This window comes from Pontibacter anaerobius, from assembly GCF_026241195.1.
Lineage (GTDB): Bacteria > Bacteroidota > Bacteroidia > Cytophagales > Hymenobacteraceae > Pontibacter > Pontibacter anaerobius.
Genome location: NZ_JAPFQO010000011.1, coordinates 115,344 through 230,686 on the forward strand (window position 1 = coordinate 115,344; position 115,343 = coordinate 230,686).

99 protein-coding genes, 2 tRNA genes and 2 pseudogenes (2 of these 103 cut by a window edge) are annotated in these 115,343 nt (G+C 47.8%); 34 read left to right on the forward strand and 69 right to left on the reverse strand.

Annotation, left to right across the window (positions count from 1 at the left end):
* From OO017_RS16375 to OO017_RS16385, 3 genes are all read right to left on the reverse strand, one after another.
* Window positions 1–156, reverse strand: the start of a protein-coding gene (locus tag OO017_RS16375; protein WP_266053774.1) for a DUF2279 domain-containing protein. Its footprint begins 744 nt before the window's first position; the window shows 156 of its 900 coding nt (coding positions 1–156); the start codon lies at window positions 154–156; its stop codon lies beyond the left edge, outside the window.
* 641 nt (window positions 157–797) lie between these two features.
* Window positions 798–1,781, reverse strand: a complete 984-nt coding sequence (locus OO017_RS16380; RefSeq protein ID WP_266053775.1) for a pyruvate dehydrogenase complex E1 component subunit beta — start codon at window positions 1,779–1,781, stop codon at window positions 798–800.
* An 88-nt stretch (window positions 1,782–1,869) separates the two neighbouring features.
* Window positions 1,870–3,651: a tetratricopeptide repeat protein gene (locus OO017_RS16385; protein WP_266053776.1), complete on the reverse strand. Its 1,782-nt coding sequence runs from the start codon at window positions 3,649–3,651 to the stop codon at window positions 1,870–1,872.
* A 138-nt stretch (window positions 3,652–3,789) separates the two neighbouring features.
* Between OO017_RS16385 and OO017_RS16390 the strand changes: the two genes are divergently transcribed.
* Window positions 3,790–4,008 (forward strand): PspC domain-containing protein, encoded by a 219-nt coding sequence (locus OO017_RS16390; protein WP_266053777.1) that lies wholly within the window; start codon window positions 3,790–3,792, stop codon window positions 4,006–4,008.
* Here the strand turns inward: OO017_RS16390 and OO017_RS16395 are convergent.
* From OO017_RS16395 to OO017_RS16495, 21 genes and pseudogenes are all read right to left on the reverse strand, one after another.
* Window positions 4,003–5,025, reverse strand: coding sequence for a glycosyltransferase family 2 protein (locus OO017_RS16395; RefSeq protein WP_266053778.1), 1,023 nt, complete (start codon window positions 5,023–5,025; stop codon window positions 4,003–4,005). The genes OO017_RS16390 and OO017_RS16395 overlap by 6 nt on opposite strands.
* Window positions 5,015–5,350 (reverse strand): YbaB/EbfC family nucleoid-associated protein, encoded by a 336-nt coding sequence (locus OO017_RS16400; RefSeq protein WP_266053779.1) that lies wholly within the window; start codon window positions 5,348–5,350, stop codon window positions 5,015–5,017. The genes OO017_RS16395 and OO017_RS16400 overlap by 11 nt, the downstream gene beginning before the upstream one ends.
* Before the next feature lie 122 nt (window positions 5,351–5,472).
* Window positions 5,473–7,401 carry a T9SS type B sorting domain-containing protein gene (locus OO017_RS16405; protein ID WP_266053780.1) on the reverse strand — a complete coding sequence of 643 codons (1,929 nt, stop codon included), beginning with the start codon at window positions 7,399–7,401 and terminating at the stop codon, window positions 5,473–5,475.
* A gap of 124 nt (window positions 7,402–7,525) precedes the next feature.
* Window positions 7,526–9,016, reverse strand: coding sequence for a histidine ammonia-lyase (gene hutH / locus OO017_RS16410; RefSeq protein ID WP_266053781.1), 1,491 nt, complete (start codon window positions 9,014–9,016; stop codon window positions 7,526–7,528).
* A 5-nt stretch (window positions 9,017–9,021) separates the two neighbouring features.
* Window positions 9,022–10,416 carry a histidine--tRNA ligase gene (gene hisS, locus OO017_RS16415; protein ID WP_266053782.1) on the reverse strand — a complete coding sequence of 465 codons (1,395 nt, stop codon included), beginning with the start codon at window positions 10,414–10,416 and terminating at the stop codon, window positions 9,022–9,024.
* 92 nt (window positions 10,417–10,508) lie between these two features.
* Window positions 10,509–11,882, reverse strand: coding sequence for an undecaprenyl-phosphate glucose phosphotransferase (locus tag OO017_RS16420; RefSeq protein ID WP_266053783.1), 1,374 nt, complete (start codon window positions 11,880–11,882; stop codon window positions 10,509–10,511).
* Window positions 11,883–12,011: 129 nt separating this feature from the next.
* A complete protein-coding gene (locus OO017_RS16425) occupies window positions 12,012–13,121 on the reverse strand; it encodes a glycosyltransferase family 4 protein (RefSeq protein ID WP_266053784.1) in 1,110 nt (369 codons plus the stop codon).
* 105 nt (window positions 13,122–13,226) lie between these two features.
* A complete protein-coding gene (locus OO017_RS16430; protein WP_266053785.1) occupies window positions 13,227–14,477 on the reverse strand; it encodes an O-antigen ligase family protein in 1,251 nt (416 codons plus the stop codon).
* Window positions 14,455–15,519 (reverse strand): glycosyltransferase family 4 protein, encoded by a 1,065-nt coding sequence (locus OO017_RS16435; protein ID WP_266053786.1) that lies wholly within the window; start codon window positions 15,517–15,519, stop codon window positions 14,455–14,457. The genes OO017_RS16430 and OO017_RS16435 overlap by 23 nt, the downstream gene beginning before the upstream one ends.
* Window positions 15,512–16,714, reverse strand: a complete 1,203-nt coding sequence (locus tag OO017_RS16440; RefSeq protein WP_266053787.1) for an O-antigen polymerase — start codon at window positions 16,712–16,714, stop codon at window positions 15,512–15,514. The genes OO017_RS16435 and OO017_RS16440 overlap by 8 nt, the downstream gene beginning before the upstream one ends.
* A gap of 633 nt (window positions 16,715–17,347) precedes the next feature.
* Window positions 17,348–17,815: pseudogene (locus OO017_RS20100) on the reverse strand (GumK N-terminal domain-containing glycosyltransferase); the annotation flags it as partial.
* A 131-nt stretch (window positions 17,816–17,946) separates the two neighbouring features.
* Window positions 17,947–19,053 (reverse strand): N-acetyl sugar amidotransferase, encoded by a 1,107-nt coding sequence (locus OO017_RS16450; protein ID WP_266053789.1) that lies wholly within the window; start codon window positions 19,051–19,053, stop codon window positions 17,947–17,949.
* 1 nt (window position 19,054) lies between these two features.
* Window positions 19,055–19,819, reverse strand: a complete 765-nt coding sequence (locus OO017_RS16455; protein ID WP_266053790.1) for an AglZ/HisF2 family acetamidino modification protein — start codon at window positions 19,817–19,819, stop codon at window positions 19,055–19,057.
* On the reverse strand, window positions 19,806–20,453 hold the full coding sequence (gene hisH / locus OO017_RS16460) for an imidazole glycerol phosphate synthase subunit HisH (protein ID WP_266053791.1): 648 nt from the start codon (window positions 20,451–20,453) through the stop codon (window positions 19,806–19,808). Before hisH ends, OO017_RS16455 begins: the two co-directional genes overlap by 14 nt.
* A 29-nt stretch (window positions 20,454–20,482) precedes the next feature.
* Window positions 20,483–21,622 (reverse strand): glycosyltransferase, encoded by a 1,140-nt coding sequence (locus OO017_RS16465; RefSeq protein WP_266053792.1) that lies wholly within the window; start codon window positions 21,620–21,622, stop codon window positions 20,483–20,485.
* 2 nt (window positions 21,623–21,624) lie between these two features.
* Complete coding sequence (gene asnB / locus OO017_RS16470) at window positions 21,625–23,535, reverse strand: asparagine synthase (glutamine-hydrolyzing) (RefSeq protein WP_266053793.1); 1,911 nt, start codon at window positions 23,533–23,535, stop codon at window positions 21,625–21,627.
* A 53-nt stretch (window positions 23,536–23,588) separates the two neighbouring features.
* Window positions 23,589–24,794 (reverse strand): glycosyltransferase, encoded by a 1,206-nt coding sequence (locus tag OO017_RS16475; protein WP_266053794.1) that lies wholly within the window; start codon window positions 24,792–24,794, stop codon window positions 23,589–23,591.
* Between the two features lie 62 nt (window positions 24,795–24,856).
* Window positions 24,857–26,173 (reverse strand): oligosaccharide flippase family protein, encoded by a 1,317-nt coding sequence (locus OO017_RS16480; protein WP_266053795.1) that lies wholly within the window; start codon window positions 26,171–26,173, stop codon window positions 24,857–24,859.
* A gap of 216 nt (window positions 26,174–26,389) precedes the next feature.
* Window positions 26,390–27,355 (reverse strand): Gfo/Idh/MocA family protein, encoded by a 966-nt coding sequence (locus tag OO017_RS16485; protein WP_266053796.1) that lies wholly within the window; start codon window positions 27,353–27,355, stop codon window positions 26,390–26,392.
* A 5-nt stretch (window positions 27,356–27,360) separates the two neighbouring features.
* Window positions 27,361–27,930 carry an acyltransferase gene (locus OO017_RS16490; RefSeq protein WP_266053797.1) on the reverse strand — a complete coding sequence of 190 codons (570 nt, stop codon included), beginning with the start codon at window positions 27,928–27,930 and terminating at the stop codon, window positions 27,361–27,363.
* Complete coding sequence (locus tag OO017_RS16495) at window positions 27,930–29,108, reverse strand: DegT/DnrJ/EryC1/StrS family aminotransferase (protein WP_266053798.1); 1,179 nt, start codon at window positions 29,106–29,108, stop codon at window positions 27,930–27,932. Before OO017_RS16495 ends, OO017_RS16490 begins: the two co-directional genes overlap by 1 nt.
* A gap of 114 nt (window positions 29,109–29,222) precedes the next feature.
* Between OO017_RS16495 and OO017_RS16500 the strand changes: the two genes are divergently transcribed.
* Window positions 29,223–30,101, forward strand: a complete 879-nt coding sequence (locus OO017_RS16500; protein WP_266053799.1) for a YveK family protein — start codon at window positions 29,223–29,225, stop codon at window positions 30,099–30,101.
* Between the two features lie 63 nt (window positions 30,102–30,164).
* Here OO017_RS16500 and OO017_RS16505 read toward each other — a convergent pair whose 3' ends face one another.
* The 9 genes from OO017_RS16505 to OO017_RS16545 form a co-directional block, all read right to left on the reverse strand.
* The gene (locus OO017_RS16505) at window positions 30,165–31,715 is read right to left on the reverse strand and encodes a bifunctional GNAT family N-acetyltransferase/carbon-nitrogen hydrolase family protein (RefSeq protein WP_266053800.1); all 1,551 of its coding nucleotides are present in this window, start codon (window positions 31,713–31,715) and stop codon (window positions 30,165–30,167) included.
* A gap of 167 nt (window positions 31,716–31,882) precedes the next feature.
* Window positions 31,883–32,539 carry a 3-oxoacid CoA-transferase subunit B gene (locus OO017_RS16510; protein ID WP_304608523.1) on the reverse strand — a complete coding sequence of 219 codons (657 nt, stop codon included), beginning with the start codon at window positions 32,537–32,539 and terminating at the stop codon, window positions 31,883–31,885.
* A gap of 10 nt (window positions 32,540–32,549) precedes the next feature.
* On the reverse strand, window positions 32,550–33,248 hold the full coding sequence (locus tag OO017_RS16515) for a CoA transferase subunit A (protein ID WP_266053802.1): 699 nt from the start codon (window positions 33,246–33,248) through the stop codon (window positions 32,550–32,552).
* A gap of 237 nt (window positions 33,249–33,485) precedes the next feature.
* Window positions 33,486–34,436, reverse strand: coding sequence for a bifunctional riboflavin kinase/FAD synthetase (locus OO017_RS16520; protein ID WP_266053803.1), 951 nt, complete (start codon window positions 34,434–34,436; stop codon window positions 33,486–33,488).
* Window positions 34,420–35,118, reverse strand: a complete 699-nt coding sequence (gene truB, locus OO017_RS16525; protein WP_266053804.1) for a tRNA pseudouridine(55) synthase TruB — start codon at window positions 35,116–35,118, stop codon at window positions 34,420–34,422. The genes OO017_RS16520 and truB overlap by 17 nt, the downstream gene beginning before the upstream one ends.
* 2 nt (window positions 35,119–35,120) lie before the next feature.
* Window positions 35,121–35,954, reverse strand: a complete 834-nt coding sequence (locus tag OO017_RS16530) for an undecaprenyl-diphosphate phosphatase (protein WP_266053805.1) — start codon at window positions 35,952–35,954, stop codon at window positions 35,121–35,123.
* On the reverse strand, window positions 35,955–36,173 hold the full coding sequence (locus OO017_RS16535; RefSeq protein ID WP_266053806.1) for a DUF3098 domain-containing protein: 219 nt from the start codon (window positions 36,171–36,173) through the stop codon (window positions 35,955–35,957).
* Between the two features lie 4 nt (window positions 36,174–36,177).
* Entirely contained in the window at window positions 36,178–37,074 is an 897-nt protein-coding gene (locus OO017_RS16540) for a cell division protein FtsX (RefSeq protein ID WP_266053807.1), read from the reverse strand.
* Between the two features lie 89 nt (window positions 37,075–37,163).
* Window positions 37,164–41,705, reverse strand: a complete 4,542-nt coding sequence (locus OO017_RS16545) for a translocation/assembly module TamB domain-containing protein (RefSeq protein WP_439651320.1) — start codon at window positions 41,703–41,705, stop codon at window positions 37,164–37,166.
* 2 nt (window positions 41,706–41,707) lie between these two features.
* Between OO017_RS16545 and tsaD the strand changes: the two genes are divergently transcribed.
* The 10 genes from tsaD (at window position 41,708) to cphA (ending at window position 52,072) form a co-directional block, all read left to right on the forward strand.
* Window positions 41,708–42,715 carry a tRNA (adenosine(37)-N6)-threonylcarbamoyltransferase complex transferase subunit TsaD gene (gene tsaD / locus OO017_RS16550; protein ID WP_266053809.1) on the forward strand — a complete coding sequence of 336 codons (1,008 nt, stop codon included), beginning with the start codon at window positions 41,708–41,710 and terminating at the stop codon, window positions 42,713–42,715.
* Between the two features lie 125 nt (window positions 42,716–42,840).
* Window positions 42,841–43,227: a thioesterase family protein gene (locus tag OO017_RS16555; RefSeq protein WP_266053810.1), complete on the forward strand. Its 387-nt coding sequence runs from the start codon at window positions 42,841–42,843 to the stop codon at window positions 43,225–43,227.
* Entirely contained in the window at window positions 43,228–43,695 is a 468-nt protein-coding gene (smpB, locus tag OO017_RS16560) for an SsrA-binding protein SmpB (protein ID WP_266053811.1), read from the forward strand.
* A 96-nt stretch (window positions 43,696–43,791) separates the two neighbouring features.
* A complete protein-coding gene (locus OO017_RS16565; RefSeq protein ID WP_266053812.1) occupies window positions 43,792–44,568 on the forward strand; it encodes a C40 family peptidase in 777 nt (258 codons plus the stop codon).
* An 81-nt stretch (window positions 44,569–44,649) separates the two neighbouring features.
* Window positions 44,650–45,153, forward strand: a complete 504-nt coding sequence (locus OO017_RS16570) for an HNH endonuclease (protein WP_266053813.1) — start codon at window positions 44,650–44,652, stop codon at window positions 45,151–45,153.
* A gap of 510 nt (window positions 45,154–45,663) precedes the next feature.
* On the forward strand, window positions 45,664–47,550 hold the full coding sequence (rpsA, locus tag OO017_RS16575) for a 30S ribosomal protein S1 (protein ID WP_266053814.1): 1,887 nt from the start codon (window positions 45,664–45,666) through the stop codon (window positions 47,548–47,550).
* Between the two features lie 196 nt (window positions 47,551–47,746).
* Window positions 47,747–48,235 (forward strand): hypothetical protein, encoded by a 489-nt coding sequence (locus OO017_RS16580; RefSeq protein WP_266053815.1) that lies wholly within the window; start codon window positions 47,747–47,749, stop codon window positions 48,233–48,235.
* A 61-nt stretch (window positions 48,236–48,296) separates the two neighbouring features.
* Window positions 48,297–48,752 carry a hypothetical protein gene (locus OO017_RS16585; RefSeq protein WP_266053816.1) on the forward strand — a complete coding sequence of 152 codons (456 nt, stop codon included), beginning with the start codon at window positions 48,297–48,299 and terminating at the stop codon, window positions 48,750–48,752.
* A gap of 265 nt (window positions 48,753–49,017) precedes the next feature.
* Window positions 49,018–49,088 (forward strand) — tRNA-Cys (locus OO017_RS16590).
* 356 nt (window positions 49,089–49,444) lie between these two features.
* On the forward strand, window positions 49,445–52,072 hold the full coding sequence (cphA, locus tag OO017_RS16595; protein WP_266053817.1) for a cyanophycin synthetase: 2,628 nt from the start codon (window positions 49,445–49,447) through the stop codon (window positions 52,070–52,072).
* A gap of 210 nt (window positions 52,073–52,282) precedes the next feature.
* Here the strand turns inward: cphA and OO017_RS16600 are convergent, their stop codons facing one another.
* Window positions 52,283–53,224 carry a DUF8428 domain-containing protein gene (locus OO017_RS16600; protein ID WP_266053818.1) on the reverse strand — a complete coding sequence of 314 codons (942 nt, stop codon included), beginning with the start codon at window positions 53,222–53,224 and terminating at the stop codon, window positions 52,283–52,285.
* Between the two features lie 110 nt (window positions 53,225–53,334).
* Between OO017_RS16600 and OO017_RS16605 the strand changes: the two genes are divergently transcribed.
* Window positions 53,335–53,934, forward strand: coding sequence for a class I SAM-dependent methyltransferase (locus OO017_RS16605; protein ID WP_266053819.1), 600 nt, complete (start codon window positions 53,335–53,337; stop codon window positions 53,932–53,934).
* A gap of 203 nt (window positions 53,935–54,137) precedes the next feature.
* Entirely contained in the window at window positions 54,138–54,947 is an 810-nt protein-coding gene (gene kdsA / locus OO017_RS16610; RefSeq protein ID WP_266053820.1) for a 3-deoxy-8-phosphooctulonate synthase, read from the forward strand.
* Window positions 54,948–55,037: 90 nt separating this feature from the next.
* Here the strand turns inward: kdsA and OO017_RS16615 are convergent, their stop codons facing one another.
* Window positions 55,038–55,826, reverse strand: a complete 789-nt coding sequence (locus tag OO017_RS16615) for an O-methyltransferase (RefSeq protein WP_266053821.1) — start codon at window positions 55,824–55,826, stop codon at window positions 55,038–55,040.
* A gap of 65 nt (window positions 55,827–55,891) precedes the next feature.
* Window positions 55,892–56,278 (reverse strand): Co2+/Mg2+ efflux facilitator ApaG/CorD, encoded by a 387-nt coding sequence (gene apaG / locus OO017_RS16620; protein WP_266053822.1) that lies wholly within the window; start codon window positions 56,276–56,278, stop codon window positions 55,892–55,894.
* Window positions 56,279–56,369: 91 nt separating this feature from the next.
* Here apaG and ung point away from each other — a divergent pair, with 91 nt between their 5' ends.
* Window positions 56,370–57,032, forward strand: a complete 663-nt coding sequence (gene ung / locus OO017_RS16625) for a uracil-DNA glycosylase (protein ID WP_266053823.1) — start codon at window positions 56,370–56,372, stop codon at window positions 57,030–57,032.
* A 70-nt stretch (window positions 57,033–57,102) separates the two neighbouring features.
* Here the strand turns inward: ung and OO017_RS16630 are convergent, their stop codons facing one another.
* Both OO017_RS16630 and OO017_RS16635 read right to left on the reverse strand, forming a co-directional pair.
* Complete coding sequence (locus OO017_RS16630; RefSeq protein WP_266053824.1) at window positions 57,103–58,647, reverse strand: hypothetical protein; 1,545 nt, start codon at window positions 58,645–58,647, stop codon at window positions 57,103–57,105.
* Between the two features lie 405 nt (window positions 58,648–59,052).
* Window positions 59,053–59,823: a LolA-like protein gene (locus tag OO017_RS16635; protein WP_266053825.1), complete on the reverse strand. Its 771-nt coding sequence runs from the start codon at window positions 59,821–59,823 to the stop codon at window positions 59,053–59,055.
* A gap of 119 nt (window positions 59,824–59,942) precedes the next feature.
* Between OO017_RS16635 and arsC the strand changes: the two genes are divergently transcribed.
* On the forward strand, window positions 59,943–60,284 hold the full coding sequence (gene arsC / locus OO017_RS16640; protein ID WP_266053826.1) for an arsenate reductase (glutaredoxin): 342 nt from the start codon (window positions 59,943–59,945) through the stop codon (window positions 60,282–60,284).
* A gap of 169 nt (window positions 60,285–60,453) precedes the next feature.
* Here arsC and murA read toward each other — a convergent pair whose 3' ends face one another.
* The 3 genes from murA to OO017_RS16655 form a co-directional block, all read right to left on the reverse strand.
* A complete protein-coding gene (gene murA / locus OO017_RS16645) occupies window positions 60,454–61,758 on the reverse strand; it encodes a UDP-N-acetylglucosamine 1-carboxyvinyltransferase (RefSeq protein WP_266053827.1) in 1,305 nt (434 codons plus the stop codon).
* Between the two features lie 3 nt (window positions 61,759–61,761).
* Window positions 61,762–62,421 (reverse strand): DUF4290 domain-containing protein, encoded by a 660-nt coding sequence (locus tag OO017_RS16650; protein ID WP_266053828.1) that lies wholly within the window; start codon window positions 62,419–62,421, stop codon window positions 61,762–61,764.
* Between the two features lie 81 nt (window positions 62,422–62,502).
* A complete protein-coding gene (locus tag OO017_RS16655) occupies window positions 62,503–64,752 on the reverse strand; it encodes an ATP-dependent helicase (RefSeq protein WP_266053829.1) in 2,250 nt (749 codons plus the stop codon).
* Window positions 64,753–65,038: 286 nt separating this feature from the next.
* Between OO017_RS16655 and OO017_RS16660 the strand changes: the two genes are divergently transcribed.
* The 3 genes from OO017_RS16660 to OO017_RS16670 all read left to right on the forward strand — a co-directional run bounded on the left by OO017_RS16660 (window position 65,039) and on the right by OO017_RS16670 (window position 67,960).
* Window positions 65,039–66,688, forward strand: a complete 1,650-nt coding sequence (locus OO017_RS16660) for an ankyrin repeat domain-containing protein (RefSeq protein ID WP_266053830.1) — start codon at window positions 65,039–65,041, stop codon at window positions 66,686–66,688.
* A 205-nt stretch (window positions 66,689–66,893) separates the two neighbouring features.
* Window positions 66,894–67,475 (forward strand): DUF3109 family protein, encoded by a 582-nt coding sequence (locus tag OO017_RS16665; protein ID WP_266053831.1) that lies wholly within the window; start codon window positions 66,894–66,896, stop codon window positions 67,473–67,475.
* A 77-nt stretch (window positions 67,476–67,552) separates the two neighbouring features.
* Entirely contained in the window at window positions 67,553–67,960 is a 408-nt protein-coding gene (locus OO017_RS16670; RefSeq protein WP_266053832.1) for a hypothetical protein, read from the forward strand.
* A gap of 72 nt (window positions 67,961–68,032) precedes the next feature.
* Here OO017_RS16670 and accC read toward each other — a convergent pair whose 3' ends face one another.
* The 3 genes from accC to efp all read right to left on the reverse strand — a co-directional run bounded on the left by accC (window position 68,033) and on the right by efp (window position 70,554).
* Complete coding sequence (gene accC, locus OO017_RS16675) at window positions 68,033–69,379, reverse strand: acetyl-CoA carboxylase biotin carboxylase subunit (RefSeq protein ID WP_266053833.1); 1,347 nt, start codon at window positions 69,377–69,379, stop codon at window positions 68,033–68,035.
* 113 nt (window positions 69,380–69,492) lie between these two features.
* Window positions 69,493–69,987, reverse strand: coding sequence for an acetyl-CoA carboxylase biotin carboxyl carrier protein (gene accB / locus OO017_RS16680; RefSeq protein WP_266053834.1), 495 nt, complete (start codon window positions 69,985–69,987; stop codon window positions 69,493–69,495).
* A gap of 3 nt (window positions 69,988–69,990) precedes the next feature.
* Entirely contained in the window at window positions 69,991–70,554 is a 564-nt protein-coding gene (gene efp, locus OO017_RS16685) for an elongation factor P (protein WP_266053835.1), read from the reverse strand.
* 202 nt (window positions 70,555–70,756) lie between these two features.
* Here efp and OO017_RS16690 point away from each other — a divergent pair, with 202 nt between their 5' ends.
* From OO017_RS16690 to OO017_RS16705, 4 genes are all read left to right on the forward strand, one after another.
* Window positions 70,757–71,536 (forward strand): TIGR02757 family protein, encoded by a 780-nt coding sequence (locus tag OO017_RS16690; protein ID WP_266053836.1) that lies wholly within the window; start codon window positions 70,757–70,759, stop codon window positions 71,534–71,536.
* Window positions 71,537–71,897: 361 nt separating this feature from the next.
* On the forward strand, window positions 71,898–72,722 hold the full coding sequence (gene proC, locus OO017_RS16695) for a pyrroline-5-carboxylate reductase (protein WP_266053837.1): 825 nt from the start codon (window positions 71,898–71,900) through the stop codon (window positions 72,720–72,722).
* A gap of 241 nt (window positions 72,723–72,963) precedes the next feature.
* Window positions 72,964–74,055: a glutamate 5-kinase gene (gene proB / locus OO017_RS16700; protein ID WP_266053838.1), complete on the forward strand. Its 1,092-nt coding sequence runs from the start codon at window positions 72,964–72,966 to the stop codon at window positions 74,053–74,055.
* A gap of 4 nt (window positions 74,056–74,059) precedes the next feature.
* A complete protein-coding gene (locus OO017_RS16705; RefSeq protein WP_266053839.1) occupies window positions 74,060–75,307 on the forward strand; it encodes a glutamate-5-semialdehyde dehydrogenase in 1,248 nt (415 codons plus the stop codon).
* A gap of 86 nt (window positions 75,308–75,393) precedes the next feature.
* Here the strand turns inward: OO017_RS16705 and OO017_RS16710 are convergent, their stop codons facing one another.
* The 10 genes and pseudogenes from OO017_RS16710 to OO017_RS16755 all read right to left on the reverse strand — a co-directional run bounded on the left by OO017_RS16710 (window position 75,394) and on the right by OO017_RS16755 (window position 86,098).
* On the reverse strand, window positions 75,394–76,812 hold the full coding sequence (locus tag OO017_RS16710; protein WP_266053840.1) for a SusD/RagB family nutrient-binding outer membrane lipoprotein: 1,419 nt from the start codon (window positions 76,810–76,812) through the stop codon (window positions 75,394–75,396).
* Window positions 76,813–76,823: 11 nt separating this feature from the next.
* Complete coding sequence (locus OO017_RS16715; RefSeq protein ID WP_266053841.1) at window positions 76,824–79,946, reverse strand: SusC/RagA family TonB-linked outer membrane protein; 3,123 nt, start codon at window positions 79,944–79,946, stop codon at window positions 76,824–76,826.
* Window positions 79,947–80,863: 917 nt separating this feature from the next.
* Window positions 80,864–81,280 (reverse strand): PaaI family thioesterase, encoded by a 417-nt coding sequence (locus OO017_RS16720; protein WP_266053842.1) that lies wholly within the window; start codon window positions 81,278–81,280, stop codon window positions 80,864–80,866.
* A gap of 93 nt (window positions 81,281–81,373) precedes the next feature.
* The gene (locus OO017_RS16725; RefSeq protein WP_266053843.1) at window positions 81,374–81,898 is read right to left on the reverse strand and encodes a hypothetical protein; all 525 of its coding nucleotides are present in this window, start codon (window positions 81,896–81,898) and stop codon (window positions 81,374–81,376) included.
* Between the two features lie 90 nt (window positions 81,899–81,988).
* On the reverse strand, window positions 81,989–82,372 hold the full coding sequence (locus OO017_RS16730) for a DUF3037 domain-containing protein (protein ID WP_266053844.1): 384 nt from the start codon (window positions 82,370–82,372) through the stop codon (window positions 81,989–81,991).
* Window positions 82,350–83,150, reverse strand: a complete 801-nt coding sequence (locus tag OO017_RS16735; protein ID WP_266053845.1) for a HipA family kinase — start codon at window positions 83,148–83,150, stop codon at window positions 82,350–82,352. Before OO017_RS16735 ends, OO017_RS16730 begins: the two co-directional genes overlap by 23 nt.
* Window positions 83,151–83,197: 47 nt before the next feature.
* Complete coding sequence (locus OO017_RS16740) at window positions 83,198–83,668, reverse strand: GNAT family N-acetyltransferase (protein WP_266053846.1); 471 nt, start codon at window positions 83,666–83,668, stop codon at window positions 83,198–83,200.
* Between the two features lie 64 nt (window positions 83,669–83,732).
* A complete protein-coding gene (locus OO017_RS16745; protein WP_266053847.1) occupies window positions 83,733–85,127 on the reverse strand; it encodes an MATE family efflux transporter in 1,395 nt (464 codons plus the stop codon).
* Between the two features lie 54 nt (window positions 85,128–85,181).
* Window positions 85,182–85,562: pseudogene (locus tag OO017_RS16750) on the reverse strand (VOC family protein); the annotation flags it as partial.
* Window positions 85,563–85,642: 80 nt separating this feature from the next.
* Window positions 85,643–86,098, reverse strand: a complete 456-nt coding sequence (locus OO017_RS16755; protein ID WP_266053849.1) for a NanQ anomerase/TabA/YiaL family protein — start codon at window positions 86,096–86,098, stop codon at window positions 85,643–85,645.
* A gap of 172 nt (window positions 86,099–86,270) precedes the next feature.
* Between OO017_RS16755 and OO017_RS16760 the strand changes: the two genes are divergently transcribed.
* On the forward strand, window positions 86,271–88,667 hold the full coding sequence (locus OO017_RS16760) for an endonuclease MutS2 (RefSeq protein WP_266053850.1): 2,397 nt from the start codon (window positions 86,271–86,273) through the stop codon (window positions 88,665–88,667).
* Window positions 88,668–88,737: 70 nt separating this feature from the next.
* On the opposite strand, the gene OO017_RS16765 is transcribed toward OO017_RS16760, so the two are convergent.
* The 12 genes from OO017_RS16765 to pyrG form a co-directional block, all read right to left on the reverse strand.
* On the reverse strand, window positions 88,738–89,178 hold the full coding sequence (locus OO017_RS16765) for a hypothetical protein (RefSeq protein WP_266053851.1): 441 nt from the start codon (window positions 89,176–89,178) through the stop codon (window positions 88,738–88,740).
* A 13-nt stretch (window positions 89,179–89,191) separates the two neighbouring features.
* Window positions 89,192–89,587 (reverse strand): lipocalin family protein, encoded by a 396-nt coding sequence (locus OO017_RS16770; protein ID WP_500797070.1) that lies wholly within the window; start codon window positions 89,585–89,587, stop codon window positions 89,192–89,194.
* 298 nt (window positions 89,588–89,885) lie between these two features.
* A complete protein-coding gene (lepB, locus tag OO017_RS16775) occupies window positions 89,886–90,992 on the reverse strand; it encodes a signal peptidase I (protein WP_266053852.1) in 1,107 nt (368 codons plus the stop codon).
* 14 nt (window positions 90,993–91,006) lie between these two features.
* Window positions 91,007–91,723 (reverse strand): 4-hydroxy-tetrahydrodipicolinate reductase, encoded by a 717-nt coding sequence (gene dapB / locus OO017_RS16780; RefSeq protein ID WP_266053853.1) that lies wholly within the window; start codon window positions 91,721–91,723, stop codon window positions 91,007–91,009.
* Window positions 91,720–92,370 (reverse strand): DUF5683 domain-containing protein, encoded by a 651-nt coding sequence (locus OO017_RS16785; RefSeq protein ID WP_266053854.1) that lies wholly within the window; start codon window positions 92,368–92,370, stop codon window positions 91,720–91,722. The genes dapB and OO017_RS16785 overlap by 4 nt, the downstream gene beginning before the upstream one ends.
* 5 nt (window positions 92,371–92,375) lie before the next feature.
* Window positions 92,376–93,290, reverse strand: a complete 915-nt coding sequence (locus OO017_RS16790) for a ParB/RepB/Spo0J family partition protein (RefSeq protein ID WP_266053855.1) — start codon at window positions 93,288–93,290, stop codon at window positions 92,376–92,378.
* A 13-nt stretch (window positions 93,291–93,303) separates the two neighbouring features.
* Complete coding sequence (locus OO017_RS16795; protein WP_266053856.1) at window positions 93,304–94,086, reverse strand: ParA family protein; 783 nt, start codon at window positions 94,084–94,086, stop codon at window positions 93,304–93,306.
* A 7-nt stretch (window positions 94,087–94,093) separates the two neighbouring features.
* Window positions 94,094–94,774 carry a metal-dependent hydrolase gene (locus OO017_RS16800; protein WP_266053857.1) on the reverse strand — a complete coding sequence of 227 codons (681 nt, stop codon included), beginning with the start codon at window positions 94,772–94,774 and terminating at the stop codon, window positions 94,094–94,096.
* A 922-nt stretch (window positions 94,775–95,696) separates the two neighbouring features.
* Window positions 95,697–96,179, reverse strand: coding sequence for a DUF6438 domain-containing protein (locus tag OO017_RS16805; protein ID WP_266053858.1), 483 nt, complete (start codon window positions 96,177–96,179; stop codon window positions 95,697–95,699).
* Window positions 96,180–96,189: 10 nt separating this feature from the next.
* A complete protein-coding gene (locus OO017_RS16810; protein WP_266053859.1) occupies window positions 96,190–96,783 on the reverse strand; it encodes a hypothetical protein in 594 nt (197 codons plus the stop codon).
* Between the two features lie 102 nt (window positions 96,784–96,885).
* The gene (gene yidC, locus OO017_RS16815) at window positions 96,886–98,715 is read right to left on the reverse strand and encodes a membrane protein insertase YidC (protein ID WP_266053860.1); all 1,830 of its coding nucleotides are present in this window, start codon (window positions 98,713–98,715) and stop codon (window positions 96,886–96,888) included.
* A 29-nt stretch (window positions 98,716–98,744) separates the two neighbouring features.
* Window positions 98,745–100,358 (reverse strand): CTP synthase, encoded by a 1,614-nt coding sequence (pyrG, locus tag OO017_RS16820; RefSeq protein ID WP_266053861.1) that lies wholly within the window; start codon window positions 100,356–100,358, stop codon window positions 98,745–98,747.
* A 296-nt stretch (window positions 100,359–100,654) separates the two neighbouring features.
* On the opposite strand from pyrG, the gene hslV reads away from it, so the two are divergent.
* From hslV to OO017_RS16840, 4 genes are all read left to right on the forward strand, one after another.
* On the forward strand, window positions 100,655–101,197 hold the full coding sequence (gene hslV / locus OO017_RS16825) for an ATP-dependent protease subunit HslV (RefSeq protein WP_266053862.1): 543 nt from the start codon (window positions 100,655–100,657) through the stop codon (window positions 101,195–101,197).
* A 173-nt stretch (window positions 101,198–101,370) separates the two neighbouring features.
* Complete coding sequence (locus OO017_RS16830) at window positions 101,371–102,342, forward strand: deoxyhypusine synthase family protein (protein WP_266053863.1); 972 nt, start codon at window positions 101,371–101,373, stop codon at window positions 102,340–102,342.
* 107 nt (window positions 102,343–102,449) lie between these two features.
* Window positions 102,450–103,706 carry a hypothetical protein gene (locus tag OO017_RS16835; RefSeq protein ID WP_266053864.1) on the forward strand — a complete coding sequence of 419 codons (1,257 nt, stop codon included), beginning with the start codon at window positions 102,450–102,452 and terminating at the stop codon, window positions 103,704–103,706.
* Window positions 103,707–103,783: 77 nt separating this feature from the next.
* Entirely contained in the window at window positions 103,784–105,037 is a 1,254-nt protein-coding gene (locus OO017_RS16840) for a porin family protein (protein ID WP_266053865.1), read from the forward strand.
* Between the two features lie 162 nt (window positions 105,038–105,199).
* On the opposite strand, the gene OO017_RS16845 is transcribed toward OO017_RS16840, so the two are convergent.
* Entirely contained in the window at window positions 105,200–105,751 is a 552-nt protein-coding gene (locus tag OO017_RS16845) for a 2'-5' RNA ligase family protein (RefSeq protein ID WP_266053866.1), read from the reverse strand.
* Window positions 105,752–106,127: 376 nt separating this feature from the next.
* Between OO017_RS16845 and OO017_RS16850 the strand changes: the two genes are divergently transcribed.
* Window positions 106,128–108,056, forward strand: a complete 1,929-nt coding sequence (locus tag OO017_RS16850) for an ABC-F family ATP-binding cassette domain-containing protein (protein ID WP_266053867.1) — start codon at window positions 106,128–106,130, stop codon at window positions 108,054–108,056.
* A 72-nt stretch (window positions 108,057–108,128) separates the two neighbouring features.
* On the opposite strand, the gene OO017_RS16855 is transcribed toward OO017_RS16850, so the two are convergent.
* Complete coding sequence (locus tag OO017_RS16855) at window positions 108,129–109,730, reverse strand: alpha-amylase family glycosyl hydrolase (RefSeq protein ID WP_266053868.1); 1,602 nt, start codon at window positions 109,728–109,730, stop codon at window positions 108,129–108,131.
* Between the two features lie 429 nt (window positions 109,731–110,159).
* Here OO017_RS16855 and OO017_RS16860 point away from each other — a divergent pair, with 429 nt between their 5' ends.
* On the forward strand, window positions 110,160–110,309 hold the full coding sequence (locus OO017_RS16860; RefSeq protein ID WP_266053869.1) for a hypothetical protein: 150 nt from the start codon (window positions 110,160–110,162) through the stop codon (window positions 110,307–110,309).
* A 586-nt stretch (window positions 110,310–110,895) separates the two neighbouring features.
* Here the strand turns inward: OO017_RS16860 and OO017_RS16865 are convergent.
* A tRNA-Met gene (locus OO017_RS16865) sits at window positions 110,896–110,969 on the reverse strand.
* 134 nt (window positions 110,970–111,103) lie between these two features.
* On the opposite strand from OO017_RS16865, the gene OO017_RS16870 reads away from it, so the two are divergent.
* The 4 genes from OO017_RS16870 to pnp all read left to right on the forward strand — a co-directional run.
* A complete protein-coding gene (locus OO017_RS16870; RefSeq protein ID WP_266053870.1) occupies window positions 111,104–111,508 on the forward strand; it encodes an START-like domain-containing protein in 405 nt (134 codons plus the stop codon).
* Between the two features lie 98 nt (window positions 111,509–111,606).
* Window positions 111,607–113,019 (forward strand): LptF/LptG family permease, encoded by a 1,413-nt coding sequence (locus OO017_RS16875; protein ID WP_266053871.1) that lies wholly within the window; start codon window positions 111,607–111,609, stop codon window positions 113,017–113,019.
* A 109-nt stretch (window positions 113,020–113,128) separates the two neighbouring features.
* Window positions 113,129–113,404 carry a 30S ribosomal protein S15 gene (gene rpsO, locus OO017_RS16880; protein ID WP_073851111.1) on the forward strand — a complete coding sequence of 92 codons (276 nt, stop codon included), beginning with the start codon at window positions 113,129–113,131 and terminating at the stop codon, window positions 113,402–113,404.
* 136 nt (window positions 113,405–113,540) lie between these two features.
* Window positions 113,541–115,343, forward strand: partial view of a polyribonucleotide nucleotidyltransferase gene (gene pnp / locus OO017_RS16885; RefSeq protein WP_266053872.1) — the 5' portion only. 336 nt of this gene lie beyond the right edge of the window; the window shows 1,803 of its 2,139 coding nt (coding positions 1–1,803); the start codon lies at window positions 113,541–113,543; its stop codon lies beyond the right edge, outside the window.

The window sequence follows — 115,343 nt, forward strand, 5'->3', positions numbered from 1 at the left end:
GATCAGCAGGGAAGTATAGCCTACCCCGAAAGCTGAACCCAGCACCAGCAGACGTTTGTTGCTTACCTTAGTTGTATCGGGCTGCACTTGAGCCATACTTAGCCGGGGCAGGCAAAGCAGCAGGAGCAGGAGGTGAAGTATAAGTCGCTGGCGCATCGGGGCAAAGATAGGGATATTCGGTTTATCTGGTTAGTATTTGCTGGTAGGGGAGTCATAGGGTTTGTCTATACTCTCATAGCTGCTGCTTTCATCATCCTGATACAAACTATCTTTTCTAGCTTCTGCTGATCCTGAGTCTTCTAAAACTATTGTTCCACTTCCTGCTGTGGTGTCCTCCAGGTCGGAAGACCTCGTCCTGGGGGTAGGGGCCCTCGATATGGGCATCGCGCGGTGTATTGAAGCTGCCATCGCTACGCTGCAGGCTGCCCTCCGGGCACCGCATCAATACAAGGCGCTCAACCCACGGACTGGAATCTAGTTTGGTAGCCACCGCTGACGGAGCCTGAGCAGTACTCCCTCTCCTGTTTTGGGGGTAGGGGCCCTCGAGAAAAGGAGAGGGCTGGGGTGAGGTAAATTCCCCTCCTTAGACTACCGAGAACGTGAGTTCGAAGGTAGCGAGCTTAGCTCTGAGGGGCAGGGGTGGTTGGATCCGGTACTGCAGAGCTTCCTCCCCTGTTTTGGGGGAGGGGCCCCTCTATATTGTCTTATCCTGCAAATCCTGATTCTGACAGGGGATTAAAACAAAAGCGGCGAAACATTTCTGCTCCGCCGCTTTTTATACCTTAAAGCATTTATATTTATGCTTTCTTGTACATTACTGATTTAACAGCCTCTATCGTACGCTCTACATTTGGCAGTGATGCCTCGATCAGGGTAGGGGCGTAAGGAAGCGGCACGTCGCGGCAGGTAACACGCTTTACCGGAGCATCCATGTAATCGAACGCGTTGCTCTGGATGTGGTACGCCAGCTCGGCAGAGATGGAAGCCAGTGGCCATGCCTCTTCTACAACCACCATGCGGTTTGTCTTCTTCACAGACTCTACCAGTGTTTTGTAGTCGATAGGGCGAACGGTGCGCAGGTCGATTACCTCGGCGTTAATACCGTCTTCGGCCAGTTCTTCGGCAGCTGCCAGGGCTACTTTCATCATCTTGCCAAAAGAAACGATGGTCACGTCAGAACCTTCGCGCTTGATGTCGGCTACACCGATCGGAATAGTGTACTCTTCCTCCGGAACCTCGCCTTTGTCGCCGTACATCTGCTCCGACTCCATGAAGATCACCGGGTCGTTGTCGCGGATGGCAGACTTCAGCAGGCCTTTTGCATCGTAAGGGTTTGATGGAACAATTACTTTTAGACCAGGCGTGTTGGCATACCAGTTCTCGAAGTTCTGCGAGTGCTGCGAAGACAGCATACCGGCGCTACCGGTAGGGCCACGGAACACCATTGGGGCACCGTATTGCCCACCTGACATGGACATCAGCTTAGCGGCAGAGTTGATCACCTGGTCGATGGCAACCAGCGAGAAGTTAAAGGTCATGAACTCGATGATCGGGCGCAGGCCGTTCATGGCAGCACCCACACCGATACCGGCAAAACCCAGCTCGGCGATTGGGGTATCGATCACACGCTCCGGACCAAACTCGTCCAGCATGCCTTGGCTCACTTTGTAAGCTCCGTTGTACTCGGCAACTTCCTCGCCCATCAGAAACACGCTCTTGTCGCGGCGCATCTCCTCCGACATCGCTTCGCGCAGGGCTTCTCTAAACTGTATACTTCGCATATAAGATGTTTAATTCTCGGTTCAGCAGGTAAAATTAAGAGAACTCTGTCAAATTACAATGTACTCCCGTGTTTTCTGCGCTCCAAACTTAACGAATCAGCGCATCTTTATAGGACTGCTTCTTGCGGTAAGCCTCAAATTCCATGTCGTTGATGGCTTTTTGCATAAAGCTATTGTCAGCGTTTACGGCGCGGCGCAAGCCCTGCTGCAGCTTTTCCTCGTCCCCGGTGCGGGCACCAAGTATGGCCAGGCTGTAGTAGGCCAGGGCATCGTCTGGCTTTTGCTCCAGCGCGTTCAGGTAAAACTCCTCAGCGCCTTCGTAGTTCTCCTTCAGCAGGTAGCTCAGGCCCAGGTTCATGTTGGTCTGGTAACTGTCGCCGGCATACTTCAGACTTTCGATAGCCTCATTGTATCTGCCGGTTTCAATCTCCAGTGCTGCCTTATCCGCGAAAATTGACTGCAGCAGCACTTCTTCTCCGCCTAAGCTAACGGCATAGTTATAGTTCTCCAACGCCTCTTCGTACTTACCCAATTGGTGATAGGCACTGGCGAGGCTGTAGTACACTTTAGCAGTTGGGTTGCGGTAGCCGGCAAACTTTAAGTTAGCAATTGCTTTCTCCAGCAAGGCTTTTTTAGCGGCAGGGCGATAGTCTTTGCGGGCCATCTCCTTATACACCACGCCCAGGTTATAATAGGCTGGCCATTTATCGGTAGTTTTAACGGCAGCTTCATAGAGTTTGCGCTTCTCGGCCAAAAGTGGGGTGAGGGTGGCGGCATGCTGCAATTCCTCCTCCGTCAGTTCATCGGCATCCACTTCCTCGTTGGCGATGCGCTGGGCCATAACGTACAGTTCATAGTCTGGGCGGCGGCTGCGGTTGTAGTTAAACTCTACCTGGGCGGCCTGCAGGCTTGGGTATACATACTTCTGCAAGTATGGAAATGCTTCTGCTTGCTGCAGCGCCTGCAGTTTCTCCTGTTCATTCTGCTCCCCCTGAAGTATAGCCAGCACCTCCTGCTTCTGTGCTTTAGGCAGGGCGGTAGCTTCCAGTTTCTGCTGCAGCAATTCCAGCATGTTCTCCTGCACTGCGGTTGCAATCTCAACTTTTTTGCCGCTGTAGTCCAGCGCCTTCATCTTCTGGCGGTAATGGTTTTCCAGTGTCTGCGCGCGCTTATGGGCCAGGTTGTTGTTTTTCTCGCCCGGGGCGCGCATGCCCGTTATTTTTATCTTTTGAGAAGGCACGTTATCCAGGGCATACTGCTCCAGTACCTGCAGCTTGCCGTCCGAAAGGTCATCCAGCTTCGACTGGTTCTGCTCGAAGTAGAATATAAGTTTGCCGGTGCTGTCAGCCTCTTCTATATACTTATCTGCTGTGTAAGAGAACTCGTTGTTTCGCACCAACAGCAGGGGCGTGGTGTTAAGGCCTGTGGTAACTTGTTTGGGGTCGGTATAAGCTATGTTGTTGTCTTCCTTGTCTATGGCTCGCCCCTGCACCATCAGGCGGCCACTGGATTTTTCCGGAGCATAAGGGAAAGACAGCTCTTTTATGATGGTAGGCTTCTGGTCTTCGTAAAGGAACTCCCCGAATTCAAAACTGTATGTGCCGATATTTTCGCGCTTCTCATTGCCGTACTCATAGTATACATCGAGTTTGTACACTTCTTTGTCCCGAATTAGTTTTTCCGGCACCTGCGCCTTCAGTTCAAAGTTTACGCGCTCCCCATTCGTTACCAGCGGGGCAGGCACCACAGTAACCTGCTGGTGCTTTTCGGCGGTTTTAACCATGCGCTGCAGGGTGCAGCCCGAGCCGCCAACGCCAAGAGAAACTGTAAGGAGAAGGAGTAGGGTTCTGTTTTTTTTGTACTGTTGCATGTCCTGTTTTTTTCAGATGCCGTAAAGGTAAGGTACACCACAAACTATGTTTTCACGTTTATTGTTATACTTCCCAGGCGTCATAAGATTTTGATGTTTGAGGAACAAAGTATAATTTAGAATTTAAATCAGATGATCATGAAACGGCTTCAGTACTTTATCGAATCACAGGCTTTTGGTGTGTGCACGATGCTAGGGGAGAAGCTGGGCTTTGCCTCCAGCAGCATCCGCCTCACGTTCATCTATGTCTCTTTCCTTACGATGGGCTCCCCTGTGCTCATTTACCTGATGCTGGCCTTCTGGATGAACGTAAGCAAGCACCTGCGCCGGGAACGCAGCACGGTTTGGGACCTATAGCTCCTGCACCGTCCGTTTCTGCCGGATAAAATATTGCCACACGATACTGCCTTTGTAAACGCCCGTGATGTAAGGGAAATTGCCTTTGGGTTGCTGCTCTCTTCTGCGGCGGCGCCAGTAGGCACTGTTTCGGAGCAGATCTGCGTGGGCATCCAGCACGGCCCTGGCGTCTCTGTTCTGGCCTGCCAACACCATTCTTAAGGCAGCTACCCAATCCAGTAGTAGGCGCAGCGCCATTGAGGCCACTAACTCGCGGGAAGGTGTATTCTTGTAAAGCAGCGCCAGTCCGTTACGAAAGTTCAAGTACGTTTTTCTTGGGTTTGACTTATGCAGTGTGCCGCCGCCCACATGATATACGCGGCTGTGGCCATTGTACATTACCTTATAGCCTGTGTTCTTGGCGCGCCAGCAAAAGTCAATCTCCTCCATGTGGGCGAAGAAAGCAGGCTCCAGGCCACCAAGCTGCTGGTAAACATCGGCCCGCACAAACATACAGGCACCCGTAGCCCAGAAAACCTCCTGCACATCATCGTACTGTCCTTTGTCCTCCTCCAGCGTCTCGAACAGGCGGCCACGGCAAAAAGGATATGCCAGTACATCCAGCATACCTCCGCCTGCGCCGGCATACTCAAAAAAGCCGGGGTGCTGCTGCGCGAGGATCTTCGGTTGGCAAACCGCTATACTTTGGTCCTGCTCCATCAGCCCGATGATCGGCTCGGTCCAACCGGGCGGTACTTCCACATCGGAGTTTAGCAGCACGAAGTACTTGGCCTGCACCTGCTGCAGCGCTTTGTTGTAGCCTTCGCAAAATCCGAAATTCTCGGATAGCAGGATAAGGCGCACCTGCGGGAAGTGCTCCTGCAGAAAGGCAACAGAGCCATCGGTAGAGGCGTTGTCAGCCACAATTATCTCGGCATTGCCGCTATTAGCCACAACCGATGGCAGGAACTGTTGTAAATGCTTCAGACCGTTCCAGTTAAGGATAACAACGGCCGTGTGGGCCGGGTTATAGTCCAAAGCTGCCGAGGTCTAAGCCGGGTATGTTCGGGATAAGGCCTTCGGTGTGCTTGCGCATTTCTTCCTGTGCCCGTTCGCCAGCGGTCAGCATGGCGTTGTTCACAGCTGCTACAACTAAATCATTAACCATTTCACGGTCATCCGCATTCAAGATCGACTCATCGATCTCTATTTTCAGGAGCTGGCGTTGGCCGTTAACCGTGGCCTTTACTAGTCCCGCACCCGACTCAGCGGTTACGGTTACGTCTTTCAGTTTCTCCTGTGCTTCCTTCATTTTGGCCTGAGCTTCCTTAATCTTGCCCATCATGCCCATCATATCAAACATAGTTTTCTCCTTTATAGGTGTGTGTACGAAGTATAACGTTCGGTTATCGGTTTATGCTTACAAATATAAGCACTCTTTTTTAAGCGGTTTATACTTTAGCGGAATGGCTGAAAAGAGGAATGCTAGCGCAGAAGCGTAATGGTGCCGGTTCTCTTTTTAGTAGTGCCGAAACTGGTCTGGAAGGAGATTGTGTAAGCGTAGGCTCCTGCAGGCGCTTCGCGGCCGTTGTCCGTTCCGTCCCAGGCGGCGTCAGCCTCAGTGCCTTCATAAACAACGCTGCCGGAGCGGTTAAACACGCGCAACGTATAGCCGCTGAAGAACTTGCCCTGTATCTCGAAGACGTCATTCAGACCGTCCCCGTTCGGTGTAAAGGCACTCGGGATATACACCAGCGCGTCTTGCTCTATCTCCACCATATTAGAGAACGAAACACCGGTGCCATTCTGAGACATTGCCTTGATGCGGTAGCGCAACACAGGAAGGTCGTTGCTCAGGGTTTGATCTGTGAAGGTGCGGCCGGTGGCGGGGTAGCTGGTAACAAGGGTACCGTTCTCGTCCAGCAGCTCTACACTATACTGTCCCACACCATCCGGAAAACCGGTGAATGCCGACCAGCTGAGGTTTATGCTTCCGTCTGTCTGCCGTTCGGCCTCAAGTATAATAGGGCAGGTGATGTTGCTGGCAGGCGATGTGTTGCCGCAAACGTTTGTGAAGGTGCTGCGGTAGCAAACAGGCTGTCCGTTTATACTTTCATCCAATATATTTGTCTGCTGTGTCTGCGCCAACTGCTGGTAGGGGCCACCCTTTATACTTTTCTCGATGGTTGCTACGCTTACTGTTTCGCCCTCGGGCAGCTGCAGCGTAAGTTCCACCTGGTTGCTCAGGTTAAAGCTGGATAGTAAGTATGGCGCGGCAGGTACGGCAGTGGAAGTTACCTCAGCATCACGCGTGGCGGATACAGAAGTATAGCGGTCGCCCTGCGGATCGTTGCCTGTGCCCACTACGTAATAGCTGTAGGTCTGGCCGCAGGTAACTTCATTGTCGGTGAATGCGGAGGTGGTGCCGGGCAAGGTTTGAAGCAGGGTGCCGTTGCGGTATACCTCAAAGGCGCTGAAGTCTGGTGAATATTCCCAATTAAGCTGCGCCTGCTCTTCGTCCGTCTGCGCATTCAGCGAAATACCACTAATAACATTCGAGTTGATTGAAACCTCTCCGCAGGCATCCACTGGGCGAGCTAGGTACCAGGTACCATCTACAGTGTTCACATCTCTGATGGTTTGAGTAAGTGTAGCACCAGTAACATCCTGTACAACACCAATCTCAATGTATGGCTGCCTGAAATCGCCAGTGTACTGCTCTATGGTATAAGCGTAACCGGGCACCAGCCCCGACAACTCCAGTTGTATGCTTCCATTTTCTGCCTGTTCCAGCACGGTCAGTTTCTCTATCTGTGTTGGGTTTTCTCTGTCCAGCACAGGAAGTGTGGAGACGCTTTGCGAACTTATGCCCTGGCAGGTGGCGCCATTGTAGCTGCCGGTAAGTGTTACGGTGAAACTCCCCTGAGAACTATAAGTATGGGTGATGGTGCTGCTGCCGTCGGTCTGCTGTGTTGTTCCGTCTCCAAAATCGAAAGTATAAACATCATACTCCGGGTTGGTGATGGTGAAGGAAACAGCACCACTGGCACAGCTTTGGGTGGTAAAAACGGGCTCGGGTGCTGCTTTTACCTCGAAAACTCTTGAAACGGTGTCAGTAGAGGTGCTGCCATAATTGGCTATCTGCAAGACTTTATACCTGCCGGGTGCTGTGTAAGTATGTTTCTTGTTTGTGGATGAGGGAGTGGGAATGGGCGACTCTCCTTTGTAATCAAACACATAGTACTCCTTATCGTCATCAACCTTGTCATAGCAATCCTTAAAGGTTACTTCCTGGCCCACGCAAAGCACTTCTGTTTCCTCGCCGGCTGCGTTTAGCGCTGCTATGCACTTTTCATCCTGCGCCCAGCAAGCGGTGGCTAAAAGTATAAACCATATGGTAAGCAGGTATCTCAAACTCTCTTTTGTATTGGCTTTACGATTAAATTAATAAAAGTACGGCACAAAAGTTTAGCGGCCAGCAAAAGAAAAGCCTCTGCCACAACCATGGCAGAGGCTTTTTATACTTTAAAAGTATGATTTACAAAGTATAAAGCCTGAGGAAGCTAATGCTTTGCTTGATGTCGTGGTGCAGCACACGGTCTGTGGAGACGAACGGCACCTGTTCCCGGTATACCTTTACCAGTTGCTCCAGCGGCTCCGAGGTCTGCAGTGGCCTGCGGAAGTCCATGGCCTGAGCGGCATTCATTAGTTCGATGGCCAATACACGCTCCGTGTTGTGCACCACCTGGTAAGCCTTGGTAGCGGCATTGGCACCCATACTCACGTGGTCTTCCTGGTTATGGGAGGATGGTATGGTATCCACAGAGGCCGGTGTACAAAGCTGCTTGCTCTGGCTCACGATGGAGGCTGCCGTGTACTGGCTGATCATAAAGCCGGAATTGAGCCCCGGCTCCGCCACCAGGAAAGCCGGCAGGCCGCGCTGTCCGGATATTAATTGGTAAGTTCTGCGCTCTGATATACTGCCTAGCTCGGCCACGGCTATTGCCATAAAGTCGAGCGCCAGCGCCAGTGGCTGACCGTGGAAGTTGCCCCCGGATATGATCTCGTCCTCCTCCGGGAAAATGTTTGGATTGTCGGTTACGGCATTAATCTCTGTCAGGAAAACCTGCTCCACGTAGTTCAGAGCGTCTTTAGAAGCACCGTGTACCTGCGGAATGCAACGGAAGGAGTAGGGGTCCTGCACATGCTGCTTCTCCTGCTCAATCAGCTGGCTTCCTGCCAGCAGGTTTCTCATTACTTCTGCGGTTTGCAGCTGCCCCTGGTGCGGCCTTACCTGGTGGATAAGCTGGTTAAATGGCTCTATGCGTCCGTCATAAGCATCCAGCGACAAAGCACTAACCAAATCGGCTTGTTTTGACAGTCGTTTGGCCATCAATAGGTTATGTACACCGTAGGCGCTCATAAACTGGGTGCCGTTCAGGAGGGCAAGACCTTCCTTCGCCTTCAGGGCAATTGGTTCCCAGCTGAACATTTCCAGCACATGGCGGCTCTCCAGCTTCATTCCCTGGAAGTATACCTCGCCCAAACCGATGAGCGGCAGACACAGGTGCGCCAGCGGAGCCAGGTCGCCGCTCGCCCCTAATGAGCCTTGCTGGTACACCACCGGGTACACATCGCGGTTATAGAAGTCGATCAGGCGCTTTACTGTCTGCAGTTGCACACCGCTATGCCCATAGGCCAGCGACTGGATCTTGAGCAGCAACATGAGTTTCACCACCTCTTGCGGCACCTCGTCGCCGGTTCCGCAGGCATGCGACATCATCAGGTTGCGTTGTAGTTGCTCCAGGTCCTCAGGGGAGATTTTCTTGTCGTAGAGTGAGCCGAAGCCGGTATTTATCCCGTAAATGCTGCGGTGTGTTCCTGTAATTTTCTGCTGCAGATACTCGTGGCAACGCACAATGCGCTCCTCCGCCTGTTCCGACAGTGCCAAAGTATAATTCTCATTTAGGATCGTGCCGATAAGCTCCAGCGTCAGGTGCTGGCTGGAGATGTGGTGTACCTGGGCCATTTACGTTATTTCAGTTGCGTGATGATTTCCTCTATTGTCAGGTCATGCTGCTCTCCGCGTTTCATGTCACGCAGTTTCAGCTTCCCGGATGCCATTTCCTCAGAGCCGATCAGGATCACATATGGGATGTTCTTTTGATCGGCATAGCCCATCTGCTTCTTCAGCTTGGCTGCCTCCGGGTACAATTCAGCACTAATACCGGCATCGCGCAGTTGCTGCAGCACTGGTAAGGCATACATCTCGGAGTCCTTATCGAACTGCACAATAAGGGCAGTAGTACTCTGCTGGCTGCTCTCCGGGAACAGTTGCAGCTCTTCCAGTACATCGTAAATCCGATCGACCCCGAATGAGAAGCCTACACCCGAAACGCCCGGCAACCCGAACATGCCTGTCAGGTTATCATACCGGCCTCCGCCACTGATGCTGCCCATACTTACATTATTCACCTTCACCTCGAAAATGCAGCCGGTGTAGTAGGAGAGGCCACGGGCCAGGGTCACGTCCAGCATCAGGCGCGGCTCCCCGGATGGGTTCTCGGCCGTTAGCGCCTTGCTTTGCAGCCCTTGCAGGTATGCCCATACTTCACGAAGGTCGTTCAGGCCGCGCTCGCCCTCTGCTGTGTTGCCAAGTATACTTTGGAGTTGCGCCAGTTTCTCTTCGTTGCTGCCGTTCAGGTCATAGAGCGGCTCTAACTTGTTAACAGCATCTACTGTTATCCCACGCTCCAGCAGCTCCTTGCGTACGCCCTCTTGGCCTATTTTGTCCAGCTTGTCGATGGCTACGCAGATGTCGCCTTCGCGCCCTTTTTCGTCAATGGCCTCAGCAATCCCTGCCAGCACGCCACGGTGGTTTATTTTGATGGTGAAGTCAGTTAACCCTAGATCAGTCAGAGCCCCGTTGATCATCTGCACGATCTCAGCCTCGCACAGCAGCGAGTTGGTGCCCACCACGTCGGCATCGCACTGGTAAAACTCGCGGTAGCGGCCTTTCTGCGGACGGTCGGCCCGCCAAACAGGCTGAATCTGGTACCGCTTGAACGGGAAGGTAATCTCGTTGCGGTTCATCACCACAAACCGGGCAAAGGGCACAGTCAGGTCGTAGCGCAGTGCTTTCTCTGAGATCTTTCGGGTCAGATGCTTGTAGCCCTGCTCCACATCCTCTGGCTTAGTCTTAGCCAGGAAATCCCCTGAGTTAAGGATCTTGAAGATCAGCTGGTCGCCCTCATCGCCATACTTGCCAGTCAGCACCGACAGTTGCTCCATGGCAGGAGTTTCGAGGGGCAGGTAGCCAAACTTCTCGAAGGTGCGGCGGATGATGCCAAAAATATAGTTCCGTTTGGCCACGACAGCCGGGCCAAAATCTCTTGTTCCTTTCGGTATAGATGGTTTCTCTTTGCTCATGCTTTTGCAGGTTTGCCGGCGAAGTTACTAAAAGTGGAGCAAAGGTGGGAGGGGAGATACAGTTTGAGGTGAAAGAGATGGCTCAGAAGTAATTAAAAAGCGTGCTTGTCGCCCCTTATCACGTTGTAAACAGTGTAGAAGATTATCTTCAGGTCCAGGAAGAAAGACCAGTTCTCAAGGTAAAAGATATCAAGCTTTACACGCCCACGGATCTGATAGTTCTCAGTTGTGTCTCCTCGGTAGCCCCGCACCTGCGACAAGCCTGTGATACCTGGCTTTACAAAGTGCCTCACTTTATACTTCTCTGCTACCATAGCATACTCCTCATCAGCCTTAAGCATGTGAGGGCGTGGACCCACGATAGACATTTGCCCAAACAAAACATTAAAGAACTGAGGAAGCTCATCGAGGCTGGTTTTACGGAGGAAAGCACCAATGGGGGTGATCCTGGAGTCGCCCCTGCGGGCAAGTTGAGAGTTGGCTTCTGTATTGACATACATTGTTCTTAGCTTTAGGCACCTGAATGTCTTGTTGTCCATCCCAGAACGCACCTGCCTGAAAAATATTGGTCCTTTAGAATTGATCCTAATGAGGAGAGCCAGTATCGGTAGCAGCCATGACAGAAGTAGAACCACTACTGTAAGCGAGAAAAAAATATCGAACGCTCTTTTGAAGAACTTATTTATGACATCATCAAGAGGAATGGATCGAACAATCAGGACCGGAACAACATCGTAGAAATCAATTTTTAGCTGCTGATGGGTGTAACTCCCTGGTTCTGGCAAAAATTTTACGCGCAGTAGGTTATCATCGGCAAAGCTTAGCAGTTGTGTGATTTCATCCTTTTCTAGCTCAAACGGGCAACAGTAAACCTCGTGTACTTCGTTGTTTAATACGAACTGCTCAATATCAGCCACCTTTCCTTTGTAGCTGCCGTGTGTTTTCTCTTTATTATGGAAAAAGCCAAGGAACTTATAACCAAATTCAGGGTGCCGCTTAAAGAAATGCTCCAGTTCCAGAGCCATTTCATTGTGCCCTGCAATAATGACTTTGCGTAAGTTGTAGCCTTTCCTTCTGTAGACCCTAAGCGCTGTAGTAACTACAACCCTCCATAAAACCACAAGGACAGCCAAAACAATATAATGATTTAGAAGTACCTGCCTTGAGATAATATCTGTACCCGTGATATTCAAGCCTGCTTCCATGAGCACCAGGTATAGCAGTATGGCCTTGAGGGCTGTAACCACAACCCGAATTCGGGTAGTAACACGGTAAATCTTATAGGTACCTAGCAGCGTAGTGCATATAAACCAGCCTGTTAAGGAAAACAGTAGCGAGAACAAAAACAACGACTGTGTGATCCTGGTAGAGGAAAGAGTAAAGGCAACACCTATGGATAAGGCAATTGCTCCTACATCACCCAGAATGTGAATCAGCTTTATATATTTCGAATAGCGGCCTATCATCAGGTTTGTCAGTTGAGACAGTGGGTAAATATACTAAGTTCCTGCCGAGGACTCTAAACTTCAGAAGCTAATCTTATAAACTAATAAAGGTTTCAGCGCGCTCCGCATCAAAACTGGGGTATGTAAGTACTAGTTTGTTTTGTGGTATGATTCTTTAACGAATTCTGACATCTTGGTCTTAAAAGCTTCTGAACTGAACCTTTCTGCGTTTTTCCTGATAACCGATGGGGCGAAATCTGTGATGCGGGACTCAAATTCGTATATTGCATTTACAAGAGAACGCACGTGCTGCTCCTTATATAGAATTCCTGTAACACCCTCTATTACAGTCTCACATGCTCCCCCTTTGCCAAAGGCAATCACTGGTGTTCCGCATGCCTGCGCCTCCACAGGTATAATCCCAAAATCTTCCTCTGCAGCGAAAATAAAGGCCCGTGCCTTTTGCATGTGTGTTTTAAGTACCTCAAATGGCTGGTAGCCCATAAACACGATATTGCTCCTAACTTTAGCCTTTATTTTATTAAAGTCGGGTCCATCGCCTATCACAACGAGTTTCTTGTCGGGCAGCTGTGCAAAAGTCTCTACAATCATATCAACCTTTTTGTAAGGCACCAGCCGCGATGCTGTCAAATAGAAATCCTCTTTTGCCATAGAAATGCTGAAACTATCAACATCTACAGGAGGGTAAATAATGGAAGCTTCTCTATTATATACCTTTTTGATGCGGCGCGCTATGTAGGACGAGTTTGCGATAAAATGATCGGGCCTGTTAGCAGTTGTATAGTCCCACATCCGCATGTAGTGTAGGATCGATTTGGCAAGTAAACCTTTTAGCCCCTTATTAAGACCAGATTCGCGGAGGTACTGGTGGTACAGGTCCCAGGCATAACGAATAGGAGAGTGGCAATAGCAAATATGCACCTGACCGGCATGGGTGATTACCCCTTTAGCCACAGCATGGCTACTCGATATAACCACATCGTATGCCGACACATCTAGTTGTTCGATGGCTAAAGGCATCAGCGCCAGGTAATTTCTGTAGTGCTTACGTGCGAATGGCAGTTTCTGAATAAAAGTAGTGTTGGCTCTTTTGTTCAGTATGTGTTTTCTGAGGTGATCAGGCATGAAGTCGATCACTGAGAACAGGTCAGCCTCAGGGTATACCTGCAGCAGTTGCTCTACCACACGCTCCGATCCTGCGTAATCTACAAACCACTCGTGTACTATGGCTACTTTCACTATTAGATATTTTGGTAAAATAAGAAGAAGCCCTGGTTTTTCGGCAGGGCACTTTACTTTAATGATAAATACTAAAAATCAAAAGGATTGGTACCAAACTACTTACTATACCTTAGCTTCGGAGATTACCTCTTTTGTAGTAATTATGGGTTGTTTCTGGTCCATAAGATAAACTGTAAATATAGTATAGAAGAAAGCAAATGATGCTACACCCCAATACCTTGACAGCACCACCTCTGTGAGAAACACTATCAGAAAAAGTAAATAGAAAGCAACGTGCATAGGTTTACTGGCGCGCACTGCTATAAAGACAGGATGCAGCATCAGGTACAGTAACAGTAACAAACCAACTATGCCTACAGCCATTGTCACATGAAGGTACTGGTTGTGCGGGTTAAACAGGAGGAAATGTTCAGGGAGTCCCCAACTCAAGTACACTCTATCCAACTCTGCCTGAATATCCCCAATACCAACTCCTGTGAGCGGATGTTCCTGAATGATCGATAAGCTGGCCCGGTAGATGGTTATCCTTTCGGATACGCCATAGCCCGAAGAAACAATAGCGGTGAACCTATCCTGAAAGTGCGCATAATACTTAAAAGAAAGGCCAATAGCAGCAACCAGGATCACCAGAAAGGTGATATATAATCCGATCTTCTTCTGTTTAGCTAACTTAAAATAGAGATAGGCAACCAACAATATAAAATTACTAAACAAAGCTGTTCTGGAAGATAGGATTAGTAAAAAAACACTAAAGTACAGGCACAGCAGTAAATCCGTCTTGTAAAAGTGTTTTCTGTCATTGTTGATAAGAAGTATAGAAAGGTTTCCAAGTACAAGCAGTAAGGAAAGATATGGTGTATGGATCCTATCAGAAAGCTGATGCGGCAAATGCTCAATAGAGAAATGCTCAGTAGGTAAGTTGTAGAACTGATAGGCCTCAAAGAAGCTGACAATCGTAAACAGCAGGCAAGCAATAGTATAAACTCTTAGTATACCTTTTAGCTCACCGGTACTCAAATGGATACTTCCTATAACTATAGGTAGTACGAGAAGCAGAAGCTCTTTTTCCAAGTAAGGCAGGCCATTGTGTTTAGAGTACAACAGACTTACGGTAAATAGTAAAAAGAGCGCAGGAAGCAACAGAACAGCTTTATGTGCTAACAGAATATTTACTTTCTCCTTTAAGGGAGAGGAAAAGAGCCATAAGATGATGAAAATAGCTAAAATACCTACACTTAAGGAGCGGTTAAATAATACAGATCCTACAAACGCACCTAACAGTATCACCTTTAGGTTGTACTGTTGAAGTATGGCATATTTGCTGCCCACACTATAGTTTAGTAATTGCATCATATAGTTTCGTTGCAGAGTTTGTCCAACTGTATTCCCGGCATTTGCTTAAGCCTTTGTTAGAGTATTCTTCCAACAAAGCAGGTGCTTTCAAAAGGTTGGAAATAGTCGTAGCTATATCATTTATATTATTTGGATTGGTATAAAAAGCGGCTCCGCCACAGACCTCTTTTGCTGCCGCAATATCTGACGTTAAAACTGGTGTCCCCATAGCCATTGCCTCAATATTGGGCAACCCAAATCCTTCATAAAATGATAGGTATGCAAAAAGCTTGGCATTAGAGTACAAGCCCGGCAAGTCTTCATCAGATACTCTTCCTAATAACTTTATCCGATTATCATTCTGAATAATTCTTTCAAGGTCAGTACTGGCATAAGCGGCGCTTTTACCCCCAATTATATAGAGGTCATGGTCCGTGACTTCTGCCTGTGTAAACCCCAGTATTAGGTTTCTCAGGTTCTTTCTGGGATCTAATGAACTCACTGTTAAAACATATTTGGCTTTTGTCGCAGGCCTCTGAAAGTCTGAACGCTTGAAACTGCCCGAAACAGCATTATAGATTACCTGTACCTTTCTCTTCGGAAGATCGAACTTTGATAGAATCTCTCCTTTGACTGCCTTACTAACTGTAAATACGAGCCTGGAGCTTTCTATGATCCTTGGTGTTAAGAAACGATAGTAGGTGCGATAAGGAAGCGAAAACCACTTTGGATTATGGAAGACAGCTAAATCATGAATGGTAACTACGTTATTACCGTACAGTATGGGAGCAGAGTTAGCCAAATTTATAAGAACGGGATTTCCCTGCGAACGTAAAAACTGCATTAGATCCAACTGCTCCCACAAATGGCCTGTATGTTTCCCGACTACAATTGCCTCAAGCTCAGAGGAAAGGCCTTTATGCAGGATATTGGGAGGTGATACAAAGCAAATTTGTCCAGCCGGGGCAATCTGTTTCAGCTGTTTAGAAATTTCAATTGCAAAACGCTGAACACCTGTAACCTCTTGTGTTAGGAACCTCGCGTTTATAAATATCTTATTCAATGGTATCTAGTTGTAGTTCGTGCCCCCCTTTAGGAAAGCGCAAAACTAAGTATTTATAGAGAGTATAGATAATAATAAAAATGACCAGAGGGACAAAAAAGCGGGTGTTGTAAAAATTTACAAATCTAGGTAACTCAAGTATTACAGTTACTAAGTTAGGATATATACATAGCGCGACTAAACTACCTTTCTTTATCGACCTGAAGGATTTGAAAAACGCTATAAACAACGCAACAAATACGAAAATACTCAGGAAGCCGAAATCTGTATAAAACATGTTTAGCCCTCCTGGATTTGTAAAATCTACCCATCTAAACTCCCCATAATCTACTTCTGGCTGCCCAATTTCAATTGGGAAAATTCTGCTAACTATTCTTTCAAAAGGATAGAAGTAGTGGTTTGTTGTAAAAGCTAAATCATGGGTAATAGAGTAATAGAACTTATTCGTAGTGTCAGCATAATAAGCGAAAAAGCGTTCCAAGGTCCATGATATGGCAAACCAAGGATCTACTCCTCCACCCTTTAAAATATATTGGTTATAGAACTGTCTACTTAGCTCCAGTATCATGAAAAACAGCAGCAGTAAACCGAAATACTTGACAATCTTAGTAACATACAATTTCTTCTCAGAGGCTAAAAAGTAGGTGACAAAAACTGGAACCAGAAACTCGAGAAATGCGACTCTTTCTGCCATTAAAACAGATCTTACTAACAGAATCAATCCTAAAATAACCAATACCAGTTTGTACTTTTTACCATGATGGTAGGAGTAGTATATGTAAGGGGGCAGAAAGAACATATAGGTTTGAGACAGGATATTGATTCCTCCGAACGTTTCTATTGACTCTTTTGCACTCAAAATATTCCCACTGTAGGCCAGAAATGCATTGAGCACGATCAGTACATTCATTACCAGCGCTATAAGCAAACCGGCCTTGCTAATCCAGATAAACTGGCTGGGGATTTGAAGCTTAGAGATATACCGGTTAGGTGCAAAGCTGAACTTCGACAGGTAAAAGGAGATAATAACCAAGAGGGCTACAAAAGAACTGATCAGCAAATGGACAGATGGTGAGAATACCTTGGTGTATGTGAAGTGCAGGGAAGGGTATAAGTAGGGGATGGTAAATAGGAATACAAACCCTAGCGCATAAAGAACAGGATGAGAAAAATTTATTTTTATAGGTACTCTCATTGCCGAAAGTTATTCTATGATTAGTTTTTGTGCCAGCTCTTTCCAATCAAGTACATTCCTGTTATCAACCTCACAATGCGGATATCTAAGAGCCTTTTCTAAAGATGCTTGAATGGAAGCTGCGTTACCAGGGGTATAATAAAAAGCATGCTTTCTGCTCGTTTTTAAGAAGCTGGGCGCAACAATGGGTAACTGGCAATAGGTGTACTGGTGTACCTTCAGCGTATCTGTAAATGCCTCTGCTCCATTTGTTTGTTGTAAGGTATGAAGACCTGCATCTGCGTATTTTATATAACCTATTGTTTCCTGAAAAGGCATCTCTCCATAGGCTTTAATGTTAGGTTTAATGGGTAAATTTTGAATAGGTCCTATAATATGAAAATTAAATTCAGGGAACAATGAGGACGCGACTTCGAGAAAGTTCACATCAAAATATGCATTACCTATAAACACTAAATTTTTTGAGCCTAATGGATAAGGATTTAGATGTGCTTGGTCATAAGTTTGCTTATCAATTCCATGGAAATGTAACTTAACATTCTTCTGAGAAAAAAGGGTGAAGAAATGAGAACTTACAATGCTAACAAGGTCAAAGAATGGCAGGATTTTTTCTTCGTACTTGATCAGCGCCGGATGAACCTGTAAGAAACGAAGGTCATCAGATACTCGGTATATAAACTTAGCTTTTGGGTTCAGCTTCTTAATTTTATCAAAAAGCAGGAGTCCAGGTGTACTCTCAAATACTATATAGCTGCTGTTCTTTATAAAGGCAATGGCTTCTTTGTTTATATCGAAGGTAGCATAATATGGTACCAAAGGTGAAGTGAGGGCATTGGTTAAACTGAAGCGGGTGTTAGCTACATGCCAGGGAGTGAAATGAACATAGCTATGTACTGCCTCTTTGGTTATCATTTGATTTGCCTCCTCTTTGATCGCATACTGCATAATGTGATCGCCTTTCAGTTGGTGCAGTTTGCTAACAGGGGCCGTAAAGAAGAGAACCTCATGGCCAAGCTCCTGAAACGCTTTCGCCAAATGGTGAAAACCCGCTCTCCTTTTTGACCCGAAGTAATGCCCTGTTATCAAAGTAATTTTAGCCATATAATCTTGATGAGGCCCTGGATTTATAGATAATTAAGTATAAAGGTCTTCAATGCCAGCTATACCATTATGACATTGAAGACCTTTACTTACTGTTATTAAGGTTAATCTCCTGCTAAAGAAAAGTAGCTTTAGAGACTAAGCCTCTCCTTCAACGTAGAAAGTTTTTTACGCAGATGTATGCTGGTTTGGTACTCATCGTGTCTTTTAGGAGCAGCCTGCATAATCTCATCAAACTCATCTGAAGTAAACTCTAGCTTTTTCAGAATAAACTCTTTCTCTTGCGTGAGTTCTTCATTTGTATAAAGTGGTTTATCCAATTCAGCCTTAGCCTGCTCTAAAGTGATCTCCTGATTACGGATCAGGGCAGAGAAATGTGACTTTCTCTTATCTATGTTAAATTTCTGGGGCAGAATAAATGCTTGGTAAAACTTAGTAAACCAAGACTCATAATGCTTACCTCCGTAATACCTCCACCCATATTCCTTCTCCAGAATTTCCATTGCCTCCAGTTTTTTGTAGTTGATCATGTTCAGAGGTTCCAGGAAGTCTAATTTATGCAATATCTTGTACAAGAATGACTTGTAAATACCAATTGTAGGGAACGTTTTAAGCTGGTGTCTTCCGTACAGCTTATGAATATGTTTGATATTTTTAAGGTCAACTTTCTGCCATACCCAGGCCGAAGGCAAACCATGTTCAGTGGCGTAGTTTGTTCCTGAAAGGATGCACTTAATATTATTTTCTTTTGCTAACCTGTACATAGACGCAACAATAGCGTGATCAGTTAGCATTTCAATATCAACTACAGAAGCTTTTATAAAAGACCTCTGTAAATCCTTAAATTCTTCCCAGTCAATAACATAGGTCTGTAAGTCAAATCCGGTTTTGTCCAGTATCTTATTGATATTAGATACGGCCAACTCTGAATTCCACCCATTATCAAAATGCACAACCAGAGGGTTTAATTTCCACTTGTACGCCAGATGCGTAACGTATGAACTATCTACTCCTCCACTAATACCAATTAAGCAATCATACTTGCCTTTCTTGTTTAGTTTGATGTGTTGAAGTAACCCTTTAATGTTTGACTCTACCTGTTCTTCAGTAAACCTGTAATTAGGGAGGACTTCTTCTGCCTCAAGGCAGTAGTTGCAAACACCTTCAGAATCGAAATGTATTTCTGGATCCGTAGTATCCATTAAACATTTTACACAGGTTGTTACTTCTCTCTCCATTTTAATTCAGAATTTCCTCCAGTTGTTGATAGTTAGGGTAATTAATCAGTACACCTTTGTTGCCGCCTTGGTAAACGAAAATACTTCCGGCTGCAGCTGCAGAAGCACCAGCATATTTCACTACACGCTGTATGTCATCTAATTTTGAGGCACCCCCACATGCAATCACAGGTATACTTACTGCGTCAGTAATCTTTTTTATCAATTCATAGTCGTATCCGGTTAGCATGCCATCACGATCTACAGAATTAACTAAAATTTCTCCTGCACCTTGGCTTTCCAGAAATTTAGCATATTCTACTGGGTCAAGCTTTGTTGCATCCCTTGTTTTAGAGTTGAAAACCCGCAGCTTACGAAACAGGTTCATCTTTACGTCTATAGAGCCAACCACGGTTGAACATCCGAATAGCTTTGCAGCCTCTGAAATTAAGTTAGGATTTGTAAAGTTTACAGAGTTTAGAGAGATTTTCTCTATACCAATGCGCAGTAACTTTCTTATTTCATCTGTGGTTGTAACGCCGCCGCCATAGCACAGGGGGATAAAGCACTCTGTGGCTATATCCTTTAAAAAGGTAAAATTAGGGCCCCTCTGCTCTTTACTCGCTGTAATATCAAGGAACATGAGCTCATCAACCTCTTTCTCATTATAAATCTTAACGGCGTTGATGGGATCTCCTATGTATGTCGGCGAGCCAAACTTTTTTGTTTTAACTAACCCCCCTCCACCTTTAAGGAGCAAGCAGGGGATAACTCTAGCTTTTAACACAAGTTAACTGATTTACGATATTCTTAAAAAGCAACATCCCAAATTTATGACTTTTCTCAGGATGAAACTGAAGACCTAAAATATTTTCTTTCCTTATACCCGAACTAAAATCAAAGCCATAGGAAGTGGAACACAGCTCATGTGATTGATCTTGCAACTCTGCATAGTAGCTGTGTACAAAGTAATAACGAAGTTCAGGAATATCTAAATGAAGTATAGATTCATCAGATTGTGTAGCATGAATAAGGTTCCACCCCATATGTGGGACACGCAAACGCTCCTGTTTATCCTTAAAATCGAACTTCTTACATTGTCCTGGTATCCAACCGAGCCCCGGTTTTGTGCCTTCTTCACTACTGTTAAGAAGCAACTGCATGCCTAGACATATACCAACTATAGGAGTTTTCTCCACAAGCACCTTCCTCTCAAGTACAGGAATAAGGTTTAGGTTTTCAAGGTTGCTCATGCCGTCATCGAATGAGCCTACGCCAGGCAGGAAGAGCAGATCAGCTGCATTTAAATCCGCTGTATTATTAGTAATTGTGCTTTTATAGCCAATGCGTTTAAGCATGTTCTGAATAGAACCAGAGTTGCCTAAGCCATAGTCTATAATGCAAATATTAGGTGACTCCATTTGTTTCCTGTAAATGTTTGGTAACTATATTAAATACTTGAATAGGGAGTAATCAATTTAGACTCTTCGGTTATCCATGACAACTTATTGTTGCTTTGCCTAATGAACAGCTTTACTTTATCAATCTCCTCCTTAGAAATATTGTTGATTAAGTTCTTAAACTCGTTGGCATCAACGTTAACTGTCCAACCGCATTGCGCTGCCTGCACGAACTCTGACATATCAGGAAAATTACTTACAATGGAAGGTATACCTGCCAAATAGTACTCATACAGTTTGTTTGGCATGCAGTAATAATAACTAAGGCAAATGTTTTCTATCAACGCAATTCCTACATCGGCACTGCAGGAGTAGGAGAGGACCTCGCTCGGAGGAACCGCAGGCACGTAGTGTATATTAGAAAACTTTTTAGAGTAATCCTCTACGATGCGTTCTAGTTCACCATATCCCATGATAATCAGGTGTTTGTCTTGATCAACCTTGCTAAATGCCTCCAAAAGTATGGGAAGTCCTCTACCAGTAAAAAGCCCCCCCTGATATAGAAACTTTATATCAGTATTATTTAAGCCCAATAACTTCTCGAATTTGTTGTTAGCTTGTGGTGCTTTAAAGGATTTAGGTATATTTTTTACAACCGAAATTCTTTTCTCATCCAAAGCATACCGTTGAATGTACCATGTTTTGATATTATCAGATACCACAAATATGTGGTGAGCTTTATGAATGAAGATTCGTTCCACCACCCTATAGACCTTCTGGGAAGAACGCTTTAAACCTTTTTTTTCAGTTTCCAGCTCGTGCGGATCATATATCAATTTTGCCCCTGTTACTAAGCTAAGCAAGTAAGACAATGGCAAGTCATTAACACTATGAGAATTAACTATTTTTACCGGATGGCGAAGAGCAAAGAAGGTTGCCTTTAGTATGTATTGAGCTAGGAACAGTAGTTTTAGTAAAATTCCTTTTTGGAGACCAAAACTTATAAAAGCAGGTCTCCAGACTTTCCTTTTTTCGTCAATAGTCTCCCATTCAGGCAAAGATTCTCCAGGTAGAGCGAGAATCACAACTTCATCAACAATATTATTTGTAATGAGTGACTCCGTAATCTTTAAGATTCTACTCTCGAACTTAAACTGTGAGGGGTATATATGTATGTTTAACCGCTTCATGCTTAAAGGGTAGCTTTATTAATTTCTGCCCACTTAAAGAAGTTCAGATATCTCCAATGCTCTTCGGTGTAGCCTGCTTTATTACTGAAGACCTCTTTAAACTCACTTTTCAGCGCATTCATGTTAATGCCGTAGTTCTTCGTATTACCTGAATTTAAAATTTCCAAAGCCCATGTAGAAGAGCTTTTTATCCATTTTTGTTCAGGAGTTTCAAAACCTATTTTATCCTTTCTTTCCAAAACTTCTTTTGGTAAATAAGACTTCAAGCCCTCACGCATGAGTTTCTTAGTATAACCATCATTGGTTAAGATATAACTCTCTGGTAAGGAGAAAACAAATTCCACTAAGTCCTTCGTCAGAAAGGGTACGCGACCCTCTATTGAAAACGCCATTGAGTTTCTGTCTTGGTACCGAAGTAGCCAAGGAAGGCCTACATGTTTCAGGCGATTATAAAGGGAGGCTTTTAGATAGTTGTCTCCAAAATCTGGCCCGGTAATGTTCTTATACTTTGTATTCAATACCTCACCCTTAAAGAAACGTTCAGTATGGGAGAGGTAGCGTTTGTTTAAGTGCTTTTGCATATCCCAAGGTAGGAATTTGGCGACTCCTTTTAGAACAAGCTTTAGTTTAGGAACATTAAGTAGCGGGTCTATTTTCCTGATGAACGCTATGTAAGCATAAAGCCCATCTTTTTGTAATATAGACATCGCTCTGTCAGAAAAGTAATGGATGTATCCTGCAAAAATTTCATCTGCTCCTTGCCCATCAAGCACTACTTTAATGTTATTTTCTTTAACCAATTCAAATACCTTGTATTGGGCATAAATACTTGTTCCTCCAAATGGCTCATCCTGAAGCGCAATTATCTTTTCGATTTCAGAAATGAACGTTGCTTCTGAAGGTTGAGTGAAGTAAGGTGTACTTCCAACCTTAGCATTTACAATGTCAATCCACTTCTTTTCACTTTTTTCCTCATAGTTGGGAATATAGCTAAAGGCATGTTTCTGATGTTTAGGGAGTATCTTATCAGCAATGCAAATGACAGATGAAGAATCTAACCCACCTGAAAGGGTATATCCAACCTCAACATCGCTTCTTAAGTGTATTTTTATGTTGTTATAAAATATTTCTTCTACACGGCTTGCTGCTTCCTTGAAAGAAATAGTGCTGGTCTCGATATTATCGAGCGTCCAATAAGGTTTTGGTTGTAAGCGGTCGCTTTTACTTGCTGAGACAATAGCGTAGTGAGCTGCTGGGAATTCGTGAACATCTTCGTATATAGTTTCAGACGAATGATTAGTCCATCCATAAGCCAGGTATTCCTGTAGCCTAGCTCCATTTATCTTTTTGCTTACTTTAGGTTCTACAACAATTCCTTTTATTTCAGAGCAAAAGAGGAGGAAATTACTGTTTATGGAATAGTAAAGTGGCTTTATACCAAAGGGGTCTCTAGCTAAAAACACTTCATTTTTAACAGCATCATGTATCGCAAACGCAAACATGCCATTAAACCGCTCTAAGCATTTTTCTCCCCATGCTTGGTAGGCATAGAGGATAACCTCCGTATCGGTTTCTGTCTGGAACTGATACCCTTCTGATATTAAAAGCTCTCTCAATTCAATGTAATTGTAAACTTCACCATTATATGTGATAGTGTACCTTTTATCAGAAGTTTGCATTGGTTGCCATCCCCTTTCAGAAAGGTCAAGGATTGACAACCTACGGTGAAGTAAGGCGACATTAAAATCAAAACCATCTTTGATATCTCTGGTCAGCACCTTCTCTCCTCCATCAGCAAAGTAAAAACCATGGTCATCGGGTCCCCTGTGCTCAATGCTGTTTCCTATACTTTTTATGGTCTCTAGTGAGATTTCGGACCTTTTGAAATTTATTGCTCCGCCTATTCCGCACATAGTATTTTAAGTCTGTAATGTATTCTTTAAAGGAGTAAAAGGTTTAGAAGGCTCTACTCTAGTGATTTATAAACCTCTATTATTTGTGGCACTACTGCTCTCTTAGAAAACTTGGCTTCGAATCCTGCTCTAATTCTTTCAGAACTATACTTTGAATAGTTTTCTATTAAAAAGAGCATATTTTGGGCTAAGTCTTCAGGTTTACGAATTTCAGAAAGCAAACCATTTCCCTCATTAATAATACATTCCGGCCCCCCACATTTAGTGGCAACTACTGGTTTGCCACTCGCGATAGCTTCAGCATATACCACACCAAAAGTTTCTCCATGGCTTGGCAAAACAAACGCATGGCATTTTTTATATTGCTCCTTCGCCTCATCTCTGGTTATTTCCCCATGCCACACTATGTGCTGTTCTAACTTCATTGCCTTCGTCATTGATTTATAATGATCTAACAATTGCCCACCTCCTCCAATGTTGAATATAAAATCCTTTCTAAAACAGGTAAGTACTTTAATAGCTTGAAGTAAGTCGTCTATTCCCTTCTCTGGAGAAAGCATTGCAAGTGTAAAGAATTTAAAAGGTAAACTAAACGGAGTATCTGTTTGCGTAAAAAAATCCTCGTTAATAACATTAGGGATAAAGGTAGGCTTCCTAAAGCCAAATTTAGAAATATCTTGAGCAAGTTTCGGGCTGACAGCTATAACCTTATTTGCATTTTCCAAGGGTTGAGATAGTTTCGGGTGAATAGCCCCTTCTTTTAAAAGAAACTTCTTGAACGGGAATGGACCCATATGCTCTGTTATTACATAAGGTACACCAAAACGTTTGGCTAAGACCATAGCTATATATCCAGCTGGATAACCAACATGAGCATGTATAATGTCAATTTGACCATAGTGGGCCTGGAAATACTCAAAGTTAGCAAGATTAGAACTTATCATTCCTGACATATTATCACCAAAAGCATTAAATGGCCACTCATAAGTTAGGGTAGGAGTGAATAGCTCAGTTAGGTTTTGGCGTAAAAGTGTTGCTTGTGTTTTATTACCGTTATTCCAAAAGTTAAAAAGCGCTTTTGAGGTAGAAAGGGGATTTTTGTTAATGGCATAACCAGCATTGTTTTGCCCCCACAGACTTACACCTATATTAAAATTATCGTTTAGCTCAGCAATACTTAAAGCCTGTTCTTTGAAGAAAATTCCAGCAATGGGGCTATTAGCTGAAGGATACCAGGAAGGTACGATAAAAATATTCATGCCAGTTCTTAATAAAAGTTTGTCTAAGGATTTAGAGGGTGTCTCGAGCTTAAAAGCCAGCCTTAGACATGCTTATTATACCCCGAAGCTTTCTTTAACAAGATTATGTTAAAAAGAATGATTAAGATTACGTCTGTAACTCCCCACAAAATGAGGCTTAGAAAGACGTCATTGTACAAATACCCTATATAAAAGGCAAGTGGCCTTAGTAGTATAAACATGATGCCAAACATCAGGGAAAACTTCTGGATACCATATACAATAAATGCAGTGCTAGTTGGGGAACTGCAAAAAACGAAGAGTAAAGGTATAGAAAGTATAGAAGCAATCTTGCCAGCCTCCTCCCATTCTGCTCCAAAAAATAAAGTAAAAAGCTCGTTACCGAAAAATAAAAGGATCGTAAATGGAACAATACCAATCATAAATAACAGCCCCCACATTTTAAGGATAAGTTTTAATGAGCCTTGTCTGCTATGATGCACCTCGGTTAGTTTTTGATAGAATACTTGTCCTATACTTACACCGATTAAGCTGATTGGTAAGTTCAATATTCTAAAAGCGAATGAAAAGTGGCCTGCCAAGGCCTCTGTAAACAGAAAAGAAATTAAGTAAACTGGTAGCTGTGTTGTAAAAGTGTCTAAGAATGAGGTAGGTAAAGAATATTTAGGGAAATCTGCATGTTCAATAGCACACTGTTTTAAGTTCTTTTTAGTAGTAAACCTTTTCAGCTCCTTAAGTATGGATCCGCTTTTATAGGCTACAACTGTCAAAGCCATAAGCGCTCCCACGAGTTGACCCCATACCAATCCGACTCCCAAGCTTAAAAAAAGACCCGCGTATATAGCTACGGATATATTAGAAACGTTTTGTACAATCTTCGATGAAGCTAAATAGCCATAGTTCTTTTCTCTGTTTGACCAATAAGATAGGATTTGGTAAGATCCCATAAACAGGAATGATACAGGTATTAGATATAAAACCTGACTCAATTCAGGGTGTTCTATAAGGCCAGCAATCCAATTATGAAGTGCAACTAATAAAAGGGAAATCAGAAATGTAAGTACCCCAAGAATTATGAACGACAGTGAAACTAAATTTATCGATCCTGTACGCGACTTGGCAGACACTATAGCGACATCATATCTGCCAGTACAAAAGATTAAAAGTATAGATAACGTACTATTGTATAGAGCAAAGGTGCCAAAATCTGCCGGTGTGTAAAGTCTTGATAGAACTGGGGATGCTGCAACAGATATTACCTGGGCAAGGGCTGTTCCTGTAAACAGTTTTGTCGCGTTCTTCAGATACTCTGACTGAATAGCTCCTCTGAAAAGGCTTTTAATTTCTTTGTTCTTGAAGGCTTTCAAGTAGAATTCCATGATTTTAGTTAATATTCTAATACTAAAGCCTTATGGTTCGAAGGGTACAGTTGCCTATACTTAACCAGACGCAGTTACTATCTTTGGTTAGATCAAACTAAGCTGATATTTTTCGTTTACAGACCCTCTTGATCTTATTTGGAGGGTCTGTAAACGAAAAACACCAGCTTACATCCTAGCTGTTTTAATTATATCAGACTTTTCTAGAATAAAAGCTTAATGGAAAGGGTGGCTTGATAATTTTTCTTTAGCTAATGGATGATAATCTCCATTTAAACCTACTGCTTGCTGATTTCTGATATTATGTACAATCTCAATAGATTGTCTGGCATCTTCTACTCCATATCCATTCCCCTTCAGAATCTCCTGATAGCTGATAGTATGAAGGTCTGTGAAGCCTTCGCTGAACTCTAACTCCTCGCCCTCAACTGTTATGGAGCGGTAGGTGCTCTTGCCCTTAGCTTTTGCCTCTGCGGGTAAAAGATCAAAGTTAATGCTCAGGAACCAACGCACACGCGCATTTTCAAACTCAAGGTAACCTGCGGCGCGGTCATGGGTATGCACATGTACTACGTTCTGCTGTACTTTACCAAAGATCCAGCTTAGCATGTCGTAGAAGTGTACACCGATGTTAGTTGCAATGCCTCCTGATTTGGATACATCACCTTTCCATGATGTATAGTACCAATGTCCGCGGGATGTCAGATATGTTAAATCAACCTCATATTTCTTGTCCTTCGGCCCATTCTTAATCTTTTCCTTCAAAGCAATAATACTCGGGTGGACACGCAGTTGTAAAATGTTATTGATTTTTCTTCCGGTTTCTTCTTCAATATGCGCTAAAGCATCAATGTTCCAAGGGTTAAGAACCAGTGGCTTTTCGCATATGGCGTCAGCACCACGACGTAGTGCCATACGAATATGGGCATCGTGTAAATAGTTTGGCGTGCAAATGCTAACGTAATCCAGCGTTAAACCTTTATCATACTTTAGCTTCTCCAGATGCCTGTCAAACCGCTCAAACTCCACAAAAAAGTCAGTATTTGGAAAATAGCTGTCCATGATGCCAACACTATCAAAGTTATCCAGTGCGGCTACTAAATTATTATCAGTTTCTTTGATTGCTTTCAGGTGGCGAGGTGCTATATAGCCTGCAGCACCAATAAGGGCAAAATTCTTCATTCTGGTTATAATCTTGTTACTTCTTTGTTCTTTAACTGATATCGCTCCTCACTTTCCGGGCAGGTGGCGAAACCATCTGCGTCAAACTCAAGTTTATGGCCATACTCGCTCATCCAACCCATTTGTCGGGCTGGGTTACCCACTACTAAGGCATAGGCCGGAACCGTTTTAGTTACCACGGCACCAGCTCCGATAAATGCATAGTTCCCAATATCGTGGCCACATACTATAGTAGCGTTTGCCCCGATAGAAGCCCCCTTACCTACATGCGTTTTGGCATATTGGCCTCGGCGGTTAATAGCGCTACGTGGATTTGTTACATTGGTGAAGACCATCGAAGGACCTAAAAACACGTCATCGTCACAGGTGACTCCTGTATATATAGAGACATTATTCTGTACCTTCACATTCTTTCCGAGTACAACATCAGGAGAAATAACCACATTTTGTCCGATATTGCAATTCTCACCTATTGTACAATTAGGCATGATGTGAGAAAAGTGCCAGATCTTAGTACCTGCTCCGATAGTGCAGCCTTCATCTATGATGGCAGTTTCATGGCTATAGTAATTCACTAGGCAAGGTTATTAGTTGTAAGGAATTCTTTAATTGTATCAGTTATCACCCTGAGTTCCTCCTCGTGCTGCTCCGTGTGAATGGGCAGAGAAAGTACTTCTGTTGAAAGCTCCTCGGAGACAGGGAAATCTCCTTCTTTATAGCCATAGCTTTGATACGCTTTCTGCAAATGCAGCGGTACAGGGTAGTATACCATAGATGGAATGCCTCTTTCAGCTAGGAACTGCTTTAGTTCATCTCTGTTAAATGAGTTACATTTGATGGTATACTGATGAAACACGTGAGAAGAGTTGCCCACACGCTGTGGACAGCTTAAGGCAGCAAAGTTGCCAAGGTGCTTGTCATAGAAGTTTGCAGTACTGTTTCTCTTACTGCAATAGTTGTCCAGTTCTTTTAATTTTACCCTCAGAATGGCTGCCTGCAAGGTATCGAGTCTGGAGTTAACACCAACCAGATCGTGGTAGTACTTCACCTGTTGTCCATGGTTTGCAATCATTTGGATTTTACGCGCTAGCGTCTCATCCTGAATGAAGAGTGCACCGCCATCGCCGTAGCATCCTAAATTTTTAGAGGGGAAGAAAGAGGTTGTACCAATTGTTCCAATTGTTCCAGCCTTCTTTTTAGTGCCGTCGCTAAAGGTATAATCTGCTCCGATAGCCTGAGCCGTATCTTCTATGACGTACAGATGATGTGCCTTGGCAATAGCCATGATGGCTTCCATGTCAGCACACTGACCATACAGGTGTACCGGAACAATAGCCTTTGTTCGGGCTGTTATACCTTCTTTTACAGACTGCGGATCGATAAGAAAAGTATCAGGGTTTACGTCAACGAAAACGGGTGTTAGCCCTAAGAGAGCTATAACTTCTGCTGTTGCCACATAGGTAAAGCTAGGGACTATCACTTCGTCACCTGGCTTTAGCTCCAGACCCATCATAGCGAGTTGTAAGGCATCAGTGCCATTAGCACATGGCACAACATGCTTTATGCCATTGTAGTCTGCTAATTCTGAGGCAAATTTATTAACAGCTGGTCCGTTAATATAGGATGAAGTCTCAATTACTTCTGCAATTGCAGCATCTATATCTTCCTTCAGGTATAAGTACTGACTATACAGATCAACCATCTGTATTTTGCTGGGATTTTTGATGTTCATTAAGTTTGTTATTAATGGCATAAAAGTAATAAAATATTCATCCAATTTCGAAATTCAGCATGCATTCTTTTAAGAAGCTACTATATTTGTCTTCCATTCCAGAGCCTTTCATTTTAACCTCAAGGAAATAAATTCATGCAACAGATTGAGAAAGACGAGATTGATGTAGCCGAGGTATTTCGGTACATAAGTCAATTCTTTAGTAGTATTAAGAAAAGAATCCAATACCTGTTTGAAACTGTCTTTTCGTACAAGCTATTGGTGTTAGGCATAACTGTCATTGGTTTAGGATTGGGGTATCTCGCTTACTCATTAGTCAAGCCATACTATACCTCCTCTATGACGTTGATGCTTGCCAACATTCGTAATGAGTTTATCGAGGACCAGCTTAATAAGCTGTCAGTTATGATTGGTGAGGGTAACTACGTTGCCGTAGCAGAAAGATTAGAAATAACGGAGACTTCAGCACAGCAGATAAAGGAAATGAAGTTCTCCAACCTGGATCAGGATAGGATAGAAGAAGATAGTGTGCTAACAGGTTCACCTTTCAGAATTGAGCTAACCTTATACAATAGGGAACTGTTTGAAAGTATGGAGCCTGCGCTTACTAATTATCTGGAAAATAACAGGTATTTCGCAAAGCAGAAAAGAATTAAGCAGCGACAGGTTGAAAGTATGATCTCTAAGCTTAAGGGCGAGATTTCATCAATTGACAGCATGAAAACAAACGTAGGTGATCCAAGAGGCCCTGTGAATGGATTTGTATATGGGCAACCAATAGACCCAACAAATATGTATAGGGAAAGCATTATACTCTATAAGGAGCAGGTTGAATTAGAGGCAGATCTTGAAAATCTGGATAATGTTGAAATAGTAACAGGTTTTATTCCCAAGCTTTTACCTACTGGACCTAGTTTAAAGCGTTATCTTGCTATAAGCGCATTTAGTGCATTCATTATTGGCGTTATTGTAGCATTAAGCTTAGATAGCAAGAAAAGAAGAAAGCTAGCCTAATAAGTATAGCTATTTTTATTAAAAAGCCGCTGCTAGAAGAATAGCAGCGGCTTTTTTTATAATTTACTCATCTTTCCTGGTAACCCAGCTCAGGTTGTAAAGGTCCTTACGACGGTCTTTTAGGTTTCTAACACTACCGGCGGTATTCAAGTCCTTCAGCAGGTCCAGGTCCAAGTCCGCGATCAGGGTCATCTCGGTGTTGGGTGTGGCCTCGGCAATCACAGCGTCGTGCGGGAAGGCGAAGTCAGAAGGGGAGAAGACAGCGGACTGGGAGTACTGGATGTCCATATTCTCTACCCTTGGCAGGTTGCCCACGCTACCTGTAATAGCCACATAGCACTCATTCTCGATAGCTCGTGCCTGGGAGCAAAGGCGGACACGTAAGTAAGCATTCTTTGTGTCGGTCCAGAAAGGCACGAAAAGTATCTTCATGTCCATGTCGGAGAGCATACGCGCCAGTTCCGGAAACTCCACGTCATAGCAGATCAGAATGCCGATCTTACCTATATCGGTATCAAATATCTTGAGTTTGTGGCCTCCGCGCATACCCCAGTAATGCGACTCATCCGGCGTTACGTGTAGCTTGTACTGCGCATCGTAGGTACCGTCGCGGCGGCAGAGGTAGCTTACGTTGTAGAGCTTGTTGTCATAATACTCCGGCATACTACCTGCAATAATGTTAATGTTGTAGGACAGTGCCAGTTGCACCATACGCTCCCGAATCTCCTCGGTGTATTCAGCCATACTTCTAATCGCCTCGGAAGGAGACTCCTCATTTGTGAGGGCCATCAGCGGTGCGTTGAAGAACTCCGGGAACATCACGATATCCGATTTATAGGAGCTAACGGTGTCCACAAAGAACTCTACCTGCTGCATAAAATCGTCTATGTCTTTGATAGCGCGCATCTGCCACTGCACAATGCCTATACGCACTACCGTTTTCTTGCCGCCGATCAGTTTTTCTTTCTCCTCAAAGTATACATTGATCCACTCAAGCAGGGTAGCGTAAGCCTTGGAGTCCGTATCGTCCGGCAGGTAACCTTTCAGGATGCGGCGCACGTGGAAGCCATTACTCAGCTGAAAGGAAAGCACCGGGTCTGAGAGCTCTTTGTTGCGCACCATTTCAATATACTTGGCAGGCGTGAGCTTGTTAGCATAGTCTTTGTAACCCGGAATACGTCCGCCGGCAATAATGCCGCGCAGGTTTAACTTCTCGCAAATCTCCTTACGGGCATCATACAAGCGCCTGCCAAGGCGCAAATTGCGGTACTCAGGATGCACAAAAACGTCAATTCCATAAAGGGTGTCACCTTCTGGGTCGTGTGTTTTAAAAGAGCCCTTGTCAATAATCTGGTCGTACGTATGCTTGTCGCCATACTCGTCATAGTCTATGACTAGACTCAGTGCAGCAGCTACCACTTTACCATTGTCTTCAATACAGATCTGGCCTTCCGGAAACTTCTTGAGCAGGTTAGAGAACTCCTTGCGGGTCCAGGCGCCATCGATGCTGGAGTACACGATCTCCATGATCTCCTTTACCTCCTTGTAATCCTTCAGTTCCAGCTGGCGCAGCAGCAGTCTATGTTCAAAACTGGTTTCTTCTCGTTCACTCATTATGTGTTGGTAATATTTATACTTGTAGCTCTATATACGTAGGCACGCTATACTTTTGATATAATATACATGCAGCACCGGATAGTGCAACGCTCCTATGCAAAATTAAAGAAAAGAAGCGCAGTTTGCAGCTGCGCTTCCCGGTACAGTTTCTCTTAAAGTATACTTTATACTTGTATCTCCGGCACGTAGCCCTCCACGATCAGCTTACCGGCGGTGGCTTCCTTTATTTCTTCTACCGAAACACCCGGTGCGCGTTCTAAAAGCTTAAAACCGCCTTCTACAACCTCTAGCACAGCCAAGTCGGTTACAATCTTTTTAACGCATTGAAGTCCCGTTATGGGCAGCGTACACTTTTCCAGGAGTTTGGAGGAGCCGTCGCGTGCGGTGTGCTGCATGGCTACAATAATGTTTTTAGCGGAGGCTACCAGGTCCATGGCGCCGCCCATGCCTTTCACCATTTTGCCCGGAATTTTCCAGTTGGCAATGTCGCCTTTCTCGGATACCTCCATAGCCCCAAGTATAGTCAGGTCTACGTGCTCTCCCCGAATCATGCCAAAGCTCTCGGCAGAACTGAAGATGGAGGAGCCCGGAAGCGTGGTGATGGTTTGCTTACCGGCGTTAATTAGGTCAGCGTCTACCCAATCTTCGGTAGGGAAGGGGCCCATGCCCAGGAGGCCGTTCTCTGATTGCAGCACGACCTCAACACCCTTGGGAATATAATTTGCCACCAGTGTAGGTATGCCAATACCCAGGTTCACATACATGCCGTTTTTTACTTCCTTAGAAATGCGTTTTGCTATTTGATTCTTATCTAAAGCCATGATGTCTGAATTAAGCATTGGTTACTGTACGCTGTTCGATGCGCTTTTCATACTTCTCGCCCTGGAAAATGCGCTGCACGTAGATGCCAGGCGTGTGGATCATGTTCGGGTCAAGCTCGCCGGCTGGTACCAGTTCCTCCACCTCGGCAACGGTTATCTTACCGGCGGCAGCCATCATCGGGTTAAAGTTTCTGGCCGTACCTTTGTATATCAGGTTGCCGGCGGTATCACCTTTCCAAGCTTTCACGAAAGAGAAATCAGCTTTCAGCCATTCCTCCATCAGGTACATTTTTCCGTTGAACTCACGGCTCTCCTTGCCTTCGCCTACCTCGGTTCCGTAGCCGGCAGGGGTAAAGAAGGCCGGGATGCCTGCGCCGCCGGCACGAATCCGCTCCGCCAAGGTACCCTGCGGAATCAGCTCTACTTCCAGCTCACCGCTAAGCAGCTGGCGCTCAAACTCCGCGTTTTCACCCACATAGCTTGAGATCATTTTTCTGACCTGGTGCTTTTGCAGCAGCAGGCCAATGCCAAAATCATCAACACCGGCGTTGTTGGAGATGCAGGTCAGGTCTTTTACACCCAGGTGCAGCAACTCCTGTATAGCGTTTTCAGGTATGCCGCAAAGTCCGAAGCCTCCCAGCATCAGGGTCATGCCATCCTGAACACCCTGCAGGGCTTCCTGAGCGTTTTTTACAGTTTTATTTATCATAGTGGTGTATTTGGTAGTGTTTATTTGCTGATACTGTTTTACCTCACCAGCGGGTTTGTGATGGTAGGTAATTTAGATATAATAATAAGCATATAAAAGTATGGCTATCCCTTTTTCGGGTGAAATAGGGGAAAGGTTAGGCGAATTCAAACCAGCTATACTTTGGCGAAGGATCAAACCGCTGTAACTTAAAACGCCAGCCTTTGTAGTAGGCTGGCGTTTTAAGTATGGGAATGCTTAAATTGAAGTGGCTGTATCGTGTGACAGCAGTACTTCCTGCGCTTGCTCTTTATCTTTTCCCAGCTGCGTTTTCAGTGCCTCCAGGTTCTCAAACTTACGCTCTTTACGCAGCTGCTCCACAAAATGCACGGTAAGTTCTTTGCTGTAGAGGTCACCGCTGAAATCGATGAGATGTACCTCCAGCGTTAGCAGTTTCCCGTCTACAGTTGGGCGTACCCCAATATTCATCATAGCGGGATAGCGCTTGTTACCCACCATACCCCAAACAGCATACACCCCATTGCCTGGTATTAGCTTGTGGGCAGGGGGGAGCGCCATATTTGCTGTAGGGAAGCCGATCGTGCGGCCGAGTTTATTACCTTCCTCAACCAGAGAGGTCATACTATAAGGCCGGCCCAGGTAGTTGTTGGCAGTTTCAATGTCACCGCTCTCCAGGGCGCGCCTGATCTTAGTGGAGCTGACGCCTACGTCATCCACATCCTGGCGGGGAATCTCTTCCACCTCAAAACCATACTGCGCTGAGCGGGCTTTAAGGTGCTCAAAACTACCTTCTCGGTTCTTCCCAAACCGGTGGTCGTAGCCAATCACAAGTACTTTTGTGTTGATGGCCCTAACCAGTATGTCGGTAATAAAATTACGGGACGAAGTACGTGAAAACTCTTTTGTGAAAGGGATGATCAGCAGGTAATCGATACCGAAGGTTTGCAGCTGCTCAATACGTTCTTCAATGGTAGAAAGAAGCTTCAGTTCGTTATCCTCGGGGAATAGCACGAGGCGTGGGTGTGGCCAGTAAGTAATAACAACGCTCTGGCCATTGCTCTGGCGGGCACGCTCTATTACGCGGCGCAGAATTTTCTGGTGGCCGATGTGTACGCCATCAAAAGTACCACTGGTAACCACGGCATGACTCAGTTGCGGAAAGTCTTCTATATCACGAATTACTTTCATCCGCTTCCTCCAGCTGCTTTTTTCTGATTGCAATGATATCTTCAATCGTGAGGGCATCCTCCAGTTTGTACGCGCCTATGCGGGTGCGCTCCAGTTTGGATAAGTGTGCCCCCACGCCCAGTTTCTGTCCCAGGTCGTGTGCCAGGCTTCGGATATAGGTACCCTTGCTGCACACCACCCTGAATGCTACCTCTGCGCCATTTATACTTGTAATGTCAAAGGCATCAATGGTAACGGTGCGTGACTTTAGCTCTACTTCCTTCCCTTTGCGGGCAAGATCGTAGGCGCGCTTGCCATCTACCTGCACGGCAGAGTAAATGGGGGGGATCTGCTCTATGGTCCCCACAAAACTTTGTGCGGCGGATTTAATGGCTTCCGCTGTCAGGTGGCTGATGTCGCGGGTCTCAGTTACCTCAGTCTCACGATCGTAGGAGGGAGTGGTTTCGCCCAGGCGAATGATGCCGGTGTATTCCTTTTCCTGACCCTGAATCTCATCGATGCGTTTGGTAAACTTGCCCGTGCAAAGTATAAGCAGCCCGGTTGCAAGTGGGTCTAAGGTGCCGGCATGACCAACTTTCTTTACACGTATCGTATTGCGTACTTTCTTTACCACATCGAAAGAGGTCCAGTCGAGGGGTTTGTTTATCAGGAGTATTTCGCCTGCGGCAAAATCGTATTGCATAGTTATACTTTTAAATCAACGCCCATGGCCAAAAGTGCCAGCAGCACCACGCCCAGCGCAATTCGGTAATAGCCAAACAGCTTAAAGCCATACTTTGTGAGGAAACTGATGAAGAAGCTGATAGCCGCCATGGCCACGAAAAAGGCCACTACATTGCCTATAAGCAGCAACTGCAGGTCATCAGGGTGAATTACCTCGAAGCTGTTCTGAATTTTTACGAGATCAAACCTGATAAGGTCTGACAGCTCCAGCTGCAGCAGGTCTGTGATAAGCTTGTAGGAAGCGGCGGCCAGCATGGTAGGTACTGCCAGGAAGAAGGAGAACTCGGCAGCAGTTTTGCGGCTAACCCCCTGCGACATACCGCCAATAATGGAGGCAGCAGAGCGCGACACACCCGGAATCATGGCGATACACTGGAAAAAGCCGATCACCAGCGCATTCTTATAGTTTACTTCCTCCTTATCCGCATGGCGGAACCAGTTGTCTACGTACAGCAGTACCACACCGCCAACTACCAGCATAATGGCCGTGATGAACACGCTCTCCAGCATGGCATCTATGATATCGTTCAGGGCAAAACCTATAACGGCAGCGGGTAAAAAGGCCAGGATGAGCTTTTTATAAAAGTCGAAGCTCTGCAAGAAGCGGCGCCAGTATAGCACCACCACCGATAGGATAGCTCCAAATTGTATGTTTACCTCAAAAATTTTAGTGATCGGGAGTTCGTTTATGCCCATCAGGCTAGAGGCGATGATCATGTGCCCGGTAGAGGAAACAGGCAAGAACTCGGTTAATCCTTCAACAATGGCTAAAATAATAGCCTGCCAAATACTCATTTATTTTTGTGTTTTATCCTTTGCCATGATGGCGAAAAATTCTATTGCGAAGCCAGCCAGCACCACCAGCGGGCCTAGCGTTATGCCCAGAAACCCGAGGCCGTAAGGTTCTGTGTCCAGCGTCATGATAAAGAAGCCAAGCGCCAGTACCGCAATTCCGGCGAGCATCAGCACGTAATTCTTTTTGCCAAAGGCAAGGTTGTCTTTTTTTTCCTCCATGGTGTTAGTATAGTTCGTCTAGAGACATGCTCAGGTATTTGCGCACGGCGCGGTAAGAGCTCATAAAACCGATTATAAGCCCAAGCACCACCAAAGCGCCCATTAATATGTAGGTCTGCTCGTCGTTGCGCAGCAGCTGCAGCTCCGAAATCTCGTTATAGGCATACTGCATCAGGCCGAAGAGCAGGGCAGAGGCCAACACACCACTCGCAATACCCTGCCAGGCGGCTCGGTTCAGGAACGGGCGCTGTATAAAGAATGACGTGGCGCCTACCAGTTGCATGCTCCTGATCAGGAAGCGCTGTGAGTAAAGTGCCAGTTTAATCGTATTGTTTATCAGGATGATCACAACCAGTACAAGTATGGCGGCAAAGCCAATAAGTATGATACTAATCTTCTGAATATTCTGGTTGATAGATTCGATAAGGTTAGCCACATACTGTACCTCATACACGCCGTCTGTGTCCTCCAGGTCTACTTTTATACTTTTCAGCATGGCTGCACTGGAGTTGTCGGCATCGATTCGCAGTACATAGGCATCGCGCAAGGGGTTGTCCCCCAGAAACGCCATGAAATCCTCCCCCGTTTCATCCAAGAAAGCCTTGGCGCCTTCCTCTTTAGAAACAAATCGTACCTGGGCAGTGTCATTCTGGTAAGCGATGTATTCTTTTGCGGCAAAGGTTTTCTGCAGTCGCACGAGCTGTACCTCGGTCAGGTTTCGGTCCAGGTAAACCTGCATTTCTATACTTTCCTTTACCTTGTCCGAGAGCTTTTCGGCGTGGATAAGCAGCAGCCCGAATACTCCGATAACGAACAGCGCCAGCGTGATGCTGAACACCACCATCAGGTGCGGGTAATTGCCTAGTTTTTTCTTCTTAATGTGTTTTACTTTCGTTGCCATAGCTGTTGCCTTCCTCACAAAATTAGAAATATATTTCACAAAAGCGCAGGCGCCACACCCAAAGCAGTTAAAAAAGGCCTGTCTATACTTTATAACTCCAGTCGGGGGTCAGAGTCAAGTATAATGCGATCTCGCTCCATCTCCAGGCGCTGCTGGCGGCGGGCGCGTTTCTCGCTGCTGAAAAGCTCCCGCAGGTTATCAAAACGCTTGGTGTGCAGCAAACTTATACTTTGGCTCTGGGTAATGCGGCGTGTGTATATGTTTGGGATGGAGTTATACTCGAGTCGCGCGCGCAACTCCCCCGTTTGCGAGATATAGTAGTCCAGCAGCCAGTTGCCCACGTAGCCATCTGTGCCCACATCATCACGAGTGCCGCCAAATCCCGTCTCGCTGGTTACGCGCAGGCGGCCCTGGAAGAAAGTGTAACTCAGGCGAACCTGCAGCGCGGATAGTGCATCCTGACCAATGTTACCCAAGCCGATGTCTACCTCTAGGTTGCTGTCTATGCTGTTGAAGAAGTTGTTGAGTTGGCTGGAGAGCAAACTGCCCAAACTGCCGCCCACCGCACTGGCCCCTATGCCGCTGTCGAAGGCCAGCGTGCCCTGCGGCGAGAGGCGCTGCAGCACCAGAAGGCTGAACACCTGGCGGTTCAACTCGCTTTCATCGCTCTTAATGGAGTTGATGACGGAGTAGAAGCGTGTCTGCACCTCCTGCGGCAGTTGATCAAAGTTTAATCCGAGCTGTATTTGAGGAGTAAGGAGTGGTCCATTTAGTTCGATAACCGCTACAACGGGGTATCGCCCTCCAATATCATCGCCTGGTGCAAGGTCATTGAAAGAAGCCATCTGGGTATAGTTGGCGGTAATGTTCATTACGCCGGCAGTAGGGTCTCCGTTCCAGGTGATGGTGCCGCCGGGCACAACCTTAAACTCACGGGTTACGAGGCCTTCCAGCAGGTTCAGGTTATAGGCGCCCTCTAAAATCTCGAAGGTGCCATACATTTTAAAGTCGCCGCGCGTATCAATTGTCATCTGGATATCACCGTTACCGGAGCCCCGGATCACGTCGCCGGTGGTGCGGTCGATGATGATCTCGAAGTAGGCATCATCTGTTACATCCAGGTTAAAGTCCAGGTTAATGCCGGATAGGTCAACACTGCGGCTCTCAGCCTCTACCTCTATACCTGTGGCTACCTCTGGGTTGTTATTCACAAACCGGATAAAGTCTTTGCGCGATACCTCCGTTTGGTAATCGAGCGGCAATACGATGCGTGTATTTTCTTCGCTGCGGGCATCCACTTTTACCTGTAGGTTCTCGGTTGGGCCCAGTACACTGGCGGTTCCGGTGGCGAATGCCGTTCCATAGAAGAGCTCGTTTTGCGCCTCCGTAGTGTTTAGTACCATGAAATTCCGGTAACGCGCCTCCATATCGATGACCATGTTCTGGAAACCATCGTGGGCGATACCACCCGATACCGTGGCTCTGTTACCGAACAAGTCCTGCAACTGCGCGTTTCGGAAATTGATACTGTTCGGGCCGAAGTAGATACGGTCCGAGAAGCGGTAGGTGGTGTTCAGGTAATCGAAGGTGAACTGGCCACCGGTTACCATCACGGAGCCTTTCAGAACGGGATAATCAAGGTTGCCCAGTACGCGTATGCGGCCCTCCATGTCGCCTTCCAGGTTAGAGAAGAGGCCACGAAGCACGGGCTCCACCAGTTTCATATTAGCCTGATCCAACACGGCCAGCAAATCCAGTTGGTCTTCCTCTGCCATCGGGTTATAGAAGCCGGTGAGCGCAAGAACCTTCTTCTCGTTCCTTTGGATGCCAAGGTCCACCGTGGCCCGTTGGTTTGCCTTGGTCCAGTCGGTGCTGCCCACCACGTTTCCGATAAAAACATCATCCAGGTAAAAAGAGTCTACCTGCATGGCCGCGTTTATCTTCGCCTGATCGTAGAGGTCTTGTGCCGTTAGTTCTGCGGTTACCTCGCCAGCAATTTTCATTGACAGGAGCGGGTTCAGGTTGTTTAGCTTGAAGTTCTCCACGTTCAGCACCAGGCGGCTGTCCGGGTCTCCCGATACGGTGCCTTCGGCTCGAATCACCTGGTTTTGGTTCGTCAGGGCAAAGTTTTCGAACACCAGGCGCTTGCCAGCCTCGCTAATATAGAGCGTATTTCCCGGTACAAAGGCCCAGACGTTCTGTTGCAGCGTTATGTCAGACTCGTCGAAGACGATTTGAATCTGATTCTGCAGGAAGTTAAGATCACCCGTAATAAGGGCGCGGTTATTTTGCTGCGGTTGCTTGAGGCTGGTGGCAAACTGTATGGTACGCTCGCTCCAAATGCCTTCCAGAAAGAAATCCTGAGTTAGGCCGGCACCGGGCAATACCTGCTCACGGGAGGTGAACAGGGCTGCTGCCAACACGTCCGGGTTGTTGAGCATTTTCGACGTGTTCAGCTCTATATTGTTACCATACAAAGTATACCCATCATATAATATAGTGTCAATGGTGGCATATAGCTCCAATATAGCGGTGGCATCGTGGCGGAATGAGCCTTCTACTTGGGAACTGTCGGAAATGACGAGCTCTGGCACGAACAGTTCCAGGATAGGGTTAGGCTGCTTCAGGTTAAGGTTGTAGTTGACGGCATACTCATTGGCCAAACCTTTAGGCTTTCGGTTATAATATGCCGCTGTGGCCACCGGGTTGCTTTCAAAGTTAAGTTTATACTCCTGCACCAGCGCCTTCAGGTCAGCAATCAGGGTAGTATAATTAAAGTTGCCCTCCACGTGCAGGTCCAGCAGGCTTGAGAGCAGGTCCAGGGTGCGTTGCCCGGCAGCAATTTCGGAGGATACCAACACTGAATCGAGAGATAGGCTATTGCCCCGATAGCTCACGAAAGCACTGTCGAAGCGGGCCGTTCCTTCAAAATCATCCAGGCGCAGGCCTTTAAAGTTAAGGTTGGCATTTGCGCTCAGTAGCAGGGGCTCCTTCGTCAGGTTCAGCGCCTGGAAGTCGATGCGCTGCAGGTCGGCCACCATGTTAAAGGCTTTTCGCTGCTCGGCCAGGTTTACCTCCCCGCTGGCCGTAAAGATCAAATTAGGGTCATTAATGGAAACGTCACCGGTGAATACCTGCTTCCGTAGAACACCATCCGCCTTTATATTCTGATAGTTATAGCCAAGTAGCTGCACCTGCCTAATATCCACGTTCGCTTTAACATTAGCGGTTGGCAGCGTAAATCCAGAGCCTTGCAGGCGGCCGCTCAGCGATATGGTGCGAATCTGCTCCTCCGCATCGAGCAGGCGACCAAGATTAAAGCCATTGGTGGTTACAAAGCCGCTGTAGGAGGAGGTGCGGGTGTCATCGTCTATCTTCAGGTTAATATCGGAGCGCAGGTTGCCCAAAGCCGTGCCGAATTCCCCGTTGGCCACAAAGTCGTTGTAGAATCCCAGGAATCGCCCCTCCAGCCGTACCGTTCCCAGCCGGACGGCCATCTGGTAAGCCTCCTGCGGCAGAAACTGCTTCAGATCGTTGGCATTGATCGTGGAGGGCTTCAGGCGCAGGTTAGCAAAGGTTTCTTTAAAGTTTGGCAGGCCGTCGGCATTTATACTTCCTACAATGTGCGTGTTACGGCCATACTCCAGGTCTACCTCCGTAGCGGAGAAATTTTTCACCAGCCCCTTCAGGTTCAGTGAGTTTACCTGCAGGTTCTCGTAATAGTCCCGTAGCTGTGGGGCAAATACGGCAATGTCCTGAGAGTATACTTTGCTGTCCTGCAGGCTGGCCGTCATGGTAACACTATCCATGAACTCTGCAAAGTTGCCAAAGGTACTGTAGTCGAAGCGAACGTGGTTCTGCAGGTTGCTTTTGTTTAGCTGCAGGTCCAGTTCCTCCCAGTCCCAGAAGGTGGCGGCATAGGTCATGCGCGTGTCCAGGTTGTGGAGGCGGGTATCGGAGTTTGTCTCAATCGCCTGCAGGTCGGTCACGGTTACTTTCAGGGTATCTTCCAGCTGCAGCTCATCAAATTTTCCGCTAAGGTTGCTGATGGCCAGGTGGCGGTAGTCCATGCCGTACTCGGTGCGCGGGTAGTTAAAATCGTCGTAGGTGAATTTACCATTCTCGATAATGAGCTCGCCCAACTCAAAATTGAAGGGTTTGGATACTTTCGTGGTGTCTTTCACGAATAGCTCCTGCATGGCGCTGATGAAGGAAGTCAGGTTCAGGCTGTCGCTGCCCTCATACTTGACGAGGTTTGCCCGCGGCTCCTGCAGCTCGAGGGTGCTAATACTTAGGTTGTTCGGGGAAAAGATGGAGAAAGCGTCAATGCCAGCCTTGGCACGGCCCACGTAGAAGAGCTCCTGCTGGCGGTTATCCTTTACCTGCAGCTGCTCCAGAACCACCCCAGTGAAAAACTCAATGTCCACCTGGCCCACGCTTACTTCGTGTTTGGTGGCATCAGAAAGGTACGCAGCCACTTCCTGTGCCACTCTTGTTTGCACCCCCGGAAACCGAATGGCGACAAAAACAGCCGCAAAAAGCAGTAAAAGGAACAGGAACAGCCCCAAAACTATTTTTAGAATAGCTTTTCCTATAACTTTGAAGTAATTTGTTGACTGTTCTTTTTCCAAAGATGACCGAACCTACAATCTTAGCGATAGAATCTTCTTGCGACGAGACCTCCGCCGCGGTAATCCGTGGGGGCAAGGTATTGTCTAACATCGTAAACACACAAGCCGTGCACGAGCAGTATGGCGGTGTGGTACCTGAGCTGGCTTCCAGAGCCCATCAGCAGAATATAATACCGGTGGTAGCTCAGGCCTTGCTTACGGCAAATGTAGCAAAAAGTGAGTTAAATGCAGTTGCCTTCACACGCGGCCCCGGTCTTTTAGGGGCACTGCTTGTGGGCTGCTCTTTTGCCAAGTCTTTTGCGCTTGGTCTAGGTATACCTTTAATTGAGGTAAACCATATGCAGGCGCACATTCTGGCCCACTTTATTGAGGATCCCAAACCGAAATTCCCGTTCCTCTGTTTAACCGTGAGCGGTGGCCATACCCAGATCGTACTCGTAAAAGATTACCTGGATATGGAGATCATCGGGCAAACGACCGACGATGCCGTGGGCGAGGCCTTCGACAAGACAGCTAAAATGCTGGGCCTGCCATACCCGGGCGGACCGATGCTGGACAAGATGGCCGCGCAGGGCAACCCCGATGCGTTTGAGTTTCCGGTGGGCAATATGCCGGAGTACAACTACTCGTTCAGCGGAATCAAAACCTCGGTTTTATACTTCCTCAGAGATAAAACGAAAGAGAACCCTGATTTTGTGCAGGAGAACCTGGCAGATATTTCGGCCAGCGTGCAGAAAACTCTGATCAAGACCTTGCTGAAGAAGCTGAAACAGGCCTCCAAAGATCTGGGTATTTCTGAAATTGCCATAGCGGGCGGAGTGTCGGCAAACTCCGGGCTGCGTAAAACACTGCAGGAGTACGCGCAGAAGCATAACTGGAATGTGTATATCCCTGCCTTTCAGTATTGCACCGATAATGCAGCCATGATTGCCTCTGCGGCTCATTACCAATACCTTAAAGGGGATTTTACCACGCAGTACGTAAGCCCGGAGCCAAGGCTGAAGTTTTAGTTCTTCGTTATTTGATGAACGGCTAAAACGAAAGTAAGTGATGTGAGATGTAGTGGCATTGAAAATGACCATCCTGCTAATCCTTTAATCCTGATTTTAGCTACGAATAAGCAGTAACGAATAAGATGATAAAACCCGGCGACACCCGTACCTATGTAAAGCACGTAACGGCAGCAGACTTTGCCCGTTTCGATGATGGCCTGGTGCATGCCGTGTGCTCTACCTTTTCGCTGGCGCAGGCGGCGGAGTGGGCTGGGCGTTTGTTTGTGCTGGAACTCAAAGCAGAAGATGAGGAGGGGATAGGTACCTTTTTAACAATCAATCATAAATCACCTGTTTTTGAGGGGGAAGATGTTACGATTGAAGCCACACTCAAAAAGTATGAAGGTAATGAGGTAATTTGCAGCTATACGGCAAAGGTGGGCGACAGATTGGTGGCAGATGGAGAAACCGGGCAGAAAATTTTGAAAAAAGAAAAACTGGCGAAAATTTTGGCGCCGAAGAAAGTATAAATGGCGAAAGATAAAGATAGAATTAAGAAGCACGTTAACATCGTTAACCGCAAAGCATCCTTCGAGTACCAGTTTCTGGATAAATATACCTCCGGCGTAATGCTGATGGGTACAGAGATTAAGTCGATACGGGAGGGCAAGGTGAATATGCAGGATGGTTACTGCGTGTTTACTCGCGGCGAACTGTGGCTGCATAACGTGCACATCTCTACCTACACCGAGGGTACCCACTATAACCACGAGCCCATGCGCGCCCGCAAGTTGCTGCTGAACAAGAGCGAACTGCGCAAACTGGAAAAAGGAGCGGAGGAGCAGGGAGTTACCATTATCCCGACACGCATTTTCGTGAATGACCGTGGCTTTGCTAAAGTAGAGATTGCGCTGGCAAGAGGTAAGAAGCTGTACGACAAGCGCCAAGACATAAAAGAAAAAGACGTGAAGCGTGAAATGCAGCGTAGCGGATATTAGTAGATTGAATAATTAGTAATGATGAATGATTAGCAGCTTTTAAATACATCTATCCTTAATTATTCATTACTCTTTAAGCTTTAATAATTAAAAAAATTGGAATACGGAATAGGTATGCTGAGTGTGGTGCCGATGCGCGCCGATACTTCTGACAAGGCTGAAATTGTGACGCAGCTGCTTTTTGGCGAGTGCTACGAGGTGGTTGCGCAGGACGGTAACTGGCGACAGCTTCAGTTGGCGGCAGATGGCTACCGTGGCTGGATCGATTTTAAGCAACACACCCCCGTTTCTGCGGAGTACTACAAAGAATGGTGCAAAGCGCAGCACCCACGCGCCATGGACCTGGTGCAGGTGGTGTATAGTGCGGATGTTCGAATTCCCGTTGGCATTGGCTGCTACCTACCTTTTTTCGATGGCATGAGTATCCGGGTGAACGAGGAGCGCTACCAATACACGGGACGGGGTTCTAACCCTGCAGCTATAGCCACGCCTGTTCAGTTGCTAAAAGTGGCTAATAGCTTTATGAAGGCGCCTTACCTGTGGGGAGGCAAATCCATTTTCGGGATAGACTGCTCCGGTTTTACCCAGCTTGTTTTTGGCATCTGCGGCTACCAGTTGCCACGTGATGCCTACCAGCAGGTGGACCACGGCGAGGAAGTGCATTTTGTAACACAGGCCCAGCCCGGCGATCTTGCATACTTTTCTAACCCGGAGGGCCGGATAACGCATGTGGGGCTTGTGCTGGAAGGGCAGCAGATCATGCACGCTCATGGCGAGGTGCGGATCGATACCTTAGACCATAACGGAATCTACAATACAGAGCGCAAGCGGTATTCCCATAACCTGCGTATTATCAAGCGTATCCATTTCTAAAAGCTGCTGATTTCTGTTGTTTGGCGCTACAGCTTTTCGGTGAATTCCGTAAAAGAGTAGGCGAAAGACCTGAAATTGGCCATGAAAGATAAAGTACTCATCCTAAACCAAGACTTCAGCGCCATTGCCGTCTGCTCCATTCAACGGGCTTTCCGGCTAGTATACCTTGCTAAGGCAGAAATGGTCACTAAGTCTGATGATGCGGTGCTGCACACCGTCAGCACCGCATATCCCGTGCCCTCCATCATACGTTTGCAGCGCTACGTGCGGGTGCCATACTATGGAATTGCCCTGAGCCGCCACAATGTAATGCGCCGCGATAACTATAGCTGCCAGTACTGCGGCTCCGTAAAACACCTCACCCTGGATCACCTCTTGCCCCGCTGCCGAGGAGGGGAGACTAAGTGGCAAAACCTTGTTACCGCTTGCTCCCGCTGCAACTCCCGCAAAGGAGACCGCACACCCGAGGAGGCCGGCCTGAAGCTGCTCAGGAAGCCCACGCGCCCATCGCTTCAGACCTTCCTGCAACTACACTTGAATACCCGTAACAACGACTGGAAAATATACCTGGGAGTAGAGAATTAACTGGACTATATAGGTGCTAATATATTTAGCTTTGGTAATGTATCTGGTTGGTGATCAGTATTTTTAAGTGCGAAAGGTGTATTGTTTGTTTAAAGTGTGAAATTGAAAAGTATACTTTCCAAGTGTTTTACGATTCATTCCCAGAAGTATCGACCGGTTATACTTTGCAGGGGCAGACCCTGATGTAAAGTTTGACTTGTAGCCTGATTGAGCAAGGGAAGAATATTGCGGCCAACTGATTGCCAATTAATATAAACCTGTCTCCTGAAGTATAAACGAAGCCATTCTGCAAGCTCACTAACTTCCTATCTGGCTAAACTCATAATCCTAATACCCTCACCAAAAGCTGTTTATAATATCTGTCCAAAGTAGTATTTGATGAATTATTTCCTTACTTTTGCGGTTCATTCGATTGAGTGAGCCCGGGCGTAAGAGCCGGGGTATGTATAACTAAACCAAACCGGCTACATTGCTCTAAGCCGGTGGCTACTCAAGAGCAGGAAAAACAATATGAGTAATTCTCCAGAAAATTTCGACTGGGACAAGTTTGAGTCTCAGGGTTTCGGTGCTGGCTACAGCAAAGCTGAGAAAGCCGAAATGGAAAAAATGTATGACGACACCCTGACTACCGTACAGGAGCAGGAGGTTGTTACCGGAACTGTTGTAGGTGTTACTGATCGTGACGTAATCCTGAACATCGGTTTCAAATCTGATGGCCTTGTGTCTATCTCTGAATTCAGAGATATGCCCGACCTTAAGCCAGGCGATCAGGTAGAAGTATTTATTGAAGACCAGGAAGACCCGAACGGTCAGCTTATCTTGTCCCGCAAGAAGGCGAAAATCGTTAGTGCCTGGGCTAAGATTTACGACGCACTTGAGAACGACAACGTTCTGGAGGGTGTTGTTAAGAGAAGAACCAAGGGTGGTCTTATCATGGATATCCATGGTGTGGAGGCCTTCTTGCCAGGATCTCAGATCGACGTGAAGCCGATCCGCGACTTCGACGTGTTCGTAGGCAAGAAAATGGAAGTGAAAGTTGTGAAAATCAACGCCGCTTTCGACAACGTGGTTGTATCTCACAAAGTACTTATCGAGAAAGACCTGGAGCAGCAGCGTGCCGCTATCCTGAACAACTTGGAAAAAGGTCAGGTTCTGGAAGGCGTTATCAAGAACATGACAAACTTCGGTGTGTTCATCGACCTTGGTGGCGTAGACGGTCTGCTTCACATCACAGATATTTCTTGGGGCCGCATCAACCACCCAGAGGAAGTATTGCAGCTTGACCAGAAGGTGAACGTGGTAGTTCTTGACTTTGATGAAGACAAGAAGCGTATCTCCTTGGGCATGAAGCAGCTTACACCGCACCCTTGGGATGCGCTTCCTGCTGAGATCGAGGTTGGCTCTAAAGTTAAAGGCAAAATCGTTAACGTGGCTGACTACGGTGCATTCCTGGAACTGATGCCAGGCGTAGAAGGTCTGATCCACGTTTCTGAAATGTCTTGGTCACAGCACCTGCGTAACCCACAGGACTTCATCAAGCAAGGCGACGAGGTAGAGGCAGTAGTGCTGACACTGGACCGCGAAGAGCGTAAAATGTCTTTGGGCATTAAGCAGCTTACTGAAGATCCATGGACGAAGGAGGATGTGTTGACGAAGTACGCTATCGGCACGAAGCACACTGGTATCGTTCGTAACCTGACAAACTTCGGTCTGTTCCTGGAGCTGGAAGAAGGTGTTGACGGTCTGGTACACGTATCTGACCTGTCTTGGACTAAGAAGATCAAGCACCCATCTGAGTTCGTGAAAGTTGGCGAGAACCTGGACGTAGTTGTTCTGGAGCTGGACGTTCCTAACAGAAGACTGGCGCTTGGCCACAAGCAGCTGGAGGAGAACCCTTGGGATACGTTCGAGTCTGTGTTCAACATTGGTTCTGTGCACAAAGCTACAGTTCTTGAGAAATCAGACAGAGGCGCGACACTGGAGCTGCCTTACGGCATCGAAGGTTTCACTTTCCCTAAAGGTCTGGTGAAAGAAGACGGCTCTCAGGTTGAGGCAGGTGAGACACTTGACTTCAAAGTAACTGAGTTCTCTAAAGACGATCGTAAGATCATCCTTTCGCACACTGCTACTCACTCTGAAGTAGAGTCTTCTAGAGCTGCAAGAGCTACTAAGAAAGCTACTCCTGCTACAGGTGAGAAGAAAGAGAAAGCTCCTAAGGTTCAGAAAGAAGTAGAGAACAAGTCTACTCTTGGTGACCTGGATGCACTTTCTGCCCTGAAAGAGCAGATGCTGGAGAATGAGAAAGAGGCTGGTGTTAAGAAGTTAGAGGCTGCTGCCGCAAAAAAGGCAAAAGACACTAACGAAGACGAAGCTTCTGAAGAAGAGAACAACGCTTAATTAATCTTTAAGCTTGTTATACAACAGAAAGCCCCGGAGCAATCCGGGGCTTTTTTGTTTTTATACTTTTGGTTGTTAAATTATGATAGAATAGCCTAAATAAAAGGTCGAAGGAATGTTGGTTTCCTTCGCCATAATGCAGATAAACGTCATAGTGACTTTTACACAGTAGTTGGCAGTAACCAGAAAGTATAAAATGGAAAAGAACAGCAAAAATATTGGTGGAGGCTCTGCTATTTTAGGGCAAGCTATGCTGCTACTTTTCTTTGTTCCTTTTTGCCTGTTCCTGCTTTACATTATCACCAGAAACTTCTCTATCGAAGGTGTAGCATTTGTATCGGTTATTCTTGTTCTTAGTATACTCGTTGTCGTTCACGCTTATACCTACGCAGACATTTACTTAGAAGGAGACAACATCATAGTCAAGAAGTTGTTCTATGTAAAATCTAAACCGATAGCAGCATATAGAACGGTAGAGCAGGCAATTATGCCATTGAAATACTGTATCATATTTCAAGATGGAAGTAAAGCATGTTTTGTACTTTCAATCTCAAGCATATTTCGGCATGTGATAAGTTCAGACCCTAATAGGGTACTAAAAGAACTAAGGTTTGAGTTTCAAAGGCTAAAGCAGGAACGCTCTATCATAGAACAAAAGAATGGCAGCTGCCAACAAGGCATATAAGCCACACTTCGGCTTTGCCTCGTTCGCCTTTTATACAAGCCGTTGGAAATAATTCTAAAATATGAAAACAATAGGTTATTCAGTTGGAATTAAGGTATTTCTGATAGTAGCTCTTACAGCGGGGATATTACTCTCTTTTTGGGCTGGTTTGTACTATATAGAAGAAGGCGAGCTTTATCTACTAATAGCTGTAGTACTGCCCCTATTCCTATTTTGTACCATAGGTCTATGGTATACTTTTAAATTCAGACTACTTATAACAGAGGAGTTTATTGAGCAACAAGGGCTTCTTAATCCTACCAAGCTCTACTTTGAACAGGTTAGACATCTATACTTGTATGAAAATGAAATGATTCTAAAAGGCGGAGGTGCCAAGATTAGAATAACCTCCGATTTACAAAACCAAAGAGAGGTTATAAACCATTTGCTACAAGTTCTAAATGGCAATCCAAATATTGAATTGAATGGGGATAAAAAGGCTATCGAGGCTGCTAATGTTAAAAAGCAGATTTTATAGAATCATACTTGTAGAGCAGGAAAAGAAATGAATCACAATTGCCAACAACGTGTATACTCCATGCTTGGCTACGCCTTGCGCATCGTCTACACCATTACGCTACCTCAAAAACTCGAAACACCCTTTGCAGGCTGTTTGTAAACTTACTCCACCAACAATTTGAGCATCAAAGTAAAATAGGAGCGGCGCCGCTGCTTCGTAAAAAATAAGGCTTTAAAGTTTGACAAGTATACTTCTCTATGTATATTTGCACTCCCAATCACACGGTAACGTGGCCGAGTGGCTAGGCTCAGCTCTGCAAAAGCTGCTACAGCGGTTCGAATCCGCTCGTTACCTCTAAAGCCCGCTAAGTATACTTAGCGGGCTTTTTGTTTGTCCACTCTCTTCGTCCACTAGGGCGTAAGTATACCTCCATACCTTCACAACTTTCTTGCTGTAGTTTAATCTTTTGGCATCTAAATCCGTAATGTCGATAACCAAGTTGATTTATGGCAGCCACTGTGCACGCCTTATTAACGCTTTAAACCAAAACAAAATCGCACAAATTGTTCATGTTCTGATATTTATAAATTGTACTGTATAGCAGGAGTAGCATATCCTGCAGAAGTGGGCATAGGGCATGAAACACGAAGTATGAAAAGGGGCATAGCCCCGATTAGCGTAAACGCATAGCTTAGACAGCGATAAAAAGAATGAAAATTATAGATTTGCGCATCATGCGCGGGCCAAACTACTGGTCAGTTAAGCACCCTAAACTTATCGTTTTAAAACTGGCGCTTGATGAGCTTAGCCAGAAATCCACTAACGAGGTTCCCCATTTTTTGTCACGCTTAAAGAAAATGTTCCCGGGCATGATGCGCCACCGTGCGGGGGAGGGCGTAGAAGGCGGTTTTTTTAAAGTAGTGCAGGAAGGCACTACCTTCGGCCACGTAGTACAACATGTGGCGCTGGAGTTGCAAACCATGGCGGGTATGGAGAGCGGTTACGGCCGTTGCTACCCTGCCCCCGAAGAAGGCCACCAAACGGTAGTCTACTCATACCAGGAGGAAAGGGCCGGGGAGTATGCAGCCTATGCGGCCGTGCGTATTACAAAGGCTTTGGTAGCGGGCGAGAACTATAAAGTAAGTGAAGACATCACACGCCTACACGATATTAGGGAGGACGAGTACTTTGGGCCTAGCACCTATTCTATTGTGTCGGAAGCGGTGAGCCGGGGTATACCTTACATCCGCCTTAATCGCCACTCGCTGATACAATTGGGCTACGGGGTGCACCAAAAGCGCATACAGGCTACCATGACATCAAGCACCGCTTGCTTTGCTGTAGAGATTGCAGGCGATAAGAAAGCCACCAAAGACATTTTAGCAGAAGCAGGTATTCCTGTGCCGAAAGGAAGAACAATCTATGAGCCGGAAGAGCTGAAGAAGGCTCTTAGCTGGTTAGGATTCCCGGTCGTGATAAAGCCGCTGGACGGCAACCACGGCAAAGGTGCTACAATCAACATTACTAATTTAAAGGATGCACAGAAGGGCTTTGCGGAGGCCAAGAAGTACTCACCCGGCGTAATGGTGGAGCAATATATCCAAGGCTATGATTTCAGGCTGCTGGTTATTAATGGCAAGTTTGTGGCCGCTGCCAAACGAACACCCGCTATGGTAACCGGCGATGGTATTTCTACCATTAAACAGCTCATCGATAAAGAGAACACTGACCCGAGAAGGGGCATTGGGCACGAGAAAGCGCTAACCAAGATAAAGCTGGACAAGCATACGGACAACATTCTCAAAAGCCTGAACCTGACCACTAAGTCGGTGCTGGCGGCAGGAGAGGTACTGTACCTTAAAAGTACAGCAAACATTAGCACCGGTGGTACGGCTACGGATGTAAGCGACCTGGTGGACCCTTATAACATTCTGATGGCAGAACGCATCGCCGGCCTGATCGGGTTAGATATCTGCGGCATAGATGTGATGACCACTGACATTGCCATACCTCTAGTTGAGTCGCGCGGTGCAGTGTTGGAAGTAAATGCAGCGCCAGGGTTCAGGATGCACATTTCGCCGACTTACGGTTTGCCTCGCAATGTAGCCGAGCCAGTAGTGGACATGCTTTTCCCGAGAAACAAACCTGCCCGCATCCCGATCATCGCGGTAACAGGTACAAATGGCAAAACCACCACCACCCGCCTCATCTCCCACATGGTGAAGCACAAAGGATATCAGGTTGGCTATACTACCACTGAAGGTATTTACATTCAGGATAAGCTACTGGAGAAAGGCGATACAACAGGCTCTTACAGCGCCCAGTTCGTGCTAAAAGACCCGACCGTTAATTTTGCCGTGCTGGAGTGTGCCAGGGGAGGGTTACTGCGCTCCGGCCTCGGTTTTGAGCAATGCGATATTGGCATTGTAACCAACGTGAGTTCTGACCACCTGGGGCTGGGAGACATTCATACGCTGGAAGAACTGGCGCGCCTTAAGGCTGTGGTTCCTAAGAGCGTGAGCAAAGATGGCTACGCTGTGCTTAATGCCGATGATGACCTGGTTTATGGTATGGCAGAAGGTCTTGACTGTAAAGTGGCGTTCTTTAGTATGGATGAAAATAACCCGCGCATACTAAAGCACATTGCCAAAGGCGGACTGGCTGCAGTATTTGAGAACGGCTACATCTCTATTTTCAAGAATAGCTATAAGATCAGGATAGACCGCGTGGCTGACGTGCCGCTGACGTTTGGTGGAAAGGCCAGGTTTAACATTGAGAACATACTTGCCGCTGCTTTGGCCGGATATATTTCGCATTTCGAGATCGAGGATATTAAGACTTCGCTTCGCACGTTCATACCTTCTCCGAGCAAAACTCCGGGCCGTATGAACCTGTTTAAGTTTCCTACGTTTGAGGTCTTGGTAGACTACGCGCACAATGTTGGCGGACTGAAAGCCATCGGTGATTACATGAGTGCGCTGGAGGTAAGTAAAAAGGTAGGCATTGTGGCGGCAGTGGGCGATCGGCGTCAAGAGGATTTCTATGAAATTGGCCGTGTGTCGGGGGAGATTTTTGATGAGATCATTGTGCGTCTGGATGCTGACCTGCGCGGCAAAACGGCAGAAGAGATTATGGGCCCGGTACTGAAGGGAATTGAGGATACCGCCCCGGAGAAGCAAGTGCACCAGATCCCACAGGAAATGCGCGCCATTGCCTTTGCGTTGGAAAATGCCGAGCCGGGATCCCTAGTTGCTATCTTTACCGAGGATGTGCACGAATCCGTGAAAATGGTAGAGAGTTTCAAGGTAATTCAGGATCGGAAGGTTTTTGTAGAATAAAGCCCCGAATGACCGCGTTAGACAATTAATAAAAGAAAGATATAAATGTGAACGATGGACTAAAGCCCTTGCCCTTAGGTTAGGGCTTTTTTTATGCCCGGAGATAAGCTGGTCAGAAATTCACGTTTATGCTTATGGTCCGTCAAGCGAAAAAAGAAAAGCCCCTGCTGTAAAGCAGGGGCTTCATACTTTGGCTAAAAGTATAAGTTTTTATTTCAGAACGAAAGTCGTCTTTCCAATCAGGAAGCCGTCTGCGTAGAGCTCTACCGTGTGCTCACCTTTTTTGTACTCAGCGTTCTTGTCGTAAGTAAAGCTAAGTGCCTGCTGGGTGTTGTCAAACACGAAATCGCGCTTAGCTGTGTAGTACATGTCTTCGCCATCAATCTGGAACGTGCCAGAACCTGTAGACAGGTTGTAAAGTGCAGCTCCGTCCGGCTCAATCATACGCATGTAAACCGTTTTAGGCTCTTTTTTAGCTACTTCGTTGCTGGCAAGCTTAAAGTCGATACGCAGTTTGTCCACACGTTTGGCTCTAAACTCGTTATCATCGTCTTCTTTCTCCTTGCCACGTTGGTTAATGATGTTCACGTTCAGTCCCTGCGCTTCAAGTCTGGAGGCAACGCGTACCTTCTGGTTAAGCTCTGCGTTGGTGGAGCGCATGGTAGTAAGGCTGTCCGTCATGCGGGTTTGCGTGGTTTTCAGGTCGGTATTCTCTGTAAACAGTACCTCGTTATCCTGCTTCAGCTGGGCAATTTCCTGATCTTTCTCCTGCAGTTGCTTCTCAAAAGCGCTGGCTCTGTCACGGAAACGGCGCTGGTCAGCCAGGCTATAGCTTCTTTTTCTGAAGCCGCGCAACTCATCCAGGTCAGCTGAGATAGAGGCAATCTGCGACTCAAGCGAATCATTTTCCAGGCCCATGGCAGACAGTTCCTGGCTCTGACGCTCAAAATCAGCCTTCAGTGCCTCGTATACCTTAATCTGGTTCTCCAGTTCACTGTTCTTTACCTTAATAATCTCGGCCTGCTCTTCTGTTTTTTCCTTTTTCTGATAATTCATGTAGATCAGAATGCCATTGATGCTGATAAGCACAACCAGGAGGCCTCCAATTAAAAGCTTGCGGTTACTACGATTCTCAGGAGTGTTTGTAGACATATATTAAATGTTTGATTACCCAATGTTATAGGTTAGTTTTATGACATACACTAAAATCAGACTTAGTGCAAAAGTCAAATATATAAATTTGGTTTTATAATTGAAGCAAGATGAACCAAGATTTTAATGCAGCTTATTGGCAGCAGCGCTACCGGCAGAACCAGACTGGCTGGGACGTTGGAGGTATAACGCCGCCGCTGAAAGAATATTTTGACCACCTGAAAAACAAAGATCTGCGGATTTTGATTCCGGGGTGCGGCAATGCCTATGAGGCTGAATACCTGCATAAAAATGGTTTTAAGGCTGTTTATGTGGCAGACGTGGCTGAGGCGCCGCTACAGAATTTCCTGGGCCGCGTTCCGGATTTTCCGCAGGACCATTTGTTGCGGCAGGATTTTTTCTCGTTGCAAGGGCCTTTCGACCTGATGGTGGAGCAGACTTTTTTCTGTGCCCTCAACCCGCAGCTGCGTGCTGCTTATGCCCTTAAATGCCACGAACTGCTGCAGCCAGAAGGCAAACTGATGGGCTTGTTGTTTGATACTACTTTTGAAAAAGCGGGCCCTCCGTTTGGCGGTGACCGCGAAGAGTACAAGATATACTTTGCGCCATACTTTGATTTTATACACTTCGAAACGGCTTATAACTCCATTCCTCCCCGGCAGGGTAAGGAGCTTTTTATGTTGCTGCAGGCGAAGCAAATCCAAGTATAAATAATACTTTAAAGTATGGTTGATTCAGGTCATGCCGCAATTTGCCGAATCATAACCTGTGGCAGGAAATAGTTTAGGAGCTTACTTAACAAACAACTATCCTGTAACCCGAATTAACGCTCTGAGTCTTAAACTCTCCAACTCTTTAACTTTTCTAACTACCTTTGTAGTGCCGGAAAGGCGAGTATAAAAGTATAAAACCTATGTTAGAGATACCTAAATTAAAACATACAGATAGTGGCAACTTCTTTCTGATGGCCGGTCCGTGCGCCATAGAAGGCGAGGAGATGGCAATGGAGATTGCAGAACGCATTAAAACGATCACAGATAAGCTGCAGATTCCGTGGATCTTTAAGGGCTCTTACCGCAAGGCCAACCGCTCACGCCTGGATTCTTTTTGCGGCATCGGCGACGAGAAGGCGCTACGCATATTGGAGAAGGTGGGGAAGGAGTTTGATGTGCCAACCGTTACAGACATACATGAAAGTGGAGAGGCTGCCATGGCCGCCGAGTACGTGGATGTACTGCAAATCCCGGCTTTCCTGTGCCGCCAAACTGACCTGCTGGTGGCAGCCGCTAACACAGGCAAAGTCGTAAATATCAAGAAGGGGCAGTTTCTGTCGGGTGAGGCGATGCGCTTTGCCGTGGATAAGGTGCGGGAGTCTGGCAATGATAAAGTTATACTTACGGACCGTGGCAACAGTTTCGGCTACTCTGACCTGGTGGTGGATTTCCGTAACATACCGGCCATGCAGGCCACAGGTGCCCCGGTGGTGATGGATATTACTCACTCGCTGCAGCAGCCAAACCAAAGCTCTGGGGTAACGGGCGGCAAGCCAGCCCTGATTGAGACGATTGCCAAAGCGGCCATTGCCGTAGGGGTAGATGGGTTGTTTATCGAGACGCACCCGCAGCCAAGTATTGCAAAGTCTGACGGGGCCAATATGCTGCCATTAGATCAGCTGGAGGTGTTGCTGCAAAAGCTTGTCCGTATTCGCCAGGCGGTTCAATAGGGTAAATCACGTAACACGTATCAAGTATCAAGACTTCATATAAACTATATTCTTTGAAATCGTGCTACTTGATACGTGTTACGAGATACGCTAAAAGTATAGCGTAAAATGTTCCTTCGGCTGCTGCGGCCGGAAGAATACCAGCCCTACAAAGTATAAATCAACCGTCTGGCGTACCTGTGGGTGGCGTTTTACTTCCTGCCAGGCCCGCTTCATCTCTGCAGACCAGTAAATATCATCCAGCACGAGCACGGTGTTTTCGTGGCTTTTGGCAAGGCAGCTTTCAAAGTAGCGCAGGGTGGGCTCGTAGCGGTGGTTGCCATCCAGGAAGGCAAAATCCAGCTTCTCCAGTTGCTGCAGGTGACGGTGCAATGTTTCATCCAGATTGCCTTCAATTAATTCGATGTTGCTGTACCTTTGCTTCCTAAAGTTTTCTCGGGCAACCCCGGCAATATTAGGGCATCCCTCAAAAGTATAAATCTTGCCTTTCTTGCGAGCCTCTGCCAGGTAAGAGGTAGTCAAACCGAGGGAGGTGCCCAGCTCTACAATGGTTTCTGGCTGAAAGTGGTTGACCAGCCTGAAGAGCAGTTGCCCATACTTGGCAGGCTTGGCCGATGTGCGGGCAATGTCTTTTACCGTTCTTGTTCTCTGGTTTATACTTCTGGAGCCGGCCCCGAAATCGGTTACCTGCAGCTGTTGCTCGTCGTGGAGTAGTTCCTCGCGCAGCGCCTCCACACTGTCGTAAGCCGGGAAGTGGCCCGTGTGGTGCAGCACGTTGTGGTACAGGTCGAAAATAAAAGGGGAGTGGACACCATGCAGCTTATAGGCGCGCATTCGGTACAGCAGGTAATCAGCAGCTAAACGGAGGTATGACAACACAAGGGCTAAAGTTGGAGGCTGGGCACAAAGTATAAATGAGTAGTTTTAACTCGTGCCGGTGGCTGTTAATTGAGTTTATAGGGTACAACAAGCGTGAACTCCGGAATGGTTACGTCAAACTGGCGGCCGTCTACCATGCGCTCCATCAGGTAAGTGCCGCGCATTTTGCCGATGCCGGTCTTCAGGTTGCAGCCTGAAACATACTCGTGCATCTCGCCCGGCTCCAGGGTAGGCTGCTGGCCCACCACACCCTCACCCTCCACCTCGCGCATCTGGCCGGTGGCATCGTGTATGTACCAATGGCGGCGGAGCAGTTTTACCGTAAACTCGCTGTTGTTTTCTATTTTTATCCTGTAGGCAAAAACAAAGTGCTGCTGTACCGGGCTGGAGTAGTCCGGTAAGTAGTTGGTAGTAACACTAACTTTTACACCTTCCGTTGTTTTTGTATCCATGTTCCAGAGTTTTTTGTATACTTAGAAACCATTGCGGCTGCTGCGCATGCTGTAGCTTCTGTTAATCTAACCCATCAAGCCAAACTAACTCATGCATGTAAAGATAGAAGAAAGCTGGCAAAATATCTTACAAGATGAATTTGAAAAACCATACTTTAATGAGTTGGTTTCATTTGTAAAAGACGAATACACGAGCCAAAAAGTTTATCCACCAGGGAACCAGATTTTTAGCGCCTTCGAGATGTGCCCTTTTGATAAGGTGGAGGTTGTAATTCTTGGCCAGGACCCATACCACGGACCAAACCAGGCTAATGGCCTCGCTTTCTCAGTAAGTGACAAGGTGCGCACGCCGCCCTCACTGCTTAATATTTTTAAAGAGATCAAAAGTGACCTGGGCAAGGATTTACCACCTACCGGTAACCTGGAGCGCTGGGCCAAGCAGGGGGTGCTGCTGCTGAATGCTACCCTGACGGTACGTGCCGGCGATGCAGGGTCTCACCAGAAAAAAGGGTGGGAGGAGTTTACTGATGCCGTGGTACAGAAGGTGAACGACCTCAAGGAGAACGTGGTGTTTATGCTGTGGGGTGCCTATGCCCAGAAAAAAGGAGCTTTTATTGATGAGCGTAAGCATTTGGTGCTAAAAGCTGCTCATCCATCCCCCTTCGCCGCTGACCGTGGCTTCTTCGGCAGCCGCCACTTCAGTAAAGCCAATGCCTACCTGCAGGAACATGGCAAAAAGCCAATTGATTGGTAAAAGCCTTAAAAGTACAAATCATTCACATCTCCCCACCTGGTTTAAGGTGGGGAGATGTTGTTTGGAAGCGTTACTTTAGCTGTTTAAACTTCTGCTGCATCACCTGCTGCACTGATTGGTGGTTGATTTTGCTGTCCAGCCAGGAGATGATGTCCAGGTACTGGAACGGGCGCCTGTAAAGCGGGTTATCTGATATCTGGAGTAGCTTTTCTTTAAGGGCTACAAAGGCCGATTTCAGCTCCAGAGGTTTAATGTCGGGGAGGTTGCGCAGGAACTCGCAGATAGCCACCTGCATTGGCTGCCGGTCATTCATCTTACCCAGAAAATGATATACTGACTTAATCTGGTACTCCAGCAGCTCGTCTTTTCCAGCCTCGTAATGCGCTATCAGGTTCAGGATTCGCGCGAAGCATTGTATATCCTCCCGTAAACTTACATCCTTGTACTGTATGATCTTCTGCAAGTATAAAATGGTGCTGTTGTAATCGCCGCTGCCAAAGTATAAAGAGGCTATCTTATAATAGAAAATAAGCTGGCGATGGGGGTCTAGCTGCTGCTGGAATACGTTTAGGTTGCGCCTGATCTCCGGTACTATCTTCAGCCCCTCGGTAAAGCGGCCTTCCATGTAATAGGCATTGATGCGATTGGTGTAGATGTAGAGAAACAGCAGCATCTCAATGTTAGGGTTGCTGCGTCTGTTGTTGTCTCCGGCAAAGTCCTCCAGCTTTTTCAGGGCCTCCTTAAACTTGCTGTAGTACAACATGCTGTGGAGCGCCAGTAGCAGGTTATGCAGCCCCTTGATGTAGTTGGTTGTTTGCTGCTGCTTCATCTGTGGCTCATCTTCAAACAGGTCTACCCACTTTTGCGCATAGCGGTAGCAGGCTTTAAAATCCTGCAGGATGTAATGGTACCAAACATGCGACTGGTAGAAGGACAGCTTTTCATTAAAATTGGCCTCTTTGGGGCTCAGCGTTGGCACGTTTGCTTTGAAAAAGGCTTTCAGCTGATCGCGGTCGTCCTGTGTACGGGCGTGCCCCATTTTTATGTATAGGCCGTATAGCCGCAGCGCCAGGTCGGAGTTGTGGTGAATTCTGCCCAGGTGGCCCAGTAGATTGTTTGTTTCTTCGGTCAGGGCTTCAGCTCGGCCCTCCAGGCTACGGGTAATGTACTGCTGCTCAATCTGCTTCTCGAAAGTATGAGCAGTTAAGGCAACGTGCAGGTGGGCGTTCTGCTGTGCCGCCACCTTTACCTTCTCCAGCATTTTAAGGCTCTGCTGGTACAAGCCCTTGTTGTAAAGCACCCGGGCGTAATCCAGTTGCTCGTGCAACTGAATGTCGGCGTTCTGGTTGGCGTGGTAGAGGCGCAGGCTGGCCAGCAGCTGCTTGTACAGGTTGGCCTTCTGGTTCGCCAACTGTACCTTCTTTATGCTGGGCACCATTTGCAGTACCCGCTCCTCGTCATAGGCCGACATAGCATCCAGCGCATCGAAAAGCTGCAGGAATTTAATGTCGCCACTAGATCCCTGCCGGGTTGCAAACAGCCGGAAATGCCGCTTCTCCGAACGAGCTAGCGATTTTATCAACTGAAATACAGTATCCTGAGAAGGGTTAGGCATTGTAACGGGTGTTGGTTTATGTTGTTGATAGTCAGTGAAGTATATTGTTGTTGGCGCTGTTTAGAAATAGTAGCATCTCCAACATTTAATTTTCAGTGTCCTGAAAAAAGCTGCTATTTAGCAACAGGTTCAGGAGTAAAGATAGGCTGAAATATTTAAAAGGTATCTTCAGCATTGGTTCTGAAACACCTGGGGAGCGGCGTAAGGAACAGAAAGCCTTAAGCTGCAGATTATTACCTCAGCCTGAACCTTCCGGTTTTGCATCTGAAAAGATAAAGATAATAGTTTTGATTAGTTTTTAATTCCAGATTAATTAAGCTGCATGCTGCTGGGATGTAGTTTTCTGACTTTGTGTAACCTTGTTACACTAAAAAGCCGCTGATATGGGTTTCAGCGGCTTCTTTTTTATTGCCAGCGTGTGTTGCTGAAGTTCTCCGGGTCAAACCATTTGCTGTCGGTGCTCTTCGGAAAGCTGATGTTGAAGTACTCCTCTCGAAGTGTGGTTGCTCCGTCTGTTTTAAAAACGATCTCGGTGGCTACCCAATTCTTCTCTATGAACTGATAGTTGTTCATCTCCACATCGCGTACACTGCCTTTGCTATTGGTGACCACACGCAGTACGTACAAGCGCTCCTTATCCACCCAAAACTGAGGGCTGTTTACATCCTCTGGGTTACTGGCGCCAACCACTACGGCTTTGCGGCCCTGCCAGTCGGTTTCGTATACTTTGTTCAGATCGAAATTCAGGGTATTGAGCTTGGCAATGGTTTCCTCCGGTTTCAGGAAGTAGATATCAAAAGAAAGCAGCACTAGCGGGTGCACCTGCGGCATTTTGCCAGCCAATTTTCCCTCCTGAAAACGATATACCGTGTCCTGGGCAAACACAGCTCCGTTGCCACTCTCAAAGCCGTCGAAACGGATATGCAGCAAACCCGGTTGGCTGTACAGTTCCTGCCATACTTCCTCCTTGCTTACCTGCCCGTTCTCGTAAAAGATTGCGCGTTGCTCAAACTGAAAGTTAGGATACCACTTGCCTTCCCAACGCTTGTACATGGCTTTTACAATTTCAGAGCCGTTTTTATACTTTGCCTTGGGTGCCATCGCATAACCTAAACAGGGGAGAAGTGTGAGGCAAAGCAGCAGCAGACCGCCGCGGTTAATGAATTGATTTTTCATAGTTTTTAGATGTGATTTTGTGGCGCTAAATTACGAAAATACTTACATGCCGCGCCATACTTTTAGTGCCAGTTATACTTGAGTTTTTTGTACCTTCATACTTGTAAACTATAGATGATATGCTGACGATATACCACAACAACCGTTGCAGTAAAAGCCGCCAGACACTGGATTTGATAAATCAGGCAGGGCAGGAGGTAGAGGTAGTGGAGTACCTGAAAACACCGCCTACTGCCGAAGAGCTGCGCGACATCCTGCAGAAGCTGCACATGAAACCTGAGCAATTGCTCCGCAAAGGGGAAACAATCTACAAAGAGAAGTATAAAGGCAAAGCGCTATCCGACGATGAGTGGATAAAAGCCATGGTGGAGAACCCAGTTCTGATCGAGCGCCCGATTGTGGTGAAGGATAACAAAGCCGTGCTGGGCCGCCCGCCGGAGAAGGTGCAGGAGTTGCTGTAGGGGCGCTGTATTAGAGCAAGCTATACTTCAGGGGGTGGGACAAGTACAGTGATGCCGTAGATTTTCTAATTCTACTCAGCTCATATTAAATTAGTCTCAAAAGTATATAAACAGGAAGAGCAGCCCATTTGAGCTGCTCTTCCTGTTTATATACTTTTGAAGGTATACTTTAAATCCTTCTGATCTGCGCGCCAAGGGCGTTCAGGCGACCATCGATGTTCTGGTAGCCGCGGTCGATTTGCTCTACGTTATCGATGATGCTCTTACCTTCGGCTGAGAGGGCCGCGATAAGCAGGGCCACACCGGCACGGATGTCAGGCGAGGTCATGCGAATGCCTCGCAGTGGGATTTGCTTGTTTTGCCCGATAACAGTAGCGCGGTGCGGGTCGCAAAGTATGATCTGGGCACCCATGTCTATCAGCTTGTCCACGAAGAACAGGCGGCTCTCGAACATTTTCTGGTGAATCAGCACCGTTCCTTTGGCCTGTGTGGCTGTTACAAGCGCTACGCTCAGCAGGTCGGGTGTCAGGCCCGGCCAGGTATGGTCTGAGATGTTCAGGATGCTTCCGTCAATGTAAGTATCCACTTCGTAACGGTCCTGGGCCGGAATAAAGATATCATCGCCCCTGAACTCCATTTTAATACCCAAACGCTGAAATGTGTCTGGTATCAGGCCCAACTCCGGAATCTGGCAGTCTTTAATCGTGATCTCAGATCCCGTCATGGCAGCCATACCTATAAACGAGCCGATCTCGATCATATCGGGCAACATGCGGTGCTCTGTGCCACCCAATTTCTCAACACCCTCAATTACCAGCAGGTTAGAGCCAATGCCACTTACTTTCGCACCCATGCGGTTAAGCATACGGCTCAGCTGCTGCACATAAGGCTCGCAGGCGGCGTTGTAAATGGTGGTGGTACCCTCGGCTAGCACAGCCGCCATAAGAATATTGGCGGTACCGGTTACGGAAGCCTCATCCAGCAGCATGTACGCTCCGTGCAGGCGATCTGCGGTGGCGCTGTAGAATACGTCCGGGGTATCATAGTTAAACTTGGCGCCAAGCTTCTCCAGACCTATAAAGTGCGTGTCCAGGCGGCGGCGGCCAATTTTGTCTCCACCTGGCTTCGGCATTTTTGCCTCACCGAATCTGGCTAACAATGGACCTACGATCATCACAGAGCCACGGATGGCACGGCCCTGCTCCACAAACTGGTCAGAGTTAAGGTAGTCCAGGTTAATGTCATCGGCCTGGAAAGTATAAGTATCAGGCGCTTTGCGTGTTACTTTCACCCCCAAGTCCCGCAGGAGTTCTATGAGTTTATTTACATCCCGGATGTCCGGCACGTTTGAGATCGTTACTGGTTCTGCGGTCAGCAACACGGCGCACAGTATCTGTAGTGCCTCGTTTTTGGCACCCTGCGGGTAAATATCGCCTTTCAGTTTGTTGCCGCCAATTACTTCAAAAGAAGCCATGTATTACTTATTTCTTTGATTAGAGGAACGGTTACTTTTCTTGTTGCGTGGGTTCTGGCTTTGTGAACGCTGCTGGTAGCTGCTATCCTGCTGTCTGCCGCCGCTTGGGTTAGACTCAAACAGGTTGTTGCTCTCAATATACTGCAGGTTCATGTCCAGTTTCCCGTTAGAGATGTCACGGATATCGCCCAGGATTACATCATCTGTAATATTCTCCTTGTTGTAAGACTTGTAAAGCGTCTTCATCAGCTTGCCGATGGAAATAATGGCAGCCTCACGCTCTTTTGGTTCCGTAAGCTCGGTAGCGCGCTGTACCAGCAGCTCCACATTCTGTCCGTAGTGCTTATACTTTGGCGTGCTCAGCGGGTACTCCATCGGCTGCGGCTTGTCGTTCAGGTACTCCATGGCGCTAAGCTTGTAAGGGGCATCCACATCCAGCGTAGAGCCAGACATCACGAACAGGTGGTTCCACAGTTTTTGCTGGTAATCCTGGGTGTCGCGCAGCTGTGGGTTTAGCTTGGCCATCAGGTTTATGAGCAGCTGCGACAGGCGCGTACGCTCGTTTCGGTCTTCAACCTTGGTAATGTAATTTACCAGGTCCTGCACATTGCGGCCGTACTCACGCAGCAAAAGGTCTTGTTTAAAGGAGGTACTCGCTTCCATTATATCTTTTTATGAAATTCAAAAATAGGGATTATGAATTATATATTACGCCGGACGATGAATTTTGACTGAGCGAAACCATTATTCATGTATCCGCAGCTTGGCAAAGCTCAGGAGCAGGGTTTTTTCGCCCACCTCATCAAAGTTAATGATTGCTTTGGTGCTGTTCCCCTGTGTGTCCATCTTGCTTACTACGCCAAAACCGAACTTAGGGTGCTCTACTTTCATACCTGCTGCCAAGTTTGAAGTATCGCTTGGTTTAAAGTCGGCAGGGGCGGTGTAATTGCTGGCGGCTTGCTTGCGTGCCGGTGGCTGTACCAGGCTGCTGATGCTGCTTTTGCGCTGCAGCACCCTGTCAAAAACATTTCCTCCGCTGGCGTGGCTTTCGCCATACTTAAAGTTAATGTATTTCGGATCGATCTCGTCGAGGAAGCGGCTCTTCTCGCAGGCCCGCAGGTTGCCCCACTGGTAACGGCTGGTGGCGTAGGTTAAGTATAGTTTTTTCTCGGCGCGGGTGATGGCCACGTAAAACAGGCGACGCTCCTCCTCCAGGTCAGCGCGGGAGTTCAGCATCATCTGGCTCGGGAAGAGGTTTTCCTCCATGCCCACAATAAACACATTCTTAAACTCCAGGCCCTTGGCTGAGTGTATCGTCATCAGGGTTACAAACTCCCCGTCATCGTCTGCCTTGGTGTCCGCATCCGTAATCAGGGCGATGTCCTGCAGGAAGGCTGACAGGCTTTTATCCTCCTTCTCCGGGTCGTCCACGTATTCCTTTATACCGTTGAGCAGTTCCTGTATGTTCTCATAACGTGCCAGCCCCTCTACTGTTTTGTCCTGGTACAGTTCATCCACAATCTTAGACTGCTTGGCAATATGCTTGGCTACCTCAAAGGCATCATGCTGCTCTGCCATGCGGGCAAAATCGCGGATCATGATGGAGAAGTTCTCAATCGTCAGGCCTACACGGTTCCCAAGAAACTCGCTCGCATTCTGCACCACCTCCCACACACTATGGTTGGTATCATTGGCCACTACAAACAATTTCTGTTCGGTTGTCTCGCCAATACCCCTTTTCGGGTAGTTGATGACGCGGCGCAGTGCCTGTTCATCGTTCGGGTTCACCGTCAGGCGCAGGTACGCGATCAGGTCCTTTATCTCCTTGCGCTGGTAAAAAGACAGGCCCCCGATGATCTTATACTTGATGTTCATGCGGCGCAGAGCTTCCTCCATGGCCCTGGACTGCGCGTTGGTGCGGTAAAGTATGGCGAAGTCGTCGTAGGAGAGGTGGTTGTTCATCTTCTCCTCGAATATGGTAGTTGCTACCAGCTTACCTTCTTCGTTATCCGAGTTGGCCTTGATCACCTCGATAAGCGGCCCCTGCTCGTTGTCTGTGAACACATCTTTGCGAAGCTGAGCCGTGTTATTCTTGATAACCGAGTTGGCAGCGTGCACGATGTTCTTGGTGGAGCGGTAGTTCTGCTCCAGCTTAAATACCTGCAGTTCCGGGTAGTCGCGCTCAAAATTCAGGATGTTCTGGATATCAGCCCCACGGAAGGCATAAATAGATTGCGCATCATCGCCTACTACCACAATATTGCGGTTCTGAGCGGCCAGCTTGCGCGTGATCAGGTACTGCGAGTAGTTCGTGTCCTGGTATTCGTCCACCATCACGAACTTGAAGATGTTCTGGTACTTGTTTAGTGCGTCCGGGTGGTCTTTAAAGAGCACGTTGGTGTTGAACAGCAAGTCGTCGAAGTCCATGGCGCCCGCGCGGAAGCAGCGGTTCTGGTACAACTCGTAAATCTTGCCGATTTTAGGACGCATGGCCGCTTCGTCGTCGGCCTGTATGGTAGCATCGTTGAGGTACTGCTTTACTGAGATCAACTTGTTTTTGGCAGAGGAGATGCGGCCCAGTACTACGTTTGGTTTATACAGCTTATCGTCCAGGTTCATCTCCTTCACAATGTTGCGAATAAGTGTCTTGGAGTCGTCTGTATCGTAAATAGTGAAGCTTTTAGGGTAACCTATCTTCTCCGCCTCGGCCCTAAGGATGCGTGAGAATACCGAGTGGAATGTGCCCATCCAGATATTCTTTGCCTCGTTGCCGATAACTTTCTCAATACGGTGGCGCATTTCTTTGGCCGCCTTATTGGTAAATGTTAGGGCAAGTATATTAAAGGGATCCACCCCCTGACTGATGAGGTTGGCGATACGATACGTTAATACTCTTGTTTTGCCTGAGCCTGCGCCTGCAATAATCATGGCTGGTCCGTCGGTGTGCAGCACCGCCGCGCGCTGCGACTCGTTCAGTAAACTTATATAATCCATTTCTTCTCTTCCGCGTGCTTTAAATCCTTGCAATTTACGAAATACAATTCCTTTTTCAGAACTGCATCTGCTCTTTAGGCTCATTAATCGGGTTAACTTATACTTAGGGTAGTATAAAGTATAAACCACCTGTTATATGAACACCTTCTGTGCCTAAAGCGTTTAGCTAAAGGGCAGGTATAACATTTGCTGTAGCCTTGGAATTTTATGCTGATTTGGCCGTGTTTTTGTTTAAAGGCCTATAGCGCTTACTTTTGCAAAAGACCAGAACATAATACAGGATACCTTGAGACATCATCAAATTATAAAGTATCGCTTAGCAACCCTGATAAAACTTTTTCTCTTTTGCCTGCTCGGGGGGCTTAGCCATGTTGGGGTAGCACAGAAAAGCCCTGTGGGCACCGATGCGGTTAAAACCTCTGCTTTAGTAAAAGACTCTTCTACCGCGAAAAAGGTAACAGGAGCTGCGCCGGCCCCGGTTATAAGGCGTGTCTGGCGCACGCCTGCCATGGATGAGGCCATGTACTATTATACCTCGCTCCATTATCAGAAGGCGCAGGAGAAATTCAGGGTCGCGGCGGCAGCAGGGGAGTATGACGCCTATTATTTTCTGGGGCGTATGCACCAGTACCGCGAACTGAAGTATGATTCTGTGGAGATAGACACGGTGAAGCAGATACAGAGTGCCGAGAAGTATTTTTCGGCCAACCGCGACTCCGCGCAATATTATTATCAGGCAGCACTGGACAGCGGTAGCGTGTTGGCGAACCTTGGCATGGCTGAGCTGATGACCTTGCGCAACGAGGATGACATGCAACGCTTTCTGCAGCGCATGCGCAATGCGGCCATCACCATAAGAGAGAAGGCTGTGGATGGCGATGCCTTTTGTAACCGTATTTTGGGCAGTATGTACTACACCGGTTACGGCGAAATGAAGAACCACTCGCTGGCCTTTAACTACCTGCGCCGCGCCGCCGATGCCAATGACGTAGTGGCTTACGCCTCACTGGCAAACCTTTACCTGAACGGCGAAGGGGTGGAAAAAGACAAAGAAAAAGCTGCTTATTGGCTGCAAAAGGGCATAGAGGCCGGTGAGCGCGAGTCGATGTATACAATGGCGCTTTTATATGAAGAAGGTACGCTTGGCGAGGTTAAGGTGGATGATGCCCGCAAACTGTACCGGAAAGCGGTGGCGAAAGGAAGTATGAGTGCCTATGAACAACTGCTGTACATTAACCAGACACCAAACCAGAAAGTAGTGATCGGTGCCCTACACCGCGACCCTGAGATGATCAAGCGTGCCCTTGCTGCAGGCGGAGACGCCAATGCGCAGGACCAGCCAGATGATTACGAGGCTAATTTGCAGAAGCGTACGCCACTGATGCATGCCTTGTACATCCCGATGCTGCTGGAGGATTATGGTGTTGAGTATGAACCGGAGGCACGGCTGAAAGCGGCTAGTCTGCTAATCAAAAAAGGAGCAGACGTAAATGCGCAGGATATAAATGGTAAAACAGCTTTGCATTATGTGGTGAGCAGTTCGCGCATCAGAACAGAGTTTTATGAGAATGAGCAGGTGCAACTGCTGGATACTTTGCTGGTGCATGGGGCAGACCCTAACATCAAAGATAAGGAGGGGAACACGGTGCTCTCTCAGGCCCTGCACGCTACCATTGGGCAGCATATCGGTATTCTGGAGCTTGAGAAACTGCTGCAGGCCGGTGCCAACCCCAACGTGGTAAACAACGAGGGCAAGACGCCGCTTATGCTCGCCTGCGAGATAGATGCGAACTACGAAATCATACTTGCGCTGCTTCAAGCCAATGCTGACGTTAGCGTAACCGATAATTCCGGTAAAGCTGCTATAGACTACACCAAGCACGAGAACGTGCAAAACATGTTGCTAGCTGCCGGCTCCCCAGAGAAGCAAGAGTGATTTCTGAATAATATATAATGGAAGCAGAGGTGCATAACTCGCACCTCTGCTTTTTGTTGCTAAGCTACGGACGCCTGGCAAGTATACCTTCTCCGCAAACAGCATCTTTTAAACTATTTTCTGCCTACCTTTGTCTTTCCATTAGCCTGGGAGAAGTATGGCATATAGCTTATACTTCAGCCCTTTTTTATTTCGTGATTCAACTATGATAGTCCTTCAGAATACCGTAATCAGTGACGATGTGCGCGACCAGTTTTTTGTGTGTAACCTTGAGAAGTGTAAAGGAGCCTGCTGCGTGGAAGGCGACCTGGGTGCGCCGCTGGATGAGTACGAACTGGATATACTGAAGGATAGCTACGAGCACGTGAAGCCTTATATGTCTGCTGCCGGTTTAAAGGCGGTGGAGGAGCAGGGGCTGTACATAAAAGATTGGGAGGGCGACTACTCTACCCCAACCATTGGCAACCGGGAGTGTGCCTACGCTATTTACGACACCGACAACACCCTGAAGTGCGCCATTGAGCAAGCCTACTATGATGGCAAGATAGAATGGAAGAAGCCGATTTCCTGCCACCTTTACCCAATCCGGATAACGAAATATGATGGTTTTGAAGCCCTGAACTACGACCGCTGGGGCATTTGCAGCTCCGCCTGCAGTTTTGGCCAGGATCTCGGGGTACGCGTGTACCAGTTCTTGAAAGAGCCCCTTATCCGCAAGTATGGCGAAGGTTGGTACAGTGAGTTGGAGCAGCTGATGGAGAACGAAGAAACAACTACTGGAAACTAAAACCATCTGCTTTTTTTCAGAAAGCATGGCCGTGAATTTTAAACTACATATTATTGTACAACTTACATCCCTGTGCTATGTCTCTTGAAAAAAAGTATGATTCGGGCTTTTATAAGATAGAAGTTGATACTGATAGGAACCTGTTGAAGTCCGTTTGGCTTAGACCTGTAAGTACTGAAGAGCTTATTGCAGGAGGAACCAAGCTTTATGAGGTGCTGCGCGAGTGTAAGGTGGAGAAAGCAATTGCCGATGCACGTATTCTAACCTCACTCTCAACCGAGTCTAAAGACTGGATGTCAAGCAAATTCTACGAGCTTTTGTCGCAAACCCAGCTTAAAAGACTTGCCAGGGTGCTGCCTAGTGAGGTGTACCATAGAATCGCCCTTGAATCTGTGGTAACAAGGGCGGAGGCGCTTGGGGTAACTAAGTTTGATGTGAAGAATTTTACCAGTCCGGCGGAAGCACTCACTTGGTTAATGAATTAATATCCAAAGTATGATGAAGCAAAAAAAAAGCAGCCATTGTTCGATGGCTGCTTTTTTTGCTTTAAGTACCTGTTACTCAATCGAACCGAAGTCGAAATCTTCCAGATACTTCGTTGTGAAGTTACCTTCCTTAAACCCTTTGTCGTCCATCAGCTTCAGGTGGAAAGGGATCGTGGTTTTGATGCCTTCAATCACGAACTCGCTCAGGGCGCGTTTCATTTTCACCAGGGCCTCCTCACGCGTCTGCGCACTTACGATCAGTTTTGCGATCATAGAGTCGTAGTTAGGCGGGATGGTATAGCCAGAATACACATGCGAGTCTACGCGTACACCGTGTCCACCCGGCATATGCAGGGTAGTAATTTTGCCCGGGCTCGGACGGAATCCGTTTTTCGGATCTTCGGCGTTAATGCGGCACTCGATGGCATGCATCTTCGGGTAGTAGTTTTTGCCTGTTATCTTCAGACCGGCGGCCACTTTAATCTGCTCCTTGATCAGGTCGTAATCAATTACTTCCTCTGTGATCGGGTGCTCCACCTGAATACGCGTGTTCATCTCCATAAAGTAGAAGTCACGGTTCTTGTCTACCAGAAACTCGATGGTACCTACACCTTCATAGTTGATGGCCTTGGCACCGGCTACAGCCGCTTCGCCCATTTTCTCACGAAGCTCATCCGTGATGAACGGGGAAGGTGTTTCCTCTACCAGTTTCTGGTGGCGTCGCTGAATAGAGCAGTCGCGCTCAGATAGGTGCGCAACCTGACCGTGCTGGTCGCCGATCAGCTGTATCTCGATGTGGCGCGGCTCCACCACGAATTTCTCCAGGTAAATGCCGTCGTTTCCGAAAGCTGCCTTAGCTTCCGTACGGGCATCGTTCCATGCTTTTTCAAATTCGGAGTCGTTGTTTACGATGCGCATGCCACGGCCACCGCCACCTGCAGTTGCCTTCAGGATAATTGGGTATTTTATTTTCTGGGCAATTTTAAGGCCTTCCTCCACATTCTTCAGCAACCCGTCAGACCCTGGAATGGTAGGCACGCCGGCTTTTTTCATGGTGTCCTTCGCAGAAGCCTTGTCGCCCATCTGGTTAATCATATCAGGGGAGGCACCGATGAATTTAATTCCGTTTTCGGCACAGATGCGGGAGAACTCAGCGTTCTCAGACAGGAAGCCGTAGCCTGGGTGTATGGCATCAGCGTTGGTGATCTCCGCTGCTGCGATAATATTCGGGATGTTAAGGTAAGACTGTGAGCTCGGAGCGGGGCCTATGCATACAGCCTCGTCAGCAAAGCGCACGTGCAGGCTCTCCTTATCTGCTGTAGAGTACACAGCTACCGTTTTGATACCCATTTCCTTGCAGGTGCGGATAATACGGAGCGCAATCTCGCCTCGGTTGGCGATTAGTATCTTTTTAAACATAAGTTCTGATTTGTAGATTTGGAAATGTAGAGATCTACTGTGAAAAAGACATGAAAATGGAGACAATCAATATCATCTCCATTTCCTAATCTTCACATTTTCAAACCAATGAATTAGCTAGGATCTACCAGGAACAGCGGCTGATCGTACTCTACCGGTGAGGCATTGTCTACCAACACCTTCACGATCTTGCCCGATACTTCTGATTCGATCTCATTAAACAGCTTCATCGCCTCGATGATGCAGATAACCTGGCCCTTCTTCACCTCATCGCCCACGTTCACGAAAGACGGGTTCTCCGGGCTGGCAGCGCGGTAGAACGTTCCGATCATAGGGGCCTTGATAGCAATATACTTGCTCTCGTCTGATGCAGGTGCGGCGGCCGGGGCTGGTGCCGGAGCAGCTGGTGCAGCGGCCGGGGCCGGAGCAGCCTGAGGGGCAGTAGGGGCGTGGGCTGCGTGCGCAGCGCCTGTGTCCTTCACATACGTTACATTCTGGTCCGGATCACGCTTAACTGAGATCTTAAACTCTTCTGTTTCAATGTTAACCTTATTCAAGCCAGATTTGGCGATAAAGTCGATGAGGTCCTGGATTTCTTTCGCTTTCATGTTTTATTTAACTCTTTCTGCGTATGAGTACGTACGAGTATCTACTTTGATTTTTTCGTCCTGTCCGATAAACAGCGGCACCTGGATGGTAGCACCTGTTTCCACGATGGCCGGTTTGGAGGCGTTGGTGGCGGTATCGCCTTTCAGGCCTGGCTCCGTATACGTAATGGTCAGCTCCACGAACGGAGGGATCTCGCAAGTCAGCGGGGTCTCGTTTTCGGCGTGGTAAAGGATCGTTACTTCCTGCCCCTCTTTCATCAGGTCCGCAAACGGCACCATAGCCTCGTCTAATGCAACCTGCTCAAATGTATTCAGGTCCATGAAATGGTAGCCCAGGTCATCCTTAAAGATAAACTGGTGCGGGCGTTGCTCTACACGGGCAGTCGTTATCTTGTGCCCTGCCGAGAAAGTGTTGTCCAGCACCTTGCCGGTTCTAACGTTTCTCAGTTTGGTTCTAACAAATGCCGGACCTTTGCCCGGCTTTACGTGCTGAAAATCAATTACCACGTAAAGGTCGTTGTTATACTCAATTACAACGCCGTTTTTAATATCAGCTGTGGTTGCCATATAAGTTAACTAATTTGTATCCTTAATAAAGAGGTAAAACTATGTTTGTTTTTGCTGTCTTGCAAAACAAAATTAGTTAATCTCCTGAAAAAGTCGTTATAAACAGCGGATAAACCTGCGATATAGTTACAGAAAGATGCCGGATGCCGTAATTTTCAGGTTCCGGTCCGCCGGTTTCCTGATATAAGTATAAACCCCTAGCATGATACAGCCTGAAATCACCTCCGTAAAAGAATTACTTGATGATAGAGTCGAAAAGTATAACCAGCCTGACTTTATCCTAAACGACCCGGTTTCCATCCCGCACCGGTTCAGCAAAAAGCAGGACATCGAGATCAGCGGTTTTTTTGCGGCCATACTTGCTTGGGGGCAGCGCAAGACCATCATCAACAACTGTGTTAAACTGATGAACCTGATGGACAATGCCCCGCTTGAGTTTATACTTCAGCACGAGGAGCAGGACTTGCAGCGCTTCCTTGGCTTTAAGCACCGCACCTTTAATGATACGGACCTCTTATACTTGTTGCACTTCTTCAGGTGGTATTATAGCCAGCACGAGAGCCTGGAAACAGCTTTTACCGGAGAGAACAACGAGTTGGAAACAATGAGGGACCGACTAGTGTACTTTCATAATCTGGTTTTTAGCCTGGAGGATGCCCCGCAGCGCACGCGCAAGCACATTGCCACGCCGGCCCGTAAATCGGCCTGCAAGCGCCTGAACATGTACCTGCGCTGGATGGTGCGCAAAGATGCTGCTGGCGTTGACTTTGGCATCTGGAACGCGATACCTATGAGTGACTTGATTTGCCCCTGTGATGTGCACGTGGAACGGGTAGCTCGAAAGCTTGGCCTCATCACGCGCAAAGGAATGGATTGGGACACGGCCGAAGAGTTGACCACACACCTGTGCACCTTTGACCCGGCAGACCCGGTGAAGTATGATTTTGCTCTCTTTGGGTTGGGGATTGAGGAAAAATTCTGATTTTTTGACCTCTACAGATTCTGCAGAAATCCCAAGTTGTTTTAGAAAGCGGAGCAGACAGGTTTTACTGTAGCTACATCGGTACTAGCCTCCGCTAATATAGCTCCTCAGTGCCCCTGAGGTATCAAATTAACCTGGTTTATACTTATAGTTTGATGTGGCTGCGTGATGGGTTATTTATAATTTTTCCGATGGTTAAAATGTGCGGATAATACTATTGTGCTTGCTTCTGGTGTGTTTGGTGGCCTTTGTGTGGCTTTGGGTTTTGGATTGGTTTTTGTACTTTTGTGGCTGGAATAATTATTTAAAGTACAGCGCAAAACTCATAACGCGCTGTCAGAAACAAAATAAAACACACAGAATGCATACAGATAACGTAGCTATCCTGGGAGCAGGTAACCTTGGTAAATCAATTGCAGAAGGACTATTAAGCAACGGACAGTACCAACCGGAAAACATCTATGTAACCAGGAGAAACACGAAATCATTACAATACTTAAAAGACCAGGGCCTTCAGGTAACCAGCGACAACAAATTTGCTGTAAAGAACAGCCGCTTCGTGATGCTGTGCGTGCAACCGGCACACTTAGAGAATGTCCTGAATGAGATTTTGCCTTACCTAGATCCCGAGAAGCACGTGCTCTTAAGCGTTATTGCGGGTATCACCATAGAGAATATAAGTGAAATAGTGGGAGATTTTGCCATTGTGCGTAGCATGCCCAACACTGCTATTGCCGTGCACCAGTCCATGACGTGCCTGGCCTTTAATGAGAAGGCGGCCACGGTGGAGGACCAGGTAAAAGAGATCTTCAACTGCCTAGGGGAAGCCCTGGTGATAGAGGAAGAACTGATGGCCGGTGCTACGGTGCTTTGCTCCAGTGGCATTGCCTTTAACATGCGCTTTATCCGTGCCGTAACACAGGGCGGTATTCAACTTGGCCTGGATGCCGAGGATGCCCAGAAAATTGCCGTGCAGGTAAGTAAAGGTGCCTCTACCTTGCTCACAGTTAATAAATCGCACCCGGAGCAGGAGATTGACAAAGTGACCACTCCGGAGGGCTGCACTATTACCGGCCTGAACGAGATGGAGCACCAGGGCCTGAGCTCTGCCGTAATCAAAGGATTGGTAGGCTCACACAAGCGTATCCTGGACCTGAAGGAGCAGCGGGAGAAAGAAGCTGTTTAATACATTGAGTTGATAGAAGCTGTTCTGTGGCAGGTGCGGTAGCTGTTTGCTCCGATCATACTGCTGCAGAACAGCTTTTTTTTCTAGCGCAGGCGTTCGCTTGTGCGTCGTTGAGGAGGCTTCTTACTGCCTATACTTCCTCATTCCAAAGTATAAATCACCACGATTTTATGCATCCTAATTGCGGAACAGGCCAGTCTGTTGTCGCAGCTAACCTATTGTCAAACAAATTCAAATAACTATGGATTATCAGCCACAGCTAGTTGTCGTTAAAGTCGGTTCTAATGTGCTAACCCAGGAGGATGGCTCGCCGGACAGGCAACGCATGGCTACTCTTGTCAAACAAATCGGTTTCCTGAAGAAACAGGGCATCCAGGTGGTGCTGGTTTCGTCGGGGGCGGTGGCCTTTGCAAGAAATAACATCAAGATAGAAGACAAAACAGAGTCTGTCGTGCGGAAGCAGATACTCGCCTCCGTTGGCCAGATCGACATTGTGCAGTCTTATAAGGAGCTGTTCCAGCAGGAGGGGCACCAGATTGCGCAGATCGTGGTAACGCCGCAGGACTTCCTGTCGCGCCGCCACTACCTTAATATCAAAGACTGCCTGCTTGGCCTCATTAACCACGATATTATCCCGATCATTAACGAGAACGATGCCGTGGCCGTAACCGAGCTGATGTTTACCGATAACGATGAATTGGCAAGTATGACCGCGGCCATGATCGACGCGGATACCCTCATCCTGCTTACCAATGTGGATGGCATTTACAAAGGCCATCCCAATGACCCGGATGCCAAACTGATAGAGCGCGTTGGGCGCAGAACCTCGGGCGTGAGCCGCTACATTGCCTCCTCCAAGTCAAGCTTTGGCCGGGGGGGCATGGGCAGCAAAATGAAGATGGCCAAGAAGGCCGCATACCTGGGCATACACGTGTTCATCGCCAACGGTAACCGCGAAAACGTGCTGCTGGACTTTTATAACAAGCAGCTGAAGGCGACATATTTTGAGCCGGAATCGTGCAAGCCAAACCCTAAGAAGTGGGTGGCCCACAGCGATAACTATACAAAAGGAGAGGTGATCGTGAACGAGGGAGCCAAAGAGGCCCTGCATGCCGACGAAGCCGCCAGCCTGCTGCCAGTGGGTGTGGTGGGCATCTCCGGAAATTTTTCCAAAGGCGATATTATCCGCATTAAGGATGAGCATGGACAGAAGCTGGGGCTCGGAAAAGCGGAGTACGGATCACGCAAAGCCGCCTCTAGTGTGGGGGTGAGCAACCAGAAACCGATCATCCACTACGATTACTTATACTTATTTAAATACCATACCCTATAAAACTATGGAACTACAACAGATTTTTAAACGCGTAAAGCAGGCCAGCCGAAAGCTGAACATGCTCTCGGAAGATAAGATTAAAAAAGTGCTGGAGGACCTGGCCACGAAAGCCGTGGAGGCGACGGATACTATACTTGCCGCCAATCAGAAAGACCTGGAGCGGATGGAAACCAGCGACCCGAAGTATGACCGGCTGAAGCTGACGCCGGAGCGCATTGCAAGTATAGCCGCTGATATCCGTAATGTCGCCAGCCTGCCTTCGCCGCTGGGCAAAGTGCTCTCGGAGCGCAGCCTGGATAATGGCCTGGATATGAAGAAAGTATCCGTGCCGCTAGGTGTGATCGGTATTATTTACGAGGCGCGCCCCAACGTAACCTTTGATGTGTTCAGCCTGTGCCTGCGCTCTGGCAATGCCTTGCTGCTGAAAGGCGGCAGCGATGCCAAAGACTCCAACGCAGCCATTGTAAAGCTGATACATGAGGTGCTGGGGCAGAACGGCGTCGACAAGGATATTGTACAGCTGCTACCGCCTAACAGGGAGGCGACTCACAAAATGTTGCATGCCGTAGACTATGTAGACATTATCATCCCGCGCGGTAGCCAGGGCCTGATCAACTATGTACGAGAGAACTCTAAAGTGCCAGTGATTGAAACCGGGGCCGGTATTGTGCATACTTACTTTGATGCCTATGCCGACCTGCAGCGCGGGAAAGACATTGTGGTAAATGCCAAGACACGCCGTGTGAGTGTGTGTAATGCCCTGGATTGCCTGGTGATACATGAGGATCGGCTGCCGGATCTGGCGGAGATCGGGAAGGGGCTGGCAGAGAAAGGAGTGGAGTTGTTTGCCGATGCGCCAGCCCATGCTGCCCTGAAAGACAGTTACCCGGATTACATGCTGCAACAGGCAACCGAGGAGCATTTTGGAACAGAGTTCCTGTCGCTGAAGATGTCGGTTAAAACAGTTACCGGGCTGGATGAGGCCATTGAGCATATCAATACGTATACTTCGCAGCACAGCGAGGCCATTATTTCGGATAAGGAGGAGCACGTAGAGCACTTTCTGAAGGCTGTGGATGCAGCCGCTGTGTATGCTAATACCTCAACCGCATTTACCGATGGCGCGCAGTTTGGCCTTGGCGCCGAGATCGGCATAAGCACCCAGAAGCTTCATGCGCGTGGCCCTATGGCGCTAGACGAACTTACAAGTTACAAGTGGGTAGTGAAGGGCAATGGACAGGTGAGGCCTTAAGTTTAAAGGCACAATCAAAGTATAAAACAGCAAGGGCCGCTATTTTGTAGCGGCCCTTGCTGTTTTATACTTTGTAAGAGAGTTTCTTACTGGTCCCACCAGAGCGGGTCTGCCAGGTCTGTTACCTCAGGCGTATTGGGGTTTTTAGATGTTTCGCCGGAAGGGTAGACTACTCTGCGTATAAAAGTAGGCAGTGCAGCGTTTTCAGGTAAGGTAAAACCTGCATACTGGTAATCGAAACGGCGGGCATCGTTCCAGGCTTCCGGGTTGAGGTAGGTGATAACATACTTCTCCCGGAAAATGTCAGCAAGGGTTAAGGCCCCTGCTCCAACAGCTACCTGTGGGGCAGAAAGGTATGCATTGGCCTCTGCCGGAGCTACCTCCAGCAATTCCATACTTGCCTCTATCCCGTCAAGGTATGCGATATAAGCTCTTTCAGTTTCCCCGGCACGGAGAGCGGCTTCAGCTTCTATCATTTTTACCTCCGGATAGGATATGATTGTAAGTGGGGCATCATCAGCAGTTAAAGGGGAGTTGCGGGAAATGTAGCTTTCATCCCTTATAGTGTTATTGGCTGGGCCAATATTGCCCGTGCCGTTAGGCGTGCCTACAAAATTACCGCTTGTGTCCGGTTCAGCTATGTTTGGCAAGCGCGGATCTTCCACCGCAAAAGTAGTACCATTAAGGTGCTCTATCAGTTGCTCCGACAGCCAACCTCCTAGCAGGAGATTCTCATTGTCCAGAGCAACCTCCGCCCAGGGGTTACGCTCTTCAAAAAAAGCCATATCGGCGTTATCCGCATTGGAGGTGTAGGAGCTGTCTACGGCATTTAACACAGCTTGGGGGGCATAGGACGAGGTGCCGTTCAGTTTATTCAGTTGTCTTGCCTTAAGAGCATAGGCCGTCTTAATCCATTTACCCTTATCGCCTCTGTGTATCAGGTCATTTACCGGGTCCAGAATTACACTTGACTCTGGTTTTCTCAACTCCACCACGGCTTCGTCCAGCAGCCGCAACGTTTCTTGGTAAAGGTCTTCTGCAGAGTTGAAGGATGGAGTGAGTGTTGTATTAACGAATGCCTCTGTGTATGGGGCGTCTCCCCACATGTCGTTTACCAGGCTCAGGTTGTAGGCCATCAGTACATCGGCTACACCTACGTAATCCGGGGCGCCTTCTTCCTGCGCTTTCTGCTTCATGTCGTAAATATCGGCCATAGCCAGGTATAGCGCATCCCAGGTGCTGGTGTAATCGGCTATCTCGTAGGTATCTGTTGAGCTGCCCTGCGTAGGGCTAGCCAGGTACTGCACAAAATAGGATGTGATGGAGGCCACGCGATAGCTGTTGAGGGCCGTTTTCTGTGTGGTAGTAGTGAGCAGCGTTCTCAGCGGCGGGTCATTCACCAGGTTGGGGTTATCCTCGAGGTCAAAATAATCCTCACAGCTCTGAAGGCTGGTTACTGCCCCAACTATCAGCAGGGCAAACATATATCTAAAGATCTTTTTCATACCGCTGTAGTTTAGAATCCAACATTTAGGGTGAACAGGTAGCTGCGTACGGCGGGATACGTGAAGCCGGAGAAACCATCTACGTTGCTGCCGCTCGGGGAGAAGCTAGTTTCAGGGTCAAAGCCCTTGTAGTCGGTGGAGAGCCAAAGGTTGTTGCCAGTAAGCGAGACGGAAGCGTTGCGGACAAAGATGCTCTCAAACCAATTCTGCGGCAGGCTGTAGCTCAGCGTGAGCGAACGAAGCCGCACCCAGGACGCATCCTCCACGAAGTTCTCCGACACCCCTCTGTAAAAGTTTCGGTAATAGCCGTTTCCGTAGTTCACTCCGTCAGGGCCAATACCCTGGCCAAGCCATACTTCTTTTGTGTTCGGCGTGCCGTCGGCCAGCACCCCTTCAAACACGCGTGTATCGTTGCGGTTCTCAGTATACTCTGCTATGCCGAAGGCAGCGAAGAAGTTATCCATCTGGTTATACTTCTCCTGGCCTACGCGGGCATCCAGAAGGCCGGTCAGGCTAAGGGTTTTATAGGTAAGGGTGTTTGTGAAACCGCCTATCCAGTCGGGTTGCGAGTTGCCCAGTATCTTTTGGCTTGATAAAGGTGCCCGCACAGGAAAGCCATTCTCGCCGATCACGACAGGCCGTGACTCATCTATAAATAGCGGGTCTTCCTCCTCACCTGGCCCGTAGTAACGCTGCCAGTGGGAGCCGTAAATATTGCCATATGGCTCTCCTTCAATCAGGCGCATCGTAACCGTGGACCCTACATAGCCAAACTGTGCCGCATACACAATCTCGTCCAGTTCCTCAGGTATTTCCAGAATCTTGTTGCGGTTGGCTGAGAACACCAGTTTTGTATCCCAGGTGAAGTCGTTTGTCTTAACCGGGGCAGCGTTCAGGATCAGTTCTACACCAGTATTGCGCATCTCGCCGGCATTTATGGCAGCAAGTCTGAAACCGGTGGTGTTGGCAACATCAATGTTTAGGATCTGGTCTTTGCTCAGGGAGTAGTAGTAGGTAAAGTCAAAGCCGAGCCTATTCTCCAGGAACGACATCTCCAAGCCAGCCTCAAACGTATTGGTAAACTCTGGCTTTAACTCTCTGTTGCCGAGTAATTCGTCTCGCGTCACACCTGTGTATCCCGCAGGAAGGGTAGTATAGGGAGCATAGCCGGAGGAGATGGAGTAGGGGAGCGCATCTTTACCCATCTGGGCATAAGACAAGCGCAACTTGCTCTGGCTGATGACATCTGGCAAGTCCAGGTGCTCTGAGAAAATGTAGCTTATACTTGCCGATGGGTAGAAAAACGACCTGTTAGAACTTGCCAGGGAAGAGGTGATGTCGTTACGGCCGGTAAGCGTGAGGAACAGGAAGTCTTTATAATCCAGGGAGGCTTCAGCAAAGATACCCATCAGGCGATACTCTATCTCTTCTTCTTCTGTAGAAAGGAACCTGGCATTCGAAAGTCTGAAATAGTTGTAAACGGCCAGTTCCTCGCCTATCACTCCAAAACTTTTAGCCTGCCTGTCGTACAGGTCGTGGCCCAGGCGTAGGGTGCCGGAGAAGTTTTCGCCGAAATCTGAGTTTAAGGTTGCGATAAACGTAGAGTTGATGGCCCGGAACCGGGTGGTGTACTCGTGAACAAATCCAAGTTCATTGTCTTCATACACCCGCTCATCAGGAAGTCCGCGCGGGCCAGGAGCCGTACGGGTGCGGTCGTCACTATATGTGTCCAGGCCGAGGCGGTAGGTTAAGTTCAGCCAGTCGGTTGGTTTGTAACCAAAGGTCAGGCCTCCTATAAAACGGTTCACCTCATCTTCCAGTTGGTTTGTGGCCGCACCATAAACAGGGTTGTTATTGCCGTAGGTGTTCATGGTGCCGTCTGGCTTTCGGTAGTCGGTTACGTCCCAGCGAGGCGACCAGTAGCTGAGGCTTTCGTTAAAGCGATCGGCGTTGTAACGGTTGCCCCCAGAGTTTATGTAGTTAAAGTTACCCCCAACGTTTATTTTGTCACTTATTTTAGCATCTGCGTTCAAGCGGGCAGAAATGTTTTGGTAGTCGGTAAAAGGAAGTACACCCTCGTGGGTCAGGTGAGAGATGGATGTAAAGAAGTTCAGGGCTTCGCCGCCGCCCGAAAAGGAGAGGGTGTTGCGGAATTGGTGCCCTGACTCGTAGGCATCCTCAAAGTGGTTGTAAAGCTCGGCCGGGTGAGTCGGGTCCAGTAGCCTAGCCTCCGCTACAGTTGGTCCCCAGGACGGCCAAAAACTGGTAGGGTTATATTCCCCGGCATAGCCTTGAGTATAGGTGTCCTGTATCTCCGGAAACTTGTTAACCTCTTCATAACCAGCCGTGGAAGTAAAGTTAACCCGCATTTCGCCTTGCCGTCCGGCTTTGGTTGTAATTACCACCACCCCGTTTGCACCCTGCAGGCCATAAAGCGCAGTGGCTGCCCCACCGCGAAGTATGTTTATACTTTCGATGTCGTTTGGGTTGAGGTCTGCAAGGCGGTTGCTCATGCCCCGTAGCTCAGCCCCTTGCCCGAAGGTGGAAGTGGAATTATCCATCAGGATACCGTCTATCACAAAGAGCGGTTGGTTCGGCCGGCTAGGGTCAATGGAGTTGGTGCCACGTATCTGAATACTGCTGCCCTGGCCAGGTGCGCCACCTGTACTGGATATGGTTACGCCCGCCACTTTTCCCTGCATGGCGTTCAGCACATTGGGCTGCCGGTTCTGGGTCAGTTCCTCCGACTGCACTTCCTGTGAAGCGTAGCCGATCGCCTTTTTCTCCCGAGTAATTCCAAGCGCCGTCACCACAACTTCTCCCAACTGCTGGGTATCTGTATTTAGGGTTACGTTTATTTGCTGCTGGTTGCCCACCTGTACTTCGTGTGCTTCATAGCCCAGGAAACGGAACACCAGCACGGCATCGTTTCCGGGAACCGTTATCTCATAATTGCCTTCTGCATCTGTGGTGGTGCCGGTGGTGGTGCCTTTTACGGTTACACTTACGCCGGGTAGAGGCATGCCTGCCTCTGCGCCCGTAACCCTGCCACTTACGGTGCTTCCCTGGGCCAAAACATCCGGAGCCCAACAAACCAGCAGCAGTAGAATAAGTAGGGTAAAACTGTTTTTCATAATTATTCAGTTTATTTTGATTTAACACAATCCAGGGTAGCATTTACAGCTACTGGGGTAGCTGTTCTGCTAAGGCAGGGTGGAAGCCAGGGGCCGCAGTATGCGCGGCATCAGGTGTAGTGTGGGGATGTATAAACCAAGTATAACTTTGGTTTTAATTAGAAAACTAAAGGTTTTTAAAGCTAAAGTATACTTTATACTTATTTTGTTTATACGGTATTATAGTTGATCAACTGAATAAAGTTGCAAGAATATCGATATAATTATGCTTAGTGTGTTACTATAAACGTCTACCAAAACACCATGCTATTTAAAAAACGGCTGTTTTCTGCTTCCTTTTGTCCTGTGTTTAAATCCTGAAAACTCTTTCAGTTGTTGTCATAAATTGGCACTGGAGTCTGTCATGAGTCTGCCTTTCCAAGCTGGGTTAACTGCTGTAGCCGGTACATATATGTTGCCGAATGTGCTGCTATTGAATCAGACTGGTTGGCAAATTACAGACAGGATAAATGGCAGTAAATTCCAGGTTTGGCCTTGATTGCGGATGGATGATGGGCAGTGTATGAGCGGGGCGGGGAACATAGGGCTTTCTAGAGCCAAACCATACTTTAAATCCGGCAGTCAACTTAATCTCTCTTGTATAAAGGTCTTGGTAGCACATAGTGAAGGGTTAACCTGCCGGGTGGAGGCATCCTTTTTCAGCCAGGTTGCTGTACAAAATGACAACCAAACATTGAGATGTTTACTTAAAATGGAATGCAACTGCCCTGGGATGGGGCAGCGCCTGCCGGGCCGCATTGGGTTAGAAGGGGTGCTGTAAAGTCGAGTTAATACTAAATACCAAAGCCTCTTTGTGAATGCTTTTTAGTTCCTGTTGATAGAATTTGAGGTTGGCTTAGAATGGCGGCATTCAGATTTTATTCTTCTGCCACCCTTGGCGGTATAGAATAGGTACCAACAGCGTGCGCAACGGGCTCGATCATACCTTCCGAATAAATAGTTACCTCCCCAACCGCCAGTCGTTTGCCTAGCTTTAGCAAACGGCACTCGCCAATTATATCAGCATCGGCGGAGGGCTTACGCAGGAAGTTCATGCTCAGGTTAGTAGTTACGGTCAAGGCTTCCAGACCAATTTCACCAAGTATAGCCACGTACAGGGCAACATCTGCCACGGCCATCATCACAGGGCCCGACACGGCGCCGCCGGGCCGTAGTTCCTCCACGCCAATCTTATGCCGCACGATGGCTGACATCGGCCCCACTTCTTCCAATGTTACTTTAGTCTGCGGAAACTCCTTTGCCAGGAACGCTGCTATGTCGTTTTTCAGGCTCATGGGATTAGAAGTTAAAAATAAATAAGCCCCATCTTACCCTTATATACATTAGATAGCCAAGAGAAGATGGGACTTATTTATTTAATTGTACTTTTATTGATTATTGTAGTAGCGAGGAACCAACATATCGGAGGTGCTAAGGTACTCAAATGGATTTTTCTCGCTCCAACCAATGTAATCTAGCTTTACCTCTTGTTTGTTGTTTATATAAAAGCGAAACTCCCAAACCAGTTTGCTGCCTTCATGGTAGGTAATGTAGGTATGCCGGAAATATCTGTCACTGCCCGGTAAGTAAGCTTCTTCAATCAAGTCAAATCCGCCGATATCTCCATACACGCCATTTGGAGGACTCATGCTGATAATCTCCATCTTCGCTTTATAATCGTTTTTATTCTTAATTCGTGTGGAGGAGTCCCAGCTTTTACCAAGGCTCTCTACCATAAAATCAGCAATTTTATCATGTCGCTTATTTTTCAGGTCGTTGAAGATGGTGGTAGCTATCGTTTTAGCCTCCTGGATTTTGGCAGTAGATGGCCGTTTGGTCAAGTCCGTGCTTTGTGCCAGAGAAGTGGTGAATGCTGCTAAAATTAGCAGTGCAGTGAGTAAAGTTGATCTCATAAAAAAGTTTAAATGAATGAAAGATATAGTGTCTTATCGACTACTGCTGATTAGACAGGCTTAAAGTAAGCATATATAACAAAAACATGCCTATAATACCAGCTGGGCGTGCAGCCTGTGTAGCGTTTCTTCAGCATTATGGCACATGCCTGGATGAACGGCTGATGTCTGCACAATGGTGCTGCGGTTAGCCGTTAGCCACCTAAAGCGGGAGGCGGTGCCTAGCTGGCCAATGGGGCCGCCCTGCCGGCGTCCGGCGCATACTTTTACGAAAGCCTCCAGTCGCTCCTGCAGTTCCTGTAAGTTTATGGCATCAGAGAAAGCCAGAAGCCGTTTTTCGTTTAAAGTATACTTTGTTTGCAGAAAACCTTCCGCGGAGCAAAAAAGTATGACACCCACATTCAGGAATTCCTCGCGCTCCACACGAGGAACCACTCGGATGACAGCGTACTCAAATAAGTGCTTTTCTTGCATGTTGCGCTCCTTTGACAAAGATTTCAGAATGGGAGAGACGGGTCTCTAAAAAAGTGGCGTAGGCCTGGCGGTGCTCCTCAGCTGTTTCAAAGGGAGACTCTACCCCCGTAAGCCAGGCATCCGGAATCGCGGCAAGTATTGCCTGTATGCGCTCGGGTGTAAGTATGGCACGGGAGGCTTTGTCTACCGCATCCAGTTCAGAGGCTTGCGGCAACAGCACATGGTCCTTTATCTGGGCAAAAGGTTTTTTAGCCTGTTCTTCATAGTTGCTCCAGGCGTGATGGAAGTACAAAGCGGCGCCGTGGTCGATGAGCCATAGCTCTTTCTTCCACATCAGCATATTGGTGTTGCGGGCGGTGCGGTCTACGTTGGTAACCAGGCAATCCATCCATACAATTTGGGAGGCTAGTGTAGCGTCAAGAGTCGTTACAACAGGGTCAAAGGTGATAGCGCCGGAGAGGTAGTGCAGCGCCAGGTTCAATCCTTCGCTGGCCCGCAACAGGTCCTGTATCTCCTCATCCGGCTCGGTGCGCCCGAATGCCTCGTCCAGGGTAGCAAACACGATCTCTGGTATCTGAAAACCCAATGCACGGGCTATTTCCCCCACAATCAGCTCGGAGATCAACACCTTCACACCCTGGCCCGCACCCCGGAACTTGAGCACGTACAGGAAATCGTCATCGGCTTCCACAATGGCCGGCAGAGAACCGCCTTCGCGCAGGGGCGTGACGTAGCGCGTCACTTCCACGGTCCTTATTTCTGGTGGATTATACTTCATAGGTCAGAATTCTCATTCAAATTTAATAGAGGCTGATTTCTTAATTATCAGGTTTTAGCCGCTTCAGCCGACAGGCTTTTCTGCATGCACACACTGCTTTCAACGCCGGCGTACTGTCCATAGTTAGGGATATAAGTATAACTACTTTTCTCGTACAGCCTGATGGCTTCTGGTTGCTTTCTGCCTGTTTCAAGTATGCAGTAAGTATACCCTAACTCTTTTGCCCATTGCTCCAGTTCCAGCAGTACTTTCCCGGCGATGCCCTGCCCACGGTGATGCTCTTGTACAAACATACGCTTTACCTCGGCAACGCAAGTTGTATAGTATTTTATGGCACCGCAAGCCACTGGCAAGCCTTCTTTGTAAGCCACCACTACATGGTGAGTCTTGTCGAGCTTATTGTACTGTGCAAAAAAGGCATGCTCTTCGCCGTCTCGTTGGCGCAGGTCCTGGTCCAGCAGTGCAACCAGGCTGCGGAAATCTAGATTATCGGAATCGGTTCTGATGAGCTGGATCATCGGGTTTTCATGTGATTTATACTTTACAGGGCAAGTATAAGCAAGAAATTGGGAAGTAGCGCCATCATACTTTTACCTGCTTCCAGGTTCCTCGCCGGAAAAGCCACCAGCTTACCAATGCATGAAAAGAGTGGCAAAAGGCAATAGCCATGAATACACCGGTGGAATTAAGGTCAAAGTAAATGGCCAAAGTATAAGCTAGCGGAATTTCCATCAGCCACAGCACCAGGATGTTGATGAAGGCGGGCGTTTTGGTATCGCCCGCCCCGTTAAAAGCTTGCACCATCACCATACCAAGCCCAAAGAAGATATAGCCTAAGGTGATGACCTGCAACGCCTTCGAGGCTATTTTAATCACTTCAGCATCATCGGCAAAAAAGTCAGAGAGATGCTCCCCGAAAAGTAAGAACAGGAGGGTGACGCCCCCCATAAAGATCATGTTATAGCGGGCTGTGAGCCAAACGGCCAGTTCTGCTCTTTTAGCTTTTCTGGCACCCAGATTCTGGCCTACCAGTGTAGCTGCCGCAGAGGATAGGCCCCAGGCAGGCAGCAGCGCGAAAATAATGACCCGGAAGGCGATGGTATAGCCGGCCAGAGCATTGCTACCGAATTCCGCAATGAGGCGTGTCAGGAAGATCCAACTGGCCGAGTCGATGAGGTACTGGCCCACGCCGCCGGAAGACAGTTTCAGGATGCGGTAGATTACCCCAAGGCTGATGACCAGGTTACTGCCCGTGATCTTGAGCAGGTGCCTGCCGTTAAAAAGGTGGTAAAGCTGGTACAGCACGCCCAGGCTGCGGCCGGTGGTAGTGGCCCATGCCGCGCCCTCCAGCCCAAGCCCCTCTACACTTCCAATACCGAAGATCAGGAGCGGGTCCAGGATGATGTTGGCTCCATTGGCCAGCCAGAGGGTACGCATGGCCAGGTGCGGCTGACCGGCCCCGCGAAAAGCCCCGTTTATCAGGAAGAGCAGGATGATAGCAATGTTACCGGCAAAAATAACCCGGGCATAGCCAACGCCACCCGTGATGACTTCCGGCGCAGCGCCCATCAGCATCAGGGTTTCTCCTGCATAATAAGTAGCTATACCACCCATCAGCAGGGCCAAGGCCACACCCGTCACGATCAGCTGAAAAGTTATACTCCCGGCCTCTTTATACTTCTTTTCCCCGACCCTCCGCGATACCATGGCGGTTGCGGCAATGCTGATGCCCATGCCCACGGCATAAATGATCATGAGCACCGACTCTGTGAGCCCCACCGTGGCCAGAGCGTTGGAGCCCAGTTTGCCTACAAAAAAGATGTCCACGATGGCAAACAGCGACTCCATCACCATCTCCAGGATCATCGGTATAGCCAGGAGGACAATGCTCTGCTTTATGCCGAGGGTGGTATAATCATGCTCCTGACCCTTCACGGCAGACCACACAAGCTGCAGAAGACCTTTTATGTTGGGCATAGGAGAAGATTTCAGGGTATAATGTCTTTACTGCTTCAGCAGGTATTTGACTTATCAGGTAAGTATAAGCTTCATGTTCTTTACAGGCAGAAAGTACTTGTGTTGAACAGATGAGGATCCAGGCCTCTCTTCGTGCACCAGGCAAGTTTCCAGCACATTACCGTCAGGATCATAGAAAAAGAAGAAACTCACATAATCGTCTTTGATCATTTCTTCTGCCACAGTTCCTTTCAGCTCAAGCTCCTGCCTTAGCGCAACTGCGTCTGGTGTCCTGAAGATGGGGTAGGAGGCTGCCTCTTTAACAGGCTTTATAGCTGCCTCTGTTTGCCACAGCCTTAAGCTTGTCGGCCAGGAGGTATCAAGTACAACAAACTTTGACACGGCATTATCTAAGCTAATGGCAAAGCCTACCTTGTCCTGATACCACTCCTTAGATAACGCAACATCTTAGACCAGAACAATAACGTTGTCAATGCCCTGTAAAAGTGGGTTTGGTAAAGTCTTTTGTGCTACACTTATACTTCTACAGCAATTTTCAGCACCACTTTCCGTACCACGCGTTCTCCTGTCACCATGGCGGCGTGGGCATCGTCGGGGAAAAAAATGGTGAAGGAGCCTGCCGGTACATCAAACCAGTTGTCTGTCCTGTCAGGGAAGAAGGCCGCGTCGCGCTCTTCTCTATAAGGGTCATTGGGTTCGCTACACAGGGCGAGGTCTTTCCAGCCCATGTGGTCGGTGCCAGAAATAATGTACTGGATATCGATGTACTTGCGGTGCACTTCCAGTTTATACTCCTGCTCCGACACGCCGCGGTCATTTGAGACTATTGCAAACAGTTTTTTGCCTTCTATTTCGTGCATACCGGTGGGTTCCGTCATTAAGTCGGTTTGCTGCAGATACCAAAAAGCCTGCTCAAAAAGCGGGTGCATGCAGGTATAGCGTAAGGCGTTGGGGAGTTTGTCGAGAACCATGTCGCGTTAAAAGTTAAAATTTATAGAATCAGAAAGTCCTAAACAGAGGCGCAAAGCTTAATGTATTTAGCGCATTGTAAATACTTGGGTTAACTGCTGAAAAAACGAACAAAACAGCCCTGCTTACTTGTTATAGATATTGCTAATTTTGCAGTAAATTAAAAGATAAGAATTGATCTATCCAGAAAACTTTGAAATAAAAATTGGGTTTGCGCAGGTGCGCGAGATGCTTTCAGAGCTTTGCCTTAGCCCGCTGGGCCGCCACTTTGTAAACCGTATGCAATTCCTGAACCGCCACGACCTGGTGGAGCGGTTGCTGCAACAAACCGAAGAATTTAAACAACTGCTGGAGTCGGATGCCGAAATTCCGCTGCAGCATTACTACGACCCAACCGCCTACCTCGACCGCGCTGCCATTGAGGGGACTTACCTGGACGTAACGCAGTTTTTCGAGATCAAGATGTCGCTGCGCACGATACGTGATTCGCTGCGCTTTATCTCGGAGCCAGAAGAGGGACAGTATGAGGCTTTGAAAGCTTTGGGTGCCAATATTAGTGTAGAGCGCTCGCTGCTGGCCGCTTTGGATAAAGTAGTGGACGATGCCGGTGCCGTGCGGGATGATGCCACGCCGGAACTGCAGCGCCTCAAGCGCGACCTGATTGCGCAACAGGCTGTCTTGCGTAAGACTATTTCATCTATACTTAGACACGCTAAAAACGAAGGCTGGACGCCCTCTGATGTAGAGCCGACCATCCGTGGTGGCCGTTTGGTTATACCTGTAATTGCCGAGCATAAGCGCCGCATCAAAGGCCTGATCCACGATGAGTCGAATACGGGGCAGACGGTATACATCGAGCCGGAGTCTATCTTCGAGCTCAACAATGATATTAAGGACCTGGAGAACGCTTACCACCGCGAGCTGATCCGGATTTTGGTTGGGCTCACCAACACGCTTCGACACCATATCCCGGAGTTGCGCAAAGCTTACCAATACCTCGGTCTGCTTGATTTTATCCGGGCAAAGGCCGCTTTTGCACGCCGCATAGAAGCTACTAAACCTACGCTGCAGAAGTACTCGCTTATTAACTGGAAGCAGGCATTTCACCCGTTGTTGTACCTGGCGCACCGCCAGATTGGCAAACCAACCGTGCCGATGGACCTGGAACTGAACCGTGACCAGCGTATACTGCTGATCTCAGGCCCGAACGCCGGCGGTAAGTCGGTGAGCCTGAAAACGGTGGGCCTGGTGCAGTACATGTTGCAGTGTGGTTTACTGATTCCGGCTGCGGATGGCTCAGAAGCAGGCATCTTCCATGATATCTTTATTGATATCGGGGATGAGCAGTCTATCGAGAACGACCTTAGTACCTATAGCTCGCACCTCACCAACATGAAGAAGTTTGTAACGGTGGCCGATAAGCGCAGCCTGGTGCTGATAGACGAGTTTGGTACCGGTACCGAGCCTATACTTGGTGGTGCCATTGCCGAGGCGGTGCTGCAAAACCTGAACGACAGCAGTGTGTTCGGCGTCATTACCACGCACTATACCAACCTGAAGAACTATGCAGAGCGCACACCTGGTATCGTGAACGGGGCCATGCGCTACGACCATAAGCACCTGCAGCCGCTTTACCAGTTAGAGATCGGTAAGCCGGGTTCTTCCTTTGCCATCGAGATTGCCCAGAAGATCGGCCTGCCAAAGCACATCATCGACAGGGCTAGCAAGCTGGTGGGTAAGGACAAGATCCGCTACGACCGATTGCTGGAGGAACTGGAAACGGAGAAGCAGGAACTGGAGAAAAAGACTCGCGAGGCAGCCAAGCTGGAAGAGAAACTGAAGCGCCAGGTGAAAGACTACAGCGACCTGAAGAACTTCTTGGAAGACAGCAAGCAGGACATTATGCGCGAGGCCAAGGGCAAAGCCAAACTTCTTCTGAAAGATGCCAACCAGAAGATAGAGTCTACCATTCAGCAGATAAAACAGAGCCAGGCGGAGAAGGAGAAAACCAAAGAGGCGCGTCGCGAGTTGGAGACCTTTGCCCAGGAAGTACGCAAAGAGGAGCCACGACCAGCACACAAACGCATCGCCAACGGAAGTATAAAAGAAGGCGACAATGTGGCGCTGGTAGGGCAGGACTCGGTAGGGCAGGTGGTAAGCATCAAAGGCAAAACTGCTGAGGTACTTTTCGGAGGCCTTAAAACCATTGTGAAGGTAGATAACCTGGAGCGGGTAGAGGGGCAGGTGGCTAAGCAGAAAAAGGCCAAAGCAGAAAATGCAGGTGGTGGCTTTAGCCGGGGCATGAACATGACAAAGCGCATGGCTGATTTCACCAACACCCTCGATATTCGTGGGGAGTATGCCGAAGAGGCCCTGACCAGAGTGATGAATTTCACGGATGAAGCGCTGATGTTGGGTATACCAGAGATTAAGATCATCCACGGCCGTGGCAATGGTGTGCTGCGCCAGGTTGTGCGCGACTACCTATACTCGGTGCGCGAGGTGGCCAGTGTGGGTAACGAGGCCGAAGAGCGCGGCGGCGATGGTGCTACTTTGGCTGTGCTGAAATAAGGCAAAGAAAGTATAAACAGCAAAGGCTCCTGAATTCAGGAGCCTTTGCTGTTTATACTTAAAAAAAGTGTTATCGCTTCAATCGGATCTCACCTTCCAGCGACATGTAACCTTCTGAATCGATAGAAACTTCACCATCCATGTAAAGCTCAGAAGAAGTCAGTTTGTTTATTGTGAAGATTGTTTCATCTTCTGTACCTTCATCAAGTATAATTGTTTGCTCGCCACTGCCAAACTCCCAGTTGCCTGATTGTACCAGATCGCCATCATACTTCATCGTATAAGAGCCGTCTTTTGAAAAGTTGGCTTTTGATTTGGCTACCTTATAGCCAAATTCTACTAGTTGATCTGTCACATTCATACCTGAGGTCCAGAACTGGTGTCCTGTCCATTCGCCACCTGTTAGTAGATCCATTTTAGATAGATCTGCATCATCATCTTTACTACAGCTAACCAGTGTCAGCATGAGCAGAGAAGCGAATAAAAATGTAAGTAATTTAAGCTTGTTCATCGGTTTTGTTAGTTTATCTATTAAATCTATATTCTACAATATCAGTAAGTTCATCACTAATTACTTCTTCAGTTTCGAAATAGAGTTCTGAGGATGTTAATTTGTTGATATCAAATACATACTCATCTTCAGATCCTTTGTCCTGGATAATGCTATTTTCATCCGCAGTAAATTCCCAGGTTCCATTGCCGATTTCTTCACCTTCTCCGAAATGAATATAAGATCCGTCTTTGTTGAACTGAATTTGAATGTCTTTGATATCTGAACCGAATTCTTCGACACTCATAGGTTTACCTTTGTAGTAAACCGCGTTTCCGTTCCATTTGCCTGCTGTCAGCAAATCAATGTTGGAAACTTTTGGGCTTTCGTCATCATCCTTATCACAGCTCGATAATGTGAGCAGGCACAAAGAAGCAAAGAAAAGTGTAACTAGCTTAAGTTTGTTCGTAAATTATAATGTTTAAATGATTATACGGGCCAAATATAGTAAGTTTAATATACTCTAGAATATTATTGAACTACAATTTTCATTAAAAGCGATAAAAAAAGCGTTAGATCCAGACGAAGCGTAGTTTCTGTTGGACTCTTTAGAAGGTGTTTCTAGATTGTAAAGGAATGTGTTTAAACAGGAAGAGCCGCTAAAGTATAAAAACAGCAAAGCCAACCCCTGAGAGGCTGGCTTTGCTGTGTCCTATAAGCATAAAACCTTAGTCTATGATGTTGAAGATGCGGTCCCAACGAATTTTGCTGAACATGTTACCTTCAGGATTGGTAGACATCCAGATCATCACGGCCTTACCTACAATGTGGTCTGCTGGCACGTAGCCCCAGTAGCGTGAGTCGAGGGAATTGTGGCGGTTGTCGCCCATCATAAAGTAGTAATCCTGTTTAAAGGTATACTGCTTTGCTTCCTGCCCATCAAGGTATAGTTTTCCATCGCGTACTTCGGCATTTTCGTTGTGCTCATACTCCAGGATAACACGCTCATACAATGGCAGTGTAGCCGGGGTGATGGCCACGGTTGCGCCTTCTTTCGGGATATAAATCGGGCCATAAAAATCCTTGTTCCACTTATACTGGCTTGGCATGTGAGGGAACACGGCTGCCTCAGCATTGTCAGGCTGATCTTTATACAGAATCACCTCCTTAATAAAGTCAAGCTTGGATATTTCATCGGCTACCTCCGGGGTGGCATCAATTACATAGCCATTATCAAACATTTGCAAATCATTCAGGTTGATGTTGCGGTCCTGGAAGAACTTATCGGAAAGCTGCATGGTAGGCACTATCACATACTTATACTGAAGCTTCTCCGGATTCTCAATGGCCTCGCCGTTTATAAATACCTGCATATCCCTTACCTCCAGGGAATCCCCCGGAAGGCCGATACAACGCTTGATATAATTAGTGCGCAGGTCGGCTGGGTGTTGCTCTTCCGGAGGGAAGTTAAACACTACCACATCATTACGCTTTACTTCTGAGAATCCCGGCAACCGGTACGATGTCAGCTGGATGGCGTCAGAGTAGGAGGGGATGTTCGTGCCCCAAATGGTCTGGTGCGTCAGTGGTACCTGTAGGGGCGTCATAGGGGTGCGCGGACCGTAATGCAGTTTGCTCACAAACAGGAAGTCACCAACCAGCAGTGATTTCTCCATGGATGGCGTAGGGATGGTATAGGCCTCAAAGGTGGCCCAGCGGATAAGGCTGGCGGCAATAACGGCAAAAAGGATGGCGTCGCCCCACTCACGGAAAAAGCTCTTCTTTTTCTTAGGTTCTTTCGTTTCGGGTTTACTTTCCCAAAATTTTACTTTCATCTGCTAAGTTATGGTTACAGGTTTAGCATGTCCTTCATGCCATAAACGCCCTGGCGGCCCTGCAGCCAGGCAGCAGCCATTACGGCGCCTTCGGCAAATCCGGCACGGGTGTGGGCAATGTGTCCTAACTCAATTTTATCTACTTCAGAGCTATAGGTAACAATGTGTGTGCCCACTACATCTGGCTCCCGCTCCGAAGCAATGTTTAATTTAGTTTTTTCTTCCGGATTATCACTAACCCATCCGCTTAAATCTTTGTAGCTTGAAAGTATGCCCTCGGCGGTGGTAATGCCGGTGCCGCTCGGTTTGTCAACCTTCTGCAGGTGGTGCACCTCGCGTATGGCTACGCTGTACTCTTTGTAGTCCTTCATTTTGCTGGCGATGTATTCGTTGAAATGAAAGAAGAGGTTTACGCCCACGCTAAAGTTGGAAGCATAGAAAAAGGCACCTTTGTTTTCGGCGCATAAGGCTTCGGCTTGCTCATACTTGTCCAGCCAGCCAGTAGAGCCGGATACCACCGGAATGCCTTGGGTAAGGCAGTAGCTGATGTTGGAGAAGGCAGACTCAGGATGCGTGAACTCAATGGCTACGTCGGTGTTAGCTGCGGTGTATTTCCGCAGTTCCTGCGTGTTGCTGTGGTCTATTTTACCGATTATCTGATGGCCTTTGGCCAGGGCTGTCTGCTCAATGGTTTTGCCCATTTTGCCATAGCCTATCAAAAGGATTTTCATTTTGAACGTGTGTATAGAGTAAGGGTAAAGCCGGGAGTAAGGGTGCCGGGTTGGTTACGGAGCGGCAGCAGGTTTGGCTGCACACGCAGCGCCAGGTCTTCGCTCACCTCAAAGTCCTTTAAGTGGGCGTGCACGTAAGCCTCTGCGATCTGCAAAGTATAGGCTGCGACAGAAAGTATGATGGTCAGGTCGCGGTTACGGCGATAGTAGTCGCGGCGGTAGCGCAGATTGCTTACAGCGTTTGTACCATTCTGTACCCCAAGAATCGGGTGATTTGCATATTGGTCAACAGTTGTCGAGTCGTTGTCGGTGCGGCGCAGCAGGGCAACCCGGTAATCCTGGAATTTATCGTTGTTGTCGATAAAAAAGTATGTCAACACGGCACCCGTGGCGTACACGATTGGCACTTTCCAATAGGCTTTGTTGTACACCTGTCCGGCACCCGGAATAATGGCTGAGAATAACGCTGCCTTAGCTGGTTTGTCCCACTTGCTCAGGAAAAAGCCTCTTTGCTGCTCTGCCGTGTCTGGCGGTACGGGCACGCGCACAGAATCAGGGCCGGCAGTAATTACCTGCCCCTGTGTTTGTGCCGGGGCAAAGTATAAAACCATGCCCAACAGCCATGCCACAGCGCCAACCTTCCTCATTCGCTTTAGTAGTTTAGTATCTCAAGTATACGGTTCAGCTCATCCACCGATACAAAAGGGATTTTTATCTCCCCTTTTCCATCGTTATTAGCCTTTACCTGTATCTTGGTGCCAAACTGCGAGGTAAGCCTGCTCTCTACTGTCTTGAGCTCCTGGTCATACTTGCCGAACATCAATTTTTGCTGTGCATCCGGTTTTTTCTTGGCGTTTTGAAGGTTACGCACCAGTTCCTCCACCTTTCGTACCGACAATTCCTTGGCCACCACTTCCTTAAACACATCCAGCTGCTGCTCAATGGTGTCAATATTGATGAGGGCGCGGGCGTGTCCCATGCTGATCACGTTGTCGCGCAGGGCGATCTGTATATCCGGCGGAAGCTTGAGCAGGCGCAGGTAATTGGTAACGGTTGTGCGCTTTTTGCCTACGCGGTCGCCCAGTTCTTCCTGCTTCAGGCTACACTCGGTGAGCAGGCGCTGGTAGGAGAGGGCTATCTCGATGGCGTTCAGGTTTTCACGCTGAATGTTCTCGATCAGGGCCATCTCCAGCATCTGCTGGTCATCGGCCTTGCGTATGTAAGCCGGTATTTCTTTAAGGCCGGCAATCTTGGAAGCCTGGTAACGGCGCTCCCCCGAAATAAGCTGATAACTGTTCGGGCCTAATTGTCTTACAGTGATGGGCTGGATAATGCCCTGTACTTTGATAGACTCTGCCAACTCCTCCAGTGCAGCCTGGTCAAAATGCGTGCGCGGCTGGTAAGGGTTGGTCTGTATGTGGTCAATGGCTATGTCTGCGATGGTATTAACGTCGTTTAAAGTGGAAGACTCTGTTTTACCGGTGTACTTGTTGCCCTCCAGAAGAGAGCCAAGGCCTCGGCCGAGGCCGCCTTTACGTTTCGCTGCAGAATTCTTGTTTTCAGACATGTACTCGTAATTGTTATTTCGCCAGCACTACGCTGTTCTTCTCTGCTATTTCGCGGGCCAGGTTCAGGTAGCTCAGCGCTCCTTTGCTGTCGGCATCGTGCAGCAGGGCAGGTATACCGAAGCTCGGCGACTCGCTCAGTTTCACGTTTCTAGGGATGATAGTATCGAACACCATCTGCTGGAAGTGCGTTTTCACCTCTTCCACCACCTGGTTGCTCAGGCGCAGGCGCACGTCATACATTGTCAGGAGAATGCCTTCGATGGCTAGTTCCGGGTTGAGCCTTGACTGTATGATCTTGATCGTGTTCAGGAGCTTGCCCAAACCCTCCAGTGCGAAATACTCACACTGCACGGGTATCACCACGGAATCGGCTGCCGTAAGAGAGTTCACAGTTATCAGACCCAGCGACGGAGAGCAGTCGATGATGATGTAATCATACTTCTGCTTCATGTCAGTCAGCGCCTCGCGCATCTTTTCCTCACGGTTTGGCATGTTGATCATCTCCACTTCTGCGCCCACCAGGTCGATGTGCGAGGGGATCAGGTCCAGAAACTCGATGTTTGGCGACTGTAGCACGATGTCCTCTGCCTTCACATCCTCCACCATGCACTCGTAAATGCTGCTGGTAATGGTAGCAGGGTCGAAACCAAGGCCTGAGGTGGCGTTCGCCTGTGGGTCGGCGTCAACCAATAGCGTCTTATATTCAAGGGCTGCCAGGCTTGCTGCAAGGTTAATGGCCGTAGTGGTTTTGCCTACGCCACCTTTCTGGTTGGCAACCGCAATAATTTTTCCCATGTTATACTTATAGTTCAATAGTTTGACCTATCTCCATCAAAATAAGTTCCTTGTCTGCCATCTGCGCCACTTCCATCACCTCCTCCTTGTCAATCTTGATGTAGGGGAAGGTATCGAAGTGCATCCCGATCACTTTTTCTACCTGCACAAAATCGGCGGCCACCATGGCGTCGTGAATATCCATGGTAAAATTATCGCCGATAGGCAGCAGCGCGAAGTCCACGTCAAACTGCTCCGGTATGAGTTTCATGTCATAGGTAAGGGCGGTGTCGCCGGCGAAGTAGAATGTCTGGCTCTCCGTTTCTACTACAAATCCCGCTGCGCTGCCGGCGTAGGTGCCGTCTGGCAAAGAGCTGGAGTGGATGGCGTTCACCATTTTTACTGTGCCGAATGGTAGCGTCACCTTGCCTCCCGTGTTCATCGGGTGCAGGTTCTCGAGGCCTTTGGCACCATACCAGTTCGTGATCTCGAAAGTAGCGATAATGGTACTGTTGTTGTTGCGGGCTATCTGCTCAGCGTCGTGTATGTGGTCCTGGTGGCCATGCGACAGCAGGATATAATCAGCTTTTATATCGTCTACGTTGATGCTGGATGCAAGCTCGTTAGGGGAAATGAATGGATCGAACAATACGCGGTTCTTTCCGATCTCAAATAAAAAGCAAGACTGGCCGTAGTACGTTATTTTCATAATCTTATCAATTTTAGCTTTTCTATATCTACGCAAGATAACTTAAACTTCCACAAAGATACATTTTTTTAGCCACATAGCTTGAGGCATTTTAGAACACATAGCCTTTATTTATCCACATTTCGGGGCCTTTTAACGGGTGTTCAGAGGCTCAAACAACAGGAGCAAATTATAGCCAGTAATGCAGGAGTATTTACCTCCCCGGACGCCACCTTCGCTCGAGTTTAAGCCAATATCTGAACCGCCGCACGGCTCTATATGGGCCTCCTGGAGCTGGATCAGAAGGATAAAACTTGGCAGATCAGGAATGATGAAATGTCCTTGTGTATCCTTTTCATGATGGGGTGATTCGCCAGATGCGGAAAGGAATTGAGGCTAATCCTGTGAAAACGCTGTAACTTGAGCATGTACACAAGTTTTAAAATTCATACTTAAAGTATAACATAATAAGAAAGGGGTTAACTTTCATTAAATGAACGCATCTCTTGTTTTAAATCCTATACGGAATTTTTATAGGTTGATACCCCTGCGCTGATTAGGGTCTCTGTTTTCATTACGCGGGTTCAGTTTGTCAGCCTCAACTTCTTGTTTATGGATGTTCTCCCGCACCTTTTCAATATGTTCGCTCTCTCCTTGTTCGGGCGAGCTTCCTCCACAACGCGGCCTTCCTTGTTCACCATCGGAATCTCGGCTTGCTCCGTCATGGTCTTCTCCCCATCCTGAAAGGTTGCCAGGTCATTTTCGCTTACCTGTGTGGGTAATATGCTTGCAAGTTGCTACGCCTTACTTTTAGTAGTGCCAGGCGCAGGAAAACAAACGTAGCCATGGAAAAGGGCGCGCTTCGTTTTAGGTGATAATAAGATTGCTTGGGTAAAGTATAAAATCGTGCAATAAATCAGCAAGCCGCAATGCGGAAAATATTTTACTTCTCCGTCAGCAAAAGCATCACCAACTCATGTAGTTCCTTTATAATTTGCTGTAGTTTTTCAGGGCCTTCTACTTGGTGCTTCACCCGCTTCACCTCTTTGTCGTTCTCGTAGAAAGTAAGGTAAGAGGAGGGAAGGTCGGTATAAGGGGAAAGGTAGCTGCTCTCCAATGAAGTATAGTCTAATTCCTGAACGGATTTTTGTACTTGTTTTAACTGCTCCTGTGTTAGCTGTAGCCGAACCGTATCCTGTACAGGCACGTAGCGAAAACCTTCGTAAAGCAAGCTGCCATCCGAGTAAAAGGTGGCGTTATAAGCCGGACAGGTGCCAAAGCATGGGGTCTTCTGAAATAGCAGCAGCTTCTGCGGCTGTTTCTGGGGCTCGTTACGCTGAGCCGTTCCTTTTACGCAGCCCGCCAAAAGTATACTTCCGAGCAGCACCAGGGAGAGCAGCCAGTATGTTAATTTAAATTTTAGCATGTTATACTTTCTATTGTTCCTGCTCCAGTTTCCGGAATTTGCCAGCCTCAAAAGTATACGCTTCCGGCTCACATTGCTTGCACTCGCTGTAGTTTACTGCCTCGTCCGGCGGATTCAGTATAAAAAGACGGCTATCGGCGCTGAAGCTGGCTCCCATACTTCCCTGAATTTTGTCCAACACTTTTCCTGACTGGCGGTCTATTACAAAATGCTGTTGGCAACTGGTGCCGCAGCCAATGCTTACCACGGTATACTTTCCGGCAAAGTTTACTCCCTGTTCCATGCCTTGCTTAAGTATGGTGCGGTAGGTGCGGGCGTCGGTGTGGCTATCTTCATCAAGCGGGGCAAGTTTGCCGCGGTACATATTGCCGACACTGTAGTTCCCGCTGCTCCTGTATTGCTCGGTTGTGATGCGGTAGCGGTTGTAGAGTTTGGCGTTGGTGCTATCGTTGTAAGGTACGGTCAGGGTATCATTGGCTAAGCCCTCTGCAAGCTGTGGATGCGTGCTGGCGAGGCCCTCTTCCTGCTCTGTGTTCTGCTGGCAGCCCAGCAAACCCAGCGGCAGCAGCAGGAGAGGCAGCCTGAATGTGGATCTTATCTTCATCTTCATATATAGTATACATACGGATTCTTTAACGCCGTAGCCATAAAAAAAGCCTTTCCGAAGTAGGAAAGGCTTTTCATTTATATGAAGTAGTATAAAAGCTTATTTCTTGGCTTTATTACGCTTCTGGTCCTGTGCCTGGCGCATGGCTTCCTGCATACGCTCTGTAAATGATGGGCCACCTTTTGCTTTCTTCTCTTTGATCTTGTGCTTGTTCTCCTCCAGTTTGGTTCTGATCTTCGTCTCATCCACAAAGTAACGGATAGCAGCCTGCTGACCGAAGGTTACAATGTTGGAAACAAAGTAGTAGAACGACAGACCGGCAGGGAAGGAGTTCAGTACGAACATGAAGATCAACGGCATTAAATAGCTGTAGAACTTCATCGGGCCCTGCATCTGTGAGTTTATCTGATTGTTAGACCAGGTATAAAGTATGGTGGATGCAGTCATCAGCAAGGTAAACATACTTACGTGGCTACCATAGAACGGGATAGTGAACGGAAGTTTCGCAAATACGTCGTACGTAGAAAGGTCGGTTGCCCAAAGGAAAGCTTCCTGGCGCAGTTCGATGGAGTTCGGGAAGAAGTTGAACATGGCGAACAGGATCGGCATTTGCAGCAACATCGGGATACAGCCGCTGAGAGGGTTCACGCCCATCTCCTGGTACAGCTTCATGGTTTCCATCTGCGTCTTTTGCATGTCACCGTCGTTGCGCTCTTTAATAGCGTCAATCTCAGGCTTCAGCACCTTCATCTTCGCCATAGAGGAGTACGACTTGTAAGTAAGCGGGAAGAGGATGGTTTTGATGTAAAGCACCAGCAGGATGATGATGATACCATAGTTGCCGATGTAGTTCTCCAGGAAGTCGAATGCCGGGATGATCAGCCACTTGTTCACCCACGAAAAGATACCCCAGCCAAGGTCAAGGTTTTTGTCAAAATCGTAGCCCAGGTTCTTCAGGATCTTATAGTCGTTCGGGCCGAAATAGAACATGAACTCGCCTCCATTGCCGCTTACCACATCCTTGGTCGGGATAAGGATCTCGGAGGCAAGCGTTTTCACTACGGTGGTATCGGCCGGATCAACGGTGGTGGTCATTTTAGCACCGGAGAACTGGTTGCCCGCAATAATACCCGCCGTAAAGAAGTTCTGCTTGTTGGCTACCCACTTCAGCGGGGCCTCCACTGTCTCTGTCTCTGTTTCTTCTGAGATAGAAAGGTTGTCGTAACCGTCTTCTACCGTTGCGTAGTTGATGGTAGATTTGGCACGGTTCTGCTTCAGGTCACGCTCCAGCTGCTTCAGTTTGTCGCTCCAGGTAAAGGTCAGGTTATTGCCTGCCACCTGCTGCTCCAGCCCCTCAAAATCAAGCTTATAGCCCAGCATGAAGTTCTCGTTGTAGAGCGTGTACACCTGGTCGATGTACTGGCCGTTGCCCAGATTAGCGCGGAAGGTGATGGTTTTACCCGACTTATCCTCGGCTGATACATCCTTTACCTCAGAGGCTGTAAAGTATAAATCAGAAAGCTGTACTTTCTTGCCGTCGTTCGTCGTAAAGGCTATGTCCGTTTTGCTGCTCTCGCTGTCGAAAAGTATGAGCGGCTCGCCCTGGTACGTCTTATAGTTTTTCAGTAGTACCTCCTCTACCTGTCCACCCTTAGAGTTGATGCTAACGCGGATGTTTTCGTTTTCGAGTGTAGCAATGCTGGCTTCACCGGTTGCGGCGGCGCCAAAACTACCCAGAGCGGCAGCTTTGCGGGCCTGCGCTAGCGAGTCGTCCTCCTGAACCGTTGGGGTGGTGGCTTGCAGCTGCTCTACCTTGGCTGTTTCCTGCATTGCCTGCTGCTCAGGCTGCTCCGGACTCGAGAAAAAGAACGAGTAAGCCAGTAGTAGCACGGCAATCAGTCCAAAGCCAATCGCTTGATTTCTATCCATTTACTTTTGTTGAATTGTGTGTATTGCGCTTATTTAGATTTTGTATGGTTTATGGCCGCCTTCACAAACTTTACGAAGAGCGGGTGCGGGTTCAGCACGGTGCTTTTCAGCTCCGGGTGGTACTGTGCCGCCACAAACCAAGGGTGGTTCTGCAGCTCTATGATCTCCACAAGGCCAGTATCCGGGTTAATGCCGGTGGCATGCATGCCAGCCTCCTCAAACGCCTGCAAGTACTTGTTGTTGAACTCGTAACGGTGGCGGTGGCGCTCCGAAATCTTGGACTTCCCGTAAATAGAATAAGCCTTAGTACCCTTTTTTAGTTCACAAGTATAAGCACCCAGGCGCATAGTGCCGCCCATTTGGGTAATTTGTTTTTGATCTTCCATCATATCGATCACCGGGTGAGGCGTCTCCGGGTCCATCTCGGTAGAGGCGGCTCCCTCCAGGCCCAGCACGTTGCGGGCAAACTCCACGGCGGCGCACTGCATGCCCAGGCAAATACCCATAAAAGGTATTTTGTTCTCGCGTACGAAGCGGATAGACTCAATCTTTCCTTTAAAGCCACGCTCCCCGAAGCCCGGCGCTACCAATACGCCATCCATGTCCTGCAGCAGTCCGGCCACGTTCTCATCGGTAATGTTCTCCGACTGGAACCACTTTATATTTACTTTGCACTCGTTGGCTGATCCAGCGTGCACAAACGACTCTATAATAGACTTATACGCATCAGGAAGCTCTACATACTTACCAACCAGTGCAATATTCACCTCGGAAGTAGGGTTTTTCAGTTTGCCCAAAAACTCTTTCCAGGTGTCCAGGTTTGGATCGGCCTTGTGCGGCAGTTTCAGTTTTGAGATTACACGCTCATCCAGCTTCTCCTTGCGCATTAGCAGCGGCACATCATAAATTGTTTCCGCATCAATTGACTCGATAACGGAGTTCTGCTTCACGTTACAGAAAAGTGCGATCTTCTTGCGTAGGTCCGACGGGATATGGTACTCAGAGCGGCAGACTAGAATGTCTGGCTGTACTCCGGCCTCCGAAAGGTCACGTACAGAGTGCTGGGTTGGCTTTGTTTTCAGTTCACCGGCTGCCTTCAGGTATGGCACCAGCGTCAGGTGTATCACACAGGTCTCGTTCACGCCAAGTTCCCAGCGCAACTGACGCACCGCCTCAATAAACGGCAGCGACTCAATATCACCCACACAGCCCCCGATTTCTGTTATTACAATATCAAACTCGCCTGTCTGGCCCAGCAGCAGCATGCGGCGCTTTATCTCGTCTGTGATGTGCGGTACCACCTGCACCGTTTTTCCCAGGTATGCGCCTTCGCGCTCCTGTGTAATCACATGGTGGTAAATGCGGCCGGTGGTCACGTTGTTTGCCTGCGAGGTAGGCACGTTCAGGAAGCGTTCATAATGGCCCAGGTCAAGGTCGGTCTCTGCGCCGTCTTCCGTTACAAAGCACTCACCGTGCTCGTATGGGTTCAGCGTGCCTGGATCTATGTTGATATAGGGGTCGAATTTCTGAATAGTTACAGAGAAGCCTCTTGCCTGTAGAAGTTTGGCAAGGGAAGCGGAAATTATGCCTTTTCCGAGGGAGGAGGTAACACCGCCAGTAACAAAAATATATTTCGTAGCCATAAGTTTGGGTTAGGTCTTATGGGCTGCAAAGATACGTTTATAATTTGATAAACCTGACATTTCTGGAATAGTTATGCACCTGTCATAGTATATCTTTCTTAATATTCAAGTATGATTTGGCGGAATAAGAGGGGAGTAATCATTTAGCAGGAGCGTAGCCATACTTTACTTTCCGCCAATCTGGCACATGGTGGCGTTTTGGCTTTTTGTTTGCAATTGCCGTAGCTTTACCAATAGCAGCAGGAAGTATAGAATGGTTGCTGCCCGTATCTATCATCAAAAATAAGTATAGCAGAATGACAAAAATAAGATCAACCACCGTGTGCGGCATTTACCATAACGGCGAGGTAGCGCTGGGAGCCGACGGTCAGGCCACCATGGACAAGCATATTGCCAAGAGCAATGTAAAAAAGATACGCAAGCTGCTGGATGGCAAGATCGTAACCGGTTTTGCCGGTTCTACAGCCGATGCCTTTACTTTGCTGGAGCGTTTTGAGGAGAAGCTGAATGCTTACCAGCACAACATGAAGCGTGCCGCCATAGAACTGGCTAAAGACTGGCGCAAAGACCAGTACCTGCGCAAGCTGGAGGCCATGATGGTGGTAGCCAACAAAGACGAACTCCTGATCATTTCGGGTACGGGCGATGTGCTGGAGCCCGATAACCAGATTGCGGCCATAGGTTCAGGAAGTATGTACGCACACGCTGCCGCTTTGGCATTGAAAAAGCACGCGCCACACCTGTCGGCAGAGGAAATGGTGCGGGAGTCGCTTAACATCGCTGCCGATATCTGCATCTATACTAACCACAACATTATTATAGAGAAGCCGGCATCTTAAGAAGGTAAATGTTCTGGCGTTAGCGTGCTGAAAGTATAGTTTGCCGCCGTAACAGCCGCTGTGAAGGAACTTTATACTTCCCAACCACGAATAACGATAAACCAAACTAGAATAATTCTTAACTTGCCACCGCCTGGGAGATACAAAGTTTGCCAGGCATTATGCGACAAACTATGAATGTATCAGAATTTCTAAAGAAACATTACAAACATTTTAACGCGGCCTCTCTTATCGATGCCGCTGAAGGTTATAAGACGCACCTGGATAACGGGGGCAAAATGCTGATAACGCTGGCCGGCGCCATGTCTACGGCTGAGCTGGGCATTATACTTGCCGAGATGATCCGCCAGGACAAAGTGCACGCCATTTCTTGTACAGGCGCTAACCTGGAAGAGGATATATTTAACCTGGTGGCCCACGACTTTTACGAGCGTGTACCGCATTACCGCGAGCTTTCTGCCGCTGATGAGGAGGAACTCCTTAGCCGCCACCTGAACCGAGTGACCGATACCTGCATTCCGGAAGAGGAGGCGATGCGCCGTTTAGAGCATACGGTACTTAAATATTGGGAGAAAGCCGACAAGGAAGGTAAATCATACTTTCCGCACGAGTTCTTTTACCAGATACTGTTAAGCGGTGATCTGGAGCAGTATTACCAGATTGACCCGAAGAACAGCTGGATGCTGGAGGCTGCCAAAAAGAACCTTCCGATCATCTGCCCGGGATGGGAAGATTCTACGCTGGGTAATATTTATGCCGGCCATGTGATCAGTGGCGATATTAAGAATGTACATACCGTGAAAACAGGTATACAGTACATGATGGAGCTGGCGGAGTGGTATACCCAAACTGCCAAGGAAGAATCTACCATTGGCTTTTTCCAGGTGGGTGGCGGTATCGCCGGCGATTTCCCGATCTGCGTGGTGCCAATGCTGCACCAGGACCTGCAGCGCGAGGGTGTTCCGCTTTGGGGCTACTTCGCTCAGATCTCTGACTCTACCACCAGCTACGGCTCATACTCAGGAGCTGTTCCAAACGAGAAAATTACCTGGGGTAAACTGGGTAAAGACACTCCGAAGTATATGATTGAGTCTGATGCCACGATTGTGGCACCACTTATCTTCGCGCTGGTGCTGGATATGTAAGCGCCAGAAGACATATTTTTACTGCAGGAAAGCCAGGTTATGCCTGGCTTTTTTTGTATAATAGAATTCACATATATTTGAGCGCTAATATTTACCAACGTTATTAAATGAAAACAACTTTTACCCTTCTCTTAAGCTGTTTAGCTTCAGCTTGCTTTGCTCAGGATATGTTCAAGCCTGGGTATGTGGTACACGCACCCAGCGACACAATCAAGTGCCTGATTAACGATAAAAACTGGAACCAGAACCCCACAACACTTGAGGTAAAGAAAGACGCAAATGCCGCTATTACCACACTCGGCTTAATGGATATCGTAGCCTTTGGTATAGATGGTGGAGATGCCTATGTGACTCATACGGTAGATGCGGACATGACCAGCATGGATTATCATGTGCTCAAAAATGACCCTAAACCTAAGATAGAGCAACGAACCGTGATGCTGCGTTACCTGGTTCGTGGTGCTGCCAACTTGTTTCATTATAAAGATGAGGTTAATAAAGACCACTTCTACATTAGCAAAGGAGTGGAAGTGCCACAGGAACTGCAGTACCAGATGGTAGTTCGTGCCGAAGACGGTACAAACCAGTTCGCGTACCGGGAATTATATAAAGGCATGCTGGCTGTATACTTTGATGACTGTGACGAAGCGAAGAACCAGTCAAAGAATATCGGTTTCAATGCCAAGGCACTTTCAAAGGTGGTACAGACTTACAATGCCTGTGTTTCTGATGAGGCTGCAGATTTTGTTGCTACAGAGAAAAGATTCAGGCTTGGATGGGGGGCTGTTTTAAGTGGCGGTTATACTAGCTATGAATTCAAAAAGAACCCTACACCTGCGCATTTGCTGCAATCCGATTTTAATGGACTTTCTTACGGAGGAGGTTTATTCTTAAACATGGCCATACCTCGCGGTCATGGCAAAGTATCTGTCCAGAACGAACTGCTTTACAAACCTTACAGCATGAGCAGCTACTACGAGTCCTATTTTTCAGAAGAGCGTTACCAGAAATATGACATGCAGCTTGATCTGAAGTATATTTCGTTACAGAACATGGTGCGCTATAAGTTTGTGAACACCAAGTTTTCCCCTTTTATTGGCGTTGGCATCAGTAATAGTTTACTGGTCTCCTCAAACAGCCGTAAAATTCTCCGCGAACGGCTATTCTCGCCTGAAACTGTGACAGAGAAGGACCTGGTAGAAAGCCTTAGCAAATCCGAACAGGCACTGTTAGTAGGTGCAGGAGCCACATACGGCAAGTTAGGAGCGGAGCTAAGGTTTGAAAGAGGCAATGGTTTCTCTAAAAGAAAGCCGATCGCAACAAGAACCAGTACGCTATTCCTATTGAGTTACAGTTTTAACTAAGTCATCAATTTTGTATCCACGTGAAGTATCATAAGAGGCTCCTTCACGTGGATTTATCTTTCAATTTTTAAAAATTTATGAAAACAACTTTACCCTTAATTATTCTGCTGTTCCTCTGTGTCAGTGCATTTGGGCAGGCTAAGTTCGAGAAAGGATATTATATCACTGTTGAGGGTGATAGTATTCAAGGTTACATCAAGAATGAAGACTGGAACCGCAACCCTGAGAACATAGAGTTTAAAAGCAGCTCGGAAAACAACTCCTCTCAGATGCTTCCACTGAAACAGGTGCAGCGCTTCGGTTTTGAGGACGGGGATAAGTATGAGACGTTTGCTGTAGATGTAGATGTTTCACCTACCAACTTAAACGAATTAGTTACCAATGCATCCCCAACTATTGTGCGCGATACTGTGATGCTCCGCGTTTTGGTAAAGGGCACTCTGAATTTGTTTGGTTACACGGACAAGAGCTCTAAAACCCATTTCTATGTAAGCAAGGGTGGCGAGGAACCGCGGGAGTTGCTTTACCAAAGAGTAAAAAGAAACAACAACGATAAAGTAGGCTATTTAACGCTGGATCTTTACAAAGGGCTTTTGAGTTACTACCTCTCTGATTGTGAATCTGTACAGTCCAGGGTGCAGAAGGTTGAGTTTAAGCAGTCGCAACTTGCAGCACTTGTGGCTGCCTATAATGCCTGTGTAAACCCAGGCGCTGTGGCTACCGAGCCTGAAAAAGAGATAGGGAAGTTAAAGCTTGGTGTGATTGGCGGGTTTACAGCCCTTAACTACAGCTTTAAAAGTGGTAGCTCTTCTTTCAACAACCTTGTAAATTCTGACTTTAACGGACAGGGAGTAACAGCTGGTCTGGCCGTAAACTATACTTTGCCTAGAGCGCATGGCAAATGGGCAATAGCAAATGAACTGATGCTGAAGCCCTATGTCGCCAAAGGGCATTATGAGTCCAGCACTGAAACATCAGATACAGAGTTCAAGTTACTCTACCTGGGGTTAAACAGTATGGTGCGCTATGCCTTTACTACCGGAGCTTTCCGCCCTTTTGTAAGTGTGGGGCTGGCAAACAACTTGATGCTTTCAGATAACAGCAGGCAGCAAAGAGAAACAAGCAGATACGGAACGGTGCGTCAATATGATGAAAAGCCGCTTGATGAGGTGCGAAAGTATGAACAGGCAATACTTTTGGGAGCGGGCGTGTTTACGGACAAGTATGCTGCAGAAGCAAGGTTAGAAAAAGGTAATGGTTTCTCTTTTTATACTGCCTTGGAGAGCTCTAAAACTACCCTGACACTGCAACTGACCTATTTCCTGCGCTAAGCCCCTGATTAAAATAAAGAAAAGCGGCTGCAAGTGTATAAACCTGCAGCCGCTTTTTATTTGCTAGCCACAAGCCTTGGTCAGACTGTAGGCTTCTAAAACGTTGTTTTTTAACTCCCCTTTTTGTTATTGCTGCTGATTGGCAAAGGCGACAAGAATAAGTTAGCAGATCAACTCACGCCTCCCGAAGCGGAACTCCTCATCTTTCAGGAAGTAATCGCCGCACTTTTGCAGGATGGTAAGGTTATCCAGTGTAATTTCCCAGTTAAAGTTGTACTGACATAGAAAAGAGAGGACAGGTCCGAGCATTTGTGGTGTTGTATCGCCCAAGGCAAGGGAGATGTGCGGTAGCCAGAGGTTAGCATTATAATATACACCCATTTCAGTGCTCATTTCTGCAATATCGCGGTGCAGGCGACTATGAAACTGGTTGAGCTGCGACGTACGAAGTATAGGGATGTACACTACAGGGTTCTCGCCGGGGAAGATACCCAGGCCAGTGGTGCGCACGGTAAACTGCTGCGCCTCGTAGCACGTTTGCTCCAGATATTGCTTCAATTCCTCCATGTCCGGCACTTCAGCCGTAAGCAGTGTCAGGTGCGGGTAGGGGGTGATTTTTACACCACTCAGCCCGAATTTCTTTTCAAGGAGCTCCGTTAGCTCCGACACGCGCTCAGAAGTTTGCTTGTCTAAAAGCGAGGCAATCGCAATCATATAGTTAAGCTTTCAGTACCTGTATCGGCCGCTACCTAATCAGGTGCGGGGTTGCATAAATTATCTAAACGATGTCGCGTTATTATTGTTTACCGGAGCCTCCTATAGTATAAACGGGTATGCACTAGGGCATAGTGTGTTTAACTTGTGCAAAGCAGGCCGTTAACAAGAAGTCATGGCGCTGTAGTAAAGCGCAAATTTATAAGATGTTATACTTTGTGTCAATTTTAAGGGCTTTATTTTACAGCGGGCCAATGGTGCAATGGGGCCGAGAGCGCAGGTATGCTTGCAGGTGCCGCACTATTTAAGCTGTGGGGATGTTTTCAACTCACAGCCAAAAATAAGTACCTTTGTATTTTAATGCATACAGGATCACATGATTTCCATAAACAACCTGAACTTTCACTTCGGCAGCCGCATCATGTATGAGGACGCCAGCCTGCATATTAAACCCAAGGATAAGATCGGCCTGATCGGGCTCAACGGAACTGGCAAGTCCACGTTGCTGCGCCTGATCGTGGGGGAGTATACACCGGACAGCGGCAGCATCCAGATGAGCAAGGAGACCACCATCGGTTTCCTGAACCAGGACCTGCTGAGCTACGACACCCACGAAAGTATACTTTCTGTGGCAATGCAGGCCTTTGGCGAGGCAATTCACCTGCAGGAGGAGATAGACAGGGTGCTGGTGGAGTTTGAGAATAACTTCCATGATGACCTGGTGGACAAACTGGCGACACTGCAAGAGCGATTTGAGGCACTGGGCGGCTATACGATGCAGGCCGAGGCCGAGGCGATTCTGGAAGGGCTGGGTTTTAGCACTGAGGAGTTGCAGCAGCCGCTGGCATCCTTCTCCGGTGGTTGGCGCATGCGTGTCATGCTGGCAAAAATCCTGTTGCAGAAACCATCGCTGCTCCTCCTCGATGAGCCTACCAACCACCTCGATTTGCCTTCCATTAAATGGCTTGAATCTTATTTGGAGCGCTACGAAGGAGCCGTTGTCATCGTGTCGCACGACCGTGAGTTCCTGGACCGCACTACCAACATGACCGTGGAGGTATCCGGAGGGAAGCTGAATGTATACGCCGGTAACTACAGCTTTTATGTAGAGGAGAAAGAGCTGCGCAACGAGATTCAGAAAGGTGCTTTCGAGAACCAGCAGGCGCAGATCCGGCAGGCAGAGCGCTTTATTGAGCGCTTCAAGGCCAAGGCCACCAAAGCCAAGCAGGCACAGAGCCGCCAGAAAATGCTGGACCGCATGGAACGCATTGACGACGTGCTACCTGACGCAGCTAAGGTGAACTTCAGCTTTAAATTCAATACACAGCCTGGCCGCCATATTCTGCGCCTGGAGCACATGAGCAAAGCCTATGGCGACAAGGTTATCTTCCGGGATACGAACGTGCACATTGAGCGCGGAGATAAAATAGCCCTGGTAGGAGCGAATGGTAAGGGAAAGTCAACGCTACTTCGTATTATAGCCGGCACAGAGCCAATAAACGGAAAGCGTGAGCTTGGCCACAACGTCATACTGGCCTTTTATGCACAGCACCAGCTGGAGTCACTGAATGTGGAGAATGACATGCTGTCGGAGCTGCAGCAGGCAGGCTCTAAAAAAACTGAGATGGAGCTACGCTCTATACTTGGCTCTTTCCTCTTTACGGGGGATGAGGTATTCAAGAAGATCAAAGTGCTGTCGGGTGGGGAGAAGAGCCGTGTTGCCCTGGCCAAAACGCTGATCTCGGAGGCCAACTTCCTCATGCTCGACGAACCGACCAACCATCTCGATATGCAATCGGTTAATATCCTTATCCAGGCGCTGGAGCAGTACGAGGGCACTTTTGTGGTGATCTCCCACGACCGTTACTTTGTGGAGAACGTGGCCACCAAGATCTGGTATATTGAGGACTACCAGCTGAAGGAGTATCCGGGTACCTACCATGAGTATGAAACCTGGCAAGAGAAGCGCGAGAAGGAGGTAAAAAAAGACGCTGCCAGTGCTCCGGCAGCGGTTAAAGCCGAGAAGCAGCCCCGTGAGAAAAGTGAGAATGCACAACTGACTAACCAGTTGAAGCAGGTGAACAAGCGGGTAAGCGAGGTGGAGAAAGAGGTGCAGGAGTTGGAGCAGCAGCTTGCCGCGCAGGAAAAGCACATGTCAGATCCAAAGGTTTTTGGTGACATTGACAAACTACAGGAGGCTACGCGCACGTTCGAGGAAATCAAGCGGAAGCTGGATCAGAAGCAGGAGGATTGGGAGAGCCTGATGCTGGAGGCCGAACAGATCGAGGCTAAATTCTCTGAATAGGCTATTTATACTTACACTTAAAGGGCCCGTGAGGATTATCCTCACGGGCCCTTTAAGTGTAAGTAGCTGCCACTACGCTAGCTCCACCAGAATTCCTTCATCGCCATACAAGCTGATGTTCCCCGCCACAGGCTCTCCCTCGCGCTCAGGGTCAGTGGCAAAAATGATCTTGCCTTTATATGTCTGATGTTTCGGCTTTAAAGTGCAGGGTTTGTGGCTTAGGTTAAGCACTACCAGAAATTGCTTGCGCTCCGTTTTACGGATGTAAGCCAGAAGTGGGCCGTCAGTTATCACAGGGGCATAATCTCCAACATTCAGCGCGGCTTCCTGCTGGCGTAGCGTTATCAGGCGGCGGTAATACGAAAGCATGGAGTAGGCATCCTCTTTCTGAACTTCAACATTCACTCTTTTATAGTTTCCGGGTAGCGGTAGCCAGGGTTCCCCGCTGGTAAAGCCGGCGTTGGCGCTGTTATCCCATTGCATTGGGGTACGGGCGGGGTCACGGCTCAAGTCCTTATCCGGCATGTTGAGGCCCTGCGGGTCCTGAATTTTATCCGGCGGGATGGGTACATCACGCATGCCCAGCTCGTCGCCATAGTATAGAGTGGGGGTGCCGCGCAGTGTAAGTAGCAGCATGGCGGCCACTTTTGCCTGCGATTGGCCGATACGGCTGGTGATGCGCGGCTGGTCGTGGTTGCCGATAACCCAGTTGGGCCATCCGCCCTCCGGCAATGCGCCTTCATACTCATCCACATTGGTGCTGATGGTGCGGGCGTTCCAGTCCATCGTGATCAGCATAAAGTTAAAGGGCAGATGCGTGCCGTTGTTGTCCTGGCCGTAGTATGTTACCAGCCGGTGCACAGGCAGGTATATTTCGCCGATCAGCACACGCTCGTCATAGGCATCTGTTACCTTGCGCATTTTGGCCACAATGTCATGCACTTCGGGCTGGTCGGTAGAGAAAGCGGGGATAAGCTGCTCGTAAGTCGATTGGTGCGACTGATAGTCCGGGTTGGCGGGGTTGTCGCGCAGGTTTTTATCCTTTATCATATGCCACATTACATCCACCCGGAAGCCATCCACGCCTTTATCCAGCCAGAAACGCATTACATCCAGCATGGCTTGCTGCACTTCAGGGTTGCGCCAGTTCAGGTCAGGCTGCTCTTTCAGGAAGGCGTGGTAATAATACTGCTGTGTTTGCTCATCCCATTCCCAGCCGCTGCCGCCAAATACGCTCAGCCAGTTGTTGGGCTCCGATCCGTCTTCCTTGGCATTGTGCCAGATGTACCAGTCGCGTTTGGGGTTGTCGCGAGAAGAGCGTGACTCCAGGAACCAAGGGTGCTGGTTGGAAGTATGGTTCGGCACCAGGTCAAGTATAAGTTTCATATCCCTCTTGTGTACCTCCTGTAGCAGCTCGTCAAAGTCATCTATGGAGCCAAAAAGTGGGTGGATGTCGCAGTAATCGGAAATGTCGTAGCCAAAATCTGCCATTGGTGAGGGGAAGATAGGGGATACCCAGACAGCCGTGATGCCCAGCCACTTCAGGTAGTCCAGCCGGCCTATAATGCCTTTTAGATCGCCCACGCCGTCGCCGTCTGAGTCCTGAAAGGAGCGGGGATACACCTGGTAGATAATGCCTGACTGCCACCAAAGGTACTTCTGTTCTTGTTCCATAGTTTCGTGTTTAATGCGCACGTGTTTGTTTAGTATGGGTTCTACGCAGCAGGGCTTATCAGGATGTATTCAAGTGGAGTGGGCGATGCAAATGGCTAAGTATAACCATTTTCCACGCCTTATCGCTTGCGCAGGCCAAGTTGCTTTGCACCTTTTTCCGCACCTGTTAGAAAGTATACTTTTCTTTAGAAAAAATATTTTATGTCAAAAGCAAGATTGAATTGCCCTGGTTGATATGGAGTGAACTTAATTTTTGCACTTTGTACTTTGCCTTCTAAATATTTGATTATAATTGTTTGTGTTGATTTAAACTTCTATATATTTGTATTATATAATATGATGTACGGCAGCAACAGGGGCAAAAAGAGCGGAAGCTGTGCTTTGGGCGATACAAACAACTAAACACATAAACCAACAAAATCTTACTTTATGAAAACACTTTTACCAAAGCTACTTCTCTTCATTTTTGTAGTCGCTTTCTTCTCTTCCTGCCAGCAGTCGTACTGCCCGGCCTACGCTAACCACAAAGACAAGCCGCTGCATAAGCAGACCTTCCTGAAAGATCACGTAGGAAAGTAAAAAATAGAGCGAGTAAATAACGGTGACAATTAAGGTCACTGGGGGAACTAACACTTAAAGCCACGCCTACAGGGTGTGGCTTTTCTTTTTAAGTATAACGTAAACCCGGGAGTTGTTTTTGAAAATTCTCCCTCAGCTGGCGTAGCTACTGGTCATCCTCGGTATTACAAGTGCCTGTAGCATTGTTTGTTGATGTCTGCTCCACGTACGCGGGGAGCGTGTTTTCCTGATCGGCGCTGTGTATTGAAGCTGCCGGAGTAGGGGGGCTCTTTAGCTACGCTGCAGGCTGTCCTGTGGGCACCACATCAATAAAAGGCGCCTCAAAGGAAAATGGGGTAAATTTCTCGCTGATCGGAAGAGGGGGAGATGAAAGTTGTTTAGAAAGAATATGATTAATCGAAACACTAATACTTTATCAATTTCCGAGTATGCGTTAAGTATAGTATCAGGTCAAGGCTTTTGACTCTTTATGAGCAGTAAGAAGCAAGACCAAATTAGTTGCGGATAAAGTATGGTGTGGAGGCTAATAGCCCGGAAAGCAAAAAAGGCCCGCGGATGTTACATCTGCAAGCCTTTGTTTGTCTAGTAGCGGGGAGCAGAATCGAACTGCCGACCTCAGGGTTATGAATCCTGCGCTCTAACCATCTGAGCTACCCCGCCGAATTGTGGTGCAAATATAACGGGATCGTTTTCAAATAAGCAAGCATCTGTCCAGAAAAAAAATATTTTGTTTTACAGATATATATTATTTGAAGAATTAATGCTATACTTACTCAGACACTTACAATACCCTTATGACTAAAGATACGAAGTTGAAATTTGTGCGCGAGTACCCTATCAATGCCTCTGCCAAACTGCTTTACCCATACCTGAGCACACCTGGTGGGTTGTCGCAGTGGTTCTGCGACGACGCAAAAGTGAATGAGGACAATGTATTCAACTTTATCTGGGATGGCAGAAACCACTTTGCCGAAATGACCGGCCACCGCACCAACAAGTCTGTGCGCTTCCTTTTCCTGACCGAGGACAAAAAGCATACTCCTGATGCACCGTACATCGATTTCCATATTGAGTCGAGTGAGCTGACGCAGGAACAGTTCCTGAAAATAGTGGACTACTCAAACGAAGACAGCGAGGAGGAACTGGAGGAGCTATGGGACAACCTGATGCAAAATCTGCGGGAAATAGTGGGAGGGTAGCGCGTTTGCAGGAGTAAAGCGTATCTTTGCACGGTAATTGCTGGATAAAGCATGTTTAAGGCTGCTGTGCACTAGTTGCTGCCTCCCATTTTTTGCGCATGAAGAAACTTGATAAGCTAATATTACGGGCTTTTTTCGGCCCTTTCCTGTTAACGTTTGCTGTGGTGGAGTTTATCCTGCTCACCCAGTACATGCTGAAGTACCTCGACGAACTGGTGGGTAAGGACCTGGGTGCGGAGGTGTTTGGCGAACTCCTTTTCTATTTTAGTATAAACATGGCGCCCGTGGCCCTGCCGCTGGCTGTGCTTTTGTCCTCGCTCATGACCTTTGGGGAGCTTGGTGAGCACCATGAGCTAACCGCAATCAAAACCTCCGGCATCGCGCTAACCCGCATCCTTCGCCCCGTGCTTATTGTGGTGGGGCTGATAACCGTGGGGGCCTTCTTCTTTAATAACCTCATCGTGCCGAAAGCCAACCTGAAAGCCTACAGTTTGCTTTGGGACATTCGCCAGAAAAAACCCGCCATGAATTTTAAGGAGGGGGCATTCTACAATGGCATACCGGGCTATAGTATAAAGGTAAACGAGAAGATGAACGACGGGCAGACGCTGCGCGAGGTGATGATCTACGACCATACCAAAGGGGGCACCAATACAACGGTTATACTTGCCGATTCCGGGGAAATGTACATGGACTACAATGACACCTACCTTGTGCTGGAGCTATTCCGTGGCAATACCTATGTAGACCAGAACAATTCCTCTTTCCGCAGTTCTACCGAGCAGTTTGTGCGCCAAGAGTTTGATAAGAGCAAGCTAATGCTAAGTATGGCCTCTTTTAATTTTGACCGTACCCGCGAGGAGCTCTTCTCAGACAATAAAATGATGAAGAACATCAAGGAGCTGAACGTGGTTACGGACTCGCTGCGTACGCATAGCCAGCGGGAGAAGAAGCTTTATGCCCCGAATGTCGATCCTTTTTACATGTACTTTAAGGCGGATACCGGTCAGGTGAAAAACGGTTTGCGCCTGTTGGATAAGAAAATTAGCCGAAAGCTTCCTGAACCAACCTCGGAGACGCTGTTGCTGGCCACAAACAAAGCCCGTAATATAAGGAGCTTTACCAATAGCTATATGGAGCGCGTAAAGAACACCCTGCGTGAGGCAAATAACTATGAGGTGGAGATCTGGCGCAAGTATACGCAGTCGGTTTCTATCATTATTATGTTTCTGATCGGTGCACCTTTGGGGGCTATTATCAAGAAAGGCGGACTGGGCGTGCCGGTTGTGATCTCCATCGTTTTCTTTATCACTATGTATGTGATGACTATACTTGGCGAGAAGTGGGCCAGGGAAGGGCTTGTGTCGGTAGGGGCGGGCATGTGGGCTGCCAACTTTATACTTTTGCCAATCGGTCTTTTCTTTCTTTACCAGGCCCGCAACGACTCCAGCCTCTTGGAGCTGGACTTCTGGCGTAAGCTGATGGCGCGCCTAAGACGGAATAAACTGTAAAAACACTATATAAAGATTTGGTAAAAGTTTTTTTTGTAAAAGTAAATTATATACCTTTGTGGCTTGTATAGCAAGCTTTGCAAGATAAAAACAGATTGATATTTTTACGATGAGATTAACCACTGAAGCGAAACAAGAGATTTTCGAAAAGCACGGTTTCAACAAGTCAAAATCTGATACAGGTTCTCCTGAGGCTCAGATAGCGCTGTTCACGACACGTATCGCGGACCTGACCGAGCACCTGAAAACTCACAAGAAAGACTTTAGCACACGTCTGGGTCTTCTGAAACTGGTAGGTAAGAGAAGAAGACTTCTTAACTATCTCCAGAAAAATGATATTGAAAGATACAGAGCTATTATTAGCGAGCTGGGTATCCGTAAATAAGCTTATTGTGTTAGGGAATTCATACAGGGATTCCCTAATCTTTTTTTAAGCATTTCCCCTTCCTTCCTCTGAATTGCCAGTACCGACAGTGTCGCAAAGGGTGGCGCTGTCTTTTTGATGATAACGATAATTGAAGATGTCCTACAACGCGATTAGTAAAACCATTTTTCTTCCGGATGGCCGGGAGATAACAATTGAAACTGGTAAGCTGGCCAAGCAGGCCGATGGCTCTGTGGTAGTGAAAATGGGTAACACCATGCTGCTGGCAGCTGTAGTTTCAAACAAAGAAGCCCGTGAAGGGGTTGATTTTCTGCCGCTTTCCGTAGACTATCAGGAGAAGTTTGCCTCTTCAGGCAAGATTCCAGGTGGTTTCCTTAGAAGAGAAGCGAGACTTTCTGACTATGAAGTATTGGTTTCGCGCCTGGTAGACCGTGTGCTGCGCCCGCTGTTCCCGGGAGATTACCACGCCGAGACGCAAATGACCATACACCTGATCTCTGCTGATACAGAGATCATGCCGGATGCCCTGGCTGCCCTGGCTGCTTCTGCTGCCCTGGCTGTGTCCGATATTCCTTTCAACGGCCCTATCTCTGAAGTGCGCGTAGCACGCATAGATGGCCAGCTGATCATTAACCCAAGCGTGAGCGACCTGCAGCGTGCGGACATCGACCTGATGGTGGGTGCCTCTATCGACAGTGTTGTGATGGTGGAAGGGGAGATGAACGAGGTTTCTGAGGCTGAGATGCTGGAAGCTATTCAATTCGCCCACGATGCCATCAAGTCTCATTGCCAGGCACAGCTTGATCTTGCCGAAATGGTAGGTAAAACTGTGAAGCGTGAGTACACGCATGAAACGCACGACGAGGACCTTCGCAAAAAAGTATACGAAGCTACTTACGATAAAGCTTATGCCGTTGCCAAGCGTGGCAGCGCCAACAAGCAGGAGCGTTCCGAAGGATTCAAAGCAGTGCGTGATGAGTTTATCGCTTCTCTTGGCGAAGACCACGGCTACGATGAGAACCTAATCAAAGTTTACTACCACGACGTAGAGAAAGAAGCGGTTCGCAACATGATTCTTGATGAGCGCGTTCGTCTGGATGGCCGTCAGCTGGATGAGATCCGTCCGATCTGGTCTGAGGTGAACTACCTGCCTGCCACACACGGTTCAGCCATCTTTACCCGTGGCGAAACACAGTCTTTGACTACTGTTACACTGGGTACTAAGCTGGACGAGCAGATGATCGATAGTGCGATGGTGTCCGGAACAAGCAAATTCCTTCTGCACTATAACTTCCCGGCATTCTCTACCGGCGAGGTAAGACCAAACAGAGGCCCGGGCCGTCGCGAGATCGGTCATGGTAACCTGGCGCTGCGTGCCCTGAAGAAAGTGCTTCCGGCAGAGGCTGAGAATCCATATACGATCCGTATCGTTTCTGATATCCTGGAATCTAACGGCTCTTCTTCTATGGCTACGGTTTGTGCCGGTAGCTTAGCCCTGATGGATGCTGGTGTGCCTGTAAAAGGTGCCGTTTCGGGTATCGCGATGGGTCTGATCACTGACACAAGTACTGGAAAGTTTGCTGTATTGTCTGATATCTTGGGTGATGAAGACCACCTGGGCGATATGGACTTTAAAGTGGCCGGTACTAAAGACGGTATCACCGCCTGCCAGATGGATATTAAGATCCAGGGACTGTCGCATGAGGTAATGACACAGGCGCTGCAGCAGGCTAATGCTGGCCGTCTGCACATTCTCAACGAGATGTCTAAGACCCTTTCTTCCCCTAACCCGGATTATAAACCGCATACTCCGCGTTCATTCAACATGGTGATCGATAAAGAGTTTATCGGTGCGGTGATTGGGCCAGGCGGTAAAGTAATCCAGCAGATCCAGAAAGACACTGGCGCCACCATCATTATCGAAGAGAGAAATGAGAAG

Coding starts and splice junctions, on each gene's coding strand:
- tsaD (WP_266053809.1), top strand. CDS start 41,708: ATGACCGAACCTACAATCTTAGCGATAGAATCTTCTTGCGACGAGACC.
- OO017_RS16390 (WP_266053777.1), top strand. CDS start 3,790: ATGAAACGGCTTCAGTACTTTATCGAATCACAGGCTTTTGGTGTGTGC.
- OO017_RS16585 (WP_266053816.1), top strand. CDS start 48,297: ATGAAAACAATAGGTTATTCAGTTGGAATTAAGGTATTTCTGATAGTA.
- rpsA (WP_266053814.1), top strand. CDS start 45,664: ATGAGTAATTCTCCAGAAAATTTCGACTGGGACAAGTTTGAGTCTCAG.
- OO017_RS16535 (WP_266053806.1), bottom strand. CDS start 36,173: ATGGAGGAAAAAAAAGACAACCTTGCCTTTGGCAAAAAGAATTACGTG.
- proB (WP_266053838.1), top strand. CDS start 72,964: ATGGATTATCAGCCACAGCTAGTTGTCGTTAAAGTCGGTTCTAATGTG.
- OO017_RS16555 (WP_266053810.1), top strand. CDS start 42,841: ATGATAAAACCCGGCGACACCCGTACCTATGTAAAGCACGTAACGGCA.
- OO017_RS16540 (WP_266053807.1), bottom strand. CDS start 37,074: ATGGCAACGAAAGTAAAACACATTAAGAAGAAAAAACTAGGCAATTAC.
- proC (WP_266053837.1), top strand. CDS start 71,898: ATGCATACAGATAACGTAGCTATCCTGGGAGCAGGTAACCTTGGTAAA.
- OO017_RS16800 (WP_266053857.1), bottom strand. CDS start 94,774: ATGAAAATAACGTACTACGGCCAGTCTTGCTTTTTATTTGAGATCGGA.
- OO017_RS16850 (WP_266053867.1), top strand. CDS start 106,128: ATGATTTCCATAAACAACCTGAACTTTCACTTCGGCAGCCGCATCATG.
- OO017_RS16730 (WP_266053844.1), bottom strand. CDS start 82,372: ATGCAAGAAAAGCACTTATTTGAGTACGCTGTCATCCGAGTGGTTCCT.
- hisS (WP_266053782.1), bottom strand. CDS start 10,416: ATGAGCAAAGAGAAACCATCTATACCGAAAGGAACAAGAGATTTTGGC.
- OO017_RS16635 (WP_266053825.1), bottom strand. CDS start 59,823: ATGAAAAATCAATTCATTAACCGCGGCGGTCTGCTGCTGCTTTGCCTC.
- smpB (WP_266053811.1), top strand. CDS start 43,228: ATGGCGAAAGATAAAGATAGAATTAAGAAGCACGTTAACATCGTTAAC.
- OO017_RS16870 (WP_266053870.1), top strand. CDS start 111,104: ATGACTAAAGATACGAAGTTGAAATTTGTGCGCGAGTACCCTATCAAT.
- OO017_RS16485 (WP_266053796.1), bottom strand. CDS start 27,355: ATGAAGAATTTTGCCCTTATTGGTGCTGCAGGCTATATAGCACCTCGC.
- OO017_RS16845 (WP_266053866.1), bottom strand. CDS start 105,751: ATGATTGCGATTGCCTCGCTTTTAGACAAGCAAACTTCTGAGCGCGTG.
- OO017_RS16745 (WP_266053847.1), bottom strand. CDS start 85,127: ATGCCCAACATAAAAGGTCTTCTGCAGCTTGTGTGGTCTGCCGTGAAG.
- OO017_RS16785 (WP_266053854.1), bottom strand. CDS start 92,370: ATGAGGAAGGTTGGCGCTGTGGCATGGCTGTTGGGCATGGTTTTATAC.
- OO017_RS16465 (WP_266053792.1), bottom strand. CDS start 21,622: ATGAAGCGGTTAAACATACATATATACCCCTCACAGTTTAAGTTCGAG.
- cphA (WP_266053817.1), top strand. CDS start 49,445: ATGAAAATTATAGATTTGCGCATCATGCGCGGGCCAAACTACTGGTCA.
- OO017_RS16530 (WP_266053805.1), bottom strand. CDS start 35,954: ATGAGTATTTGGCAGGCTATTATTTTAGCCATTGTTGAAGGATTAACC.
- OO017_RS16475 (WP_266053794.1), bottom strand. CDS start 24,794: ATGAATATTTTTATCGTACCTTCCTGGTATCCTTCAGCTAATAGCCCC.
- OO017_RS16835 (WP_266053864.1), top strand. CDS start 102,450: ATGAAAACAACTTTTACCCTTCTCTTAAGCTGTTTAGCTTCAGCTTGC.
- OO017_RS16630 (WP_266053824.1), bottom strand. CDS start 58,647: ATGCCTAACCCTTCTCAGGATACTGTATTTCAGTTGATAAAATCGCTA.
- OO017_RS16755 (WP_266053849.1), bottom strand. CDS start 86,098: ATGGTTCTCGACAAACTCCCCAACGCCTTACGCTATACCTGCATGCAC.
- OO017_RS16655 (WP_266053829.1), bottom strand. CDS start 64,752: ATGGATTATATAAGTTTACTGAACGAGTCGCAGCGCGCGGCGGTGCTG.
- OO017_RS16855 (WP_266053868.1), bottom strand. CDS start 109,730: ATGGAACAAGAACAGAAGTACCTTTGGTGGCAGTCAGGCATTATCTAC.
- OO017_RS16705 (WP_266053839.1), top strand. CDS start 74,060: ATGGAACTACAACAGATTTTTAAACGCGTAAAGCAGGCCAGCCGAAAG.
- OO017_RS16505 (WP_266053800.1), bottom strand. CDS start 31,715: ATGAGTGAACGAGAAGAAACCAGTTTTGAACATAGACTGCTGCTGCGC.
- accB (WP_266053834.1), bottom strand. CDS start 69,987: ATGAAAGCGAAAGAAATCCAGGACCTCATCGACTTTATCGCCAAATCT.
- hisH (WP_266053791.1), bottom strand. CDS start 20,453: ATGGAGTCACCTAATATTTGCATTATAGACTATGGCTTAGGCAACTCT.
- efp (WP_266053835.1), bottom strand. CDS start 70,554: ATGGCAACCACAGCTGATATTAAAAACGGCGTTGTAATTGAGTATAAC.
- truB (WP_266053804.1), bottom strand. CDS start 35,118: ATGCAATACGATTTTGCCGCAGGCGAAATACTCCTGATAAACAAACCC.
- OO017_RS16670 (WP_266053832.1), top strand. CDS start 67,553: ATGTCTCTTGAAAAAAAGTATGATTCGGGCTTTTATAAGATAGAAGTT.
- kdsA (WP_266053820.1), top strand. CDS start 54,138: ATGTTAGAGATACCTAAATTAAAACATACAGATAGTGGCAACTTCTTT.
- OO017_RS16385 (WP_266053776.1), bottom strand. CDS start 3,651: ATGCAACAGTACAAAAAAAACAGAACCCTACTCCTTCTCCTTACAGTT.
- OO017_RS16500 (WP_266053799.1), top strand. CDS start 29,223: ATGCAACAGATTGAGAAAGACGAGATTGATGTAGCCGAGGTATTTCGG.
- OO017_RS16665 (WP_266053831.1), top strand. CDS start 66,894: ATGATAGTCCTTCAGAATACCGTAATCAGTGACGATGTGCGCGACCAG.
- OO017_RS16715 (WP_266053841.1), bottom strand. CDS start 79,946: ATGAAAAACAGTTTTACCCTACTTATTCTACTGCTGCTGGTTTGTTGG.
- accC (WP_266053833.1), bottom strand. CDS start 69,379: ATGTTTAAAAAGATACTAATCGCCAACCGAGGCGAGATTGCGCTCCGT.
- OO017_RS16580 (WP_266053815.1), top strand. CDS start 47,747: ATGGAAAAGAACAGCAAAAATATTGGTGGAGGCTCTGCTATTTTAGGG.
- OO017_RS16605 (WP_266053819.1), top strand. CDS start 53,335: ATGAACCAAGATTTTAATGCAGCTTATTGGCAGCAGCGCTACCGGCAG.
- OO017_RS16795 (WP_266053856.1), bottom strand. CDS start 94,086: ATGGGAAAAATTATTGCGGTTGCCAACCAGAAAGGTGGCGTAGGCAAA.
- asnB (WP_266053793.1), bottom strand. CDS start 23,535: ATGTGCGGAATAGGCGGAGCAATAAATTTCAAAAGGTCCGAAATCTCA.
- ung (WP_266053823.1), top strand. CDS start 56,370: ATGCATGTAAAGATAGAAGAAAGCTGGCAAAATATCTTACAAGATGAA.
- arsC (WP_266053826.1), top strand. CDS start 59,943: ATGCTGACGATATACCACAACAACCGTTGCAGTAAAAGCCGCCAGACA.
- OO017_RS16765 (WP_266053851.1), bottom strand. CDS start 89,178: ATGAACAAGCTTAAATTACTTACATTTTTATTCGCTTCTCTGCTCATG.
- dapB (WP_266053853.1), bottom strand. CDS start 91,723: ATGAAAATCCTTTTGATAGGCTATGGCAAAATGGGCAAAACCATTGAG.
- OO017_RS16400 (WP_266053779.1), bottom strand. CDS start 5,350: ATGTTTGATATGATGGGCATGATGGGCAAGATTAAGGAAGCTCAGGCC.
- OO017_RS16830 (WP_266053863.1), top strand. CDS start 101,371: ATGAATGTATCAGAATTTCTAAAGAAACATTACAAACATTTTAACGCG.
- OO017_RS16810 (WP_266053859.1), bottom strand. CDS start 96,783: ATGAAGATAAGATCCACATTCAGGCTGCCTCTCCTGCTGCTGCCGCTG.
- OO017_RS16805 (WP_266053858.1), bottom strand. CDS start 96,179: ATGCTAAAATTTAAATTAACATACTGGCTGCTCTCCCTGGTGCTGCTC.
- OO017_RS16690 (WP_266053836.1), top strand. CDS start 70,757: ATGATACAGCCTGAAATCACCTCCGTAAAAGAATTACTTGATGATAGA.
- OO017_RS16515 (WP_266053802.1), bottom strand. CDS start 33,248: ATGATAAATAAAACTGTAAAAAACGCTCAGGAAGCCCTGCAGGGTGTT.
- OO017_RS16840 (WP_266053865.1), top strand. CDS start 103,784: ATGAAAACAACTTTACCCTTAATTATTCTGCTGTTCCTCTGTGTCAGT.
- OO017_RS16450 (WP_266053789.1), bottom strand. CDS start 19,053: ATGGAGAGAGAAGTAACAACCTGTGTAAAATGTTTAATGGATACTACG.
- OO017_RS16875 (WP_266053871.1), top strand. CDS start 111,607: ATGAAGAAACTTGATAAGCTAATATTACGGGCTTTTTTCGGCCCTTTC.
- OO017_RS16720 (WP_266053842.1), bottom strand. CDS start 81,280: ATGAGCCTGAAAAACGACATAGCAGCGTTCCTGGCAAAGGAGTTTCCG.
- OO017_RS16740 (WP_266053846.1), bottom strand. CDS start 83,668: ATGATCCAGCTCATCAGAACCGATTCCGATAATCTAGATTTCCGCAGC.
- OO017_RS16735 (WP_266053845.1), bottom strand. CDS start 83,150: ATGAAGTATAATCCACCAGAAATAAGGACCGTGGAAGTGACGCGCTAC.
- OO017_RS16430 (WP_266053785.1), bottom strand. CDS start 14,477: ATGATGCAATTACTAAACTATAGTGTGGGCAGCAAATATGCCATACTT.
- OO017_RS16790 (WP_266053855.1), bottom strand. CDS start 93,290: ATGTCTGAAAACAAGAATTCTGCAGCGAAACGTAAAGGCGGCCTCGGC.
- OO017_RS16570 (WP_266053813.1), top strand. CDS start 44,650: ATGAAAGATAAAGTACTCATCCTAAACCAAGACTTCAGCGCCATTGCC.
- OO017_RS16725 (WP_266053843.1), bottom strand. CDS start 81,898: ATGAGATCAACTTTACTCACTGCACTGCTAATTTTAGCAGCATTCACC.
- murA (WP_266053827.1), bottom strand. CDS start 61,758: ATGGCTTCTTTTGAAGTAATTGGCGGCAACAAACTGAAAGGCGATATT.
- rpsO (WP_073851111.1), top strand. CDS start 113,129: ATGAGATTAACCACTGAAGCGAAACAAGAGATTTTCGAAAAGCACGGT.
- OO017_RS16510 (WP_304608523.1), bottom strand. CDS start 32,539: ATGGCTTTAGATAAGAATCAAATAGCAAAACGCATTTCTAAGGAAGTA.
- OO017_RS16440 (WP_266053787.1), bottom strand. CDS start 16,714: ATGAGAGTACCTATAAAAATAAATTTTTCTCATCCTGTTCTTTATGCG.
- lepB (WP_266053852.1), bottom strand. CDS start 90,992: ATGAAAGTAAAATTTTGGGAAAGTAAACCCGAAACGAAAGAACCTAAG.
- apaG (WP_266053822.1), bottom strand. CDS start 56,278: ATGGATACAAAAACAACGGAAGGTGTAAAAGTTAGTGTTACTACCAAC.
- OO017_RS16480 (WP_266053795.1), bottom strand. CDS start 26,173: ATGGAATTCTACTTGAAAGCCTTCAAGAACAAAGAAATTAAAAGCCTT.
- OO017_RS16380 (WP_266053775.1), bottom strand. CDS start 1,781: ATGCGAAGTATACAGTTTAGAGAAGCCCTGCGCGAAGCGATGTCGGAG.
- hutH (WP_266053781.1), bottom strand. CDS start 9,016: ATGGCCCAGGTACACCACATCTCCAGCCAGCACCTGACGCTGGAGCTT.
- pyrG (WP_266053861.1), bottom strand. CDS start 100,358: ATGGCTACGAAATATATTTTTGTTACTGGCGGTGTTACCTCCTCCCTC.
- yidC (WP_266053860.1), bottom strand. CDS start 98,715: ATGGATAGAAATCAAGCGATTGGCTTTGGACTGATTGCCGTGCTACTA.
- OO017_RS16650 (WP_266053828.1), bottom strand. CDS start 62,421: ATGGAAGCGAGTACCTCCTTTAAACAAGACCTTTTGCTGCGTGAGTAC.
- OO017_RS16420 (WP_266053783.1), bottom strand. CDS start 11,882: ATGATAGGCCGCTATTCGAAATATATAAAGCTGATTCACATTCTGGGT.
- OO017_RS16520 (WP_266053803.1), bottom strand. CDS start 34,436: ATGAAAGTAATTCGTGATATAGAAGACTTTCCGCAACTGAGTCATGCC.
- OO017_RS16710 (WP_266053840.1), bottom strand. CDS start 76,812: ATGAAAAAGATCTTTAGATATATGTTTGCCCTGCTGATAGTTGGGGCA.
- OO017_RS16495 (WP_266053798.1), bottom strand. CDS start 29,108: ATGCCATTAATAACAAACTTAATGAACATCAAAAATCCCAGCAAAATA.
- hslV (WP_266053862.1), top strand. CDS start 100,655: ATGACAAAAATAAGATCAACCACCGTGTGCGGCATTTACCATAACGGC.
- OO017_RS16860 (WP_266053869.1), top strand. CDS start 110,160: ATGAAAACACTTTTACCAAAGCTACTTCTCTTCATTTTTGTAGTCGCT.
- OO017_RS16600 (WP_266053818.1), bottom strand. CDS start 53,224: ATGTCTACAAACACTCCTGAGAATCGTAGTAACCGCAAGCTTTTAATT.